General features: G+C 54.1%; 122 protein-coding genes and 5 tRNA genes (2 of these 127 running past the window's edge). 90 read left to right on the top strand and 37 right to left on the bottom strand.

Features of this window, described 5'->3' with window-relative positions; translation table 11 throughout:
* From FY034_RS05320 to FY034_RS05370, 11 genes are all read right to left on the bottom strand, one after another.
* Window positions 1-108: the start of a hypothetical protein gene (locus FY034_RS05320; protein ID WP_265554311.1), read on the bottom strand. The gene continues 729 nt to the left of window position 1, outside the view; the window shows 108 of its 837 coding nt (coding positions 1-108); it begins with the start codon at window positions 106-108; the stop codon falls past the left edge of the window.
* 35 nt (window positions 109-143) lie between these two features.
* A complete protein-coding gene (locus FY034_RS05325) occupies window positions 144-1,415 on the bottom strand; it encodes a hypothetical protein (RefSeq protein ID WP_265554312.1) in 1,272 nt (423 codons plus the stop codon).
* A gap of 36 nt (window positions 1,416-1,451) precedes the next feature.
* Window positions 1,452-2,576, bottom strand: a complete 1,125-nt coding sequence (locus tag FY034_RS05330; RefSeq protein WP_265554314.1) for a hypothetical protein — start codon at window positions 2,574-2,576, stop codon at window positions 1,452-1,454.
* 35 nt (window positions 2,577-2,611) lie between these two features.
* Entirely contained in the window at window positions 2,612-3,742 is a 1,131-nt protein-coding gene (locus FY034_RS05335) for a hypothetical protein (RefSeq protein ID WP_265554316.1), read from the bottom strand.
* Window positions 3,743-3,751: 9 nt separating this feature from the next.
* Entirely contained in the window at window positions 3,752-4,861 is a 1,110-nt protein-coding gene (locus tag FY034_RS05340) for a hypothetical protein (protein WP_265554319.1), read from the bottom strand.
* Between the two features lie 12 nt (window positions 4,862-4,873).
* The gene (locus FY034_RS05345) at window positions 4,874-5,692 is read right to left on the bottom strand and encodes a hypothetical protein (RefSeq protein WP_265554320.1); all 819 of its coding nucleotides are present in this window, start codon (window positions 5,690-5,692) and stop codon (window positions 4,874-4,876) included.
* Between the two features lie 62 nt (window positions 5,693-5,754).
* A complete protein-coding gene (locus FY034_RS05350) occupies window positions 5,755-6,663 on the bottom strand; it encodes a TPM domain-containing protein (protein ID WP_265554321.1) in 909 nt (302 codons plus the stop codon).
* A gap of 20 nt (window positions 6,664-6,683) precedes the next feature.
* Complete coding sequence (locus FY034_RS05355) at window positions 6,684-7,268, bottom strand: LemA family protein (RefSeq protein WP_265554323.1); 585 nt, start codon at window positions 7,266-7,268, stop codon at window positions 6,684-6,686.
* On the bottom strand, window positions 7,265-7,552 hold the full coding sequence (locus FY034_RS05360; RefSeq protein ID WP_265554324.1) for a SemiSWEET family sugar transporter: 288 nt from the start codon (window positions 7,550-7,552) through the stop codon (window positions 7,265-7,267). Before FY034_RS05360 ends, FY034_RS05355 begins: the two co-directional genes overlap by 4 nt.
* Window positions 7,549-8,286: an RNA methyltransferase gene (locus FY034_RS05365; RefSeq protein ID WP_265554325.1), complete on the bottom strand. Its 738-nt coding sequence runs from the start codon at window positions 8,284-8,286 to the stop codon at window positions 7,549-7,551. Before FY034_RS05365 ends, FY034_RS05360 begins: the two co-directional genes overlap by 4 nt.
* A 5-nt stretch (window positions 8,287-8,291) precedes the next feature.
* Window positions 8,292-9,293, bottom strand: a complete 1,002-nt coding sequence (locus FY034_RS05370; RefSeq protein WP_265554326.1) for a GTPase-activating protein — start codon at window positions 9,291-9,293, stop codon at window positions 8,292-8,294.
* A 210-nt stretch (window positions 9,294-9,503) separates the two neighbouring features.
* Here FY034_RS05370 and FY034_RS05375 point away from each other — a divergent pair, with 210 nt between their 5' ends.
* Entirely contained in the window at window positions 9,504-11,354 is a 1,851-nt protein-coding gene (locus FY034_RS05375; protein WP_265554327.1) for a tetratricopeptide repeat protein, read from the top strand.
* A gap of 101 nt (window positions 11,355-11,455) precedes the next feature.
* Here the strand turns inward: FY034_RS05375 and FY034_RS05380 are convergent, their stop codons facing one another.
* Window positions 11,456-12,133 carry a hypothetical protein gene (locus FY034_RS05380; protein ID WP_265554328.1) on the bottom strand — a complete coding sequence of 226 codons (678 nt, stop codon included), beginning with the start codon at window positions 12,131-12,133 and terminating at the stop codon, window positions 11,456-11,458.
* Between the two features lie 162 nt (window positions 12,134-12,295).
* Window positions 12,296-14,554 (bottom strand): NADP-dependent malic enzyme, encoded by a 2,259-nt coding sequence (locus tag FY034_RS05385; protein ID WP_265554329.1) that lies wholly within the window; start codon window positions 14,552-14,554, stop codon window positions 12,296-12,298.
* A 243-nt stretch (window positions 14,555-14,797) separates the two neighbouring features.
* On the opposite strand from FY034_RS05385, the gene FY034_RS05390 reads away from it, so the two are divergent.
* The 6 genes from FY034_RS05390 (at window position 14,798) to FY034_RS05415 (ending at window position 20,531) form a co-directional block, all read left to right on the top strand.
* A complete protein-coding gene (locus FY034_RS05390) occupies window positions 14,798-15,709 on the top strand; it encodes an ROK family protein (protein ID WP_265554330.1) in 912 nt (303 codons plus the stop codon).
* A gap of 108 nt (window positions 15,710-15,817) precedes the next feature.
* Window positions 15,818-17,026, top strand: coding sequence for an S-layer homology domain-containing protein (locus FY034_RS05395; protein WP_265554331.1), 1,209 nt, complete (start codon window positions 15,818-15,820; stop codon window positions 17,024-17,026).
* A 45-nt stretch (window positions 17,027-17,071) separates the two neighbouring features.
* On the top strand, window positions 17,072-17,980 hold the full coding sequence (locus FY034_RS05400) for a hypothetical protein (protein WP_265554332.1): 909 nt from the start codon (window positions 17,072-17,074) through the stop codon (window positions 17,978-17,980).
* 122 nt (window positions 17,981-18,102) lie between these two features.
* On the top strand, window positions 18,103-18,699 hold the full coding sequence (locus FY034_RS05405) for an RNA polymerase sigma factor (RefSeq protein ID WP_265554333.1): 597 nt from the start codon (window positions 18,103-18,105) through the stop codon (window positions 18,697-18,699).
* Window positions 18,696-19,616 carry a DUF2275 domain-containing protein gene (locus tag FY034_RS05410; RefSeq protein ID WP_265554334.1) on the top strand — a complete coding sequence of 307 codons (921 nt, stop codon included), beginning with the start codon at window positions 18,696-18,698 and terminating at the stop codon, window positions 19,614-19,616. The genes FY034_RS05405 and FY034_RS05410 overlap by 4 nt, the downstream gene beginning before the upstream one ends.
* A gap of 99 nt (window positions 19,617-19,715) precedes the next feature.
* Complete coding sequence (locus tag FY034_RS05415) at window positions 19,716-20,531, top strand: hypothetical protein (protein WP_265554336.1); 816 nt, start codon at window positions 19,716-19,718, stop codon at window positions 20,529-20,531.
* Between the two features lie 5 nt (window positions 20,532-20,536).
* Here FY034_RS05415 and gspN read toward each other — a convergent pair whose 3' ends face one another.
* The 13 genes from gspN to FY034_RS05480 form a co-directional block, all read right to left on the bottom strand.
* The gene (gene gspN, locus FY034_RS05420) at window positions 20,537-21,388 is read right to left on the bottom strand and encodes a type II secretion system protein GspN (RefSeq protein WP_265554337.1); all 852 of its coding nucleotides are present in this window, start codon (window positions 21,386-21,388) and stop codon (window positions 20,537-20,539) included.
* Window positions 21,385-21,936, bottom strand: coding sequence for a general secretion pathway protein GspM (locus FY034_RS05425; protein ID WP_265554338.1), 552 nt, complete (start codon window positions 21,934-21,936; stop codon window positions 21,385-21,387). The genes gspN and FY034_RS05425 overlap by 4 nt, the downstream gene beginning before the upstream one ends.
* Entirely contained in the window at window positions 21,933-23,246 is a 1,314-nt protein-coding gene (gene gspL / locus FY034_RS05430; RefSeq protein WP_265554339.1) for a type II secretion system protein GspL, read from the bottom strand. The genes FY034_RS05425 and gspL overlap by 4 nt, the downstream gene beginning before the upstream one ends.
* A 4-nt stretch (window positions 23,247-23,250) precedes the next feature.
* Window positions 23,251-24,180 (bottom strand): type II secretion system minor pseudopilin GspK, encoded by a 930-nt coding sequence (gene gspK / locus FY034_RS05435; protein WP_265554340.1) that lies wholly within the window; start codon window positions 24,178-24,180, stop codon window positions 23,251-23,253.
* A complete protein-coding gene (locus FY034_RS05440; protein ID WP_265554341.1) occupies window positions 24,177-24,785 on the bottom strand; it encodes a type II secretion system protein GspJ in 609 nt (202 codons plus the stop codon). The genes gspK and FY034_RS05440 overlap by 4 nt, the downstream gene beginning before the upstream one ends.
* Window positions 24,772-25,122 carry a prepilin-type N-terminal cleavage/methylation domain-containing protein gene (locus FY034_RS05445; protein WP_265554342.1) on the bottom strand — a complete coding sequence of 117 codons (351 nt, stop codon included), beginning with the start codon at window positions 25,120-25,122 and terminating at the stop codon, window positions 24,772-24,774. Before FY034_RS05445 ends, FY034_RS05440 begins: the two co-directional genes overlap by 14 nt.
* Window positions 25,119-25,619 (bottom strand): prepilin-type N-terminal cleavage/methylation domain-containing protein, encoded by a 501-nt coding sequence (locus tag FY034_RS05450; RefSeq protein ID WP_265554344.1) that lies wholly within the window; start codon window positions 25,617-25,619, stop codon window positions 25,119-25,121. Before FY034_RS05450 ends, FY034_RS05445 begins: the two co-directional genes overlap by 4 nt.
* 40 nt (window positions 25,620-25,659) lie before the next feature.
* Window positions 25,660-26,106, bottom strand: coding sequence for a type II secretion system major pseudopilin GspG (gspG, locus tag FY034_RS05455; protein ID WP_265554346.1), 447 nt, complete (start codon window positions 26,104-26,106; stop codon window positions 25,660-25,662).
* Window positions 26,107-26,129: 23 nt separating this feature from the next.
* The gene (gene gspF / locus FY034_RS05460) at window positions 26,130-27,341 is read right to left on the bottom strand and encodes a type II secretion system inner membrane protein GspF (protein ID WP_265554347.1); all 1,212 of its coding nucleotides are present in this window, start codon (window positions 27,339-27,341) and stop codon (window positions 26,130-26,132) included.
* Window positions 27,322-28,887, bottom strand: a complete 1,566-nt coding sequence (gene gspE / locus FY034_RS05465) for a type II secretion system ATPase GspE (protein WP_265554348.1) — start codon at window positions 28,885-28,887, stop codon at window positions 27,322-27,324. The genes gspF and gspE overlap by 20 nt, the downstream gene beginning before the upstream one ends.
* Entirely contained in the window at window positions 28,887-30,839 is a 1,953-nt protein-coding gene (gspD, locus tag FY034_RS05470) for a type II secretion system secretin GspD (RefSeq protein WP_265554349.1), read from the bottom strand. Before gspD ends, gspE begins: the two co-directional genes overlap by 1 nt.
* Window positions 30,840-30,854: 15 nt before the next feature.
* Entirely contained in the window at window positions 30,855-31,721 is an 867-nt protein-coding gene (locus FY034_RS05475) for a type II secretion system protein N (protein WP_265554350.1), read from the bottom strand.
* A gap of 147 nt (window positions 31,722-31,868) precedes the next feature.
* On the bottom strand, window positions 31,869-32,882 hold the full coding sequence (locus tag FY034_RS05480; RefSeq protein WP_265554351.1) for a DUF3187 family protein: 1,014 nt from the start codon (window positions 32,880-32,882) through the stop codon (window positions 31,869-31,871).
* Between the two features lie 152 nt (window positions 32,883-33,034).
* Here FY034_RS05480 and FY034_RS05485 point away from each other — a divergent pair, with 152 nt between their 5' ends.
* A complete protein-coding gene (locus FY034_RS05485) occupies window positions 33,035-33,652 on the top strand; it encodes an arylesterase (protein WP_265554352.1) in 618 nt (205 codons plus the stop codon).
* Window positions 33,653-33,689: 37 nt separating this feature from the next.
* On the opposite strand, the gene FY034_RS05490 is transcribed toward FY034_RS05485, so the two are convergent.
* Entirely contained in the window at window positions 33,690-34,403 is a 714-nt protein-coding gene (locus FY034_RS05490; protein WP_265554353.1) for a diguanylate cyclase, read from the bottom strand.
* Window positions 34,404-34,526: 123 nt separating this feature from the next.
* Between FY034_RS05490 and FY034_RS05495 the strand changes: the two genes are divergently transcribed.
* From FY034_RS05495 to FY034_RS05545, 11 genes are all read left to right on the top strand, one after another.
* On the top strand, window positions 34,527-34,883 hold the full coding sequence (locus FY034_RS05495) for a cupin (RefSeq protein WP_265554354.1): 357 nt from the start codon (window positions 34,527-34,529) through the stop codon (window positions 34,881-34,883).
* Window positions 34,883-35,158, top strand: a complete 276-nt coding sequence (locus FY034_RS05500; RefSeq protein WP_265554355.1) for a cupin domain-containing protein — start codon at window positions 34,883-34,885, stop codon at window positions 35,156-35,158. Before FY034_RS05495 ends, FY034_RS05500 begins: the two co-directional genes overlap by 1 nt.
* A 5-nt stretch (window positions 35,159-35,163) precedes the next feature.
* Window positions 35,164-36,006: an alpha/beta hydrolase gene (locus FY034_RS05505; RefSeq protein WP_265554356.1), complete on the top strand. Its 843-nt coding sequence runs from the start codon at window positions 35,164-35,166 to the stop codon at window positions 36,004-36,006.
* Between the two features lie 79 nt (window positions 36,007-36,085).
* Window positions 36,086-36,961 carry a PAS domain-containing protein gene (locus tag FY034_RS05510; RefSeq protein WP_265554357.1) on the top strand — a complete coding sequence of 292 codons (876 nt, stop codon included), beginning with the start codon at window positions 36,086-36,088 and terminating at the stop codon, window positions 36,959-36,961.
* On the top strand, window positions 36,954-37,892 hold the full coding sequence (locus FY034_RS05515; RefSeq protein ID WP_265555224.1) for a DMT family transporter: 939 nt from the start codon (window positions 36,954-36,956) through the stop codon (window positions 37,890-37,892). Before FY034_RS05510 ends, FY034_RS05515 begins: the two co-directional genes overlap by 8 nt.
* Before the next feature lie 88 nt (window positions 37,893-37,980).
* Complete coding sequence (locus FY034_RS05520; protein WP_265554358.1) at window positions 37,981-38,874, top strand: sensor histidine kinase; 894 nt, start codon at window positions 37,981-37,983, stop codon at window positions 38,872-38,874.
* A 3-nt stretch (window positions 38,875-38,877) separates the two neighbouring features.
* Window positions 38,878-39,363 carry a chemotaxis protein CheD gene (locus FY034_RS05525; RefSeq protein WP_265554359.1) on the top strand — a complete coding sequence of 162 codons (486 nt, stop codon included), beginning with the start codon at window positions 38,878-38,880 and terminating at the stop codon, window positions 39,361-39,363.
* Window positions 39,364-39,451: 88 nt separating this feature from the next.
* Window positions 39,452-39,790 carry a hypothetical protein gene (locus FY034_RS05530; RefSeq protein ID WP_265554360.1) on the top strand — a complete coding sequence of 113 codons (339 nt, stop codon included), beginning with the start codon at window positions 39,452-39,454 and terminating at the stop codon, window positions 39,788-39,790.
* Window positions 39,771-40,625, top strand: coding sequence for an HDOD domain-containing protein (locus FY034_RS05535; protein ID WP_265554361.1), 855 nt, complete (start codon window positions 39,771-39,773; stop codon window positions 40,623-40,625). The genes FY034_RS05530 and FY034_RS05535 overlap by 20 nt, the downstream gene beginning before the upstream one ends.
* Window positions 40,609-41,547, top strand: coding sequence for a diguanylate cyclase (locus FY034_RS05540; RefSeq protein WP_265554362.1), 939 nt, complete (start codon window positions 40,609-40,611; stop codon window positions 41,545-41,547). Before FY034_RS05535 ends, FY034_RS05540 begins: the two co-directional genes overlap by 17 nt.
* Before the next feature lie 34 nt (window positions 41,548-41,581).
* Window positions 41,582-42,214, top strand: coding sequence for a hypothetical protein (locus FY034_RS05545; protein WP_265554363.1), 633 nt, complete (start codon window positions 41,582-41,584; stop codon window positions 42,212-42,214).
* A gap of 235 nt (window positions 42,215-42,449) precedes the next feature.
* Here FY034_RS05545 and FY034_RS05550 read toward each other — a convergent pair whose 3' ends face one another.
* The gene (locus FY034_RS05550) at window positions 42,450-43,457 is read right to left on the bottom strand and encodes a cytochrome c3 family protein (protein ID WP_265554365.1); all 1,008 of its coding nucleotides are present in this window, start codon (window positions 43,455-43,457) and stop codon (window positions 42,450-42,452) included.
* Between the two features lie 191 nt (window positions 43,458-43,648).
* On the opposite strand from FY034_RS05550, the gene nadC reads away from it, so the two are divergent.
* From nadC to FY034_RS05590, 8 genes are all read left to right on the top strand, one after another.
* A complete protein-coding gene (gene nadC / locus FY034_RS05555) occupies window positions 43,649-44,473 on the top strand; it encodes a carboxylating nicotinate-nucleotide diphosphorylase (protein ID WP_265555225.1) in 825 nt (274 codons plus the stop codon).
* A 5-nt stretch (window positions 44,474-44,478) separates the two neighbouring features.
* On the top strand, window positions 44,479-45,465 hold the full coding sequence (locus FY034_RS05560) for a biotin--[acetyl-CoA-carboxylase] ligase (protein ID WP_265554366.1): 987 nt from the start codon (window positions 44,479-44,481) through the stop codon (window positions 45,463-45,465).
* Window positions 45,466-45,489: 24 nt separating this feature from the next.
* Window positions 45,490-46,254 carry a type III pantothenate kinase gene (locus tag FY034_RS05565; RefSeq protein WP_265554367.1) on the top strand — a complete coding sequence of 255 codons (765 nt, stop codon included), beginning with the start codon at window positions 45,490-45,492 and terminating at the stop codon, window positions 46,252-46,254.
* A 48-nt stretch (window positions 46,255-46,302) separates the two neighbouring features.
* Window positions 46,303-48,387, top strand: coding sequence for an elongation factor G (gene fusA / locus FY034_RS05570; RefSeq protein ID WP_265554368.1), 2,085 nt, complete (start codon window positions 46,303-46,305; stop codon window positions 48,385-48,387).
* 77 nt (window positions 48,388-48,464) lie between these two features.
* Complete coding sequence (locus tag FY034_RS05575; protein WP_265554369.1) at window positions 48,465-49,484, top strand: SPOR domain-containing protein; 1,020 nt, start codon at window positions 48,465-48,467, stop codon at window positions 49,482-49,484.
* 77 nt (window positions 49,485-49,561) lie between these two features.
* Entirely contained in the window at window positions 49,562-50,416 is an 855-nt protein-coding gene (locus FY034_RS05580; RefSeq protein WP_265554371.1) for a hypothetical protein, read from the top strand.
* Window positions 50,417-50,440: 24 nt separating this feature from the next.
* A complete protein-coding gene (locus tag FY034_RS05585; RefSeq protein ID WP_265554373.1) occupies window positions 50,441-51,256 on the top strand; it encodes a hypothetical protein in 816 nt (271 codons plus the stop codon).
* Entirely contained in the window at window positions 51,253-51,939 is a 687-nt protein-coding gene (locus tag FY034_RS05590; protein WP_265554374.1) for an MgtC/SapB family protein, read from the top strand. Before FY034_RS05585 ends, FY034_RS05590 begins: the two co-directional genes overlap by 4 nt.
* Here FY034_RS05590 and FY034_RS05595 read toward each other — a convergent pair.
* Window positions 51,926-52,516: a methyltransferase family protein gene (locus FY034_RS05595; protein ID WP_265554376.1), complete on the bottom strand. Its 591-nt coding sequence runs from the start codon at window positions 52,514-52,516 to the stop codon at window positions 51,926-51,928. The genes FY034_RS05590 and FY034_RS05595 overlap by 14 nt on opposite strands.
* Window positions 52,517-52,629: 113 nt before the next feature.
* On the opposite strand from FY034_RS05595, the gene FY034_RS05600 reads away from it, so the two are divergent.
* Window positions 52,630-53,457 carry a cytidylate kinase family protein gene (locus tag FY034_RS05600; protein WP_265554378.1) on the top strand — a complete coding sequence of 276 codons (828 nt, stop codon included), beginning with the start codon at window positions 52,630-52,632 and terminating at the stop codon, window positions 53,455-53,457.
* Here FY034_RS05600 and FY034_RS05605 read toward each other — a convergent pair whose 3' ends face one another.
* Entirely contained in the window at window positions 53,458-54,318 is an 861-nt protein-coding gene (locus FY034_RS05605; protein WP_265554380.1) for a PHP domain-containing protein, read from the bottom strand.
* A 93-nt stretch (window positions 54,319-54,411) separates the two neighbouring features.
* On the opposite strand from FY034_RS05605, the gene FY034_RS05610 reads away from it, so the two are divergent.
* From FY034_RS05610 to rplQ, 53 genes are all read left to right on the top strand, one after another.
* Entirely contained in the window at window positions 54,412-55,068 is a 657-nt protein-coding gene (locus FY034_RS05610) for an endonuclease III domain-containing protein (protein WP_265554382.1), read from the top strand.
* Between the two features lie 127 nt (window positions 55,069-55,195).
* Complete coding sequence (locus FY034_RS05615; RefSeq protein WP_265554384.1) at window positions 55,196-56,062, top strand: NAD(P)-dependent oxidoreductase; 867 nt, start codon at window positions 55,196-55,198, stop codon at window positions 56,060-56,062.
* 78 nt (window positions 56,063-56,140) lie between these two features.
* Window positions 56,141-57,739 (top strand): thiolase family protein, encoded by a 1,599-nt coding sequence (locus FY034_RS05620; protein ID WP_265554386.1) that lies wholly within the window; start codon window positions 56,141-56,143, stop codon window positions 57,737-57,739.
* A 94-nt stretch (window positions 57,740-57,833) separates the two neighbouring features.
* Window positions 57,834-58,691: an RNA polymerase sigma factor RpoH gene (gene rpoH / locus FY034_RS05625; RefSeq protein ID WP_265554388.1), complete on the top strand. Its 858-nt coding sequence runs from the start codon at window positions 57,834-57,836 to the stop codon at window positions 58,689-58,691.
* A 110-nt stretch (window positions 58,692-58,801) separates the two neighbouring features.
* Window positions 58,802-58,877: transfer RNA gene (locus tag FY034_RS05630), tRNA-Thr, on the top strand.
* A gap of 28 nt (window positions 58,878-58,905) precedes the next feature.
* Window positions 58,906-58,990, top strand: a tRNA-Tyr gene (locus FY034_RS05635).
* Window positions 58,991-59,099: 109 nt separating this feature from the next.
* Window positions 59,100-59,176: transfer RNA gene (locus FY034_RS05640), tRNA-Gly, on the top strand.
* A gap of 22 nt (window positions 59,177-59,198) precedes the next feature.
* Window positions 59,199-59,274, top strand: a tRNA-Thr gene (locus tag FY034_RS05645).
* A 92-nt stretch (window positions 59,275-59,366) separates the two neighbouring features.
* The gene (gene tuf, locus FY034_RS05650; RefSeq protein ID WP_012469398.1) at window positions 59,367-60,557 is read left to right on the top strand and encodes an elongation factor Tu; all 1,191 of its coding nucleotides are present in this window, start codon (window positions 59,367-59,369) and stop codon (window positions 60,555-60,557) included.
* Window positions 60,558-60,633: 76 nt separating this feature from the next.
* Complete coding sequence (gene rpmG, locus FY034_RS05655) at window positions 60,634-60,783, top strand: 50S ribosomal protein L33 (protein ID WP_012469399.1); 150 nt, start codon at window positions 60,634-60,636, stop codon at window positions 60,781-60,783.
* A gap of 19 nt (window positions 60,784-60,802) precedes the next feature.
* Window positions 60,803-60,879: transfer RNA gene (locus FY034_RS05660), tRNA-Trp, on the top strand.
* 68 nt (window positions 60,880-60,947) lie between these two features.
* Window positions 60,948-61,130, top strand: a complete 183-nt coding sequence (gene secE / locus FY034_RS05665; RefSeq protein ID WP_012469400.1) for a preprotein translocase subunit SecE — start codon at window positions 60,948-60,950, stop codon at window positions 61,128-61,130.
* A 13-nt stretch (window positions 61,131-61,143) separates the two neighbouring features.
* The gene (gene nusG, locus FY034_RS05670; protein WP_012469401.1) at window positions 61,144-61,671 is read left to right on the top strand and encodes a transcription termination/antitermination protein NusG; all 528 of its coding nucleotides are present in this window, start codon (window positions 61,144-61,146) and stop codon (window positions 61,669-61,671) included.
* 53 nt (window positions 61,672-61,724) lie between these two features.
* Complete coding sequence (gene rplK, locus FY034_RS05675) at window positions 61,725-62,150, top strand: 50S ribosomal protein L11 (protein WP_012469402.1); 426 nt, start codon at window positions 61,725-61,727, stop codon at window positions 62,148-62,150.
* A gap of 46 nt (window positions 62,151-62,196) precedes the next feature.
* Entirely contained in the window at window positions 62,197-62,898 is a 702-nt protein-coding gene (gene rplA / locus FY034_RS05680) for a 50S ribosomal protein L1 (protein ID WP_265554390.1), read from the top strand.
* Between the two features lie 150 nt (window positions 62,899-63,048).
* Complete coding sequence (rplJ, locus tag FY034_RS05685; RefSeq protein WP_265554392.1) at window positions 63,049-63,573, top strand: 50S ribosomal protein L10; 525 nt, start codon at window positions 63,049-63,051, stop codon at window positions 63,571-63,573.
* A gap of 56 nt (window positions 63,574-63,629) precedes the next feature.
* On the top strand, window positions 63,630-64,010 hold the full coding sequence (rplL, locus tag FY034_RS05690; RefSeq protein WP_012469405.1) for a 50S ribosomal protein L7/L12: 381 nt from the start codon (window positions 63,630-63,632) through the stop codon (window positions 64,008-64,010).
* Between the two features lie 164 nt (window positions 64,011-64,174).
* The gene (gene rpoB, locus FY034_RS05695; protein ID WP_265554394.1) at window positions 64,175-68,668 is read left to right on the top strand and encodes a DNA-directed RNA polymerase subunit beta; all 4,494 of its coding nucleotides are present in this window, start codon (window positions 64,175-64,177) and stop codon (window positions 68,666-68,668) included.
* Between the two features lie 77 nt (window positions 68,669-68,745).
* Window positions 68,746-72,903, top strand: coding sequence for a DNA-directed RNA polymerase subunit beta' (gene rpoC / locus FY034_RS05700; protein ID WP_265554395.1), 4,158 nt, complete (start codon window positions 68,746-68,748; stop codon window positions 72,901-72,903).
* Between the two features lie 377 nt (window positions 72,904-73,280).
* Window positions 73,281-73,652, top strand: coding sequence for a 30S ribosomal protein S12 (rpsL, locus tag FY034_RS05705; protein ID WP_012469408.1), 372 nt, complete (start codon window positions 73,281-73,283; stop codon window positions 73,650-73,652).
* Between the two features lie 20 nt (window positions 73,653-73,672).
* Window positions 73,673-74,143: a 30S ribosomal protein S7 gene (gene rpsG, locus FY034_RS05710; protein ID WP_012469409.1), complete on the top strand. Its 471-nt coding sequence runs from the start codon at window positions 73,673-73,675 to the stop codon at window positions 74,141-74,143.
* A 26-nt stretch (window positions 74,144-74,169) separates the two neighbouring features.
* Entirely contained in the window at window positions 74,170-76,248 is a 2,079-nt protein-coding gene (fusA, locus tag FY034_RS05715; RefSeq protein WP_265554398.1) for an elongation factor G, read from the top strand.
* Window positions 76,249-76,283: 35 nt separating this feature from the next.
* The gene (tuf, locus tag FY034_RS05720) at window positions 76,284-77,474 is read left to right on the top strand and encodes an elongation factor Tu (RefSeq protein WP_012469398.1); all 1,191 of its coding nucleotides are present in this window, start codon (window positions 76,284-76,286) and stop codon (window positions 77,472-77,474) included.
* Window positions 77,475-77,492: 18 nt separating this feature from the next.
* The gene (gene rpsJ / locus FY034_RS05725) at window positions 77,493-77,801 is read left to right on the top strand and encodes a 30S ribosomal protein S10 (protein ID WP_012469411.1); all 309 of its coding nucleotides are present in this window, start codon (window positions 77,493-77,495) and stop codon (window positions 77,799-77,801) included.
* Window positions 77,802-77,828: 27 nt separating this feature from the next.
* On the top strand, window positions 77,829-78,464 hold the full coding sequence (rplC, locus tag FY034_RS05730) for a 50S ribosomal protein L3 (protein WP_265554401.1): 636 nt from the start codon (window positions 77,829-77,831) through the stop codon (window positions 78,462-78,464).
* 19 nt (window positions 78,465-78,483) lie between these two features.
* On the top strand, window positions 78,484-79,104 hold the full coding sequence (gene rplD / locus FY034_RS05735; protein ID WP_265554402.1) for a 50S ribosomal protein L4: 621 nt from the start codon (window positions 78,484-78,486) through the stop codon (window positions 79,102-79,104).
* Window positions 79,104-79,388 carry a 50S ribosomal protein L23 gene (gene rplW / locus FY034_RS05740; protein ID WP_265554404.1) on the top strand — a complete coding sequence of 95 codons (285 nt, stop codon included), beginning with the start codon at window positions 79,104-79,106 and terminating at the stop codon, window positions 79,386-79,388. Before rplD ends, rplW begins: the two co-directional genes overlap by 1 nt.
* Before the next feature lie 32 nt (window positions 79,389-79,420).
* A complete protein-coding gene (rplB, locus tag FY034_RS05745) occupies window positions 79,421-80,245 on the top strand; it encodes a 50S ribosomal protein L2 (protein WP_012469415.1) in 825 nt (274 codons plus the stop codon).
* Window positions 80,246-80,267: 22 nt separating this feature from the next.
* On the top strand, window positions 80,268-80,546 hold the full coding sequence (gene rpsS, locus FY034_RS05750; RefSeq protein ID WP_012469416.1) for a 30S ribosomal protein S19: 279 nt from the start codon (window positions 80,268-80,270) through the stop codon (window positions 80,544-80,546).
* Window positions 80,547-80,562: 16 nt separating this feature from the next.
* Entirely contained in the window at window positions 80,563-80,904 is a 342-nt protein-coding gene (rplV, locus tag FY034_RS05755; protein WP_012469417.1) for a 50S ribosomal protein L22, read from the top strand.
* A gap of 15 nt (window positions 80,905-80,919) precedes the next feature.
* Window positions 80,920-81,552 (top strand): 30S ribosomal protein S3, encoded by a 633-nt coding sequence (gene rpsC, locus FY034_RS05760; protein ID WP_012469418.1) that lies wholly within the window; start codon window positions 80,920-80,922, stop codon window positions 81,550-81,552.
* An 18-nt stretch (window positions 81,553-81,570) separates the two neighbouring features.
* On the top strand, window positions 81,571-81,993 hold the full coding sequence (gene rplP, locus FY034_RS05765) for a 50S ribosomal protein L16 (RefSeq protein WP_012469419.1): 423 nt from the start codon (window positions 81,571-81,573) through the stop codon (window positions 81,991-81,993).
* Window positions 81,983-82,171, top strand: coding sequence for a 50S ribosomal protein L29 (gene rpmC / locus FY034_RS05770; protein WP_265554408.1), 189 nt, complete (start codon window positions 81,983-81,985; stop codon window positions 82,169-82,171). Before rplP ends, rpmC begins: the two co-directional genes overlap by 11 nt.
* 7 nt (window positions 82,172-82,178) lie before the next feature.
* Window positions 82,179-82,436, top strand: coding sequence for a 30S ribosomal protein S17 (gene rpsQ, locus FY034_RS05775; RefSeq protein WP_012469421.1), 258 nt, complete (start codon window positions 82,179-82,181; stop codon window positions 82,434-82,436).
* Window positions 82,437-82,460: 24 nt separating this feature from the next.
* Window positions 82,461-82,829, top strand: coding sequence for a 50S ribosomal protein L14 (gene rplN, locus FY034_RS05780; RefSeq protein ID WP_012469422.1), 369 nt, complete (start codon window positions 82,461-82,463; stop codon window positions 82,827-82,829).
* Window positions 82,830-82,850: 21 nt separating this feature from the next.
* Window positions 82,851-83,177: a 50S ribosomal protein L24 gene (gene rplX / locus FY034_RS05785; RefSeq protein ID WP_012469423.1), complete on the top strand. Its 327-nt coding sequence runs from the start codon at window positions 82,851-82,853 to the stop codon at window positions 83,175-83,177.
* 18 nt (window positions 83,178-83,195) lie between these two features.
* Entirely contained in the window at window positions 83,196-83,735 is a 540-nt protein-coding gene (gene rplE, locus FY034_RS05790) for a 50S ribosomal protein L5 (RefSeq protein WP_012469424.1), read from the top strand.
* A 12-nt stretch (window positions 83,736-83,747) separates the two neighbouring features.
* Window positions 83,748-83,933 carry a type Z 30S ribosomal protein S14 gene (locus FY034_RS05795; protein WP_012469425.1) on the top strand — a complete coding sequence of 62 codons (186 nt, stop codon included), beginning with the start codon at window positions 83,748-83,750 and terminating at the stop codon, window positions 83,931-83,933.
* Between the two features lie 30 nt (window positions 83,934-83,963).
* On the top strand, window positions 83,964-84,362 hold the full coding sequence (gene rpsH, locus FY034_RS05800; protein WP_012469426.1) for a 30S ribosomal protein S8: 399 nt from the start codon (window positions 83,964-83,966) through the stop codon (window positions 84,360-84,362).
* Window positions 84,363-84,394: 32 nt separating this feature from the next.
* Window positions 84,395-84,934 (top strand): 50S ribosomal protein L6, encoded by a 540-nt coding sequence (gene rplF / locus FY034_RS05805; RefSeq protein ID WP_265554411.1) that lies wholly within the window; start codon window positions 84,395-84,397, stop codon window positions 84,932-84,934.
* A gap of 29 nt (window positions 84,935-84,963) precedes the next feature.
* Window positions 84,964-85,332, top strand: a complete 369-nt coding sequence (gene rplR / locus FY034_RS05810; RefSeq protein ID WP_265554413.1) for a 50S ribosomal protein L18 — start codon at window positions 84,964-84,966, stop codon at window positions 85,330-85,332.
* A 27-nt stretch (window positions 85,333-85,359) separates the two neighbouring features.
* Window positions 85,360-85,848, top strand: a complete 489-nt coding sequence (gene rpsE / locus FY034_RS05815) for a 30S ribosomal protein S5 (protein WP_012469429.1) — start codon at window positions 85,360-85,362, stop codon at window positions 85,846-85,848.
* Between the two features lie 35 nt (window positions 85,849-85,883).
* Window positions 85,884-86,060: a 50S ribosomal protein L30 gene (gene rpmD / locus FY034_RS05820; protein ID WP_265554415.1), complete on the top strand. Its 177-nt coding sequence runs from the start codon at window positions 85,884-85,886 to the stop codon at window positions 86,058-86,060.
* Window positions 86,061-86,075: 15 nt separating this feature from the next.
* Window positions 86,076-86,525, top strand: a complete 450-nt coding sequence (rplO, locus tag FY034_RS05825) for a 50S ribosomal protein L15 (RefSeq protein ID WP_265554418.1) — start codon at window positions 86,076-86,078, stop codon at window positions 86,523-86,525.
* Window positions 86,519-87,832 (top strand): preprotein translocase subunit SecY, encoded by a 1,314-nt coding sequence (secY, locus tag FY034_RS05830; RefSeq protein ID WP_265554419.1) that lies wholly within the window; start codon window positions 86,519-86,521, stop codon window positions 87,830-87,832. The genes rplO and secY overlap by 7 nt, the downstream gene beginning before the upstream one ends.
* A 2-nt stretch (window positions 87,833-87,834) precedes the next feature.
* The gene (locus FY034_RS05835; RefSeq protein WP_265554421.1) at window positions 87,835-88,479 is read left to right on the top strand and encodes an adenylate kinase; all 645 of its coding nucleotides are present in this window, start codon (window positions 87,835-87,837) and stop codon (window positions 88,477-88,479) included.
* A gap of 2 nt (window positions 88,480-88,481) precedes the next feature.
* Window positions 88,482-89,228, top strand: a complete 747-nt coding sequence (map, locus tag FY034_RS05840) for a type I methionyl aminopeptidase (RefSeq protein ID WP_265554422.1) — start codon at window positions 88,482-88,484, stop codon at window positions 89,226-89,228.
* Window positions 89,229-89,255: 27 nt separating this feature from the next.
* Window positions 89,256-89,369, top strand: a complete 114-nt coding sequence (gene rpmJ, locus FY034_RS05845; RefSeq protein WP_012469435.1) for a 50S ribosomal protein L36 — start codon at window positions 89,256-89,258, stop codon at window positions 89,367-89,369.
* Window positions 89,370-89,389: 20 nt separating this feature from the next.
* Entirely contained in the window at window positions 89,390-89,758 is a 369-nt protein-coding gene (gene rpsM, locus FY034_RS05850) for a 30S ribosomal protein S13 (protein WP_265554424.1), read from the top strand.
* Window positions 89,759-89,788: 30 nt separating this feature from the next.
* On the top strand, window positions 89,789-90,181 hold the full coding sequence (rpsK, locus tag FY034_RS05855) for a 30S ribosomal protein S11 (protein WP_012469437.1): 393 nt from the start codon (window positions 89,789-89,791) through the stop codon (window positions 90,179-90,181).
* A gap of 49 nt (window positions 90,182-90,230) precedes the next feature.
* Window positions 90,231-90,857 (top strand): 30S ribosomal protein S4, encoded by a 627-nt coding sequence (rpsD, locus tag FY034_RS05860; RefSeq protein WP_265554425.1) that lies wholly within the window; start codon window positions 90,231-90,233, stop codon window positions 90,855-90,857.
* 65 nt (window positions 90,858-90,922) lie between these two features.
* Window positions 90,923-91,945 (top strand): DNA-directed RNA polymerase subunit alpha, encoded by a 1,023-nt coding sequence (locus FY034_RS05865; RefSeq protein ID WP_012469439.1) that lies wholly within the window; start codon window positions 90,923-90,925, stop codon window positions 91,943-91,945.
* A gap of 48 nt (window positions 91,946-91,993) precedes the next feature.
* Window positions 91,994-92,368: a 50S ribosomal protein L17 gene (gene rplQ, locus FY034_RS05870; RefSeq protein ID WP_416222771.1), complete on the top strand. Its 375-nt coding sequence runs from the start codon at window positions 91,994-91,996 to the stop codon at window positions 92,366-92,368.
* A 76-nt stretch (window positions 92,369-92,444) separates the two neighbouring features.
* Here rplQ and FY034_RS05875 read toward each other — a convergent pair whose 3' ends face one another.
* Complete coding sequence (locus FY034_RS05875) at window positions 92,445-92,897, bottom strand: YaaR family protein (protein ID WP_265554426.1); 453 nt, start codon at window positions 92,895-92,897, stop codon at window positions 92,445-92,447.
* Between the two features lie 129 nt (window positions 92,898-93,026).
* Here FY034_RS05875 and FY034_RS05880 point away from each other — a divergent pair, with 129 nt between their 5' ends.
* From FY034_RS05880 to scpB, 3 genes are read left to right on the top strand one after another with little or no spacing between them, the layout of a single operon-like run.
* Complete coding sequence (locus tag FY034_RS05880; RefSeq protein WP_265554427.1) at window positions 93,027-95,240, top strand: sensor histidine kinase; 2,214 nt, start codon at window positions 93,027-93,029, stop codon at window positions 95,238-95,240.
* Between the two features lie 21 nt (window positions 95,241-95,261).
* Window positions 95,262-96,650 carry a sigma-54-dependent transcriptional regulator gene (locus FY034_RS05885; protein WP_265554428.1) on the top strand — a complete coding sequence of 463 codons (1,389 nt, stop codon included), beginning with the start codon at window positions 95,262-95,264 and terminating at the stop codon, window positions 96,648-96,650.
* 16 nt (window positions 96,651-96,666) lie between these two features.
* Complete coding sequence (scpB, locus tag FY034_RS05890; protein WP_265554429.1) at window positions 96,667-97,449, top strand: methylmalonyl-CoA decarboxylase; 783 nt, start codon at window positions 96,667-96,669, stop codon at window positions 97,447-97,449.
* A 93-nt stretch (window positions 97,450-97,542) separates the two neighbouring features.
* On the opposite strand, the gene FY034_RS05895 is transcribed toward scpB, so the two are convergent.
* Both FY034_RS05895 and FY034_RS05900 read right to left on the bottom strand, forming a co-directional pair.
* Window positions 97,543-98,865, bottom strand: a complete 1,323-nt coding sequence (locus FY034_RS05895) for a citrate (Si)-synthase (RefSeq protein WP_265554430.1) — start codon at window positions 98,863-98,865, stop codon at window positions 97,543-97,545.
* A 146-nt stretch (window positions 98,866-99,011) separates the two neighbouring features.
* The gene (locus FY034_RS05900; RefSeq protein WP_265554431.1) at window positions 99,012-100,202 is read right to left on the bottom strand and encodes a M24 family metallopeptidase; all 1,191 of its coding nucleotides are present in this window, start codon (window positions 100,200-100,202) and stop codon (window positions 99,012-99,014) included.
* Between the two features lie 63 nt (window positions 100,203-100,265).
* Here FY034_RS05900 and FY034_RS05905 point away from each other — a divergent pair, with 63 nt between their 5' ends.
* Window positions 100,266-100,862 (top strand): 50S ribosomal protein L11 methyltransferase, encoded by a 597-nt coding sequence (locus tag FY034_RS05905; RefSeq protein ID WP_265554432.1) that lies wholly within the window; start codon window positions 100,266-100,268, stop codon window positions 100,860-100,862.
* Here the strand turns inward: FY034_RS05905 and FY034_RS05910 are convergent, their stop codons facing one another.
* Together FY034_RS05910 and FY034_RS05915 are read right to left on the bottom strand one after the other, a co-directional pair.
* Entirely contained in the window at window positions 100,863-101,975 is a 1,113-nt protein-coding gene (locus FY034_RS05910) for a hypothetical protein (RefSeq protein WP_265554433.1), read from the bottom strand.
* Window positions 101,976-101,990: 15 nt separating this feature from the next.
* On the bottom strand, window positions 101,991-103,154 hold the full coding sequence (locus FY034_RS05915; protein ID WP_265554434.1) for an SPFH domain-containing protein: 1,164 nt from the start codon (window positions 103,152-103,154) through the stop codon (window positions 101,991-101,993).
* 202 nt (window positions 103,155-103,356) lie between these two features.
* Here FY034_RS05915 and FY034_RS05920 point away from each other — a divergent pair, with 202 nt between their 5' ends.
* A complete protein-coding gene (locus FY034_RS05920; protein ID WP_265554435.1) occupies window positions 103,357-103,650 on the top strand; it encodes a hypothetical protein in 294 nt (97 codons plus the stop codon).
* Between the two features lie 4 nt (window positions 103,651-103,654).
* Window positions 103,655-105,226 (top strand): ABC1 kinase family protein, encoded by a 1,572-nt coding sequence (locus FY034_RS05925; protein ID WP_265554436.1) that lies wholly within the window; start codon window positions 103,655-103,657, stop codon window positions 105,224-105,226.
* Window positions 105,227-105,283: 57 nt separating this feature from the next.
* Here the strand turns inward: FY034_RS05925 and FY034_RS05930 are convergent, their stop codons facing one another.
* Window positions 105,284-106,945, bottom strand: coding sequence for an AMP-binding protein (locus FY034_RS05930; RefSeq protein WP_265554437.1), 1,662 nt, complete (start codon window positions 106,943-106,945; stop codon window positions 105,284-105,286).
* Window positions 106,946-107,418: 473 nt separating this feature from the next.
* Here FY034_RS05930 and FY034_RS05935 point away from each other — a divergent pair, with 473 nt between their 5' ends.
* Genes FY034_RS05935 through FY034_RS05945 form a run of 3 tightly spaced genes read left to right on the top strand, consistent with a single transcriptional unit; the run spans window position 107,419 to window position 113,100 of the window.
* Entirely contained in the window at window positions 107,419-108,564 is a 1,146-nt protein-coding gene (locus FY034_RS05935) for an efflux RND transporter periplasmic adaptor subunit (protein ID WP_265554438.1), read from the top strand.
* An 8-nt stretch (window positions 108,565-108,572) separates the two neighbouring features.
* On the top strand, window positions 108,573-111,722 hold the full coding sequence (locus FY034_RS05940) for an efflux RND transporter permease subunit (RefSeq protein ID WP_265554439.1): 3,150 nt from the start codon (window positions 108,573-108,575) through the stop codon (window positions 111,720-111,722).
* On the top strand, window positions 111,715-113,100 hold the full coding sequence (locus FY034_RS05945) for an efflux transporter outer membrane subunit (RefSeq protein WP_265554440.1): 1,386 nt from the start codon (window positions 111,715-111,717) through the stop codon (window positions 113,098-113,100). Before FY034_RS05940 ends, FY034_RS05945 begins: the two co-directional genes overlap by 8 nt.
* Window position 113,101: 1 nt before the next feature.
* On the opposite strand, the gene FY034_RS05950 is transcribed toward FY034_RS05945, so the two are convergent.
* A protein-coding gene (locus FY034_RS05950; RefSeq protein WP_265554441.1) for a DUF294 nucleotidyltransferase-like domain-containing protein crosses the window boundary here: on the bottom strand, window positions 113,102-113,615 show its 3' portion. Its footprint extends 944 nt past the window's final position; the window shows 514 of its 1,458 coding nt (coding positions 945-1,458); its start codon lies beyond the right edge, outside the window; its stop codon occupies window positions 113,102-113,104.

Below are 113,615 nucleotides of genomic sequence, written 5' to 3' on the forward strand. Positions count from 1 at the left end.
GGTTACCTGTTGCGCCTCAGTAACATAGACGGTCTGGGGTGCCGTTGCACAACCAAAGGCAAGCAGGCTGAGCAGACTGAAGCCGGCATAACGAAGATAGCGATTCATGGCATACTCCTTAGTTATAAAAGACTCCGGCCCCGCTACGGTAGGCGGTCGAGGGCTGCCAGTTGGGTCATGTTGTCAGTACCTGGGAACATGGCTGCAATCTTTTCCATTTTTTGGGCTTCCTGGTCACTGAACTCAACCGGCTCTCCGGCAAAAGCCAGCATCAGTTTCGGCTCCAGCTGTTGCATCGCCGCCTCTGCCAGCTCGATCCTGCGCAGGGCCTCTTTGGTCTTCTGCTCTGCGGCCGGATCCTCTTCCCTGATCTGGTACTTGCCCTTGATCTGCTGGTACATGGTCTTGTAGACTGTGTATTGCAGCCCCAGGTTGTCCTTGTAGATGCCGAGTGACCCCAGTACCATCTTGATACGGGGGAAGAGCATGACGGCGTTGTAGACCCCGCGTAATCTGCTGAATTCCTTGTTGATGTTGGGGAAGGCGCGGATGCCGTTCACCACGGCGCAGCCGACCTTCACCATTGAAGCCATGGTGAAGTCAGCACCTGCCACGGAGGCAGAGTAGACCTTGTTGGCCAGCTTGCCGTAGTTCTTCTCCATGGTGGCCATATCTTCCGTTTTTTCCTTCAGTGCCGCTGTTATGGCCTCATCTTTCAGGCTGGGATCTTTACAGGCAGCCTTCTTGACCTCTTCGCCCACTTCCGCACTTGCCTTGCGCAGAAATGCATCACACTGGGTATAGCCCCGTGCGTTCAAGGCTATTTCCGCCTCCAGCTGAAGCATCTCTTTCTTGTTGTTGGTCACTACCGCGTAGGCCATCAGGGGGTTGCGATAGACGTAGTCGTTGACGGTATCCGGCAGTTTGCGGGGGCCGAGCTCACGAAAAAAGACGTCCTGGGTCTGGTTTTTGAAGAATTCGACATCTCCCTTGTCCACGTGCTTGTCCAACAGCTTTTCCCGGTCCTTCAGAAAGATGTAGAGGGCGCTGGTGGGGCGTGGCCAGCCGGTGGCCGGGTCAATCTCGGTGGCCAGGGTGATTCCCTGGGATGAGGCAAAGGCGGAGAGTCCCATCTTGAACAGGGCGCCCCCGGAGGGGACGCCGTAAAGGTCTTTGGGCCAGGTGTCCTGCTCAGACAGGGGGGACTGCAACAGGACCCGGTTGGAAAGTTTGATTGAGATGGCTGCTGATTCAAAGGAGTCCAGAGCGGCCATGACAGTCGGGTTCATGGACTCTGCCCCGCATTCAATGGCCGACATGCCGGTGGCGCAGCCGGACAGGTTGCCGGCCGCAAGTGCCAGCAGGCCGGACAACACCAGGTATTTCAGATGACGTAGATGTGACGATGGCTTCATAAAACAGCGCCCTCCTTACTCAAGATTAATTCATCCCTATTTGAAAACCACCTTGTTGCCCTGAATTTCAGGATTCCAGCGTTTCAGCTGTGCGTCTTTTTCAAAGTTGTCCATCAACAGGTCAACCAGGTCGCTGATCTTGCCGGCGTAGTAGAGGTCAACCACCATGTCGCCTTTGCCGCGGTTTTTCTGGCTGACGTTCTTCAATCCCTTGATATCCTCACCGAGCAGTTTGAGCAGTTTCCGCTCCAGGCGGTATTCACCCCGTGTCGGTAGTACCAGTTCAAAACGGGCACCACGGCGCTCCTGGGTCAGGGTCTTGGTGTTAAGGGCGTTGACAACCTCACTGGCAAACTTCTTGCCGCCGGCAATGGCAGCCAGGCGAATGGCAGCCTTGGCTTCATCTTTTGATGCACGGGCAGCACCATCCGGGTTGCCTTCCCACATCAGGTCGCGGCTGGCCAGGCTGACGGTCTTGCCGGTCATCATGGCGCGGTAGACATAGGCCGAGCCACTGGGGGCAACACTGACGTCCACCTTACCCAGCACCAGCCACTCGCCTTTATCTGCCAGTTGGTCAGCAATCTTGTTCATATGCTTGACCATCTTGTTGTAATCAGCCTCCTCGGTCAGGGCCTGATTAACCGCTTCGTCATCGGAGTCAATCACGGTGTACTCGGCAGCGGTCAGACTGCGGCGGACCTCGGCCCGGACATTGTCCAGAATCATCGGGGCATCACCGGTATCCATCTTGCCGGGGATGATCATGACCACGATCCGGCGCTCCTCATTCTTGCCGGTAACCGCCCCCTGGCGTTTCAGGTAGGCCCGTACCGCCTCTTCGTTGATGGTGATCCTGATCTTGGCTTTCAACTCCTTGGAAAACATCCCTTCAACGCTGCTCTCAAGGATTTCCAGGTCTTTGATATATTTCTCGTCGCCGGTCAGGTTGAGGGTGGCAGCCCTGTCCGGATAGACATCACGCAGGTAATGCTCAAGCGCCTGTTCGCGCCCGCGCTGTTCGGCTTTTTTGCGGGCCGTGTACTCGTCGTCATCCACCTTGACGGTGACGATTTCGGTATAGGTGCGCACTTCGGCAGCAGCCAGAAGCGGCAGCAACACCAGCCCCAATGTGATCATGATCAGCAGGATGCGTTTCATTGGTAAAGCCTCCTTCTTGGAAAGTTAAGAGAATTCTATTGCCGCTTCCAGGTGCTGCGGGCACCCTCGGAACGGATCAGTTTCAGTGTCCAGCCCAGTTGTTTGCCGGTCTTGTTAATGGCGCTCTTGACGGCATCGGCGCTGCTGCCGGACTTGATCTCAAAGGTGGTCTTGCCACCGCCGGACTCCCGCTCGCGGATGTTTTCCATGCCGGGAACCGCCTTGAGGGCGTCTTTAAAGCTGGTTACATCGTCAATCTCGGCCACGCCATCCAGGACAATAATGAAGGTGCCGGCGCCTGATTTTTCGCGTTTCCAGCTCTTTTTGATGGAGTCGATCATCACGTTTGAGATCTTGTGGCCCACATCTTTGGCAGAGCGGTAGAGTGCCTCCTGCAGGGTGCCGGCATGGGAGGATGATTCAACATCCTTGCTGGCAACCACCCGCGAGGTGCTGGGGTTGATCAGCTGGGCGCGCAGGAAGATCTTGGCAGCCCCGCCGGTGTACTGCCAGTAACCTTCACGGCCAATGCCGACCGTCTGGTAGTACAGCACCAGATCGGCATGGTATTTCAGGCCGTAGAGGGCCGCCTTGTTGGTGTCAAGCTCCATCTCATGGGTCTCGGCCACCTGAACGGAGAACTTCTGGGCTGAGGCCTTGTCGATCACGTCAAAACCTTTGTCAGCCAGTACCTCAACAATCGCCCCGTAGGAGTTGTCGAAGAACGCCTCCAGATCGGCCCGGGTACTGCCCAATGTGGCTCCCTGGGGCAGGTTCGGGTTATAGAGCACCATGATGCGGGGATTGCCCATGGCATCCTGCATCAACCCCAAGGCATTGATCTCATTTTCCAGCGTCTTCAGGTTGACCTCGGCGGTCAACTGCAGCTCGTAACCGGCTCCGGTGAATTCCGGCTCACCTTTTTGAACAAGCCGGGCCAGTTTCCTGGTCTTGCCTTTCAGGGTAGAGGCGATCTTTTGCTTGTTTTTCTTGACCGTCTCTTCGTCAAGGATCTGCTTGACTGCCATATCAATGGCATTGTTCAGGCCGCTTGCAACCGCTGCATCTTCAGACATGCCGCGACCGGTTGCCGTAAACTGATCGGCCACGGCAAAGCTGCAGAGGGCAAGCAGGATTGATGCGGCAAGTATAATGATCCGTTTCATGGTTTCCCCCTACTGTTTCTTCCAGGTACTTCTGGCACCTTCGGCGCGGATCTTCTTCATGGTCCAGCCCAGCTCTTTGGCAACACGGATCACATCACGGTCAAGCTGGTCACGCTTGCCTTTGTAGGTGGCTTCAAAGGTGGTCTTGCCGCCACCGGATTCAACCTCCTTGGCACCGGTTGCCAGCGGGAATTTTTCAAACATCTCGGTGAACCTGGCAATCTCTTCCGGGTCATCCACACCGTCAATGATGATGGTATACATGGCGCCGTTCTGTTGCTGGTCCATCCAGTGTTTCTGCAGCACATCAATCATCGGATTGACGATCTTCTTGCCACCTTCGCGGGCTGCTTTTTCAAGGGCCTGTTCAACGGTCTGGCCCATGCCGGCCTGCTCGATTTTCTTGCTGGTAATGACCTGGGAACGGGTGTTGTCGATCAATTGTGTCTTGACGTTTACCAGAACACTCTTGCCGATGGCCCCTTCGCGGACCACGCCGCTGACGTTATAAAACAGGGTGTATTCTGCGTGGAATTTGAGACCGTAGGCGGCTGCCTTGTTCAGATCCACATCGATCTCGTGGGTCTCGGCCTGCTGCATGGAAAATCTTTCAGCAGAGGCCTTGTCCACCACGCGGAACTGCTTGTCGGTCAGGGATTCTACGATGCCGTTATAGATCTCCTCAGTGAACTCCTTGTCCTTGAAGATCTTGTCTTTGGACTTGTTGCTGAAGGCCACCAGGATGCGGGGGTTGCCCACCACGGCGTTTTTGCGCAGGATGGTCAGGGCATCAATGTCACCCTTGATCAGCTTGTTGTCAACCGTGGCAGTGATGGTGATGGTAACGCCATCAGCGGTCTTCTCTTCTTTGATGATCTTATAGCTGGTGACATACCCCTTGCTGTGCGAAAGGATCTTGTCGTCAACCAGTGCCGAGTCAATAACGGTAGTGTCTGACTTGATAAAGGTACCAACTCCCTGCTCCACAGCCCGGCGCATGGCCGTTGCCAGGGCTACCTCCTTGCTGGGGCCTTCACCGGTGGCTGTTACGGCTGCAGCAAAGGCTGCCGTTGCACTGAGGAGCATTACTCCGATAACCAGTAGCAAAATTCGTCTCATGTTTTCTTCCTCCTATCTGATTTTCCATGTGCTGCGGTTACCTTCTGATCTGATCTTCTGTAACTGTATCCCCTGTTGGGAAGCCAGTCTGAGCAGTTCTCGTTCAAGTTGGTCGCGCCGTGATTTACAGATGATCTCCAGGGTGGCTTTGCCGCCGCCGGCCTCGACCTCCTTGACGGCAGCGACAGCCTTATTTTTTTCCAGCAGGGCAATCAGTCGTTCGGTCTGAGCCTCACGCCCTTCAAAGACCATGGTGACGGTGCGGCCTTCGTTGCCGTTTTGGACAACATGCTGTTCAAGCCCTCTGGATAGTTGTTCGGTCAGTTTTTTGCCGGCGCTTCTGGCTGCCTTGTCAATGGCATCTTCAGTGGTATGCCCACTTGATGATGCCTCAGCCAGTTTGGCTGAGATAATCCGCGCACCCGTGTTGTCAATGATCTTTGCGCTGACCCTGACCAGGGCGCCGATCCCTTTGTCCGGGTCTTTGACAATCGTGGATGTTTTGAAATGGATGGAATATTCGGCCAGAAAGGTAAGGCCATAGGCGGCAGCTTTGTTCAGGACAGGATCAATCTCGTGGGTGGCGGCGATCTGCATGGCTGCCTTTTCTGCAGCGGCACGGTCTACCACCCGGTAGCCCCGGTCTGTCAGATATTCTACCATGCTGTCATAGACACCGGCCTGGGCTGCCAGTTCCTTCTCTGATGCGCTGCCGCCAACGGCGCGAATCAGGAGCAGACGCTCTCCGTCAGCAGGCTTTGGGGCAGCCAGGGCAGCTGCCGAGGCAAGCATGATAGCAAGACAGCTGAGGATTAACAGGATAAAACGCACTTGCTTGGTCCTTTGGCTCAGGGAATAGGCGTCAGCATACCAGAAAAAAACGACATCGCAAGTTACCAGTCGTCTGAAGAACCACCACCATCAAAGTCTCCTCCTCCACCGGAAAAACCGTCGTCGCTTGACGATGAGCCGCCTCCGCCGCCATAGAAGATGGTCGGCCCTCCCCAGCCTCCACCGTACGACCCGCCGCCACCACCACCACCGGCATTAATGAGCCGCATCAGGAGACTGATCAGAAATCCGGCGGCACCGCCCAAGAGTGCCAGTACCCCCAGCTTCCAGAGTACCGCTCCCAGGCCAATACCTGCGGCAGCCGGCAGACTCACACCGCCTGCCAGGATACCGGCAGTGCGGGAGGATGAACCGGCAACAGCGGTTATGACGATGGCCGCCAGCAGCAGGATAATGAAGAGGCCGTAGCCGCTGCCCTTTCTCTTCTTGGCCGCTTTCTTGTCAGCCGCCGTGGCCTTGAACTCCCCCTTGGTGGCACCGATAATTGCGCCAAGACCGGCACTGATCCCCTGGTCTATGTTGCCGGCCCGCAGCTCCGGCGCGATTACATTGCGGATAATCTGGCCGGCGGTGATGTCAGGCAGGACCCCCTGCAGACCGGTGCCGACCTCGATTCTGATCTTGCGCTCCTTCTTGGCAAGAATCAGGATCACCCCGTTGCTTTTATCTTTCTGTCCAATCTTCCAGGCCTCTGCCACCCGGATGGCAAAACTTTCGATAACATCACCTTCCAATGACGGAATTGTCAGCAGTACGACCTGATTGGTGGTCTCACTCTCAAAGGCGGCCAGTTTTTGTTCCAGTGAACGGGCGGTTGCAGGAGAGAGCATTCCGGCATAATCATTGATTCTGCCCTTTAAGGGCGGGGCATCAAGGGCTGAAACATTCTGCGCCAGACAGCCGAGCGTCATGATGAACAGCACAAACAGTTTGAAGGCATTAAAACGCATGCTGGCCTCGTGGACTCCGGTTAGAATTTGACCTTGGGCGCTGTTTTGGCACCTTCCTCAGCCTTAAACGGCTCTTTACGCTTCAGGTGCAACAGCATTGAGTTGGTCATGCTGTTGGGAAAGGTCCTGATACTGGTGTTGAAGACCTGCACAGCCTTGTTGTAACGCTCACGGGCCACGTTGATCCGGTTCTCCGTCCCTTCCAGCTGTTTCTGCAGGTCGAGAAAATTCTGGTTGGCTTTCAGGTCAGGATATCTTTCTGCCACCACCATCAGCCGGGAGAGGGCAGATGACAGTTCACCCTGATTCTGCTGGAATCTGGTCAGGGCGGCAGGATCATTGATAACCTCTTTGCTGAGCTGCATGCTGCCCACTTTGGCCCGTGCCTCGGTGACAGCCTTGAGGGTGTCTGCCTCATGCTTGGCATAGCCCTTAACCACCTCGACCAGATTGGGAATCAGGTCGTTGCGTCGCTGGTAGGATGACTCAACATTGCCCCAGGCCGCGATGACCGCCTCCTCGTTGGCCTGCATGGTGTTGTAGCCACAGCCGGACAGCGTTGAGAGTAGGAATAGGCTAAATATGCCGAGTAAAAAACGTTTCATGGTGGTGTCTCCTCGTCTTGTTCCGGGTCATTGCCTTTGAATCTGATCTTCATAGCCGTTAACAGCAGGTTACAAATCAGTGGCGTGATGTTGGCAAGGATCAGGGGCGTATCGCCGATCAGCATACCGTAGATTAACCACAATGCAACCCCGACGGACAAAAGAAGTGGCTGCCAGATGGAAAGATCCCGTGCATGACGGCTGCGCCAGGTCTTGATAACCTGCGGCAGGGCGGCAACACTGGTAAGCAGTCCCGCTAGCAGACCGATCAGGGTGGGAGTCATGATGTTTTTTTTCGGTTGTTGAAGTCACCGGCTGCCCAGTCTATCTGGGATAACATGCCGCGCAGGATGGCAACCTCGCGGCTGTCAAGCCCGGACCGGAAAAATATACGGCGCAGCGAACGCATGATGTGGTCAGGGTTTTGGGGATTTAAATGGCCGATTCGCAACAGGGTCTGTTCCATGTGGGTGAACAGCGGTTCAAGTTCTCCGGATGGTGCCGGAGTCCGTTGCACGGAGCCGGTCTCCGCGGCTGCTGCACCGAACAGCTCATAGCAGAAGATCAGGGCTGCCTGGGCGAGGTTAAGTGAACCGTACTCGGAACTTGACGGTATGGTTGCCTGCAGCGTGCAGAGGGAGAGGTCCGTTGTGGAGAGCCCGTGGTCTTCACGTCCGAAGACCAGCGCTGCAGACCCCGGTGCCTGTAACAGTGCCTGGGCCGCCTGGGGAGGGCTGAGCAGCTCTTGACGGTATTTGCCGCTGCGCCGTGTGGTCGCCACTGAAACGCTGATATCTGCCAGGGCGTCCGACAGGCTGTCGAACAGCTCTGCCTGTTCCAGCAGGTCTTTGGCCGAGACCGCAAATTTGAATGCCTCGGGGTGCAGGTGGTCGCAGCCTGCCACCAGGCGCAGACGTGAAAGCCCCATGTTTTTCATGGCACGGCAGACCATGCCGATATTGCCCGGGAACTGGGGCTCGACAAGGATGACGGAAAGACCGGTAAGTGATGGCGGCATGGTGACTAGACGGACAGGCGTCCGGCAACTTCGGAGCGCATCAGATCAATCATCTCTTCAGTTTTTGCTTCCGGGTCAATGTCAGGGGCCTGGGCGGACATGGCAGCCAGAAAGGCGGTCTGTTTCTGGCTGTCGAGCAGCGCGGCCCTGCCACCCACAAGGTCAAGCAGCTCGTCTACCAGATCTGCCCCCTGGCGTCCCAGGTAGGCTCTGGCAATTTCCTGCAGGTCGTCGACAATCTCGGCCAATTGGGCTTCTTTATCGCTGGGCGGCTCTTCGGTTGTCTTGTCCGGCTCCGGTGAGGTCCGGGGCTCAACAGGTGGAGCTGCTGCCGGAGCCGGTTTGGCCTGGCTTGCGGTATGACGACTGTACGATGCCTGCCAGAGGCGTTCTATGTTGAGGGTTTCAAGGAAATTATGGTGCAGCAGCTCTTCAGCTGGTGGCGTGCTGCGTATTTCGAGCATGGCCCCGGGCAAGGCGGCGATCCGTTGCGATTCAGCGGGAGAGTTTTCAATTTCCTGCGCTGCATCGTGATAGAAGCCGATCGGTGTGCCTTCCTTGCAGAATATCATGGCGCTGCGATCCGGCGTCGAGAACAGCATGGTGCCGTTCAGCGCCTGGCTCTTCATTCGGGCCAGGACGGCCTTGAGATCCAGGTTGCTGACCAGTTCGGGCTTGAATACCACGTTGCCATGCAACAGCGCATGGGTGCAGACCGCCAGGTCAACGGTCATCCGGTAGACGTTGATAACGCCGCCTTCGGCAAGGGCGTGGCTGAACAGGCTGGTGACGGCCTCAAAACCGCTTTTGCGGGTGCTTCCTTCCAGCACGAGCGTGCTGATCAAGGCACCTTTGATGAAGATGAGGTAGCCTTCCGAACTGTTTGAACCGTAGCCCAGATAACCGGTAAAACCGCCCGTCCCCATCTTTTTCATGGCTTCGGGCAGATTGATCTTTTGAACCGGGATGTTTTCGTAGAGGGGGTTGGAGCGCGGCAGGATCAACATGGCACTTTCTCGCTTCAAGGTAATGTGATGCTTCAGCCGTCTATACCTACTGTATTTACCGGGCTCTGTCAAAGGATTATCAGACACTGACTGACAGTGTAACTATATGTAAAATTAGAGATATACGGCTTGACACTACTGGGTGATGCAGCTATGTTTACGCAATTGTGGCACGTTTTGTCATGTCCCACTATCCAAGGGGTGTTTTAGGTGAGCAAAAAGGACAAATTACTCGCAGATGCCCAGAAGCTGCTGCAAAAAGGGCAGGCCGACAAGGCTATCACCTGCTACCAGGAGGTCTTGGCGGCGGATCCTGCTGACCTGAGGGTGCGCCAACGCCTTGCTGAACTGCTTGCCAAGTCTCGGCGTGCTGATGAGGCACGTAAAGAACTCGAAACCATTGGTAAAAACCTGACTGCAAACGGTTTTTACATGAAGGCCATTGCGGTCTACAAGCAGATAGAGAAGCTGTTTCCGGACGACATCGCCATTGCCCTGACGTTGGCGGGGCTGAACGAAAAACATGGCCTTTCCGCCAATGCGCTGTCTGAATATAAACGGGCGTATGATTATTTTGAGCGGCTGCAGAATCATGGTGAGGCCTTAAAAGCACTTGAGGCCATGCAGCGGATAGATGCCCATAACCCCAATATCAAGCTGAAGTACGCTGAAGTGCTGTTTCAACAGAGGCGGCTCGATGAAGCGCTGGAGGCATTCAGGTCGCTTGGACTGCTGCTGGTGGAGCGAAGGGATGATACTGCCTTTTCCCGCCTTGCGGGGCGCCTTTCCCAGCTTTTCCCGGACAAGGGAGACTTTACCTGTTCGGTTATTGAGCAAAAGATCACTGATGGCGGTGCAGAGCAGGCGGCTGCACTGTTGCAGGTACTGATCAAGGCCAATCCACAGCAGCTGTCTGCTTGGCGGCTGTTGGTACAGGCATACCGTTCGCTTGAAAATGCTACCCGCCTCAAGACGGTCTGTCAGCATTTTATCAGATTTTTCCCCTCAGAGCTGTTTCCCCGTGAGCAGTTGATCCGTGTCCTGCTGGACGAACAGGACACCGCCGCTGCATTGACCCTTATGGATGAGAGTGAACAGCTTTTCATTGCTGCCGGCGCTGCGGGAACACTGCGTGAATTCTATCTGGCCCTGAACGATCTGGTGCCGATCAATATCCGGATTCTGAAAGGCTGTGCCCGGGCATGTGAGGCTGCAGGACTGAGTGAAGAGGCCGCTTCCTTTGCCGCCAAGATTGGCTCACTGGCAGGCCTGGGGGGAGGGCAGCCGGCAGCTGCGGTATCTGTTGAAGAAGAACCGGCTGCTGTGGAGTTGGAAGAACTGCTGCCGGAGGTGGAGCCTGAGATCGAACTGGAGCTGCAGACTGCCGGGGCGATTGAAACTGCGGGCACGCCGGAGCCAACCCATGGCACGGGGCCGCGTGAGCTGGATATCAGTGACTTCAGCGATGCCAAGGCCTCACTTGAAGCGGATTTTTACGAGATTGAGGTTGAGCTGGACGAAGATCTTGGCGGTGCTGCCGCTGCACCTGCAGATACCTGGTTTGAAACCGTTAACGACATTTTTGACAACATCCAGACCGAGACCGGCAAGGTCCGTTTTGGTGCCGGCTTGGAAAACAACGATGCCCAGTCCCAGTACGACCTGGGCTTGGCCTTCCATGAGATGGGACTCTATGATGAGGCGATCAACGCCCTGCGTCAGGCAGCAGAAGACCCTGAACGCCGTGTCTCCTGTCTGATTCTGCAGGGGGCCTGTCTCAGGGATAAGGGTGAGCTGCTGCTGGCAGAGAATGCGCTGCGTGCATTGCTTGCGTTACCCTCGCTTTCTGCTGAGGATAGCTGCGCGCTTAAATATGAACTGGCATTGACCCTGACTGTTTTGGGCAAAAACGATGAGGCCTGGGCATTCCTGGAGGAGGTTGAGCGGATAAATCCCGCCTACCGTGACGTCTCAGCACGTCTGCATGATGCTTCAGAAGGGAAGAGTGTCGGCGGGCTTGACTTCAGTGAAGATGAACTGCTGGATTTTGAATTGAAATAGTTCCCCTTTTGAAAGATGTTTTTCCAAGCGGAATGATAAAGAGCCCTGCCACAATGACGTGGCAGGGCTCTTTTGCGCTGCGGCCTGGTCTGAGGGGTTATTCATGCACCGCCTGTCTTGCTCTGGTGGCGGCTGACGGCTGTTTTCCAGACATTGGCAACATTGATCATCTCCAGCAGGTCATGCCCCATCAGTTCATTGGCACTCACCGTGGTATAGAGATCTATCTTGGCGGCAGGGTCCTGGGCAAGCTGTTGCGAGTCACCGGGTGAGGCTTCAATCTCATGGGAGCCGTCATGGAAAAAACCCAGCGGATTGCCCTCTTTGTAAAAAATCATGGCAGAGCGGTCCTGGGTATAGATCCGGAGGCAGCAGTTCATCTGTTCATTCTTGACCCGCTCCAGCAAGACCTTGATGTCAATCAGTGCAAGTTCCTGGGCGCGGTAACGGGCCTCGCCCTGCAGCAGGGCATGAATACACATGGTAAGATCGTCGGAAAGCCGGTAAACGTTAAGCCTGCTACTGTTGCTCTCAAGCATCTGCTCTGCCAGTGCGGTCATACCTTCAAAGCCATTCAGGCGTACCCCCTGATTGTTTTCGAAGATGATGCTGACCAGCTTGCCTGATTCAAACACCAGGATGCCGACTGCCGCTGGAAAGCTCAGACTGGCATAGCCGGTGAAGCAACCGTGGGCAAGTTTGGTGATGATGGCGTCCAGTTGTAGTTCAGCGGCATCAAGATTTTCAAAAAGAGGGGTGCCTTTCGGGAGACGAAGCATGCTTAATCCTCCTGACAGTACAATGCGGCAGAAATTGAAGAGTATACTGTATACGTTACGATAGGCATTGCTGAATGTCAAAAGATTGTTTGGAGGCCAGGGGAATCTGCTGCTGGGACAGTCCGTATGACGGAATACTCCGTCATACGGACTGCAGATCTGTCAGCTGTTGCGGCCCTGTGCATCAACGACGGCGATGGCAGCCATGTTGACGATGTCACTGACGTCATCACCCCGTTGGAGGACATGGACCGGCTTCTGCATCCCCATCAGGATCGGTCCGATCGCCTCAGCCCCCCCCAGGCGGGCCAACAGTTTATAGGCGATGTTGCCTGAGTTGAGGTCCGGGAAGATCAGGACATTGGCCGTGTTCTTCAGCTTGGAGAATTTGAAGTGATCCAGCAGTTCCTGTACCACTGCCGTATCGGCCTGCATCTCGCCGTCGATAATCAGGTCGGGCTCCCGCTCCTTGACGATCTCGACGGCACGCCGCACCTTGTCTGAGAGCGGGTGACGGACTGAGCCAAAGTTTGAGAAGGAGAGCATGGCCACCCGTGGGTCAATATCAAACACCTTGACGTTTTGCGCGGCCAGGATGGCTGTTTCAGCCAGTTCTTCAGCAGACGGGTCGATTTCAACCGTGGTATCGGCCATGAAATAGACACCCTTCTTGAAGACCATCATGTACATGCCGTGCACCGAGGTCAGATTCGGCTGTTTTCCGACAACTTCCAGTGCCGGGCGGATGGTTTCGGGGTAGTGGGCATCAATACCGGACAGCATGGCATCGGCATCGCCCATTCTGACCATCATGGCGCCGAAATGGTTGCGGGATTTACGGCGGATGATCCGTCCCGCCTCGGTCTCGGTGATCCCTTTGCGCTGTCTCAGCCGGTAGAGTTCCTGGGCATAGGGCTCGGTAAATTTTGAATGTTCGGTGTCAACGATCTGCACGTCGTCCAGATTAAGTCCCAGTTCGTCGATTTTATTGCGGATTTTTATGCTGTTGCCGATCAGGATCGGCTTGGCAATCCCTTCATCCACCAGAATCTGGGCTGCGCGCAGCATCTTCTCGTTGTCACCTTCAGGGAAGGCCACCCGTTTCGGGTCGGTCTTGGCCTTGTTGATGATGTAGCGCATGATCTCTTTTGACTTGCCCTGGGTCGATTCGAGGTGTTCGATGTACTTTTCCATATCCTCGATCGGTTGCCGGGCAACACCGCTGTCCATGGCCGCCTGGGCAATGGCCGGCGCAACATGCAGCAGCACCCGCGGATCAAACGGCTTGGGGATGATGTACTCCCTGCCGAATGAAAACTTGAGGTTGCCATAGGCCTTGCTGACCGAATCGGGCACCTCTTCACGGGCCAGCTTGGCCAGGGCCTTGACCGCTGCCAGCTTCATCTCCTCATTGATACAGCTGGCCCGCACATCCAGGGCGCCGCGGAAGATAAAGGGAAAGCCCAGCACGTTGTTAACCTGGTTGGGATAGTCTGAGCGGCCGGTGGCAATGATCACATCACCTCTGGCAGCGCGGGCCTCATCGGGGGTGATCTCCGGGTCCGGGTTGGCCATGGCGAAGATGATCGGATTGGGCGCCATGCTGCGCACCATGTCGGCAGTGAAGGCCCCTTTGGCGGAAAGGCCGAACAGGACGTCGGCCCCTTTGGCGGCCTCCTCCAGGGTGCGGAAAGGTGTCTCGGCGGCAAAGAGCTCCTTGTAGGGGTTCATGCCTTCCTTGCGGCCCTTGTAGATGACCCCCTTGGTGTCACACATGATCATGTTGTTCGGCTTGACCCCCAGGGCAATCGCCAGCTTGGCGCAGGAGTTGGCAGAAGCGCCGGCACCGTTCACCACGATCCTGATATCCTCAATATTCTTGCCAACCAGCTCAAGTGCGTTAATCAGGGCTGCCGATGAAATGATGGCGGTGCCATGCTGGTCATCATGGAAGACCGGGATCTTCATGGTCTTTTTCAGCTCTTCCTCAATGTAGAAACATTCCGGGGCCTTGATATCTTCCAGGTTGATACCGCCAAAGGTCGGCTCCAGCAGCTGGCAGGCCTTGATGATCTCATCCGGATTTTCGGTGTCAAGTTCGATATCAAAGACGTCGATATCGGCAAAACGCTTGAAAAGAACCCCTTTCCCTTCCATGACCGGCTTACCGGCCAGTGCCCCCAGGTTACCAAGGCCCAGGACGGCAGTACCGTTGGAGACAACGGCCACCAGGTTTCCTTTGGCGGTGTACTTGTAGGCATCATCCGGATTTTTTTCTATTGCCAGGCAGGGCTCTGCCACACCCGGCGAATAGGCCAGCGAGAGGTCTGCTGCGGTTTGACAGGGTTTGGTTGAGATAACCTCAATCTTTCCTTTACGACCCATTGAATGATACTCAAGAGCGTCCTTGATTTTTGCCATGGTCGACATTCCTCCAAATAATTTAGTAGGGATAAAAAAATGGTTGATTTAGTCCTGATTACACTGGTTTGTGTTTATTCTGACTAAAGACATATATGCCCCTTGCCTGGGGCTGTCAAGCGCTATCAGTTCTGAATAAAAAAATATTCTATTTCTGCGCGGTAAGAGTTGAGATGACTACACGAGTACCGTATTATACCAATCCGAACGTGAATCGCTATCTTGCATGTCCAGGAGTTATCGGTGATTGATGCGGCAGCCGGCTATATCGGCATTGATATCGGGGGGACAAACCTGCGTGGTGCGCTGGTGCGGCCGGGGGGCGAGGTGATAGCCCGCTTCAGGTCGAAGAGTGCCATTGAGGGCGGGGCAGATTCTTTCCTGGGGCGCCTGACAGAGGAAATTGACCGTCTGATCGCTGATGCCCGCGTTTCCGGTCTGCAGGTCAGTGGTGTCGGTGTTGGTGTGCCCGGTCTGATCGGAAGCGATGGTGTCATCCATTCATCCGTAAACCTGCGGCCGCTGGAGGGGATGAATCTGTCCCGTTCACTGGAGGGCCGGCTGGGAATACCGGTACTATCTGCCAATGATGCCAACCTGATCGCCCTGGGTGAGGCCTGGGCAGGTGCCGGACAAGGCATGCGCTCGCTGGCGGTGATAACCATTGGGACCGGATTGGGAAGCGGTTTGATACTTGACGGTAAACTCTGGACAGGTGCTGATGGCTTTGCCGCTGAATTCGGACATCTGACCGTTGCCCCGGAAGGGATTCCCTGCCCCTGCGGTAACCGCGGTTGTCTGGAACAGTATGTGTCGGCAGCGGCCCTGTCCCGATATGGCCAGGGTAAGACACCGGAAACCCTGGCCCTGCTGGCCGGGGAGGGCGACCCCGGTGCCTGTGCTGCATTCGAAACCATCGGTTACTGGTTGGGGACCGCCCTTGCCGGTCTGGTCAATACCCTGAATCTCGAAGGGATTATCATCGGCGGTGGTGTGGCGGCCAGCTTTGATCTGTTTGCCCCTGCCGTGCTGCAAACACTCAAACAGCGTGCCTTCCCCCAGATGGTGGCAGCGTTGAAGCTCTGTCAGGCAGCACTGGGGGATGATGCCGGACTTGTGGGAGGGGCGTTGCTGGCTGCGGGGAAGAGGTGCTAGACAATCTGTTTTTTTTGCCGGGGAGTTTACTTTCAGCTAAATGATGGTATCCTTTCAGGCATACTATCTTGTTTGACTGGTTACTAAAGCATATTCAGGGGGTTACGTATGAAACGAATCTGGTTGTTCCTGGCGTTGACACTGGTTGTGCTGGCAGGGGGCTGCGCTAAACAGGTAGCCCGTTGTACGGCACCGGAAGACAATCCGGCACATCATTATCTGCGTGGTATGGAGGCGCTTGAGGCCGGTAAAACTGAGGTGGCCCAGGAAAAATTTGATCGGGCGCTCTATTGTGAGGAGAATTTTTCAGCGGCCTATGGCGGCAAGGCCATTGTGGCAGCCCTGAAGGCCAAAGGGATGAATGACGTCAGCTATCGTGGCGTAGAGGTGGCTCGTGTCGAGGAGTACCTTGAGAAAGCCCTGAAGCTTGCAGAAACCGACAATGACCGTTTTGAGTACCAGCTGGCTGTGCTGAGAACGGCAACTGCGGTAAAGGGCAAAGATTGGCTTGACCGGGCCGAAGCGGCCTACCGTGCGGCACAGTCCCTTGAGAAGCTGGATGAACGGCGGCTGGACTATTATCAGGGCAAGGAGGCTGCTGCCTATTTCATGGGGCTGGCCTACCTGGAAGGATATCAGTTCCGCAAGGCGGAGGATAAGTTCCGTGAGACCCTGGACAGCCGTAAGATGGGCAAGTGGAATGAACCTGCCGACAAGGCCTGGAAAAAGACTGCAAAGATTGTGCGGGCCATGGGGGGGATCACCGTTGGCGACGTTGGCCGCAAGGTCGCGGTAAAGGAAGCGGTGTCCCGTGGCGATCTGGCCGCCCTGCTGGTTGATGAGATGAAGATCGACAAGCTGTTCGCCGGACGTATCCCGGTCAAATCACAACTGGATGCCATGAAAGCCGAATTTACACCGGCAGACCTGTTGTCCCATCCGTTCCTCGATGAAGTCAACACCATCATGAAATGGAAGGTACGCGGGCTTGAGCCCAAGTTTGACCAGACCACCAAGGCCTATCTTTTTAAACCGGAAGACAAGGTGTTGCGTGGTGAGATGGCCTTTATCCTTGAAGATGTGCTGATCAAGCTGACCGGCGATGAAAAGCTGGCCACCGCCTATTTCGGCCAGGAACGTTCGCCCTTCCCGGACGTCAAGGCAACCTCTCCCTTCTACAACGCTGTCATGAACATGACCAGCCGTGGGATTATGGAGGGAGAACTGTCCGGTGAGTTCCGTTTTAACGAGCCGGTTGACGGCGCCGAGGCGATTCTTGCCATCCGGATGCTGCAGCAAAAAATCAATATCTATTAGTCTACACCCTTACCTGGTACGTAATCTGACAAGGAGGAAGTTTCAATGAAAAAGAGCATCATACTGGCAGCAGTGGCCCTGATGGGTTTTGCAGGACTGGCCCAGGCAGATGAAGTGGACCTGAAAAACTACAAGATGGCCCGTGAGTACATCAGGAAAGAAAAGATAACCGTCACGGTGACGGTAGAGCAGGCGTTCAAGCAGGATGCGATCCTGGTGGTGGGAGAAGGGGTGCCGAAGAAGGGGACCACCGGCGGCCAGAAACGGTTGACGGCCCTCAGGGCTGCCGAAGTGGCTGCCCAGCGGGCCTTGGCAGAACTGCTGAAAGGGGTCTCCATTACCGGCGAGACAACGGTCAGGGATGCAGAGCTTGAGTCTGATGTGATCAGGTCTTCAGTGAACACCTTTATCAAGGGCTTTCATCCGGTGGTAAAAGACTGGAATGCCGAAGAGGAGACCGCCCTGGTTATTTTGCGGGTAGGCATCAATGGTCCGGGCAGCTTTGCCGCCATGATGTACGAAAAGGTCCTGACCGAGCCCAAAATCAAGCAACAGGTTGAGAAACCGGTCTATACACCGCCTGCTGACGTTCCTGCCCCGGCACCGGTTGCCCAGGCCTTTGACGGTCTGATCATCGATGCCACTGCGTATTCCTTCCGTCCGGCGCTGATCAACCGGATCTTTAACCCCAAGGGTGAGGTGCTTTACGATCCGGCCAAGATCAGCCAGAAGGTACTGGTTGAGCAGGGTTGCGGCGAATACACCAACAGTGTGGACAAGGCCCGTGCCGCCCTGCGCAAGCGTGGCGTCAACAACCCGCTGGTGGTGAAGGCCTCCGGTACGGTCAGCCCGTCTGATCTGCAGGTGAGCAATGATGTTGCCCTGCAGATTTTCAGCGCCAACCAGAACAACGGCTTTATGGCTGATGCGCGGGTCGCCTTTGTCCTGAAGTAGCGAGCAGCTCTTTCGTGTCAGTGGCATGATGCAGCGAACCCAAAGCCCCGTAACGACATGTTGCGGGGCTTTTTTAGTTGATTTTTGCCGGAACTTTTCCGGTCAGGGAGATGTCATATCCGGTGAGTGCTTCAGTGCAGAACAGTGATGAGGCAGGGCTGTTGTCTGCCTGCCGCAACGGCGATACCCGCGCCTTTGAACAGCTGGTGCTGCGCTATCAGCGCAGCCTGTACAATGTGGCCTGCAGGATCAGCGCTAATGAGGCCGACGCCGCTGAAATTGTTCAGGAAACGTTTCTGGCTGCCTGGCGCAAACTCAGGGATTTCCGCGGTGACGCCAGTCTTTCAACCTGGCTGACCAGCATTGCCGTTAATCAGGCCCGTACCCGCTGGCAGCAGAACCGGCAGAAGCGTGGCCGTGAGGAATCACTTGACCTGCCTGAGGGGGTGGGGCAGGGGAGGGGGCTGCAGGTCGCCTCGGAACAGCCGTCTGCTGTGGAACTGCTGGAGCGCTCCCAGTTGAGGGAACTGCTGGAACGGTGCATCAGGGCCTTGGACCAGGGCTTTCGTGAAGTGCTGGTGCTGCGTGATATGAGGGAGCTGCCCTATGAGGAAGTGGGGCAGGTGCTGGGATTGCGGGAAGGGACGGTGAAGTCGCGCCTGTTTCGGGCCCGCGAGGCGGTCAGGGACTGCGTCACCAAAGGTATGTCACAACCATGAAAACCCACGAAGAACTACGCAGCATGCTTCCGGCTCTGGCCGGGGGGGAGCTGACAGAGGTGGACCGGACCGTGCTGGAACAGCATCTGGCTGAATGTGAGTCCTGCCGCAGGGAGTTGGGGCAGCTACAGGCCGTGGTACAGGCCATACGCAGCACGGCTGAGCTGGAACCGCCGTCCTGGCTGGCTCCGCGCATTATGGCACAGATCCGGGAAGAGGCGGTCCCCCGGAACGGCTGGTTTGCCCGTCTGTTTCTGCCGCTGCAGGTCAAGCTGCCCTTGGAGGCGCTGGCCCTGGTGCTGATCTGTGCCACTGCCTGGTATGTCATGCAGGATGTCGAACGTTCGCAGCAGCGGCCCCGGACCGTGTCAGAGGCCGACAGAAAAGCCGCGCCCCAAGTCTCCCGCGGGACTGAACCGGCTGCAGCTCCTCCCGTTGTGCCGCAGACAGCGCCAGCTCCTGCGCAGCGCTCTCAGGCTGATTCCGGTTTTGCGCCGGCACCGGTGCCCGAACGTGCCGCATCACCTGAACAGTCCAGATCAGCTGTGGAATCTGCGCCTCCGGCAACCGGCTATGAGCCGTCTGCCGGAGCTCCGGCCCCTGCGGCTGAACGCGGGATGGCTGCCAAACGCAAGGCCGAGAGGGGCGACAGCCGCCTTGATGCGGCGATGCCGTCTCCACTGCGTGTAGGTCTGGTGGCCAGTGACCCGGCAGCGGTTTCCGACCAACTGTGGGAGCTGGTGCGGAGTCTGGGCGGGGAGCTGCTTGAACGCCGCAACAGAACTGTCCTGATCCGGATTCAGGGCAGCCGTCTGCCAGAACTGTTTGAGCGGCTTGCGCGGCTGGGACGGATCAGTGAGCGTCCATCCGGAGAACTGCCCCGCGATGCGTGGCTACAGGTGCAGATAATCTGGTAGGTTGAAAAAATAACATGTCCCGGGAACTTTTCCCCCTCACCTCCTGTCTAACCGTGCAAAGGCCCGCTAAAGGCCAATCACGTGCTACAGGAGGAAGTCATGAAAACCATTCTAGCCGTTATTCTGGCAATCACGGTCAGTGCCGTGCAGGTCTGGGCAGGCAGCGTCGGGGAGAACGTTGAGATGCGGATACTGTCCGACTCCGGTTCGGAACTGACGCTGTACCCGGTCTCCGCCCGTTATCCAGCAAGAAAGGTCTATGCCGAGGCGATCAAGGGTGATCACTACAGGATTGCCGTCCGCAACAGGCTGAACCGGCGGGTCGGGGTGGTGATTGCGGTGGATGGCCGCAACATCGTATCCGGCCAGAAGTCGTGGCTGAAGAACAGCGAGCGGATGTATATCCTGGAACCGTACGAGCAGTACGAATACGCCGGGTGGCGTACGGCTCAGGACCGGATCAACCGTTTCTATTTTACCGATGTGCATGACTCCTATGCCGCCTCCTTTGGGGACCAGAGCGCCATGGGAGTAATTGCGGTGGCGGTCTACCCGGAGCTGCAGCACTATGAGCCACCTGTGCAGTACCGCAGCCAGAGCTCCGAGGGGATACCGTCTGCTGCCGCCCCTTCAGCTGTGCCCGAACGCAGGAAATCCGCTGCAGCACCATCTGCAAAGGCGGAAATGATGGAGCTATCCGCAGGTACCGGTTACGGCCGGAGTGAGTATGCACCGTCCCGGACTGTGGCCTTCGAACCGGAACGTCGGGCAGTGGAGACCCTGTATATCAAGTATGAGTGGCGCAGCACGCTTTGCAAACGGGGGGTCATCAGCTGTGGCCGGCCCTCTCCCAAGGGACAGAACCGGTTGTGGGACAACGGCGGCTATGCACCGCCGCCGTACGGGCGGGAGTAGTCCGGCTACCTGCCTGCCAGTTGCGGTGATGCAATGGTTCCGCTGATCGGCAGGGTGTAACTGCCCGGTGCTGTCTGGTAGAGCATCATCAACAGGAAGATGGATTTCTGCCGTTCAAGGAATTCAGCGGTCGGCATCAGTTGCAGACTGAGGTTGAGCGGGGCGTTCGGGGTGATACTGGTGCTGCCGGTCAGGCGCAGGTAGATGCCGTCGCCCTGCATTGCCAGGCTGTCAACGGTGATGCGGGGACCGCTGGTGGTAACCAGTCCGCGTGCCTCCTGCACCGTCAGATCAGGCAGTGACATGCCGGCAATACTGGCACCCTTGAGCCCCAGAGCCGCTATCTGCAGTTTGGCGGTTCCGGCAAGCAGGCCGTTCTGCTGGGTGGCAAAGTCGAGATCCAGCCGTGCCGTGCCACGCAGCTGCCCCCCCAGTTTTGAGGTGAGCAGCGGGATGCTGGCCAGTTCCAGTCCTGCGATACGGATGCTTCCCGAACGTTTTTTGAGCGGGTAGACGCTGAACGAGCCGCGCAATGAACCGGAGCCGCTCTGGCCGCTCAGACTCAGCCTGACCCTGCCGGTCAGCAGCGGGAGCAGCTGCAGGCGCAGACGGAACTGCTCAACGGTAAGCCATGCCCCGTTCAGATCGCCGATGGTCAGCTGGTCTGCCGCCAGTGCAAAGGGAATGGTCGTCCGCAGGTTTCTGGCCTGCAGGGTGAGCCCTTGCGGCTCCAGGCGCTCGCGGAGTGCCTGATCAAGGGAACGATCGGAAATAAACCAGACCGCCAGCATCATGACCAGTAACAGGCCTGCCAGGGCGGCGGCAAAGCCGCCTATGAGGCGCAGGAAAAGGTTCATCGACGCTCTGTCGGTGCCGGTCGCAAGAGTCCTACGGTCAGGGTGAGATCGAGCTTTGCCGGATCGCTGAAACGGGTTCGCAAAAGTGCCTTACGGATGGCAACCGGTTTCGTGCCGTACTCCAGCCGGTGCAGCAGGTTGACCGTCTCATTCAGGCTCAGGCCTGAAAGTGTTATCTCGGAGCTGTCTTCCAATGAACCGTTTTTCTCCTGCTTGGGCAGCGGTTTGGTCTGAATGCCTGCCTTGGCGACAATGCCGCTCTGTTCAATGATGGCTGCCGGACTGTCCTCCGTGGTCACCGTTGCCAACCGGTTTGTCAGGCGCTGGGCTTCTCCGGAGATCTCCCGGTAACGCTGCTGCAGGGTCATCAGCTCCTTTAAGGTCAGCTCACGGGAGGCCAGTTTGCGTTCCAGGGTTGCCAGGTGGTTTTCCAGCAAGCCGTAACAGACAAAAAAGAGCAGCACAATGGAAAGGGCAATGATCACCAGGCGCCTGATTTCCGCATCCAGTGCCGATATCTGCTCCATGATTTTGGTAAATAGTGTCATGGCTTTGTTCCTCCGCGGGTCCCTTTCAGCTGGAAGAGGACCGTCCCATCCGGGCGGCTGGTGATCTCCGGCTGTTCCACCTGCCATCCGGCCGTCACCAGCTTTTGCCGCAAGGTGCTGATGGCGGCACTGGTTCTGCCGTCGCCTTTGACCTTGAAACGGGTTCCGTCATAGTCGATTTCGCTGAATCCGTTGATCTCGGCGCTCTTCTGTTCAGTCAGCAGACGCAGGAACGGCAAGATGACCGGGCTGAGGCTGTTGCCTTCAAGCCGGCGTATTTCGGCCTTCAGCTCAGCTGCCTCGTCCACCGCCTTCTTCCGTTTCGGGAAACTCTCCCGGTAGATCTTGCCGATGGAACTGTTCAGTGATGCGATATCCCGTGCAAGCAGATACCAGCGGGTACCTGCCTCTGCAAGGAGCAGAACGGCAGCGACACAGGCCAGTATCAGCGGCAGACGGATCGTTCTCAGCAAACGCTTGTTTTTCTGCTTCCAGGCCAAGGGACCGGTGCGCAGATTAAACGGCTCTCCGAAACAGACCGCCAACGCTGCGGCAAAGGGGGCTGCCAGGGCCAGCGGGGCCAGCCCGTCCTGCGATACCGGTGTCTTCAATGCATCCGGCAGGGGAAAAGGTTCGATAGTACGCTCTGAGGTTGCGGCAAGGGGCAGCAACAGCGGGTCAAGCAGCAGGACCCGGTCTACCTGCAGGTTGCGGGTCAGCTCCAGCGTGGCAAGCGTCCGCTCAAGGTCGTCGCTGTTGCCGGTCAAGGTTCTGCAGAACAGCAGCTGACCCTGGCGGCAGACGGCGACGGCGCTGCTGTCGCAGATTGCCACGGTCTCGGCGGAGTCGGGCGGCAGCAGCAGATTCCAGTTCAGACAGGAGACGGTGACGATCTCCGGTTCAGCCCCTGCCTCAGTCAGGGTGTCGATCAGATCCGCAATCTGCCCCTGTGCTGCCCAGCCGGCCAACTGGCCTCCCCCTGCCAGTGCCACCGCATCACAGACAATGGTTGCATCATCCTGGGCGGTTTCTCCTGCCAGTTCAAACGGCAGGACAGCCTGGATTTTTGCACGCTCTGTAATGGGAAGCTGCAGTTCGCGCAGATTCAGCAGGCGGGGGGGCACGGACAGGATGGTCCTGGTTTCTCCCTTGGTAACCGCAGCCAGGGTGTCCCTTAGCCTGCTGACCAGTTCTTCCCGGTTCTCGGTCTGGTGCTGGATGCCGGTAAGCGGCACCAGCTCCCTGCCGGCATGACGGAATCTGCCAATGGTAAAGCCGGATTCATGCAGTTGGATGACATGTATGATCATGGTCTCAATACTCCCGCCAGTAGATGATGGTGGATGTCCCGCCGTTGATACGGGCTACGACTTCAATGGTGCGGGTGACGTCGTTGACGGTGGCCTCGGAGAGGATCCGGTAGACCGAACCTTTGGTCACAATACGGGTTTGCAGGGTAGTGGCAATGGTTTGCATACCGGGAATCTTGACCAGCTCAGCCGGAGTCCTGAAGGGGGTTGTCAGCCGGTAGGCAATGATCTGGTCTGCCAGAGACTCGCTCATCCCGTCATCCAATGCCAGCAAGACCTCCCGTGGTGCCGTATTAATGTTGATCGGAGCAGCGGTGGTACCGCCGGGCTGATCCCCGTAGACGGTGGTAAACGGCCGCAACTGCTCAACCAGTTCCGGGGTGAAGCCTTTGATCCGGTTCAGTTCTTCAAAGGTCTCAAGCGGTTTGTTGCGTGGGCGATACTGCAGTTTGCGCCCCTGATACCAGGCCGACTCGGCTCCACCCGGATGGGGTGTGTCGTCGGAATCAATCCAGTCTGCCAGACTCTCCAGCAGATCGGACGGCAGCTTGAGGCGTGTCAGCAAGCGTTGTCCGATACCTTTGTACTCCTCATTGAACTGTCCGTTCGGCAGTGCGATCAGGTTCAGGTTGAGCTTGCCGTTCTCCTCTTCAATCGTGATCCGCAGAGAACCCCGTTCTTCGTCGAACACAAGCGGTTTCGCCCAGACATCATTCAGTGAGCTGTATGACTGGCCTGACGTGGTTGTCGTAAGCAGCTGCAGCGCGCCGGTAATGCCCCCTTCGGCAAACAGGCTGCCCTGCTGGGCCGCAACGGCATTGTGGTGCGTACCGGTCTCAAGATAGACCTCATTGATAAAGGTCACCACGAGAGCGGTAACCAGCGCCGTCACCACCAGGGCTATGACCAGTGCAAACCCGCGCGTGCCGTTCATCGTGACGTAATCCTCGGCTTGACCGTGGCCTGGTACGATACGGTCTGTCCAGCTTCGCGCAGCGTGATGGTAACCCGGATCAATTTGGGCACGGATTTGGTCAGTTCCGTGTCCCAGGTCCTCAGCCAGCGGCTGCCATCCGAGCATTCCACCAGAAAGCCCTCCAGCGTATCAAGCAGGGGATAGGCCTTGGGGTCGTCCCCTTCCAACAGCAGGTCCCGGCTGGCCTTGGTCAGGCTAAGCCGCTCCTGGGAGGTATCGATGCGGTACCGTACACGCACCTGATCGGATACCGGTGCAGGAGTCGGAGCAGCCAGGGTGCTGAATGTCAGGGTTGAGGCAGGCTTGCCGAAATAGTCCTTGTCTTCCACCACAAAGCGCAGGCGGCTGTCGTCCGGGAAATAGCGCAATGAAGCGAGTTCACGGCGGAGCATATCCAGGGTGGAGCGCAGAACCCGGCGCTGTTCCATGCCCTGGGAGGCGGCCTCATGGGCCCGGTTAAGGGAGAACAGCGTTGAATAGGCTGCGGCGATAATCAGTGTCGCAATTGCAAGGCCAATCAGCAGTTCGAGCAGGGTAAACCCGCGACGGTTACTTGCGGGCATAGGTCACCAGGGTCAGGTTGCGGCGGCCCTGCTGCCAGGAGACCGTGAGCGTAAAACGGCGAAGCCCCGGGTAGTTTGAGGGCAACTCCTCACGCTTCCAGGTCATGTCAGGATGTTCCGGGGCAAAAGAACCGTCGGCCTTGAGCGACGTGAGGAAATCCGGTTCTTCTAGTTTGGCCCGGCACAAGAGCATGGCCGAGGTTTCCTCCCGGTCACGCACAACCAGTGAAAGGTGCCGGTTAAAGACGACAACGGAGCTGGTCAGGACACCGGCCACCAGCGCCAGGGCCACCAGCACCTCAAGGAGGGTAAAACCGCTGGATGCCCGGCTCTTCACTGGATCGTCTCCTGATATCCTGACGCGACCTTGATTGAACCGCTGACCGGCAGTGCCTGAAGGGTGAAGTAGCTGCCGTCGGGCGCGACCAGATGCAGCAGCAGGGGGGCCGAGCGGCCACCGGGGCCGTAGCTGATCAGGGCCTCCCCGGTATTGATCGTGCCGAGCTGGTCCGTGGTGATGTCGCTGACGCGGATACCTTTTGCCAGCGGCTGACGTTTCAGGAAGGGGTCGTCATCCTGTTGGTTGTCATTGACGGCCGGTTCTTTCCGGCTGACACTCAGACGGTCGTCATCAAGACTGATACGCAAATAGTAGGTCTTTTTGGTTGCAACGGCACGTTCTTCCAGATAGCGCATCAGAACCGCCAGCTGGCGGGCTGAATTGCGCAGATCGGATGCCTGGCTTGAAGGCAGACGTGGAAATATCAGCGCTGCGATCAGCGACACCAGAAGCAGCACCACAATCAGTTCCAGCAGGGTAAAACCTGCGTTCAAGGGCCGCATCATACTGGTGGGGCAGTGCTGTCCGGTATGCTTACTGGATGTTCCAGTTGCAGATATCGGCACCTTTACCTTCGCCCCCCTTGACACCATCACTGCCAAGGCTGCAAAGATCGTAGTCGCCATGCTCACCGGGGGAGAGGTAGATGTAGTCGCCGCCCCAGGGGTCTGTCGGCAGCTTTTTGCTCTCCAGATAGCCTTCCTGGCGGTAGTTTTTAGGAATCAGCCCGGTGGTCGGCTTGGTCAACAACGCCTGCATCCCCTGTTCCGTGGTGGGGTAGTTGCCGTTATCCAGTTTGTACAGCTTGAGTGCGGTTTCCAGATTACGGATCTGTACCTTGGCGTCGGCAAGCTTGGCATCGTCAGACCTGCCGATGATCTTGGGGCCGACCAGCGCCGCCAGGAGCGCCAGGATGACGATGACGACCATGATTTCTATCAGGGTAAAACCCCGCCGGTTGTTGATTGTTGTTCTCTGCATCGGTCTCTTCCCCCTTCACACGTCTATTTAACCAGTTCGTTCAGCTGGAAAATCGGTAACAGGACGGCAATCACCACCAGTCCCACCATCAGGCCCATCGCCAGCACCAGCAGCGGTTCCAGCAGGGCCATAAAGCGCCCGGTCGCCGCCTCAAACTCCCGTTCAAAACTGCTTCCTGCCGTTTCCAGGCTGTCAACCAGCGCACCGCTGCGCTCCCCCACTGCAATCAGGTGGGTCAGGACCGGCGGGAACAGCTCGGAACGCTCAAGTGTGGCAGAGAGACTGCCCCCTTCTGCCAGTGAACGCCCCGCCTCATGCAGGACGGCGCGGTAGGCCCGGTTGACCACCGCCTCCGAGGTGATTTCAAGGGAATGCAGAAGCGGCACGCCGCTCCCCAGCAGAAGCCCCAGAACCCGTGAGAAGCGGGCCAGGGCCAGGGTCTGCAGCAGCCCCCCCACCAGCGGCAGTGACACCAGAAAGCGGTCGCGCCGTTGCAGGAAGGACTCCTTGAGGGCCAGCCGGCGGTAGGTCAGCAGGGCGGCAACGGTCAGCAAGAGCAGCAGCCACCAGCCGCTGCGAACCAGGTTGCTGACGGCCAGCAGTGCCACCGTCAAAAACGGCAGCGTGGCCTTGGTGTCGGCGAAGATGCCGGTGATCTTGGGAACGACAAAGGTCAGCAGAAAGAGCATGACGCCGCTGCCCACCACCGCCATCAGGCCCGGATAGGCCAGGGCGGTACTGACTGAACGGCGCATCTCCTCCTGCCGTTCCAGAAAGTCGGCCAGGCGCTGCAGCACCTTGTCGAGCGCTCCGCCGGCCTCGCCGGCGGCGACCATGGCGATATAGCTTTCACCAAAGACCTTCGGTTCCGATGCCATGGCACGGGCAAGTGGTGAACCTTCTGCCAGCCGGCTGCGCAGGCGCGACAGGATGGCACGCAACTCCCCGGTCTTCTCCTGGCGGTGCAATGCTTCCAGTGCTTCATGGATCGGCACCGCCGCCGCCGTAAGGGTGGAGAGACGTCTGGTGAACAGGGCGAGTGAGGCAACAGAAACCGCCTTGCGGCCTAAGCCCAGGATACCTGCGGGGGCTTTGGCATCCTGTTCGGTGATGGTCGTCGGCAAGATCCCGCGGTGACGCAGTTCCTCGCGGGCAGCCCGCAGGGTTTCAGCCTCCAGAGCTCCCCTGGCTTCACGGCCATCTGACGAAAATCCGCTATACTGGAAGGTCGACATACTCTTCCTGGGTTACCCGCAGGACCTCTTCCAGGGTGGTGACCCCTGCGGCTACCTTGGCAAGACCATCCTCCCGCAGTGTTCGCATGCCGCGGGAAATGGCGTAATCCTTGATCTCACCGGCCGGGGCCTGTCTGGTGATCATGCTGCACAGCTCGGAATCAATGGTCAGCAGTTCGTAAATACCGGTTCTGCCCAGGGTTCCCTGCCCGAAGCAGTGGTCACAGCCCCGTCCGCGGTAGAGCAGTTCCGGCAGTCCCTCAACCGGCTGTTCCGGCCGGTAGGACTCGCGGCAGTGGGGACAGATGGTCCGTACCAGACGTTGTGCCAGGATGCCGGCCAGGGATGAGGCCACCATAAACGGCTCAATCCCCATATCCATCAATCTGGTAACGGCCGTGGCAGCATCATTGGTATGCAGGGTCGAGAGTACCAGATGGCCGGTCAGCGAGGCCTGCATGGCAATCTCGGCGGTTTCGGCATCACGGATCTCGCCCACCATGATGATGTCCGGGTCCTGGCGCAGGATTGAACGCAGTCCGTTGGCAAAGGTCAGGTCGATCTTCGGGTTGACCTGTATCTGGCCGACACCGGACAACTGGTATTCAATCGGGTCTTCAATGGTGATCAGGTTTTTTTCCTGACGGTTCAGGCGTGAGACGGCGGCATAGAGGGTGGTGGTCTTGCCGCTGCCGGTGGGGCCGGTTACCAGGATGATGCCGCTGGAACGGCTGATCAGACGCTGCATGGTATCGCGGTCCCGCTCGGAAAAACCGATGTCGGTCAGAGACAGGATTCCCTTGTGGCGGTCAAGCAGACGCAGTACAGTCCGTTCGCCGAAAAAGGTCGGGATGATCGAGACCCGGATATCCACCTCGTGGCCTGCCACCAGCACCTTGAAACGGCCATCCTGAGGCAGGCGCTTTTCCGCGATATTCAGCGCGGCCATGATCTTGACCCGCGACACCAGCGCCTCCTGCAGCACCTTGGGCGGTTCCAGAACCTGATGCAGAATGCCGTCAACGCGGAAACGGACATCCAGGGTCCGTTCAAACGGTTCGATATGGATATCGCTGGCCCGTTCCTTGACCGCCTGGAAGAGGATCGCATTCAGGAGCCGGATGACCGGTGCCTCATCACTGAGATCAAGCAGATCCTTGGGATGGGCCAGTTCGGTGGCAATGACCGAGAGGTCTTCATCGGCCAGATTCTCCACCACCTCGCGGGCTGATCCGGCTGTGCGGCTGTAGAGGCGATTGACCGCTGCCAGCAGCTCATCGGGCGGTACCACCAGCACGGAGAGCGGCAGGTTGTAGAGCTTGGCCACCTCATCCTGGGCCAGCAGGTCCGTGGGGTCAGCCACGGCAAGCAGCAGGCGCTCCTCCTTTTCCTGCAGCGGCAACAACAGCTTGCTGCGGGCAAAGGCAAGCGGGAGTCTGGCCAGTAACGAGGTGTTGGCCTGCTGATCATCGATCCGCTCCAGAAAAGGCAGGTTCAGACGCTCAGCCGCGGTCCTAAGATCGTCCAGGGCGTGCTCGGGGCTCATCAGGGTCGGTTCTCCTGCTCTTGGCTGACCGGTTTGATCGCTTTGCCGGAGATCTCGCTCTGCACATCCAGCGGGCCGAACTTTTTAGTTGTGTCGCTGAACTTACCTTTCTGGTCATCCGTAATGGTTGTCAGGTCACGGGCATCTTTGACCACCTGCGGGGTCAGCATGATCAGCAGGTTGGTCTTTTTGCGGGTCTTGGTGTTAGTCTTGAAGAACCAGCCCAGGCCGGGGATGTCGCCCAACAGCGGCACCTTCTGCACACTGTTTTCTTCCGAGTCCTGAATCAGGCCGCCGATCACGATGGTCTCTTTGTCTTTGACCACCACGCTGGTCTTGGCAGAGCGCTTGGTGGTGACCAGGTCAACCGCGTCGCCTTTACTGCTCTTAACTGCAGAGATTTCCTGATAGATATCCATGCGGATATAATCCCCTTCACTGACCTGGGGCTTGATCTTGAGGTTGATGCCGATATCCTTGCGTTCAATGGATTCTGTGCTGCCAAAGGTGCTTTGGGTGGTGGAGGATTTGAACGGCACGTTTTCCCCCACGTTGATCTCAGCCTCTTTGTTGTCGGTGGTCAGGATGTTGGGGGTTGAGAGGATGTTGAGAACCCCTTCGCTTTCAAGCGCCTGGATCAGTGCAATACCTGTAACCGGCCTGTTCGCACTTTTTAGCTTGTCGGAAATAAGCGAACTTATCGGATTAGTGCTGCCAGAAGAGGAAGTGCCGAAAACTTGCCCAATGGTGTTGAATGGGTCATAAAGACCACCACCCTGTAGATATTTACCCAACGCTCCTGCAGCAAATGCACCTGCTTGCACCCCAAGACTGCGTGATTTTTCAGGGGAAACTTCGGCAATCAAGACCTGTACGAAGACCTGCTTGCTGCGGCGGTCCAGCTTTTTAATCACCTGCAGCAGGTTGTTGTAGTCGGTTGGCGAGGCCATGACAACCAGCGAGTTTGATGCCTTGTCAGCCGTGATGGTGACCTTGCCGGAGTCAAAGGGGGAGCTTTGTGTGTTGACCGTGCCGGCTTGCAGTGTTGTGGTTTGTGCGGTGATCCCCTTGACTACACCATCAAGGACTTTGGCCATTTCCGTGGCATCGGTGTTTTCAAGAAAGCAGACATTGATCTTGCTGCTGGCCTCAGGAGGGGTGACATCCAGCTGGGCGATCAGGGAACGGATATCTTTCTTGTCTTTTTCCGGGCCAAAGAGCAGCACGGCATTCAGACGGGTGTCGGCAAGCACCTGCACTGCTCCGCTGTTTGCCGACTGGGCAGTTCCGACGGCAACCTGACGTGCCCCCCGTCCTGCCAGCCACTCCTGCAGAACCTTGGTGACTCCTTCTGCGGAGCCGTGCTTGAGGTAGACCAGTTCTGCCCCTTCGCGTCGTTGCGGTGTATCGATCAGGGAGAGGATGTCGGCCACCTTTTGCAGGTTTGAGGCAGCATCCACCACCAGCAGCATGTTGCCGGGGCCAAAGGAGCCGATATGCCCTTCCTTTGAAATGATCGGCTGCAGGAAGGTCAGTGCCTCCTGGGAGGAGATCTGGCTAAGCGGGAAGACCCGGGCTAGAAAGGCATCACCCAGGGGAATCCGTTCCTTGTCCGCCAGTTTCATGCCGGCCTGCTTGGCGCTGCCGGTCGGTACCACCTTGTAGATCTTGCCGGCCTGTATCAGCGTGAACCCTTTTAATTCAAGTACGGAGGTGAACAGGGCAAAGGCCTCGTCCTGCGACAGCTTTGAAGGGGAGAAGACAGAGACCTTGCCCTTTACCCGTTCATCCAGGACGAAGTTCTTGCCGGTCAGCTCACTGATGAACTTCACCATGGTGGCGATCTCGACATCGGTGAAGTTCATGATCACACCCTGGCCCGCTGCATGGAGCGGCGAGCTGCAGAGCGTCAGAAGCAACAGTACAATGAGCAGAGCTTTCAATTGTTTCACGCGCAACCTCCAGGGTTAGCGAATATCATAGGCCAGTGAAGTGGGGGCGCCGTCACGAATCAGATCAAGCTTGATCCGGCTCTGGCCTTTCAAGGTCACAAAGGATTGGATCGCCTTTTCAGGTGAGTCTATGGGGAATTCGTTGATTTTCATCAGGACATCGCCGTTTTTGAGACCTACGGCTGCAAAGACCCCCTGGGGTTTTATTTCGGAGACCTTGAACCCTTCGACTTTTCCATCCTTGACGCTGGGCAGCAGGCGGGCATCGGTCATGGCCTGGCCAATGTTGTCCAGGGCGGCATTCAGGGCCCGTTGATCAATAATACCTGAACCGCCGGGTAGCGCCTGGGTCACGCCGCTAGCGGCAGCCACGGGCTGGGCAGGTTTTGCCGGTTCGGCCGGGGCAGAGGGGGTGCGCAGGGTGATCAGTTGTGATCCTGAACGGACTTCTGCCGTTTCCTTTTTGATGGCGCTCAGGGTACCAAGATCAAAGACCTTTTCGCCAAGCTTAAAGACCCGTTCTTCGTTGCTGCTGGTGCGGCGTACCAGGATAAAGCTTGTCCGCGGAGAGCCGATGGCGGTGCCAAGCAGGCTCAGATCGCTTTGGGAAACAGGGGGGCGAGTGCTGGCAGAGGGTTGCAGGGCCGGGGTCAGTATCCCTTTGGTGGCCGGTCCAAACAGGGCCTTTTCAAGAATCGTGGCAAAGCCTTGCAGCTGCATTTGTTGTTGAAGCGGCTGAGTGGATTGCTGAGCCCCCTTTGCCTGCAGCTTTGCAGGGGACGTCCCCAGTTTGTAGGAGGCGATATCCGCCAGAATTCGCGCGGCTGTTATCAGAATAACAACAGAAAACAGCAGGTTCAGAGGGAGGGCAAGTCGTCGCATAGTGGGTCGAAAATATATACCAAATGGAGTTTGCTTACAAGCAATGTTAAGTATAAACTTGGTACATTAGAAAAAAAGAAGACTGTTTTGATTTCTAAAAAATAACGAATAAAATTAGCTTTTGAGGGCGGTTGTCAATTCTGTTCATTAAAACTTTTTGCTGAGCCCCAGGTGAAAGGTGACATCAGGGGCTGTGGCCACCGCGATATCCTCGCCAACACCGATATCAAGCTGATAGTTGCCCGGCAGTTTGAGGGTGCCGCCGGTGGTAAGCAGGGCGGTTGCCTTGCCCAGCTCGCTGAGGGTGCTCTGTTTGTAGAAGGCAGAGGTGAGGGAACACTGCACCTTGAAGCTGATCCAATCCGCCGGTGACCAGCCTAAACCGGTGCTGCCGAAGCCCACGAAGTTTTCTCGCTGGTTTTTCAGGATGTCGCCATCGCTGGTGTACAGACCGCCGACTGATGCAAACAGGCCCAGCGTCCCCCATTCTGTCTGGCGGTTCATGGCGCCGCTGAGAAACAGGGCGATGTCCACACCGCCGCTCCCCCGCAGGCTGGCGCTGTCACCGGTGGGCAGCTTCAGCTGGCTGCGCAGTGCAAGCGTATCATGGTCGGTATCGGTCTGTTGTTCAAACAGCCGGTAGGCACCCAGGATGCTGAGGTCTCCGATGCCACCCGAGGCGTGGCTTACATCAAGCTGTTTGACGCCGTTTCTGCTGTAATAATAGCGCAGTCTGTTTTTAGGGGCTGAGTCGCGGCCACCCTGGGGGAGCCCGAAGACCCTGTGCCAGTCCATGATGAAGCTGTCCAGAAAACCGCCCCCCTGGAGGATCACCGGGAGTTCAAGGCCCAGCTCAAGCCTGTCGGTTATGCCGTAGCGTCCGGCCAGGGTCCAGCGGTAGAGTTCACCATCCAGCAGGATGTATTCAGTGGCGGTGCTCTTGGTGCTGTACAGACTGGCAATATCCTGAGTCAGCTGCAGCTGGGAGCTGCCTGCAGCCAGCAAGGTGGATGAGGTCTCTGACGGCAATCCGTAAATCTGTACCAGCGGATTGAGGTTTGTTGTACGGAAGGGGGTAATCTCAATGGCGAGGGCACTGTTTGTCCAGACCGCTGATACAAACACCATGATCAACAAGCGGAATGAGAAAGGCAGATTCATATCAGATACTCCCCTGAAAACTGGTAAAGTGGAAAGGTATGTGCGAGTGGGAAAAGCGTCTACTGTATCGGGTGGAGTAATACCGCGTTACTCCCGGCTTGTCCAGCAGAAGCAGGTTGTGCTGTCAACAGAGTCATGGAAGGAGTCCGGTAATGAGCTATAGGGTTGTTGTCTGGTCCCTGTGTGGTCTGCTGCTGCTGTTTTGGGGCTGTTCCTCTGCTCCACTGCTGCAGCCGTTGCCCCCTGATGCCGTTGTTCTGGCTTTTGGCGACAGCCTGACGGCCGGTGCCGGTGCAACGCCGGAAACCAGCTATCCCGCTGTCTTGAGTCGTTTCATCGGGCGTACGGTGGTGAATGCCGGGATACCCGGTGAGGTGACCTCGGCAGGCCTGGCGAGGCTGGCCGAGACACTGGATCGGGAAAAACCGGCACTGGTGCTGCTCTGTCTGGGAGGCAACGATTTTTTGCAACGGCTCGACCAGGCCCGTGCAGAGGAAAATCTGCGTGCCATGATCCGTATGATTCGTGAGCGGGGGATCGCTGTGGTTTTGATCGGTGTGCCACGGCTGGGGTTCGGGGTGGAAGTGCCGGGGTGGTATGCTGAACTGGCCAAAGAAGCAGGTGTGCCGTATGAAGGAAAGCTGTTGAAACGGATTCTGGCCGACCGTTCACTCAAGTCAGACCCGATTCACCCCAATGCTGCTGGTTATCAGCAGCTTGCGGAGGGACTTGCTGCAGTCTTGAAGAAAAACGGGGCCTTGCCCAACTAGGTGTGGACGGGCCCCGGACGGTTGCGGGTACGGTTGCTCAGGCGGCCACAATGGCGCGGTTTCTCCCCCCCAGTTTGGCCTGAAACAGGGCTTGATCCGCCCGGGAGATCGCCTCAAAAATGTTCTGATCCGGATTGTACTCGCAGACGCCAAGGCTGATGGTAAGGTGGATACCCGGCCGATTGACCTTGAACTCGGTCATGGCAACGGATTCGCGGATCTTGTTGGCAACTGCCAGGGCGCCATCAAGGTGGGTCTCCGGCAGCAGAACCAGAAACTCTTCACCGCCCCAGCGTGAACAGATGTCTTCGTTGCGCAGGCAGCCGCGCAACACACGGGAGACCTCAACCAGAACATCGTCACCGGTGTTGAAGCCGTGGGCATCATTAACCTTTTTGAAGTAGTCGAGGTCGGCCATGATTATGGAGGCCGGTCGTTGGTGCCGGTGAGCCCTGCTGAACTCCTGTTCAATCATTTCCATGATGGCCCGCCGGTTCGCAAGGCCGGTCATCGGATCAATTCTGGTTGCCAGATCCAAAGAACGGTTCATGTTTGCCAGCTGGGTCTGTAGCTGGGCCTTTTCCTTGATCATCCGTTCGGTACGCTGGGACAGGGTGCGATAAAGCTCGTGCAGCTGTTGCAGTTCCGGCAAAAGGGGGTTGCCCTTGAAACGCTCATCTGCCATAAGCTGCTGAAAACGATCGGCCTCAATAGTTTCAAGGCTTCCGACGAGATCGCGGTCTGTGGTCATATTACGAAACTCCTTTGGAGTTGTGGGTGAAATGTGAATACTATGGTAGTATTGTAACGCTAATCCTGAATAATTCAATGGAAAGTCGGCCTTTGGGCTGTATTCTCGAAGAGGGGATCGAACATGGCTCTGACCGGCAACCTTCTGGCTGCGCTTCCTGATGCCAAAGAAACAGAGCTGTTTGAGACGTTATCTGCCGTTGACGGTGTGCGGATTGAGCGGATTGTCTCAATGGGACAGGCCACTCCGGCAGGTGAATGGTATGATCAGGCCTGGCATGAATGGGTCCTGCTGGTGGAGGGGGAGGCACTGCTGCTGCTTGATGGCGAACAGGAACCGCACCGGCTGTTGCCGGGGCAGTGGCTGCTGCTGCCGGCCGGCTGCCGTCACCGGGTGGAATGGACCGTGCCGGAGCGGAACACGGTCTGGCTGGCGTTGCACTGGCCGGAGCAGAGACAGGGCGAAAAAGGAGGACGCTGATGATGCCGATTATGGTTGAACAGGAACCGTCCCGTGAGCGTCTTGAGGCGCTGGGGGTCTTCTCCTGGCCGGTCTGGAGTTGTGAGGTGTCGGCCTTCCCCTGGGAGTACGACCAGCGCGAGGTCTGCTACCTGCTTGAGGGCAGGGTAGTGGTGACCACGGAAACAGGTGCTTCGGTTGAACTGGAGGCCGGTGATCTGGTGGTGTTTCCTGCCGGGCTAAGCTGTCAGTGGGAGGTTGAACAACCGGTGCGCAAGCATTACCGGTTAGGGTGACCGTTATGTCCGGCCTATACCGTCTACTGCTGCTGGTCGTGCTCGGCTATGTTGGCTATGCCCTGTTGCTGCTGATGTTTCAAGGCCATCTGATCTACCCGGGGCGCAGCCTTGTGCCGGCAGCGATCCCCTCGGGCGTTGCCGCAGCTGCGGAGACACTCTGGATTGTCACCAGCTTTGGAAAGGTGGAGGGGCGCTTTGTGACGGCCAAGAGTGCCGGCCGCCAACCGGTGGTCATTTTTTTCCATGGCAATGGCGAGCTGGTAGATGATCTGAGCCCTGAACTGGAACGCCTCCGCCGGATCGGCTGCGGGATTTTGCTGGTGGAATATCCCGGCTACGGCCGCTCTTCCGGGCGTCCCCACCAGCGCAGTCTGGCTGAAACCGCGCTGGCAGCCTTTGATATGGTGGTGCAACGACCGGAAGTTGATCCGAAACGGATTGTCTCTTTCGGGGTCTCCTTGGGTTCTGGTCCGGCGATTGCACTGGCAGTGCAGCGGCCGGTACGGGCCCTGATTCTGGCAGCTCCTCCGGCCTCACTGCGCCCGTTTGCCCATAAACGGTTGCTCCCTTCCTTTCTGTTGCGTGATACGTTTGACAATGCCGCATTGATCAAGGGTTTTAGCGGGCCAACGCTTGTGCTGCACGGAGATCATGACTCGATCATGCCGTTTGCCCATGGTCAGCAGGTGGCCTCTGCAGCGGTACAGGGGCAGTTGGTGCCCCTGTCAGCGGATCACAATGACCTGCTCGGCCTGCCCGGTTTCTGGAAGGCAGTGGAACGTTTTCTTGCTGCTACAGGGGTGACCGCCCAGCCTGCTGCAACCCCGGGTGCCGCTGCCAAGTGACGGCGATGTCTGATCGGCTTGTCAACTGCCTGTTCTCTGCTATTCTTAAAGACACCCATGTGCTTAGAGGAGGCGTGCGATGCATCCATTGGCACTGCTGTTAAAGCAACATGAAGGCTGGCTGATGCGCCGGATCAGGGATTATGCTGTTGAGCGGGAGTATAACCGCTATACTTCACCGCTTGAGGAGGCCTGGCGAGTCTCGGTTGCAGGGCTGACCGACTCGATTTGCACAGCCCTGGAACTGTCCTCTGATCCCTGGGAGCTGAGGCCTGATGATGACTTTACGCATGACCCGGTGGCGGCCTTCGGGGTGCAGGAGGCACAGAAACATCGCACCCGGGGTATCACCCTGGAGATGTTTCTCGGGCTGATGAAATATTACCGTCAGGGGTATCTTGATCTGGTCGCGGCACAGCAGGACGAGCCGGCGCTGCTCAGGCAGAACAGCCGGTTTATCGAGCGGATCTTTGATCGTATCGAGATCGCATTCTGTGCCGAATGGAGCCGCAGCGACGCCATGAGTTCTGCTGTCAGGGAGCTGCAGGAGGCAAACCGCCGGATAACCAATGAAAAGAACCAGTTTCTGACCATCTTTGAAAGCCTGCCAATCCCGGTTTTTCTGCTGAACGACCGTCTGCGGATCAGTCAGATGAATCAGGCAGCCTCGAAGCTTTTGTTGAATAAAAACAGGGCGGGCAGCTATTACTATTCCGGGCGTAAGGCGGATACACCGTTTCCCTGGTTTGGTCATGAGGTCGGAGAGTTTCTGGCGGCTGACGAAGAGGAGCGGAACTTCTTTGCCACGCTGGCAGCAGGGGACGGAGAACACCGCTACCGGGTCTCCCTGCGCTGGATGCAGGATATCAGCCTGAAGTTTGCCGGTATGATCATTATCATGAACGATATTACTGAGCAGTGGCGGCTTGAACAAAAACAGGCAACAGGTGGGTAGTGTGAGTACAGGTGTATCTGCTGGGTCCCCCCCCTCATCAGGGCGGGTGCTGTTCTTTCTGGTACTGACCACGTTCTTTTGGGGTGGCAGTTTTCTCTTTACCAAGATTGGTGTCAGGGAGGTGCCGCCGCCGTTTTTTGTGCTGCTGCGTTTTACCCTGGCCTCCGTTTTGATGGGACTGCTTTGTCTGCCGCGGCTTACCCGGCTTAACCGTCAGACGGTCCTGCGCGGAACCATTGTTGGTCTGGCGCTGGGGGCCACCAATCTGACCTTTGTGGTGGGGGTGCAAGGGACGAGCATCTCCCGCGCAGGGGTCATCAATAACCTCTTTGTACTGTTCATCCCGCTCATAGCGCGAATTGTCTGGAAAGACCGGATCGGCGGCATCAATCTCGTCGGGATCGGGCTTGCTTCGCTGGGGATCGCCCTGCTGGCCGGCGGTGGCGGTGAGGGCTTCAATCGTGGCGACATGATCTCCACCCTGTGCGCCTTCTTTATTGCAATTCAGATCATTACGGTTTCAAAGGTCTTGAAGGATGACGATGTCTGGCTGGTCTCCCTGGTGCAGTTCTGTGTTGTTGCCCTGATGGCTGGAGTGATAACGCTGCTGGTGCCGACACCACCCTTTTCCCTGGGGCTGACCTCTCTTGGTACAATCATCTACTGTGCCATCCTGCCGACGGTGGTCTGTTTCACCCTGCAAAACAGCTATCAGCGCTATGTGACCCCCACCCAGGCCGGCCTGATTTATACACTGGACCCGGTCTGGAGCCTGCTGGCCGGTTTTGTGGTCCTGGGGGAACGGCTGACAATGCGTGAGTGGTCCGGTTGCGGTTTGATCTTTCTGGCGGTGCTGATTCCGCTGGGGATCCGCTTTGCGATTGAACGCCGCCTGGTTTCACGGTACTTGCATCGCGGGCTGCCGGGATGATTTCCTGCCGGGTTGTACAGAGCTGGAAGGGTGGTATAGTCACCAAAGGTAGACCGTCGCCTAATCGTTGGTTACAGGGAGTTACCCCATGCATAAGCTGAGTGATGAGCAGCTGGTTGAGGAGCTGAAATTCCGTCTGGATCAGAGCCGCAAGTCGTTACATGATCTGTCGGTCGTTAATCGTAAACTGGTTGAGATGAATCATAAACTGGAAGAATCCGAGGCGCTGAAGAGTAATTTTCTTTCAAATATACGTAATGAAATCAATAATCCTCTCAACGCCATCATTGGGCTGGCCTCGCAACTTGCGGCTATGGTGAAACGCCCCGAGGTCAGTGAGCTGGTTACCATGATCTTTTCCGAGGCTTTTCATCTGGATTTCCAGTTACGCAACATCTTTATTGCTGCCGAGCTGGAGGCCGGTGAGGCGATGCCGACCATAGAGCATGTTGATGTGACCTCGGTTGTTCAAGGTGTGCTGGATAACTTCAGGACACATGCTGCAGATAAGCAGGTTTCTGTCCGTTTCTCGGTTACCGGGGCAGAGACTGATAACGTGCTGTATTTTCCCACTGATTCCCAGAAACTTCAGGTGATAATTGCGAATCTGGTGGCTAATGCGGTCGAGTTCAGCGGTCCGGGTAGTGAGGTGGTGGTGCAGCTTGATCAGACCGACAAAGGGTTGATGATTCAGGTCCGGGATCAGGGGGTTGGTATTGCGGAAGCCGATTTGAAAAGGATCTTTGACCGTTTTGTGCAGTTGGATAGCGGACCCACCCGCGCCCACCTCGGCCATGGGCTGGGGTTGAGCGTGGTCAAGTCGCTGCTGGATCTGTTGCAGGGCGACATACAGGTCAGCAGTACGCCTGAGGTCGGTTCGCTCTTTACGGTCACACTTCCAGCTGCCGCCTACGGGGCCGACGGGGTTACCTTTGCCGAAGGCGGCAACCTGTTCCTGTTCGGACAGATGGACGAGAAATAACGCATGACTGAGCAGGACGGATCACCCATACGTAAATACTTTCTCTTTCCCGGTGCTACCCATGTTGATGCCGAGGAGTGCGAGATCACGACCGTTCTGGGATCGTGCGTGGCTGTCTGTCTCTGGGATCAGCGCCATGGCGGGGGAGGGATGAACCATTTCATGTTGCCGCTCTGGAACGGCGAGGGGTTGGCAACCCCCAAATATGGCACCATCGCCATGGAACGTTTGCTGGAGCAGGTGCTGGCTATCGGCGCCCGTAAAGAACATCTGGTCGCCAAGGTCTTTGGTGGAGCAAACCTGCTGGCCACCAGCAGTGCCGCCTGTCCGATCGGTGAGCGGAATGTTGAGCTGGCCTTGACGCAACTTGAGGAGTGGCGGATAGCAGTGGTCGCTACTGATCTGGGGGGGCGGGTCGGGCGTAAGATAATCATGAATACCATGACCGGTGTGGTGCTTTTGGGGCGGGGCAAGCAGCAAAATCAGTAAGTAGTTGTTATATGGCGTTTGACTTTCGCTGGTTCTTTTCCTAGTATCATTTTTACGTTACGCATTAACTTGGGGGCTGGTAACTGCTATGCAGAAGATACCGCTTAACCTGGCAGCCGCCGAAATGGTACTGGCCCGGGACATCTTTAAAAACGACAGTCCGACCGGTATGCCGATCTGCGGCAAGGGGACTGTGCTTTCGGATTCACTGATCAGCCGTTTGCAGCAGATGGGGGTGCAATCGCTCTACGTTGAAGGCCACCCGGTCTGGCAGGAGGGGGATCGTTGTCTCTCCGAGCAGTTGGCTGATCTTGAAAAGCGGTTCTCCAAGACACTGGATAATCGTCATAACGCAGTCCTGCTTGATATTTATCGCAATCATCTTACTACAGCGATGGGAGAAAACGGTGGACGAACGGAGGAGTGATCTCAAAAAGATCATCATGGACACCAAGACGCTGCCAACGCTGCCCGGTGTCATCAATAAGCTGAACTCCCTTTCCAACGACGACAAGTCTTCGGTTCAGGAAATGGCGCGGATTGTCTCTGCTGATCAGGTGCTGTCAGCCCGGATTCTGCGCTTGGCAAACTCACCGTCCTATGGTTTCTATCGCGTCTCCACCATATCCAATGCCATGATTCTGCTGGGGGTCAACGTGGTCAAATCCCTGGCGCTGTCCTCATCCATCTTTGAGATCATGGAAAAGAACAGCGTCGGGCTTTGGGAGCATTCCCTGGGAACTGCCACTGCTGCGGGTATCATCGCCCGCAAACTGGCATTGCCGGAGGTTGAGGAAATTACCACTGCCGGTCTGCTGCATGATATCGGCAAGGTGATCATCGGGCTCAAGTGTGCCGAGCAGATGCCGGAGATCCGGCGTAAGATCAAGCTGGATGAGCTTTTTATCAGCGATGCTGAAAGGGCTGTCCTGGATACGGATCATGCTGAAGTAGGGGGCTGGCTTTCCAAGAGCTGGTTCCTGCCGGACAAACTTTCCGAGCCGATTGCCTTCCATCATAATGTGAGTGGTTCTGAAGACCATCGGATCAAGACCTCGGTGGTGCATCTGGCGGATGTGCTGATCAAGGCCAGCGGCTTTGGTGACAGTGGAGACCCGTATGTACCGCCGATCCAACAGGTCGCCTGGGATGCCCTGAAACTGAATGAGGCCCTGCTGCATGAGATGGTGGTGGACCTGGAGGATAAGCTGGTGGAGGTGAAGAACTTCAGTCTTGAGCTTGCCAATGCCGCAGCAGTCTAGGATTGCCCTCATCTCAAGCCAGATGCAGCTTTCGTCACTGCTGCAGTTGCGCCTGCAAAGCAAGGGCTACCAGGTTATGGTTGTGGAGAAGACCGCGGCTGCCTTGGGGGCGTTTTATTCTGATCCGCCTGATCTGATCATAGTGGATTTTTCCTCACCCTGTGTCGGCTGTCACGATATGCTCTGCATGGTGCGCAGTGACAGTTTCTTCAGCCCCATTCCCATCATCGGGATCTTTCCCATGGGGACGGAGCAGGAGTCCTGGGACGATTTTCCTCTTGATGACTTTGTGACCACACCGGTTAACTTTGCCGAACTGGTCAGTCGGATCACGCTGTCTCTGTCGCGCATCAAGCGGATCTTTGATAACAACCCCCTGACCAGGTTGCCCGGAAATACCTCAATTCACCGTGCCATTGAAGAGTCGCTCGGCCTGCCTCTGGCAGTCTGCTACGTTGATATCAATCATTTCAAGCCCTATAATGACGTCTTTGGTTTTTCCCACGGAGATGAAGTGATCAGGATGCTGGCCAGGATTATGGCGAATGCCGTGCGTGAATCCGGAGGCGGGTTTTGTGGTCATGTGGGGGGAGATGACTTTGTGTTTATCGTTCCCCGCGAACGGGCTGAAACGGTCTGTGCAACTATCATCAGCCACTTTGACCAAATCGTACAGACCCTGTTTGACGATGATATCAAGCAGCGGGGGTACTATCTGGCCCTTAACCGTAAGGGCGAAAAAGAGCAAATGCCTATTCTTGGGATCTCTATCGCCGTCGTGCCAATGGACTCCACTGCCATCACCCATGCCGCACGGGTTTCCGAAGTGGCGGCAGAGCTGAAGAAGCTGGCAAAAGGAAAGATGGGGAGCTGCTTTGTGGTGGACAGGCGGTCGGGTCCGCCGGAACCTGACCCGTTGTAACATATCTATGATGGTTTTAGAGGGGGTTGTTAAGATGTTTAAAGCGATTGCAGTTTCAGTTGCCTTGTTTGCGTTGTTGTTCGTTGCGGGATGCGGGTCATCCCAGGCACCGGCGACACCAACCGGTTTGACGGTTACCTCGACCGGGCCGATCACCTTGGGTTGGACCGCCTCGCCAGGGGCCTCTAGCTATGTCATATTCCGGGGTACCGCTTCCGGTGCCATCACCACGAAGACCCTCCTGGCAGCCGGTGTCAGTGGAACGAGCTATGCTGATTCATCGGCTCTTGCTGGTCCTACTTACTACTATCAGATTACGGCACTGAATGACGATGGGCAGTCAAGCCCATCAACTGAGATCGGTGCCACGCTTACTTCATTTACTCTAACCGGGTCTGTCATTTCTTCTCAGAATGTGTTGTCCTGGACTGCCATCCCTAATGCTACCAGCTATAATGTGTATCGTGATACGGTGACTTTGACTGTTATCACTGGTAAAACACCAGTAGTAACCGGTGTTACCGTGGCAACTTACACTGACACCACGACATTCACTCCAGGGACTATTAATTACTATCGGGTTGAAGCCGTTTACCCTGCAGGAACCGCACCTGTTTATCCTGCTGGAACCGTAGTCTCTACCGAAGCAGCCGTAACGACTCCGTAACGATTATGAGATTGATAGAGATAGAGGCGGGCATGACACCGCCTCTATCTTCTAGTTGATGGTGGGGTATCCAATGGCCAAGTTGTGCCGATTACTACCTGCGTGGAAGTAATTTCATAGTGTGCTTCTGTTGACCTGATTCGGGTAGATAACACTCGGCTAGTTTGAATATAAAAAGGCGCTACCCGTTACGGGCAGCGCCTTTCTGTTACGCTCTGGTATCCCTGAGGGGGATTCAGGACTTTTTATGACACTTGGCGCAGTCACCCTTGACGGAGAAGGCGGTCTTGCCGTCGTGGCAGGCGCCACAGGACTTGCCCTGTGCCATATCGGCCATGGTCATCCGCTTGCCTCCACCATAGGGGAAGGTTTTGGTGTGGCAGTCAGAACACTTGTACGCTGCGGTATGGAAGTCGTGGCTGAAGTAACCGATTACGGTGCCGCGGCTGTTTTTGAAGGTCAGGTTGGCCGGTTTGTAACCAACGTGACACTTGTTGCAATCACCGGTTGAGGCAAAGGCGGTCTTGCCATCGTGGCAGCTGCCGCAGGACTTGCCTTTGGCCATGTCGGCCATGCTTGCCTTACGGGAACCTTGGCGATAGTCGTACTGCTTGGTGTGGCAGTCGCCGCATTTGTAGGCCTGCACGTGGAAGTCGTGACTGAACACGGCATCGTTGACCGGCTTTGACTTGAATTTAAGGGTCTTGGTAGCCAGGCCGCGGTGGCAGGAACCACAGTTGGCAGCGGCAGTAAAAGCGGTTTTCCCATTGTGGCATGCACCACAGGATTTGCCTTTTTCCATCTCAGCCATGCTGACACCGTGGCGGATTGGTCCACCTTTGTGACAGCTCTTACAGCCAAACCCTTTGCCGTTGACGTGTGAATCATGGCTGAACACGGCATTGCCGGCAGGGATGCGATAGGTAATGGCGCTGGGGGTGCCACGGTGGCACTTGCTGCAGTCTTTTTCAGCAGCGACACTGAAGGCCTTCTTGCCGTTGTGACAGGCGCCGCAGGAAAGCCCCTTCTCCATTTCTGCCATGGAATAGGAACGCTTCTTGGAAAGATTGAAAATTGCGCTGTGGCAGGTCTTGCAGTCTTTGTTCTTTGCAAGGTGTGTGTCGTGGCTGAAGACAACGGCTGAGGCGTTTTTGAAACTGAACCTGATGTCCTTGGCCTGCACGGAGACAGCCATAAGCATGACCATAGCCGCTGCAAAGAAGGTGATAATGCGCCTGTTCATCGAAATCCCCCTTGAAGCTGATAAAATTTGAAGCGTCTTACTTTAAGGGGCGCAGTGGCGATTGTCAATTGATAATTGTATACAGTTGTCATACACGCCGGATGCTCCTTGAAAACCAGTTTGAATGCGGTTGCGGGGGTGGGAGAGGTGTGTTATACAAACATCGAATTTCCATGATGGGACGAGGTATGATGCTGACCCTTGATGATATTATCCAAAATGCCCTGCGGGAAGATATTCACACCGGCGATCTGACCACTCAGGCCGTGGTCCCTGAACCACGGGCAGCCACAGCCCGTCTGGTTGCCAAGGAGTCCTTGACAGTAGCCGGTATGGCGGTGGCGGCCCGGGTTTTTAGTCTGCTTGATGCAGGCATTGTCTTTGAACCTTGCTGTCACGATGGTCAGGTTCTGGAAAAGGGAACTGTCCTGGCACGAATCTCCGGTGATGCCTCCCAATTGCTGCAGGGAGAACGGGTCGCCCTGAATCTGTTGCAGCGTATGTCGGGTATTGCGACGCTGACCTCATGCTATGTACAGTCGGTTCACGGCACCAGGGCGCGTATCGTTGACACCCGCAAGACAACGCCAGGTTTGCGGGTGCTTGAAAAATATGCCGTACGTGTCGGTGGCGGGATCAATCATCGTACCGGTCTGTATGACGGCATTCTGATCAAAGAAAACCATATTGCGGCCGCCGGAGGGATTAGTGAGGCGATTCGCCGGGCGCGTGCCTATATTCCCCATACACTGAAGATCGAGATTGAAACCGAGACGGTTGAGCAGGTGCAGGAAGCCCTGGCTGCCGGCGCTGATATCATCATGCTGGATAATATGAATTGTGAGACCATGCGCCACTGCGTTGGGCTGATCAACGGCCGGGCGCTGGTTGAGGCCTCGGGCGGTGTCAACCTGGACACGGTCCGGGCCATTGCCGAGACCGGTGTTGATATTATCTCGATCGGAGCCCTGACCCACTCCCCGCGTGCCATGGATATCTCCATGCTGCTGGATTAAGCAATATGCCGCGCCGCATGATAGCGTCTGAGCTGCTGAAGCTGCTGCGGGCTGGCGGTCGTGGCGTTGTGTCGGGTGAACAACTGAGTCGTGAGCTGGGGGTCTCGCGTACGGCGATCTGGAAACAGGTTTCAGCGCTGAGGGCAGCCGGTTACCGGATAGAGGCAGTCCCCTCACAGGGATACTGCTTGCTTGCAGAGCCCGATCTGCTGGATCAACAGGCGATACGGGCCGGCCTGGGAAGTGGCTGCCTGTTGGGACGTCAGCTTGTCTGCTGTTCAGAAACCGCCTCTACCAACAGCGATGCCTTCCGCTTGGCAGAAGATGGGGCCGAGGAGGGGACGGTGGTGCTGGCAGACCGCCAGCTTTCCGGCAAAGGGCGCCTTGGCCGGCGCTGGGAATCGCCTGCCGGCGTTAACCTCTACTGTTCAGTGGTCTTGCGCCCTGAACTTCCGCCCTATGAGGCGCCGCAACTGACCTTTCTCTCTGCAGTGGCGGTTGCCCGTGCCATTCAGATAAGCACCGGGCTGCAGCCGGCCATTAAATGGCCCAATGACCTGTTGCTGAACGGTCGCAAGGTCGCCGGGTTACTGAACGAAATGAACGCCGAGACTGATCGGGTCGGATTTGTGATCCTGGGGATCGGGGTTAACCTGAATATGCGGGCAGATCAGTTTCCTCCCGATCTGCGTTCTCCAGCCACCTCACTGTTACTGGAAACCGGTTCAGCGGTTGCCCGCCAGCTCTTTGCCGTCAATTTGTTACGTGAACTTGAACGGGAATATCTCAGGTTTAAACAGACCGGTTTCGGGCCGGTGCGCGAGGACTGGACCCGCTATTGTAACGCCTTTGGACGCGAGGTGCGGGTGGACATGGGGCCACACACCCTGCAAGGACCTTTTGCCGGTATTGATCAAGACGGTGCCTTGCTGATGACGTTGCCGGATGGACGGATTGAGCGGATACTGAGTGGTGATGTGACGGTTATCTGAACAGTGCGGAGAAAGGAGAGGCGTTTGCTCCTCGTTATAGATGTTGGCAACAGCAATATTGTACTGGGTATCTACGACGGTGAACTGCTGGTGCGCCACTGGCGCATCTCAACCGACAAATCCCGTACTTCTGATGAATACGGGGTCATGCTGAACAGTCTTTTCTCGCTGGCAGCCCTGTCCTTCTCGCAGGTTAAGGCAATTATCATCTCTTCGGTGGTCCCGCCTCTTACCGGCGTGCTTGAATCACTCTGCCGCGATTTCTTTGCACTGCCACCCTATGTGGTCGGTCCCGGTATCAAGACCGGCATGCAGATCCAGTATGATAATCCCCGGGAGGTCGGGGCAGACCGGATTGTCAATGCGGTGGCCGGTTTTGAAAAGCACCGCTGCCCGCTGATTATTGTCGATTTTGGCACTGCCACCACCTTTGATTATGTCAACGCCAGGGGAGAATACTGCGGTGGTGCCATTGCTCCCGGCCTGGCCATCTCGCTTGAGGCCCTGTTCCAGCGTGCCAGCAAACTGCCGCGGGTGGATATTTGCCGTCCCCCCCACGCCATAGCCAAAAATACGGTCAACTCAATGCAGGCCGGCATTTTTTACGGGTATGTGGGGTTGGTGGATGGTATCGTTGAGCGGATCAAGCAGGAGAGCCGGGATCAGCCACGGGTACTCGCGACTGGCGGCCTGGCAGCCCTGATCGCACCTGAATCAAAGACCATTGATGAAGTTGATGAATTTCTTACTCTGGAGGGATTGAGGATTTTGTACGAACGGAACCGGTAGCTTATGAAAGTTGTCATGCACCTATCAACGTAGACAAGGAGGCAGCGCATGGGGACGTATCCAACGGAGAAGATTCGTAATCTGGGCATTGTGGCACACGGTGGAGCCGGTAAGACCTCGCTGGCTGAGGCGATCCTGTTCAATACCGGCATGATCGACCGCTTGGGGCGGGTTGATGACGGTACCGCCACCATGGATTTTGAGCCGGAAGAGACCAAACGCAAGATTTCAATCTCGTCGGCCTTTGACCACTGCGAGTGGAATGGCCATTCGATTCACTTTGTTGATACTCCCGGTTACGGTGACTTTATTGGTGATACCCGTGCCTGTATGCGTGCATTGGATTGTGCTGTGGTAATCCTTTCAGCCATTTCAGGGGTTAAGGTCCAAACGGAAGAGGTCTGGGAATGGGCGAACGAGTTTGAGATCCCCCGCATCGCCTTTGTCAACAAGATGGACAAGGAACGGGCCAACTTCCTGCGGGCTATCGACGATATGGAGAAGAGCCTCAAGGCGCGCGGTGTGGCAATCCAGATGCCGATCGGTGCAGAGGATTCCTTTGAAGGGGTGGTTGACCTGATCAGGATGAAGGCCTGCAAGTATGCCAAGGATGGCTCCGGCGGCTGCCAGGAGATCGATATTCCGGCTGAGTATCTTGCTGAGGCCCAACGCCTGCGGGAGCATATGGTTGAGATCGTGGCTGAGGCCTACGATGCACTGACAGAAAAATATCTGGAGGCCGGCGAGCTGAGTGAAGAAGAGATCCTTGACGGCCTGCGGGTCGGTACTATGCGTAACACCTTCACCCCGGTATTGTGCGGCTCTGCCACCCTGAATGTGGGAGTGCGGCAGCTGTTGGGCGCCGTCTGCGATTTCCTGCCTTCTCCTCTGGATCGGACCAAGGCGGTTGGTACCAATCCTAAAAACAATGACCTGGTGGAACGCGGGCCGGATGAAAAAGAGCCGTTTTCTGCACTGGTGTTCAAGACCACTTCCGACCCCTATACCGGCAAGATAACCATCTTCAGGATCTATTCCGGCACCCTTAACTCCGACTCTACCATCTATAATGCCAGTAAAGGGGTGGAGGAGCGGATCGGTCAGATCTATGAGCTGGAGGGCAAAAAACAGAAACCGCTCAAGCAGGCCTTTGCCGGCGATATTGTGGCGGTTGCAAAATTGAAGGAAACCGTGACCGGTGACACCTTGTGCGATCCGGCTAATCCGGTTGTTTATGAGCCTGCCAAGCAGCTGTTGCCGGTGATCTCCTATGCCATTGAGCCGAAAACAAAGGCCGATGAAGACAAAATCCATAATGCCCTGCACCGGCTGATAGAGGAGGAACCAACCCTGGAATCCCATCGTGATCCCCAGACCAAGGAGTTTATTATCTCAGGTCTTGGCCAGGTGCATCTGGATGTGATTGTTGAAAAACTGAAGCGCAAGTTCAACGTGGATGTGGTGCTGAAGACCCCCAAGGTCCCCTACTTTGAAACCATCCGCGGGACTGCCAAGGTACAGGGTAAGTACAAGAAACAATCGGGCGGCCGCGGTCAGTATGGTGACTGCTGGATCGAAATGGGCCCCACCGGGCGTGGCGATGGTTACATCTTTGAAGACAAGGTCGTGGGTGGCGTGGTTCCCCGTCAGTACATTCCTGCCGTTGATAAAGGGATCCAGGAGGCCGCGCTTGAGGGCTTCCTGGCAGGCTACCCGGTGGTGGACTTCAAGGTTGCGCTGTATGATGGCTCCTTCCATACGGTTGATTCGTCCGAGATGGCCTTCAAGGTTGCCGGTTCGCTGGCCTTTAAAAAGGCGATGGAGCAGTGTAAACCGGTGCTGCTGGAGCCGATTGTCAATCTGTCGGTAACGGTGCCTGACGAAAACATGGGGGACGTGATTGGTGACCTCAACTCCCGCCGCGGTAAGGTGGTTGGGGTTGAACCTAAAGCAAATTCTCAGACAATCAAGGCTGTGGTCCCGATGTCAGAGGTGTTGGCCTACTCCAATGACCTCAAGTCAATGACCAGTGACCGTGGTCTGTTCAGTACCGAGTTCTCGCATTATGAAGAAGTGCCGACCCATATGGCGCAAAAGGTTATTGCTGAGGCGCAGGCGGCAAAGAAGGATTAACAGACGGCAAACGGGATGTGCGTTCTGCTACCAGCAGTCTGCACCCTGCTTGATCCAGTTTTTACGGAGGTGTGAGCATGGACTTTAAGTTTAATAGTGAGACGACCGAGGACGAAACACCGGCCCAGCCTCAGGAGAAAGGTCGTCAGACCGGTCTGCTGGTGCTGCTGCTGCTGTTGCTGGGGGGATTCGGATACCTCTATTTCTTTACCGGCCTGATCCGGCCCCAGGAACAGCCGCCAGCTCCTCAGCCTCCGCCTCAGGTGGTCAAGCAGGCGCTACCGGCCCGCGATGCAGCGCCTGCTGAAACAGAAAAAGCTGCTGAACAAAAAGGACAGGTGTCGCCGCCACCCGCAGCTCCGGCAGCGTCTGCCGTACCTGCGGCAAAGCCTGTACCGAAGCCGGCTGATTCCAAGGTCGCTGCAGCACCTGCTGCCAAACCGGAGGAAAAGAAACCAGCTCCTGTAAAGCCGGTTGCGAAGCCTGAACCGGCAAAGGGCGTGTCACCCCCGGCAACAAAGAAGCCGGAGCCTGTAAAACCCGCTACACCGGTCAAACAAGCTGAGAAGGCGGCGGTAACGGTAAAGAACGTTCCCCCAAAGACGGCTGAGCCTGTCAGGAAGGCCGTTGCCGCTCCGAAGAAGAGTGGTCCCTGGACGGTTGTGGCTGGACTCTATGTGGTTGAGGAAACCCTTGCTGCCGATCTGTCAAAGGTGAAAAAGGCCGGTCTGACACCGCTGATGACCAGTGGCCCCCGGCGTCCGGTTTCCATGCACCGTCTCTTTTACAATGAGTATAACGACAAGGGACAGGCCCGTCAGGCAGTGGAAATGTTGCGAAGCAAAGCTGGTGACGGTTTTTCAATACAACGCGGCGATAAGCATGAGGTCTATGCCGGTTCCTATGCTGTACAGAGTGGCGCCCTGTCTGAACAGCAGCGTCTTGCTGCAACAGGGATCAAGGTGACGATCAAAAAGAGCCAGGTGCCTCTTGCCTCCCGCAAGCTGACAGCAGGCACCTTCACTGACCGCAAGGCCGCTGAAGAGGCCCTGAAGAAGTTGAAGGGTGCCGGTATAGCGACGCCGGTACTTGAGTAACGGCGGTTCAGGTGTCTGAGCCGGTCAAGATAAGTATTCCGGCATCTGTGGCGGCGTTTGTGCGGCCAGGAACACCAGTGCAAGAGCGTTTGCGGGGGGCTGGAGGTGCTGTTGACCTCCCCCCGCGTGAACTGCTGTTGCTGCTTTTCTGTCTTGGCAAGGATAGTGACGAGGAGGTTCGTACGCTTGCAGCCTCCAGCATGGCGTCCTTGGATCCTGGGCTGATCTGTGACGCTCTTGAGGGCGGCGAGTATCACCCGGCTATTCTGCATGCTGTGGCCTTAAACTGTGGTGCAACCTCCGTGATCAGGACTGCTCTGCTGGGACAGCCCGAACTGCCTGATGTGACACGGGGGTTTTTGCAGACGCTTCAGGTGACTCTGCCTGAGATGGAAGAGGGCGGAGCCGCCGAGGTGGATGACGGTCTGGTTCCCGTGGACGCTGAGGAGCTGCCCCAGGAAGAAGAGTTTGACGAAGCAGGCTGTGATCAGGAAGCTGAAGCGGACGAAGGGGATGAAGAATATCTGAGCAAATACCAGTTAGCCCAGGAGATGGGCATTGGCGAGAAGATCAAGATGGCGCTGACCGGTGACAAGGAATGGCGCAAGATTCTTGTTAAGGATGCCAACAAGCTGGTGAGTGCCGGTGTACTTAAGAATCCGCGGATGTCTGAGCCTGAGGTTTTGACGCTTTTAAAGTCCGGGGTGCAGAACGATGAGATCATGCGTCTGATCTGTGCCAACAAGGAATGGGTGAAAAACTACCAGATCCGCAAGGCATTGATAGAAAACCCAAAGACCCCTTTGGCTAATGCACTGCGCTACCTGGGAACCATGAATGAAAAGGATGTTGCCGGCTACGCCAAGAGCCGTAATATTTCCTCCGTGGTCTCAACCCAGGCCAAACGGATGCTGCTGAATAAGAAACGCTAGAATACGGAACAAGGCCCTCCCTTTATGGCGGTTATTAATCACGCGAAGCGTGAAATCAATGCAAAAATTGTCTATTTTGGCTCCCCAGGCTGCGGCAAGGGAGAGCTGTTCCAGTTTATCCATCAGAGAATCAAGCCAAGCCTCTGCGGACCACTCAAGTCGATGCCTGCCGGTCAGGATTCATTGCTTTTCTTTGACTATATCCCGTTTGAGACCTCCAGTCTGGATGGCTATCGTATCCGTTTTCATCTCTATACCATGACCGGTCCGGTTGCCAACCCGGGGACCTGGAAGATGACCCTGAAGGGGGTCGACGGCATTGCGCTTGTAACAAACGGAGGAACGTCTAGTCATGATGCCGTTGACAGTCTGCGAGTTTTAAAATCAATGTTAACCGGCTATGGAAGAGATTTACGCAGTCTGCCCAGAGTCTGGCTTCCAACAGATTTTTCTGATGCCGGTGATGCCGGGTCTGAACTCATAACCTGTTTTGATGCAAGCCGGACGGTTGCCTGCTCGACAACTACCGGGGAAGGGGTGTTGCAGGGACTGGCAGTACTTTCTCAGGAGGTGCTGCAGGGACTGCGGGATGAGTACGAGCCGGCAAATGATCCTCCTGCCGTTACCCCAGCGCTGTTGGCTGAACCGTCTGATGAGGTGTTCGTCGATTCCGGCCGGGAACTGTCGCCTCCGTTACCTGAGCCGGTTGTGCTGCCTGAACTAAAGGTGTCCCTGGCGGGGAATACAACAGTCACCATTCCCTTGACCGTCCAGCATGGCGACAGCGTTAAACGATGTAATCTGCGCTTTTCAATCCAGCTTGAAGAAGAGTCACCATGATTCTCTCCTCATTTGAGATGCAGTTGCTTATACGCCTGTTGCTGGCAACCCTGCTGGGCGGCTTGATCGGTCTTGAACGGGAACTCCATGGCCGGCCGGCCGGTTTTCGCACACATTTGATGGTGGCGTTGGGAGCTGCCCTCTATATGGGGGTCTCTTTGCATTTCTATCAGGTCTATGGTGGTCTTTCGGGGAGCCTGGCGGTACGGGTGGACCCTGGCCGTGTTGCTGCACAGATTGTCGTCGGGATCGGTTTTTTGGGTGCAGGCGCGATAATTCGCGAGAACGCCTCTGTACGTGGCCTGACAACTGCGGCCTGCCTCTGGGTTGCAGCCGCCATCGGTACGGCCTGTGGCGCCGGAATGCTGTTGATTGCAGTTGTGGTAACCGCCATTTCTCTCGTCAGTCTGCTTGTTTTAAAGCGGGTCGAGGAGGGGTTGAGCCGGGATATTTACCAGCAGGTGACGGTAGTGAGCGAATACCGCGAGGGCCAGTCGGAGCGGATTGCCCAGGTGGTGCGGGATTGCGGCTCTGATCTGATGGAGAGTGGCGTTGAGCGGAATGTCGAAGCAGGCACGGTGACGTTTGAATTCCGCGTCAGGGTGATCAGCGGGATTGCTACCTGCAAACTGGTTGATGTCCTGTCGCTTGTTGAAGGGGTAAAACTGGTCAGTCTGCGCTGATTTGCCGGTTAAAGCGAGGAAGGATGAACGGGACGTCGCGCTGGTACTGGCAATAGGCAGTACCAAACAGACGAATCATCCTGCGTTCTTCAAGCAGCGCACCAAAGATGAAGTAGGGGATGCTGAACAGGGTCAGGACGATCCAACGGGTTGTAATGACCGGGTTTGCCAGCAAAAACAGTATGCCAAGCAGATAGAGCGGATGCCTGACCACTGCATAGCAACCGGTGGTTATCAGCGTAGGACGCTCACGCAGGCCAGCGAGGTCGGTTCCCAGAAAGCCTGCCAGGCCGGTCTGACGAAGGCAGACCAGGCCTGCCCAGAGTATGATAAACTGCAGCCCATGCAAAACGAGGCTCCAGACACCTGGCAGGACATAGATGACACTGGTTGATTGCCAGGCCAACATAACCCAGCCGAAGAGTAGAAACGAAAACAGGTTGTAGGTAAGGCGATACCCGGGCAGGGGGCGTCCTACAAAATGCTGTATGCGGTCTTTGATCCGCGGTGCCGCCAGCAGTGAGTGAGTGATGCAGAAAACGGTAAGGCGTAGCACGAAGTCCAGGCTGTCCGGCACGGTCACCTCCTTTGTCAGAAGACGTAACCTAGCATTGCCGTCTTGTACAGACAAGCGGAACGTGCTAGGTTCTTGCCGTATACAATTAGTTTGAACCGGAGGAGTGCATTAAGATGCCGATAATTACAATTTCCCGCGAAATGGGAACCGGTGCTTATGGTGTAGCCAAAGAGCTGGCAAAAAAACTGAAGTATACATTGGTGGATGGTCCCAAGCTTGCCGCTTGTGCCGCTGAATATGGACTCAGCCTGGAGCTGCTGCAGGCGGTGGATGAAAAGCCGCCTTCATACAACACCGTAGAGGACCGGGCTCGTGCTGCTTCCTTAAATTCCATTGAGCTTATTCTGCTCGACCTTGCCAGAAAGGGTAACGTTATACTCTATGGCCGCGGTGGCCAGGATCTGCTGCAGGGGTGCGGCAATGTCCTTCGCTTGCGGTTTGTTGCTGATTTTGAAGAGCGGGTTGAACGCTTTGCCGAGCGGGAGTGGATTGACCCTGATCTTGCGCAGGAGCTGATCCGGCGTAGCGATCATCAACGGGGCGGTTTTATCCACTTCTATTTTGATCGTGACTGGAATGATCCTCTGGGGTATGACCTGACCTTCAACACCTCCCGGCTTTCTCCTGGGGCTATTATTGATATCATCGTGGCCGCAGTGAAGGACCCGCAGTTGAAAGAGGCTGACTCCTGGTCTGCCGATGAAATAGAAAACACCATTCTGGTGAAAAAGATAGAAACCGCCCTGCTGCGTTCCGAAGAGCTTGAGTATCGTCCGTTCCGGATTGAGGTGGAAGATGGGCAGGTAACCCTGTCCGGTTATATCGGTTCAGAGCAGGAAAAAAAGGCTGCACTGAAGGTGGCTGCAGCCATCAAAGGCGTTGAGAGTGTGGTTGATAACCTGCATGTGGTCAACTACAGGGAGTACAAGGAAAAATGCTGATCAGCTAGCTTGAGCTGGTCGTTCAGCAGCACGTCTGCGTAAGGGCGGGAGCAGGGCATCGGAAAAGTGTATGCCTCCCCGCCCTTTTCCTATCTGATCGTGCTCCTCGATACCATGGAAATCAGAACCTCCGGTTGGGATCAGATGCAAACGGTTGGCCAAGCCCTGTAGAAACATGGTCTCCTGCTCTGTTGCCAGGGAGTTGTAGATTTCGATGCCATCCAGCCCAAGCCCTTTCAGTTCAGAAATCAGCTCCGTTAGACGTTGCTGATCGCGGGTGATACTGGTTGGATGGGCCAGTACTGCAACCCCGCCAATGCGTTGAATCGTTGCCAGTGCATCCTCCATGGGCCAGTAGGTTTTGGGCACGTCGCACGGGACAAGATAACGGGCAAAAGCGTCTTCCATGCCGGTTGCGTAACCACGTTGCAACAGGGCACGGGCAATATGCGGGCGTCCCATGACGCCGTCAGCAAGTGCCTCAACCTCGTCAAGTGTCAACGGTTCCCGTGCCTCCTGTTCCAGCATCTGATTGACTGCCGCAACGATTTCGCGGTTGCGGTTGGCTCTGCGAAAGGCAAATCTGTCCAGTTGTTCTGTCAATTCCCGGGTATGAATATCAATCCAATACCCCAGCAGATGAACATCGGAATATCCTTTAAAACAGACAGATAGTTCAACCCCGGGAATGACTTCCATGCCGAGCCTGTTTCCGGCCAGAATAGCAGCCTCAACCCCGGCAACCGTATCGTGGTCACACAAGGCAATTGTGGTGAGACCGGATTGTTGTGCAGCAGAAATCAGCTGTTCCGGAGTCAGGATGCCGTCAGAACAGCTTGAATGCAGATGGAGATCAATCATCAGTATATCCTTTCTGACAGCATGATGCCGCTGCAGGTACAAAAAAGCAAGCCACCGGTTGCCAGTTGAGGAGGCATAGGGTACTATTATTCCATGGATGACAATCAGATCCACCGCGTTATGGCTGTTGTGGCAGAGGAGTGCGGGCAATGGGAAACTCCTTCGGTAACCGTTATTTCCGAACAGCACCGTTCAGCCTTTCATGTTCTGGTCTCCTGTATTATCTCACTGCGTACCAAGGATGCCGTTACAGCCGCTGCCTCGGCCCGTCTGTTTGAACGGGCTGCTTCACCTCAAGAAATGATCTGTCTTGAACCTTCTGAAATAGCTGATCTGATCTATCCTGCAGGATTCTATCGTACAAAGGCTGAACAGATTCATGCGATCTGCAGAACGTTACTTGCAGAGTTTAATGGCAAGGTACCGGACAATCTTGATCAGCTGCTCAGTTTCAAGGGGGTCGGGCGTAAAACTGCAAATCTGGTGATGACCCTTGGCCATGACAAGCAGGGGATCTGCGTTGATATCCATGTGCACCGGATCACAAACCGCTGGGGGTATGTTGCTAGCAGCTCTCCTGATCAGACAGAACAGCTCCTGCGTGAAAAGCTGCCTGCGGAGTATTGGAAAAAAATCAACGATCTTTTGGTCTGCTATGGTCAGAACCTGTGTTACCCCGTTGCTCCTGCCTGCTCTCGATGCCGTCTGACGGACTGCTGCAGCAGGGTGGGGGTACAACGAAGCCGCTAGTGTGATAATATTTTAAACCACGGTTGTAGATAAAAATCATGGTTGCCACAGTACCGCTTTCGGTGTAATAAATGCAAAGCTGCTTTTGGATAACATTATTTTATTTTATTAATAGGAGGAACTGGTGATGTTGCGAAAGATCGGTTTTATCGGCTTGGGAACAGTGGGACGGCATATGGCAGCCAACCTAGTCAGGGGGGGCTATGATCTTACCGTCTTTGATACCGATTCGGCAAAGATTGACGAGTTAGTGGCTGTCGGAGCAACCGGCGCGGCAACAGCTGCAGAGGCAGCCCGTGGTCGTGAACTGGTGATCTCGATTGTCTCCGAGGGAGATGAGCAGGGGCCCCTGTTCTGCGGTGAGACCGGTATTATGGCCGGCATTGAGCCTGGCACCATTTTTGCCGACATGGGAACTACCTCCCTTGAGACGACCCTCAAAATGGCGGAAGAGACGACTAAAAAGCGTTGTTTCTACCTTGATGCCCCGGTCTGGGGTAATAAGGATCACGCTGCAAACGGGCTCCTGACCATTATCGTCGGCGGTGACCCGGCGATTATCGGCAAGTGCCGCGAACCGTTCAGCATCTTTGGTCTGAATACCATTACCGTTGGCGAAGTCGGTGATGCCACCAAGATGAAATTTATTGTCAATATGGTGCAGGGAACCCTGGTGCAGGTGCTTGCCGAAGGGCTGGTCTTTGGTGAAAAGATGGGGTTCAGTGCTGACAAGATCCTTGAGGTGCTGGATACCCGCGGAGTTGCTTCGCCGATCTTCCATCTTAAAGGACGAGCCATGTCCCGCAATGAGTTTGCTCGCAGTCTGGCGATGAAGTATGTGAATGACGGCATGCATCTTGTACTGAACGCCGCACGTCTGGTCGGTCTGCATCTGCCTGCTGCTGAGGCGGCCAGCAAGATGTATGAGAAAGGTGTTGAAGCTGGCTATGGTGAAGAGGATTTCTCGGCTGTTATCAAGGTCCTAAGAAAATAGTCAGGTCAAAGACGGGTCTGTTTTGGCAAAAGGCGTTCTTCGGAGCGCCTTTTGTGCTTGCGGAGAGGAGGTTGTGCCATGGGAACCAGTTTCAGGCCGCGCCCAGTCTATCTGGCCGCTTCATGGATGGGGCCGGTTGGGCGTTATACCGGTAAGGATCGGGAAGAACTTACCTTTCTTGAGATGGCCGAACAATGCGGGCAGGTCTTTGCCGGAAGTCCGGTACGCCGCCGGCATATTGATGCCGTTGTCGTTGGCAGCCAGAACCCGGCCGCTTTTTCAGGAGTAGATAATACTGCTGCAAAGATTTCAGGTATTTTAGGCATCTCCGGGGTCAAGTCGGTGCTGATTGATACCGCCTCGTCTTCAGGTGCCTCGGCCTTTGAAAATGCCTATCTTGAAGTGGCATCAGGCCGCCATGACCATGTCCTGGCGATTGCTATTCAGAAGATGAGTGATGCCTCGACCCTGGAAGCAACACGGATCATTGCCGGTGTGATTGATCGTAACGAGGCTGAGTACGGTCTGACCATGCCGGCCTGTGGTGCCCTGGTGGCCCGATCGCTTCAACTACGTCTTGGTCTGTCCGACCTGGAGTGGGCGGCCTATTCAGCGCTGCTCTCCCAGCGCAGCCATCGTTTTTCAAGCCAGAATCCCAGGGCCCATCTGCGACAGCAGTTGCCGGTTGAGGAATACTTCAGGCAGATCGCCTCAGGAGAAAACTACCGCTACTGGTCACCATTGCGTTATCACGATTACTGCCCCATGTCCGACGGTATGGCTGCCGTGATTCTTACCTCCCGTCCTCAGGAGGTGCTGGTGGCGGGGCTGGGCAGCGCAACAGACATTCCGACCATTGCTGACCGGCATTACTTTCATTCGTTTCCTGCCACGGTCACGGCTGCCGGGTATGCCTATGGCATGGCTGGTCTAAGGGATGTCAGGGCGCTTGAGGGGAGGCTGCATGTTAACATGCATGACCCTTTTAACGGATTTGGCCCGATCAATCTGGTGGATCTGGGAGTGGTGAGTCGAAACCGGCTTTTTGATGCCCTGCTTGATGACCGCCTGACCGGTCCCGATGGGCTCTTCCCCACCAATCTGACGGGCGGCTTGAAAGGGCGAGGGCATCCTTTGGGGGCTACCGGCATGATCCAGGTGGTCGAGAACCACCAGCTGATTTGTGAAGCTGGCTTTGAAGCCGGGCTTTCACACTCAATTGGCGGGCCGATCAATAATAATGTCGTGATTCTGCTGGAACGCAGCGAACACTACCGAAGCCGCCCCCATGAGCCCTACCGCCCCTGGGGACTGCCATCGCTGGGGCGACCCAAGCCGAAACAGGTGACCATCGATGCGTTGTTGGCCGAGACAGGGCGTTGCGTTGGACAGTTTGTAACCTCTACGATCCGCTACCATTACAAAACAGGACTGCCAGAGGTGATGCTGGTGATTGTTGCCTGCCGTTTTCAAGGGGTGAGCTATCGTTTTCTCTTTGGCCTTGACGGCAGTCATGCGCCACAGTTATCCGGTTTGACGGCAGGGGATGAACTGGCCCTTGAACGTCAGGCCACGGGCATCATGCTGAATCGGCTACCGGTACGGCGTCTGTATCAACGGACCGTGCAAGGCATGCGGGAGCTTGCCGAGTCCGGCTGGAGGAGGCTGACGGGGTAGTTGTGTCAAGGGGTTGATTTTTGTCAGATGGATTGTTATAGTCTTAGCAGTCTCGTGTTGCGAGTGCTAAAATTTGAGGGCGAGGTGATCTGCTATGTATGCCGCGATTCCGGTTACAACAGATAGTTTCTCAAGATATCTGTCTGAAATAAAATCCTTTCCGCTGCTTGACGAGCAGGAAGAACACCGCTTGGCCGTACGTCTGTTTGAAGAAAACGATTTGGATGCTGCGCAAACCCTGGTTACATCAAATCTGCGCTTTGTTGTGAAGATTGCAGCCGAGTACCGTAATTACGGACTAAAGATGCTGGACCTGATTCAGGAGGGTAACATTGGCCTGATGCTGGCGGTGAGGAAGTTTAATCCCTATCGCGGATTCCGCTTGATTACCTATGCCGTCTGGTGGATCAGGGCGCAGATTCAAAGTTATATTGTTTCCTCGTGGAGCCTGCTTAAAATCGGTACAACGCAAGCTCAGCGCAAACTTTTCTTCAAGCTGAAGCAGGCAAGAAATGCTATTCGCAGCATGACCGGCGACGATGCGGGGGATCTGCCTGCTACTGCTCTTTCGCTTGACGTCCGTGAGGCGGATGTCGAAGAGATGGAACTGCGCTTGATGGGCGAGGTCTCACTGGATGCAGAACAGGCTTCCGGTGAAGGTGGAAGCCTGCTGGAGACCCTGATTGATGATCGTCCAAATCAGGAGAGCCAGCTGGCAGACTTGCAGGAACAGCAAGCCTTGAGGGTGGTTGTTGCTGGTGCCGTGTCACGGCTTGGCGAGAAAGAACAGTTTGTTGTCAAGCAGCGAATTGTGGCAGATGACCCTATGACGTTGCAGGAGATTGCAGACCACTTTTCGATATCACGTGAGCGCGTCCGCCAGATTGAGGAGAATGCGCTCAGGAAAATCAAGGGCTTTTTAGGGACGAGCATGCAACTCCAGCATGTGTAAGCGGTGGGTTACGTGTGTGAACCGGTGAGTGTTGAAAAAAAACCAATAAAAAACTTGACAATCTTTTGTCACTGCAGTAAAAGCACAAATTCAACGCTTTGCCGAGGATTGCTGGCGTAGCTCAATTGGTAGAGCAGCTGACTTGTAATCAGCAGGTTGCGGGTTCGAGTCCCATCGCCAGCTCCAGTCAAGCAATATAAGCAGCATCATCCCTGGAGGGATTCCCGAGCGGCCAAAGGGAACAGACTGTAAATCTGTCGTCGTAGACTTCGGAGGTTCGAATCCTCCTCCCTCCACCATACAAGTTCACCGGCTGCATTGGGTGGTCCCGGATCCAGGAGGCAGGCTTCTGCCGCATGAACTGGTCAAGGGTTCGCTTGAGGTCGCCAAAGCAGTGCATACCGTTGTGCGGGAGTAGCTCAGTTGGCTAGAGCATCAGCCTTCCAAGCTGAGGGTCGCGGGTTCGAGTCCCGTTTCCCGCTCCAATCTTCATGATATTCGTGAAATGCCCACATAGCTCAGGAGGTAGAGCACTTCCTTGGTAAGGAAGAGGTCTCCGGTTCGAGTCCGGATGTGGGCTCCATTTCTTCAGATGAAATCGTGTAGATGTAGAGAGCGAATACGCACGCAATACAAAGATCAGGCAATCAATGTACAAACAGGAGGAACCAGTCGATGGCCAAGGCTAAATTTGAGCGTAATAAAACGCACGTAAACATCGGAACGATTGGTCACGTTGACCATGGTAAGACCACATTGACCGCAGCGATCACCAAGGTGCTTGCTGGCAAGGGTCAGGCCGAATACAAGGCGTTTGACCAGATTGACAACGCCCCTGAAGAGCGTGAGCGTGGTATCACCATTGCGACCGCCCACGTTGAATACGAAACCGACAAGCGTCACTACGCCCACGTCGACTGCCCTGGTCACGCTGACTACGTCAAGAACATGATCACCGGTGCAGCTCAGATGGACGGTGCTATTCTGGTTGTATCAGCAGCAGACGGCCCAATGCCTCAGACCCGTGAGCACATCCTGCTTGCCCGTCAGGTTGGCGTGCCCTACATCGTTGTCTTCCTCAACAAGGCTGACATGGTAGACGACGCTGAGCTGCTTGAGCTGGTAGAACTGGAAATCCGTGAACTGCTTTCCAGCTATGACTTCCCGGGTGACGATATTCCAATCATCAAAGGCTCCGCCCTGAAGGCCCTTAACGGCGACAAGGACGAACTGGGTGAAGACTCCGTTAACGCACTGATGGAAGCTGTTGACAGCTACATCCCTGATCCTGAGCGTGCCATTGACCGTCCGTTCCTGATGCCGGTAGAAGACGTATTCTCCATCTCCGGTCGTGGTACAGTTGCCACCGGTCGTGTAGAGCGCGGCATTGTAAAGGTTGGCGAGGAAATCGAAATCGTCGGCATCAAGGCTACCGCCAAGACCACCGTAACCGGTGTAGAAATGTTCCGTAAACTGCTTGACCAAGGTCAGGCTGGCGACAACATCGGCGCCCTGCTGCGTGGTGTTAAGCGTGAAGACATCGAGCGTGGCCAGGTACTTGCCAAGCCCGGTAGCATCACCCCGCACACCAAGTTCAAGGCAGAAGCCTACATTCTCACCAAAGAAGAAGGTGGTCGTCACACCCCATTCTTTAACGGCTACCGTCCGCAGTTCTACTTCCGCACCACTGACGTAACCGGTGTAGCTGAACTGCCTGCCGGCACCGAGATGGTAATGCCTGGTGACAATATTGCCATGACCGTAAACCTGATCACCCCGATCGCCATGGACGAAGGTCTTCGCTTCGCCATCCGTGAAGGTGGTCGTACCGTAGGCGCCGGCGTCGTCAGCGCAATTATCGAGTAAGATACAGGATGTGCCAGTGGGCGTTGTCTGTCGTAACGGCAGACAACGCCTTGCTCGCGTCTGAAAAGGAAGAGCGATGAGAGACATCATTACCCTTGCATGCACCGAGTGCAAGCAGAGAAACTACACAACAACCAAGAACAAAAAGATTACTCCGCAAAAGCTGGAGTTCAGTAAATATTGCCGTTTTTGTCGTAAGCATACCCCTCACAAGGAAACAAAATAAGGGGTAGCGACACAGTTGCAGGCCAGTAGCTCTAATTGGTAGAGCGCCGGTCTCCAAAACCGGATGTTGGGGGTTCGAATCCCTCCTGGCCTGCCATTTACTTTTAGCCTTGAGTGTTGATTCGTCATGCAGTTGTATGTCAGACGCATTTTCAGGAGAGTATTGTGCAGAATGTGAAGACATTTTTCGAGTCAGTTAAACTCGAGCTGAGCAAGGTAACCTGGCCGACACGCAAGGAAACCGTTGCTACAACCGGTGTGGTGATCATGATTGTTTTTATGGTCTCTATTTACCTCGGTTTGTGTGATGTGGTCCTGTCCAAGCTGATGCGCTTGGTATTGGGATAACAGGAATTTAACTATGAGCCAGAAATGGTATGGCGTACATACATATTCAGGATATGAAAACAAGGTCCGCCTCAATCTGACAGAGCGCGTCAAAAATGAGAAGATGGAGGATCTCTTCGGTGAGATTCTGATCCCCTCAGAGACCGTTGTTGAACTCAAGAAGGGCGAGAAGAAGACTTCGTCACGTAAATTCTTCCCCGGCTATATCCTGATTAAGATGGAGCTGACTGACGAAACATGGCATATCGTTAAGGAAACTGCCAAGGTTACCGGTTTTGTCGGTGGCAATACTCCGTTTCCTATTCCTGACGAGGAAGTTAACAAGATCGCCCGCAGAATGGAAGAAGGCGCTGAAAAACCACGTCCCAAAGTCGAATTTGATGTGGGTGAAACCGTTCGTGTTGTTGACGGGCCGTTCCTGAACTTTACTGGGGTGATTGAAGACGTCAAGCCGGACAAAGGCAAGCTGCGTGTTGCTGTAACAATTTTTGGACGTTCTACTCCGGTCGAACTGGAGTTTATGCAAGTAGAGAAGTGCTGACAAAATCGTCTTCTTTTGTTGAAGACGGTACGTAATAAAAGGAGTGCATCCCAATGGCTAAGAAGATTACCGGCTACATAAAACTGCAAATTCCTGCGGGCAAGGCTAACCCCTCGCCGCCTATCGGACCTGCTCTTGGTCAGCATGGTGTCAATATCATGGAGTTTTGCAAGGCTTTTAATGCCAAGACACAGGCCGATGAAGGTACTATTACACCAGTAGTCATAACTGTCTACGCAGACCGGTCTTTTTCTTTTATTACCAAAACTCCTCCGGTACCGGTTCTGATCAAGAAGACCATTGGTATTGAGAGCGGTTCAAGTGTGCCGAACAAGAACAAGGTTGGTAAACTGACCAAGGCTCAGGTTGAAGAGATTGCCAAGAAGAAAATGCCGGATCTGAACGCCGCCTCTGTTGAAGCAGCCATGCGGACAGTAGAGGGTACTGCTCGTTCCATGGGTGTAGATATTGTAGAGTAAGATTGGCTTTTGCCGAGGAAACAGAGTTCAGTAGGAGAGGACGGACATGTCAAAGAGTACAAAAAAACATAGCGCCGCAATGACCAAGGTTGACCGTAGCACGGTTTATCCCCTTAAAGCAGCGGTCGAAGTGGTAAAAGATACTGCTTATGCCAAGTTTGATGAGACAGTAGATGTGGCGGTCAAACTGGGTGTTGATCCTCGTCATGCCGATCAAATGGTACGTGGTGCTGTTGTTCTGCCTAATGGACTGGGTAAGAATGTACGGGTGCTGGTGTTTGCCAAAGGTGAGAAGGAAAAAGAAGCCCTGGATGCTGGCGCAGATTACGTCGGTGCAGATGATCTGGTGGCCAAAATTCAGGAAGGCTGGTTTGAGTTTGATACCGCCATAGCTACTCCTGATATGATGGGTGTTGTCGGCAAGATCGGTAAACTGCTCGGTCCCCGCGGCCTGATGCCTAACCCGAAGGTCGGCACTGTTACCTTTGAAGTTGGTCGTGCTGTGAAAGAGTCCAAGGCCGGTAAGGTTGAGTTCCGCGTGGAGAAGGCCGGAATTGTCCACGCCCCTATTGGCAAGGTTTCGTTCGACGCTGAAAAACTGCAGGGAAACTTGGTTGCTCTGGTTGAAGCACTGGTAAAAGCCAAGCCTTCTGCGGCAAAAGGTACCTATATCAAGAAGATTTCTCTCTCGTCAACGATGGGGCCTGGAATCAACCTTGATATCAGTGATGTAACCGCAAATATATAAACGATTTTAGCCAAAGTCACAGACAGCAGGCGCATGCCAGCATAAAGACGTAGTCGGTCTACCTGCCGAGACTTGGGTTCGCAAGACTACCTTGCGCTCCTGACTTTGGCATGGGGTCTCCCCAGAAACCAAAAGAAAGGAGGACGACGCTTGAAAAAATCTGTCAAGCAGGAACAAGTAACGCAGATGCACGATAAGCTGTTGCGTGCAAAAGCAGTTTTTCTGGCTGACTTCCGCGGAATGAATGTGGATAAGGCTACAACACTGCGCAACGAGCTCCGGTCTGCCAGCGTTGAGTACAAGGTGTTCAAGAACACCCTGTTCGATATCGCTGCGAAAGAAACCGAGGCTGCGTGTCTGGCTCCCTATCTTGCCGGCCCAACAGCGGTAGCTATATCTTATGATGACCCTGTCGGCGCTGCCAAGGTCCTGTCCAAATTCGCCAAGGATTCAAAAGGCGTGTTTGCACTTAAAGCCGGTGTGCTTTCCGGTAAAGTGATTGATGTTAGCCAGATTCAGGCACTTGCTGATCTCCCATCACGGGAAGTGTTGATTGCCAAGATGCTCGGCTCAATGCAGGCACCAGCCACGAATTTTGTTGGCGTACTGGCTGCACTGCCCGGCTCACTGGTGCGTGTCCTGGATGCAATCCGGGCAAAAAAAGAAGGCAACTAGAACTTCTCGCTGTATTAATACCCAATTAAACACTCGATACCTATATGGAGGATATCATGGCTGAAATTACTAAGGCAGACGTAGTTGCATTTATTGAAAAGATGACTGTTCTTGAACTGGCTGAGCTGGTTAAGGAGCTGGAAGAAAAGTTCGGTGTGTCTGCTGCTGCTCCTGTTGCAGTTGCTGCTGCTGCTCCTGCTGCCGCTGCTGAGGCTGCTGAAGAGAAGACTGAGTTTGATGTTATCCTGAAGAGTGCCGGTGCCAACAAGATCAACGTGATCAAGGTTGTGCGTACTCTGACCAGCCTGGGCCTGAAGGAAGCAAAAGACCTGGTTGACGGCGCACCAAGCCCCGTTAAGACCGGTATCTCCAAGGCTGAAGCTGAAGAAGCTCAGAAGCAACTGGTTGAAGCTGGCGCAGAAGTAGAAATCAAATAGTTGCGCAGTGCAATACCTGCAGGAAGCCAAGGTCGCCTGGTGCGGCCTTGGCTTGTCCTGTTTTGTTAATTCCTCCTGGCATGTGATCTGCGATTTAATTTATTTAAATCAATAGGTTGTGTGCTGATGTCTGTTCTTTTATGCTACTTGCCGAAGGAGAAGGTATGGCCTACTCGATCGCCAACAACCACCTGCTGCGCAAAAATTTTGCCACTATCAAGAATATCATTGATATCCCTAACCTGATTGACATTCAGAAAAACTCCTACCGTCGTTTTTTGCAATCTGACGTCCCGTTGGATTCACGCAAAAACATTGGTCTTGAGGCTGTTTTTCGGTCTGTTTTTCCTATAAAGGACTTCAGCGAAACTTCATCGCTGGAGTATGTCTCCTATACGCTGAGCAAGCCTAAATATGACGTTGAGGAGTGCCATCAACGGGGTATGACCTATGCAGCCCCGATGAAGGTTAAGGTCCGGCTTGTCATTTGGGATTCAGGCAAGGAGTCGGGTGTCCGTGGTGTTAAGGATATTAAGGAGCAGGAGGTCTACTTCGGGGAAATCCCGTTGATGACCGAAAACGGCACCTTTATTATCAACGGCACTGAGCGGGTTATCGTTAGCCAGTTGCATCGCTCACCGGGTGTATTCTTTGATCACGATAAAGGTAAGACACACTCAAGTGGCAAGGTTCTGTATTCTGCGAGGGTTATCCCCTATCGTGGTTCCTGGCTTGACTTTGAGTTTGACCATAAGGATATCCTGTTTGTAAGGATTGACCGTCGTCGTAAGATGCCGGCAACGGTCCTGTTAAAGGCCCTGGGATATTCAGTTGAACATCTCCTGAACTATTACTACAAGAGTGAGCAGATTTTTATTGCAGCGGGTGAACTGCGCAAAGGGATTGAACCCGAGCTGCTTACCATGCAAAAGGCGGTTGTTGATGTCGCAGACGCCAATGGTGAGGTAATTGTAAAGGCCAACCGCAAATTCACCAAGGCCTCTATAAAGAAGCTCTTGGATCATGGTGTTACTACCATTCCTACCAGTTCCGAGAATATTATTGGCCGCTATGCTTCTGCTGATGTTGTTGATCCGGTAACCGGTGAAATACTGCTGGAATGCAATCAGGAACTGACAGCCGACAAGCTTGACGAGTTGCGCCAAAAAGAGGTTACAACCTTCAACCTGCTGTACATTGACGGTTTGAACGTCACCTCTTCCTTCCGTGATACGCTGCTTGCTGATAAAATCAGCTCCAGTGATGAAGCCCTGATCGAGATTTATCGGCGTTTGCGTCCGGGGGATCCACCAACTCTCAAGAGCTCGCTGGCACTCTTTGATAACCTGTTCTTTAACCCTGAACGTTATGATCTTTCAGCTGTTGGTCGTCTGAAGCTGAACTTTAAACTGGGGCTGAAGGTGTGGCCGGATTGTACGATACTTAACGGGCCTACCATGTTGACAGCTGCTGAGCTGCAAAATGCCGAGCAGTTGATTGATGGCCTGGTGAATGGTACCCGTCCGGTTGACTTGGCTTTAAAAGACAGACTTTCGAGCGATCTGACCAAATCGCTTAAAAAGCTCGATTTGAAACAACCGGTGCCTGAGCGTCTGTTGGAACAGCTGGCTGAAGAACTGAATAGTGCGGTAGCCAACGCTGAGTTCTTCCAGCGTGATCTGGTTGCAGGTCTTGAACTGCCTGAGTCGTTCATAAAACTGATGGATCTGATTGAGCAGGGTGGTTATGACGAAAATCGTCGGCGGATTGAAGGCCTGCGCCGCAATCGTATGCTTCTGGAAGTTGCCTATGGCGACTCTGTTGAGTGCTGTAACCGTAACGACATTCTCGAGATCGTCCGTTATCTGATCGAGTTGAAAAATGGTCGCGGTGCGATTGACGATATTGACCACTTGGGCAATCGTCGTGTCCGGGCCGTTGGTGAATTGCTTGAGAATCAGTATCGGATCGGTCTGGTACGGATGGAACGGGCAATTAAGGAACGGATGTCGTTGCAGGAAGTTGAAAACCTGATGCCGCACGACCTGATTAACTCAAAGCCTGTGTCTGCGGTTGTCAAGGAGTTCTTTGGTTCATCACAGCTGTCACAGTTTATGGACCAGACCAACCCGCTGTCCGAGGTTACCCACAAACGGCGCCTGTCGGCCCTTGGACCAGGTGGTCTGACCCGTGAACGTGCCGGCTTTGAGGTGCGGGACGTTCATCCCACCCACTATGGCAGGGTCTGTCCGATTGAAACGCCGGAAGGTCCGAACATCGGCTTGATCGCTTCTCTCTCCACCTACGCCCGGATCAACGAGCATGGTTTTGTTGAGACACCGTACCGTTTGGTACGGGAGGGCCAGGTCACCAGTGAGGTGAAGTTCTTCTCTGCACTGGAAGAGGAAGGACATGCCATCGCCCAGGCAAATGCCTTGGTGGATCAGGACGGACGGTTTATTAATGAGTACGTCTCTGCACGGAAGAGCGGCGAGTTTGTTCTGGTGCAGCGTGACGAAATTGAGCTGATGGACGTTGCACCCAAGCAGCTGGTATCCGTTGCTGCGGCACTGATTCCGTTCCTGGAAAACGATGACGCAAACCGGGCCCTGATGGGATCCAACATGCAGCGGCAGGCAGTTCCGTTGTTGCGTGCGGATTCCCCGTTGGTGGGTACCGGCATGGAACGTATTGTTGCGAAGGATTCCGGCGTCTCTGTTATTGCCCGTCATAATGGTGTTGTTGATGCGGTTGATGCTGGCCGGATTGTGATCAAGATTGACGAAGAAGAGTATGATGAGACCGGTACCGGCGTTGATATTTACAATCTGGTGAAGTTTTCCCGCTCCAACCAGAATACCTGTATCAACCAAAAGCCGGTGGTAAAAGTCGGGGACAAGGTCAAACGCGGCGATGTCATTGCTGATGGCCCCTCAACCGATATGGGTGAACTGGCCCTTGGTCAAAACATCATTGTGGCCTTCATGCCTTGGGGCGGCTACAACTTCGAGGACTCCATCCTGGTTTCTGAACGGCTGACCAAGGATGACCGCTACACATCAATTCACATCGAAGAATTTGAGTGTGTGGCCCGTGATACAAAGCTTGGCAAGGAAGAAATTACCGCTGATATTCCAAACCTTGGTGAAGAGGCTCTTAAAGATCTGGATGAGTCAGGTATCATCAGGATCGGTGCCGAGGTCAAACCTGGCGATATCCTGGTCGGGAAAATCACTCCCAAAGGCGAGACCCAGCTCTCTCCCGAAGAGAAACTGCTGCGTGCGATCTTCGGTGAAAAAGCTGGTGATGTCCGTGATACCTCCTTGACCATACCTCCGGGCGTGGAAGGTACCGTTATCGGCGCCAAGGTCTTCTCCCGTAAGGGTAATGATAAGGACGCCCGGACTGAACTGATTGAGAAGATTGAGGAAGAGAAGCTTCGCAAGGACGAGCAGGATGAGGTCCGTATCATCCGAGATTCAGCTCGCGGCAAGCTGAAGCGCCTCCTGGTGGGTAAGACTGCCGGTGCCAAGATCGAGGATCGTCACGGCGTAACTGTTCTTGCCAAGGGCAAGAAGATTACCGATGAACTGCTTGAGTCCCTGACCATGGACCGCTGGGCAACCATTTCAGTCAGTGACGGAACCGATGTCGAGGAAAAAGTCGCTGAGGTCCTGTCCAAACTCAACGAGCAGGTCGAGCTTATTCGTGGGGTATTCGACGATAAGGTTCAAAAGCTGAGAAGGGGCGACGATCTGCCTCCTGGTGTAATCAAGATGGTCAAGGTCTATGTCGCCATCAAGCGTAAGCTCCAGGTTGGTGACAAAATGGCTGGTCGTCACGGTAACAAGGGTGTTGTTTCCCGCATCCTGCCTGAAGAAGATATGCCGTATATGGATGATGGGCGCCCCGTTGAAATTGTGCTGAACCCCTTGGGTGTTCCTTCCCGTATGAACGTTGGACAGATCCTTGAGACCCACCTTGGCTGGGCTGCTAAAGGTCTGGGCTGGAAGATTCAGAAGATGCTGGAAGAGCATACCTCTGAAGAAAACCTGAAGAAGTTCATTCGTGAAACATACGATAATGCTGACTTCAACAAGATACTTGACACCATGGATCGTGAAGAACTGCTGCTGGTTGCGCGGCGCCTGTCGCGTGGTGTGCCGATGGCATCACCGGTATTCGAAGGTGCCGGTGAGGCGAAAATCAAAGAGCTGTTGACCCGCGCCGGCTTTGCAACCAATGGCCAGGTAACGCTTTTTGACGGTCGTACCGGTGAGCCGTTTAAGCATAAGGTAACGGTTGGTATCATGTACGTCCTGAAGCTGCATCACTTGGTTGATGACAAGATCCATGCCCGTTCAATCGGACCTTACTCGCTGGTTACGCAGCAACCACTGGGTGGTAAGGCCCAGTTTGGCGGCCAGCGTCTGGGTGAGATGGAAGTCTGGGCGATGGAGGCATATGGCTGTTCTTATGCACTGCAGGAGTTCCTGACCGTCAAGTCGGACGACGTCTCCGGACGTACCCGCATGTACGAAGCGATTGTGAAAGGTAAGCACACGTTGGAGCCTGGTCTGCCAGAGTCGTTTAACGTGCTTATCAAGGAACTTCAATCACTTTGCCTTGATGTGGAGCTGCTTGAAGGGGATGAGTAACACGGTGCGGTAGTTATGCCGCTGTTGCGAACCGACCGGTTCGCCTTGATGATTGAGATTACACTGGAGGATAGACCGTGGAAGATTATTTCACAGGAAGCTTCTTCGATAAACCAAAAGATCCCCTGCATTTTTCAGCTATTCGTATCTCCATCTCCTCACCGGAGAAGATTCGGGAGCGTTCCTTTGGTGAAGTGAAAAAGCCGGAGACGATTAACTATCGGACCTTCAAGCCGGAGCGTGATGGCTTGTTCTGTGCCAAAATATTTGGACCGACCAAGGATTACGAGTGTAACTGCGGCAAATATAAGCGAATGAAGCACCGCGGTATTATCTGCGAGAAGTGCGGCGTCGAGGTTATTCCCTCCAAGGTGCGCCGTGAACGGCTTGGACATATTGATCTCGCTACCCCGGTGGCGCATATCTGGTTCCTCAAGTCGCTACCTTCCCGGATCGGCAATCTGCTCGATATTACTCTCAAGGATCTTGAACGGGTGCTGTATTTCGAGGCTTTTGCCATCACTGACCCTGGTACAACGCCACTCAAGTTCTGTGAGGTGTTGTCAGAGGATAAGTTTCTCAAGGCCCAGGAAGAGTATGGCATTGATGCCTTTGAAGGCGGCATGGGTGCAGAAGCCGTACGGAAGTGTCTACAGGCGTTGGAGCTCGATGAGCTGGCAGTTCAACTGCGGATGGAGATGATGGAGTCCACCAGCGAGGCCAAGCGCAAGAAGGTGGCCAAGCGTCTTAAGGTGGTAGAGGCCTTCAAGCAGTCTGGCAATAAGCCCGAATGGATGATCCTGGAATGCATTCCGGTATTGCCACCGGAATTGCGTCCTCTGGTGCCGCTGGATGGCGGACGTTTTGCCACCTCTGATCTGAACGACCTCTATCGTCGTGTTATCAACCGGAATAACCGCCTTAAGCGTCTTTGTGAACTGCAGGCCCCGGAGGTGATCATCCGTAACGAAAAGCGGATGCTGCAGGAGGCGGTTGATGCCCTGTTTGACAACGGTCGCCGTGGCCGCGCTATTGCCGGCCCCAACAAGCGTCCGCTCAAGTCGCTGTCTGACATGCTCAAGGGTAAATCCGGCCGTTTCCGTCAGAACCTGTTGGGTAAGCGGGTCGACTACTCCGGCCGTTCCGTTATTGTTGTCGGTCCTGAACTGAAGTTGCACCAGTGCGGTCTGCCCAAGAAAATGGCTCTGGAGCTGTTCAAGCCGTTTATTTATAACAAGCTCGAAGAGCGTGGCTATGTTACCACCATCAAGAGTGCCAAGAAGATGGTGGAAAAGGAACGTCCCGAAGTGTGGGATGTGCTGGAAGAAGTAATCCGGGAACACCCGGTCATGTTGAACCGTGCACCAACCCTGCACAGACTCGGCATACAGGCCTTTGAGCCGGTTTTGATCGAAGGTAAGGCCATTCAGCTGCACCCACTGGTCTGTACTGCCTTCAACGCCGACTTTGACGGTGACCAGATGGCCGTGCACCTGCCGCTTTCCATTGAAAGTCAGGTGGAAACCAGGGTGTTGATGATGTCCACCAACAATATCCTCTCCCCGGCTCACGGCAAGCCGATTATCGTGCCTTCGCAGGATATGGTTCTTGGAACCTATTACATGACCAGGGAGCGGATTGGCGCTAAAGGCGAGAGGACGACTTTTGCCTCTCCCGAAGAAGTGCGTATCGCCTTTGACCATGGTGAGGTTGATATGCAGGCACGGGTCAAAGTGCGGATGATTGATGCACCTGACAACCCGGATGAGAAGCCGCAACTGGTTGATACCACCGTCGGCAGGATCATTCTGCGGGAGGTGTTGCCTCCACAGGTTCCTTTCTCGGCAATCAACAAGGTGATGAACAAGAAGGAACTCTCAAACCTGATTGATACCTGCTACCGTCTGGCGGGCAACAAGGAAACGGTTATTCTGGCTGACCGTCTGAAAGAGACCGGTTTCCGCTACGCAAACCTGGCTGGTATCTCAATCTGTATCGATGACATGGTTATTCCTGAAGGTAAACAGGCCATCATAGACAGGGCCAATGAAGAGGTTCAGGAGATTCAAAACCAGTACACCGAAGGTCTGATTACCGATGGTGAACGTTACAACAAGGTTATCGATATCTGGGCCAAATCTACTGAAGAGATCGCCAAGGAGATGTTGGGTAACCTCTCCAAGGAGATCGTTGTTGACAGTGATGGCAAAGAGGTTGAAATCCCCTCCTTTAATGCCATTCACATGATGGCTGACTCAGGCGCACGGGGCTCGGCACAGCAGATTCGCCAGTTGGCCGGTATGCGGGGCTTGATGGCAAAACCGTCCGGCGAAATTATTGAAACTCCGATTACCGCAAACTTCCGTGAGGGGTTGACCGTGTTGCAGTACTTCATCTCAACCCACGGTGCACGGAAGGGTCTTGCCGATACCGCGCTGAAAACGGCAAACTCAGGTTACCTGACCCGTCGTCTGGTTGACGTGGCCCAGGACGCGATCATCACCGAAGATGATTGCGGTACTCTGGACGGCCTGACGGTCAGCTCGCTGACCGAGGGTGGTGAAGTTATTGAGCATATCGGTGACCGTATCCTTGGCCGGGTTGCTCTTGATGATATCCATGACCCGATTACGGACGAGATCCTGGTGGAGGCAAACCAGGAGATTGACGAAAATCTGGTCAAGAAAATCGAAGATGCAGGTCTTGAGAAGGTCAAGATGCGCTCAGTGCTCACCTGCCAGAGTAAACGTGGCATCTGTGCCAAATGTTACGGCCGCGACCTTGCCCGTGGGCATATTGTTAACATGGGTGAGGCAGTTGGTGTTATCGCTGCCCAGTCCATCGGTGAGCCTGGTACCCAGCTGACCATGCGTACCTTCCACATCGGTGGTACTGCATCCCGGGCTGCTGAACAGACTTCACTTGAGGCCCGCTATGAGGGCTTGGTCAAATACATAAATCTGCATACCGTAGTCAATGCAGAAGGTTTCCATATTGTCATGAGCCGTAACGGTGAGGTTGCCGTGGTGGACGAAACCGGCCGTGAACGTGAACGGTACGGTGTTGTTTACGGTGCAAAACTGAAGATTGCTCCGGAGGGGGCGGTCAAGGCAGGTGAAACGCTTGCTGAATGGGATCCGTATACCATGCCGATTCTGACTGAGGTCGGCGGTCGGGTCAAGTTTGGTGACATTATTGAAGGTGTCACTATGGAGGAAAAGCTGGATGATGTCACCGGCCTTTCCCGCAAAGAGATCGTCGAAACCAAGGATTCGGATAAGCGGCCGAGAATTGCCATTAAAGATGCCGGCGAGTCCGGTGGCACCATTGGTCGTTACTATCTGCCTGTTGGTGCCATCATCAACGTAACTGAAGATACGGTCATCTGCGGCGGTGATATCATTGCCAAGATTCCTCGCGAAACAACCAAGACCAAGGATATTACCGGTGGTCTTCCCCGGGTCGCCGAGTTGTTTGAAGCACGTAAACCGAAAGACTTTGCTGTTATTACCGAGATCGACGGTAAGGTTAATTTCGGTAAAGACTCTAAAGGCAAGCGCAAGGTGGTGGTTACACCCGAGCTTGGTGAGCCGAAAGAGTATCTGATTCCCAAAGGCAAGCATATCAGCGTACATGAAGGTGATTACGTCCGTGCCGGTGAACCGCTGATGGATGGCTCGTCAAACCCGCACGACATTCTGCGTGTTCTCGGTGTTAAGGAGCTTGCCAAATATCTGGTCGATGAAGTACAGGAAGTCTACCGTCTGCAAGGCGTTAAGATCAACGATAAGCATATTGAGGTTATCGTACGGCAGATGTTGCGCCGCGTCAGAATCAAGGAGGTCGGTGATACCAACCTGCTGATTGATGATCAGGTTGAACGCTACGTCTTTGAAGAGGAAAATGCCAAGGCCTTTGCTGAAGGGAAGCGTCCTGCAACGGCAGAACCACTTCTGCTTGGTATTACCAAGGCCTCTCTCTCAACTGAGTCATTCATCTCAGCGGCATCGTTCCAGGAAACCACGAAGGTGCTGACACAGGCCGCTATTGAAGGTAAGGTGGATGCCCTGCGCGGACTGAAAGAGAACGTTATTATGGGTAGGTTAATACCCGCCGGAACCGGTATACCACGTTATCGCCACCTCCGTCTGCATGTAGAGGAGCAGGCCGGCGAGCTGGCGGTACCACAGGCAGATGCTACGCTGGATCTGGATGACGAACAGCAGGCCGCATAGTACCTGTTAGAGCTGAACTCTGATTGCATGCGGCATCAGCCGCATGCAATCTTTTTTGTAGAGCTCAAATAAAATGATTGACAGCATGCGTATAAACACGTATGTTGTCGGTCTCGACTCAATGAGAGTGTGCGACAGGCTGCCGGTTTTTTGGTAGCTGATAAAGGATGGAGATGCTGGTGAGATTCCGGCCCTACACTTATTCCATCCCCCACCATGTGATTAATATGTTGCGCATGACTCGTAAAATGTGTGTTTAGTTGTTGTCTGCTTGGTGTCGGCAAAATATATGTTGACATTATAACTTCATTCTTGGTATGTAGGGTGTTCGCGCTTTTTGGCGTTGAGAATTTTGCTGCTGGGAGACAGGTAATCGTATGCCAACGATCAATCAGTTGATTCGTCAGGGTAGGGAAAAAAAGAGAGATAAGTCTACTGCACCGGCTTTGAAGAGCTGCCCGCAGAAGCGTGGTGTTTGCACCAGGGTTTATACTACGACGCCTAAGAAGCCTAACTCTGCTCTTCGTAAGGTTGCTCGTGTTCGCTTGACAAACGGGATTGAGGTTACTTCCTATATTCCGGGTGTTGGTCATAACCTGCAGGAGCACTCGGTTGTGTTGATTCGTGGCGGCCGGGTGAAGGACTTGCCGGGTGTTCGTTATCATATCGTTCGGGGTACGCTTGATTCTGTAGGTGTTAAGGGTCGTATGCAGGGTCGTTCCAAGTACGGCGCCAAGCGTCCTAAGTAAACTAGTCAGAGGGGTAAGGTATGCCGAGGAGACGTGAAGTACCTAAGCGTGTGATTCTGCCGGATCCAAAATATAACGATAAGACTGTTGCTAAGCTGATCAATATTCTGATGGTTGGCGGCAAGAAGAGTGTTGCTGAGTCGATACTGTATCGTGCATTGGATATTGTTGAGAGTAAGTCGGGAGAAGAGGCGGTCAAGGCTCTGAAGAAGTGTCTTGATAATATTAAGCCTGCTCTTGAGGTTAAGTCGCGCCGGGTTGGTGGTTCTACCTATCAGGTTCCGGTTGAGGTTCGTCCTGATCGTCGGGTCTCTTTGGCGATGCGCTGGTTGATCAAGTATTCGGCGGCTCGTTCCGAGAAGACGATGACTGAGAAGATGGCTGGCGAAATTTTGGATGCCTTCAACAGTCGTGGTGCTGCTGTTAAAAAGCGGGAAGATACCCATAAGATGGCAGAGGCAAACCGTGCCTTTGCTCACTATCGTTGGTAGTTTTTAGCTTGCTGGAGGAATAGTTCGTGTCTCGTTTGTCACCACTTAATAAATATCGCAATATCGGCATTATGGCGCACATCGACGCCGGTAAGACCACCACCACTGAGCGTATTCTGTACTACACCGGGGTTTCTCATAAAATTGGTGAAGTGCATGAAGGTACTGCGACCATGGACTGGATGGAGCAGGAGCAGGAGCGTGGTATTACAATAACCTCGGCTGCTACTACCTGTGAGTGGAATGATCATCGTATTAATATTATTGATACTCCTGGTCACGTCGACTTTACTATTGAGGTTGAGCGTTCGTTGCGGGTTTTGGATGGTGCTGTTGCGGTGTTCTGTTCTGTTGGTGGTGTTGAGCCGCAGTCTGAAACAGTGTGGCGCCAGGCAGACAAGTACTGTGTTCCCCGGATTGCGTTTATTAATAAGATGGATCGTATTGGTGCGGACTTCTTCCGTGGCGTTCAGATGATTAAGGATCGCTTGAAGGCAAATCCTGTTCCGCTTCAGCTGCCTGTTGGTAAGGAAGATTATTTTAAGGGAATTGTTGATCTGGTTCGGATGAAGGCAATTATCTGGGACGAGGAGTCGCTTGGCGCTAAGTTTCATGAGGAAGAGATTCCTGCCGACCTGCTTGACGAAGCCAAAGAGTGGCGTGACAAACTGATCGAGGAGATTTCAAGTCACGACGATGCTCTGATGGAAAAATATCTTGGTGGCGAGGAGCTGACTGAAGCAGAAATTATGGCTGCTATTCGCTCCTGTACGATCAATATACAGATTATTCCGGTTGTGTGTGGTTCGTCCTTTAAGAACAAGGGTGTTCAGAACCTGCTTGATGCTGTAGTTGATTATATGCCTTCTCCGCTTGATATTCCTGCTATTAAGGGTATTGATGAGTCCGGTGCAGAGGTTGAGCGTAAGGCAGACGATACTGAGCCGTTCTCAGCGCTCGGTTTTAAGATTATGACTGACCCTTTTGTTGGTCAGCTGACATTTATCCGGGTCTACTCAGGCGTACTGCAGTCCGGTTCCTATGTCTATAATGCAACCAAAGGCAAGCGTGAGCGAATCGGTCGTTTGCTGAAGATGCATGCGAATAAGCGTGAAGAGATCAAGGAAGTTTATGCAGGTGACATTGCTGCTGCAGTAGGGCTTAAATACACTACTACCGGTGATACACTCTGCAATGAAGATCAGGCTGTTATCCTTGAGTCAATTGAATTCCCCGAGCCGGTTATTTCGATTGCAATTGAGCCAAAGACCAAGTCTGACCAGGAGAAACTCGGCCTTTCACTTCAGAAGCTGGCTAGTGAAGATCCTTCGTTCAGGGTTAAGACCGACGAGGAAACCGGCCAGACGATCATTTCCGGTATGGGCGAGTTGCACCTTGAGATCATTGTTGACCGGATGATGCGTGAGTTTAAGGTTGAGGCAAATGTTGGTAAGCCTCAGGTTGCCTACCGTGAAACGATTACCAAGAAGGTTAAGGTTGAGGGTAAATTCGTACGTCAGTCTGGTGGCCGTGGCCAGTATGGTCATGTCTGGCTTGAGGTTGAGCCGCAGCCGGAACCGGGTAAAGGGTATGAATTTGTTGATGCCATCAAAGGTGGTGTTGTACCTCGCGAATATATCCCTGCTGTTGACAAAGGTATCCAAGAGGCAACCGATAACGGCGTGCTGGCTGGTTTCCCGGTTGTTGACGTGAAGGTGACGCTGATTGACGGGTCATATCACGAAGTTGACTCCTCGGAAATGGCTTTCAAGATAGCTGGCTCCATGGGCTTTAAAGAGGGCTGTCAGAAGGCCGGTCCGATCCTGCTTGAGCCGATTATGTCGGTAGAGGTTGTGGTTCCAGAAGAGTATATGGGTGAGGTTATCGGTGACCTGAACTCCCGTCGTGGCCGTATCATGGGTATGGACTCCCGTGCTGGAGCACAGGTAGTTAGTTCTATGGTCCCACTGGCAAATATGTTTGGTTACTCTACTGACCTTCGTTCGGCCACTCAGGGTCGTGCAACCTATGCTATGACATTTGATCATTACGAGCCGGTACCGAAGTCTGTATCTGACGAAATTATTGCAAAAGTAAAAGGGTAATACCCCGCGACTTAAGAAACAGGAGGAACCAGTCGATGGCCAAGGCTAAATTTGAGCGTAATAAAACGCACGTAAACATCGGAACGATTGGTCACGTTGACCATGGTAAGACCACATTGACCGCAGCGATCACCAAGGTGCTTGCTGGCAAGGGTCAGGCCGAATACAAGGCGTTTGACCAGATTGACAACGCCCCTGAAGAGCGTGAGCGTGGTATCACCATTGCGACCGCCCACGTTGAATACGAAACCGACAAGCGTCACTACGCCCACGTCGACTGCCCTGGTCACGCTGACTACGTCAAGAACATGATCACCGGTGCAGCTCAGATGGACGGTGCTATTCTGGTTGTATCAGCAGCAGACGGCCCAATGCCTCAGACCCGTGAGCACATCCTGCTTGCCCGTCAGGTTGGCGTGCCCTACATCGTTGTCTTCCTCAACAAGGCTGACATGGTAGACGACGCTGAGCTGCTTGAGCTGGTAGAACTGGAAATCCGTGAACTGCTTTCCAGCTATGACTTCCCGGGTGACGATATTCCAATCATCAAAGGCTCCGCCCTGAAGGCCCTTAACGGCGACAAGGACGAACTGGGTGAAGACTCCGTTAACGCACTGATGGAAGCTGTTGACAGCTACATCCCTGATCCTGAGCGTGCCATTGACCGTCCGTTCCTGATGCCGGTAGAAGACGTATTCTCCATCTCCGGTCGTGGTACAGTTGCCACCGGTCGTGTAGAGCGCGGCATTGTAAAGGTTGGCGAGGAAATCGAAATCGTCGGCATCAAGGCTACCGCCAAGACCACCGTAACCGGTGTAGAAATGTTCCGTAAACTGCTTGACCAAGGTCAGGCTGGCGACAACATCGGCGCCCTGCTGCGTGGTGTTAAGCGTGAAGACATCGAGCGTGGCCAGGTACTTGCCAAGCCCGGTAGCATCACCCCGCACACCAAGTTCAAGGCAGAAGCCTACATTCTCACCAAAGAAGAAGGTGGTCGTCACACCCCATTCTTTAACGGCTACCGTCCGCAGTTCTACTTCCGCACCACTGACGTAACCGGTGTAGCTGAACTGCCTGCCGGCACCGAGATGGTAATGCCTGGTGACAATATTGCCATGACCGTAAACCTGATCACCCCGATCGCCATGGACGAAGGTCTTCGCTTCGCCATCCGTGAAGGTGGTCGTACCGTAGGCGCCGGCGTCGTCAGCGCAATTATCGAGTAAAGATTAAGCGAGGAAGCGATGCAGAGCCAGAAGATCAGAATTCGCCTTAAGGCATATGACCATAAGTTGCTGGATGTATCCGTCGGTGAGATTGTTGAGACGGCAAAGCGTACCGGCGCTCGTGTAGCAGGACCAATTCCGCTGCCAACGGTTATCAATAAGTATTGCGTGCTGCGCGGACCGCACGTTGACAAGAAGTCCCGTGACCAGTTTGAGATCAGAACCCATAAGCGTCTGATTGATATTCTTGACCCGACACAGCAGACCGTTGACGCGCTGATGAAATTGGACCTGTCCGCAGGCGTTGATGTTGAAATCAAGCTGTAGACATTATTGCCAGATAGGATGTCTGTTATGAATAAAGGGATTATCGGAAAAAAGCTGGGCATGACCCAGATCTTCCTGGAAGATGGTACCCGCGTTCCAGTAACGGTGGTACAGGCAGGCCCTTGTGTGGTGCTGCAAAAGAAGACAGCAGAAGTTGATGGCTATTCAGCCGTACAGGTTGGGTTCGAAACCGTCAATGCTGCTAAGGCAAACTCTGCTGATCGTGGGCATTGCGTTAAGGCCGGTAAAGGTGTGTTTAGGCACCTGCGTGAACTGAAATTGGAGCAAGAGGCTGATCTGAATATCGGTGATGAGCTTACTGTTCAACAGTTTGAACCCGGCGATCTGATAGATGTTACTGGTACCAGTATCGGTAAAGGTTTTCAGGGGGTTATCAAGCGGCACAACTTCAAGGGTGGTCGCGCCTCCCACGGTTCCCGCTTCCACCGTGCACCTGGTTCAATCGGTTGTTCGGCAACACCTTCACGGGTTTTCAAGAATAAAAAGATGCCGGGTCAGATGGGGAATGAGCGCGTTACAGTACAGCGTCTCCAGGTGGTTCGAGTTGATGCAGATCAGAATCTAATCCTGATTAAAGGTGCGATTCCAGGTTCCAAGAACAATGTCGTTGTCATTAAAGACAGCGTCAAAGCCACCAAGTAATCAGACGGAGTAGTTACGTATGCCAACAATAGCTCTGTATAATATGAATCGTGAAAAAATTGGTGAAGTTGCCCTTAATGAGCAGATCTTTGCCGCTGAAGTCAAAGAGCCGCTCATTCATCAGGCTCTTAAGGTACAGCTTGCCAATCGCCGTGCAGGTACGGTTAAAACCAAGACTCGTGCTGAAGTTTCCGGCGGTGGTAAGAAGCCGTTTAAACAAAAGGGTACCGGTAATGCACGTCAAGGTTGTTCACGTGCGCCTCAATATCCGGGTGGTGGTACCGTTTTCGGTCCTCAACCAAAGACCTATAATCTTGGTATCAATAAGAAAGCTCGTAAAGCTGCACTGCGTTCCCTGCTATCCATGCAGCTCAAGAGTGAAAAGATTACTGTTCTTGATCAACTTGAATTTGCAAAGATTTCCACTAAAGACTTTGCCGGTTTTATGAAGAAATTCGATCTGGAGCGGTCATTGATTATCACCGAGGAACCATCGACGAACCTTTCACTGTCGTCGCGAAATGTTCCCTATGTTAAGTTGCTCAAGGCTGACGGCTTGAATGTCTTTGATGTCCTTAAATATCAAAACATTGTCATGACCGAGGGTGCTGTGCGACTCGTGGAAGGAGCGCTGCAGTAATGAACATTTATTCAATTATCAAAAAGCCACACGTCACTGAGAAGACATCTCTCGGTACAGAGGCTGCAAACACCATCACCCTGGTGGTTGACCGTGATTCAAACAAGATCGAGATCAAGAAAGCTATTGAGTCGCTCTTCAAGGTCAATGTTACTTCGGTACGTACCGTGAATGTGGCTGGCAAAGTCAAGCGCTTCGGTCGTAACTATGGCAAGCGTCAAAACTGGAAAAAGGCCTATATCACGCTGAAGGAAGGCCAGACCGTCGACTTCTTCGAAGTGTAACGGACTAATCATTACTGAATCGGGGTTCAGGTATGGCAATAAAGAGCTACAAGCCCACATCTGCTGGGCGCAGACATCAAACCTGTTCGACGTTTGAGGAGATCACCTCCACAACGCCGGAGAAGTCCCTGCTGGTCAAGATTAAAAAGACTGGTGGTCGTAACCACTTTGGCCGAGTAACTGCACGCCATCAAGGCGGTGGTCACAAGCAGAAGTATCGTATGATTGATTTTCGTCGTGACAAGCGTGGTATCCCTGCAAAAGTCGCAACGATTGAATATGACCCGAACCGTAGTGCACGGATTGCTCTTCTTCACTATACTGATGGTGAAAAACGCTACATCCTGGCACCGCTTGACCTCAAGGTAGGCGACACGGTGCTAAGCGGTCCGGAAGCAGACATCAAGCCAGGCAATTCTTTGCCATTACGCTCGATTCCGCTGGGCACCATCATCCATAATATTGAACTTAAGATCGGCAAAGGGGCGCAACTTGCCCGTAGTGCCGGTACGTTTGCTCAGTTGATGTCTAAAGAGGGCAAGTACTCACAGGTTAAGTTGCCTTCCGGTGAGGTTCGTCTGGTTCTTCAAGACTGTTATGCGACCATTGGTCAAGTAGGTAATATTGACCATGAGAACGTATGTCTGGGTAAAGCTGGCCGCTCACGCTGGCTGGGTAAGCGTCCGAAGGTTCGTGGTGTTGCTATGAACCCGGTTGACCACCCGCATGGCGGTGGTGAAGGTAGAACCTCTGGTGGACGTCACCCGGTAACTCCGTGGGGCATTCCGACCAAGGGTTATAAAACCCGCACCAATAAAACGTCAGACCGCTTTATTGTTAAAAAACGTACGAAATAATCGAATGAGAGGCTAGCTCTATATGGCACGCTCGATAAAAAAAGGCCCCTTCGTAGATGGCCACCTGATGAAAAAAGTTGAGACTGAGGGTCCTAACTCCAAAAAAATCATCAAGACATGGTCCCGCCGCTCAACTATTACCCCTGAGTTTATCGGGGTGTCTCTGGCGGTACATAACGGCAAGAAATTCATCCCGGTCTTTGTTACCGAGAACATGGTTGGTCATAAATTGGGTGAATTTTCACCAACTCGGACCTTCCACGGCCATGCTGCCGACAAAAAGAGCAAGGTCAAGAAGTAATAAAGGAGCGATTTGAATGGAATCCAGTGCCAAATTATCATTAGCACGCCTGTCTCCGCGTAAGACGCGGACTGTCGCCGATCTGGTTCGGGGCAAGGGTATCCAGCAAGCCCTGAACACCCTGTCTTTCTTGCCGAACCCGTCAGCACAGATTCTTCTCAAACTTCTTAAGTCGGCAGTTGCCAATGCCGAGCAGAAGGGTGTGAACGATATAGACAAGCTGTTTGTAAAAACGATCTTTGTTGATGGCGGTGCCGTTCTTAAGCGCTTTGTACCGCGCGCAATGGGCCGTGCTAGCAAGATCCGCAAGCCGACAAGCCACATTTCAGTGGTTTTGTCTGACACGAAAACGAGATAGGCCGGAGGTGCAGTCTTGGGACAGAAAGTAAATCCGATAGGTTTCAGACTTGGCGTCATCAAGACCTGGGACTCGAAGTGGTACGCTGAGGCTGATTTTGCCAAGAACCTCCACGAGGACCTGAAGATTCGCCAGTTTTTGAAGAAGCGTCTGTATAGTGCAGGCATCTCAAAGATTGAAATTGAGCGTGCTGCAAACAAGACCAAGATCAATATTCACGCAGCCCGTCCAGGCCTGATTATCGGCAAGAAGGGTGCTGAAGTAGAGCTGCTTAAAAAAGATCTGGCTGCTATTACCTCAAAAGAAGTGTTCATTAACATTAATGAGGTTCGTAAGCCTGAGCTTGATGCTCAACTGGTTGCTGAAAACGTAGCACTTCAACTTGAGCGTCGGATTGCATTCCGTCGCGCCATGAAGAAGAGTGTAACCTCTTCACTCAAGTTTGGTGCAAAGGGTATTCGTATCACCTGTTCAGGCCGTTTGGGTGGTGCTGAAATGTCACGTACCGAGTGGTATCGTGAAGGCAGGGTACCGTTGCACACCCTGCGTGCAGATATCGATTACGGGTTTGCCGAGGCCAAGACCACCTATGGTATCATCGGGGTAAAGGTCCTGATCTTCAAGGGTGAAGTCCTGCCAGGACAATAAGTTTCAGGAGCAAGTCACATGTTAATGCCGAAAAGGGTTAAGCATAGAAAGCAGATGAAAGGGCGGATGACGGGTGCAGCCTGCCGCCGGATCGAGATCTCATACGGTGAGTTTGCACTGCAGGCTACCGAATGCGGTTGGGTCGACTCACGTCAGATTGAGGCAGCGCGTATTGCCATGACCCGTTATATTAAGCGGGGCGGAAAGATCTGGATCCGTATGTTTCCTGATAAGCCGCTGACAGCAAAGCCGGCTGAAACCCGGATGGGTAAGGGTAAAGGTTCTCCTGATTCTTGGGTGTGTGTGGTAAAGCCCGGCATGGTGCTGTATGAGATGGAGGGGGTTACTGAGGAAATCGCACGCGAGGCCTTCAGATTGGCAGCTCACAAGCTGCCTATATCCACCAAGTTCATTACCAGAGGTACCCAAAATGAAGGCTAATGATATCCGCAAAATGGCTGAGGCTGAATTGAAGCAGAAACGGGACGAATTGACCCAGGAGCTCTTCAACCTTAAGTTTCAATTGAACACAGGGCGCCTTGAGAATACCGGAAAGCTTGGCGCGATCCGCAAAGATATCGCACGGATCAATACCATCCTTACAGAAAGCAGGGGTTAGGACTGTCATGGGTGAGCTTGGACACAGACGTACTCAGACCGGCGTCGTAGTCAGTGACAAAATGGAAAAGACAGTTGTTGTAAGAGTCGATCGCCTTGTTAAGCATCCGCTATATAATAAGTATATCAAGCGGAGTGTAAAATATAAGGTTCACGATGAGAAGAACAGCTGCAAGGCAGGGGATAAGGTGCAGATTGTTGAGTGCCGTCCATTAAGCAAAGACAAGCGCTGGGCCCTGCGCCAGATTCTTGAGAGCGCTGCGTAGCAGCCCCCCAGAGAGGATACGAGCATGATTCAGATGCAGACTATACTTGACGTAGCCGACAACTCTGGTGCAAAGAAACTATTTTGCATCAAGGTACTTGGCGGGTCTAAGCGTAAATATGCAGGAGTTGGTGACATTGTCGTCTGCTCAGTGCGTGAAGCGCTACCTAATTCCAAGGTAAAAAAAGGTGATGTGGTTAAAGCGGTAATAGTACGTACCGCAAAAGAACTTGGACGCCCTGATGGTTCCTACATTCGTTTTGACAACAACTCAGGTGTTGTCATTAATAACGCGAAGGAACCGGTCGGTACCCGTATCTTCGGTCCTGTCGCACGGGAATTGCGGGCTAAAAAGTTTATGAAGATCATCTCCCTTGCACCGGAAGTACTTTAACGCAAAATTGGAGAAACACTGATGCAAACGAAAAAATATCACGTAGCTAAAGGTGATACGGTAATGGTCATTGCCGGTAAGGAAAAGGCAAAGACTGGCAAAGTACTACAGGTACTCCCTAAAAAAGACGCAGTTATCGTAGAAGGCCTTAATATGGTGAAGCGTCACGTACGTGCCCGTGGTAATGAGCCTGGCGGCATTACTGAGAAAGAAGCTGCACTGCATGTGTCCAATGTACAGCTTTACTGTACCAAGTGCGTAAAACCTGTTCGCACCAGAATCAAGGTGCTTGAGAACGGTGAAAAACAACGCACCTGTGTCAAGTGTGACAGCTCTCTGGAGAATTAATCGGGAGGAATCCAGGCCATGGCCAGATTGAAAGATGTATACCAGAACGAAGTAGTGCAGAAACTGCGTGCTGAGTTCAATTATAAAAATATTATGGAAGTCCCCAGAATTGAAAAGGTAGTTATCAATATGGGGCTTGGTGAGGCGATTCAGAATGTAAAAATTCTTGATTCTGCTGCATCAGAGTTGGGTAAAATCACTGGCCAGAAGGCGGTAATTACCAAGGCAAAGAAGTCAATTGCGAGCTTTAAACTTCGTGAGGGTATGCCTATCGGATGTATGGTAACTCTTCGTCGTGAGCGTATGTATGAGTTTCTGGATCGCCTGATGAACGTAGCACTTGCCCGTGTACGTGACTTCAAAGGTGTTTCTGGCAAGGCTTTTGATGGACAGGGTAATTACACGCTGGGCATTAAAGAACAGCTGATCTTTCCCGAAATCAATTACGATGAAATCGACAAAATCAAGGGGTTGAATGTTACTATTGTAACTTCAGCTAAAAATGATGAAGAAGGCAAGGCCCTGCTTAAGCACATGGGCATGCCGTTCAGGAACTAGTGGGAGGATTCCGTGGCAAAAGTCTCGATGATCAACAAGTCGCAGCGCACGCCTAAGTTCAAGGTACGTCAGCATAACCGCTGCCCGGTCTGCGGACGTCCCAAGGCTTTTTATCGCAAGTTTCAGATGTGCCGTATCTGCCTGCGTAAATATGCTTCCGCCGGACAGATCCCCGGCGTTATCAAGTCCAGCTGGTAATGCTGCATACACACAGAGGAGTGCGTCTCGATGTCAATGACTGATCCTATCGCCGATATGCTGACCAGAATTCGTAATGCGAATATGGTCAAGCTTCAAAAGGTTGATATCCCTTCTTCAAATGTTAAGGTGAATATCGCCCAGGTATTGAAGCAAGAAGGGTACATCAAAAATTATAAGGTTATCGCCGATAATCGTCAGGGAGTCCTTCGGGTCTATCTGAAGTTCATCGATGAAAAAGATCCGGTGATCAATGAGATTACCAGGATAAGTAAGCCTGGTAGCCGGACCTATGTTGACTCAGAATCAATTCCTACCATCAAAAACGGTCTTGGAATAGCCATTCTTTCAACTTCAAAGGGCATTATGACTGATGCATCTGCCCGTCAGGCCGGTATCGGTGGCGAACTGCTCTGCACCGTTTGGTAAGTAGCCAGTCCCAGTTCTAAAGGAGTCACACAATGTCACGAATCGGGAAATTGCCGATTGAAGTTCCTAAAGGGGTCACAGTGACCTTTGCTGATTCAGTCTTGACCGTTAAAGGTCCGAAGGGTGAATTGAGCCGTACGATCATGCCTGAGGTTTCTGTTGCAGTTGAGGATGGAAAGATCAGTGTTACCCGTCCTGATGATGCCATAAAGTCCCGCGCTGCCCATGGTCTTACCCGTACCTTGGTAAACAACATGGTTGTCGGTGTAACTACAGGTTATCAGACTGATCTGGAGATCAACGGGGTCGGTTATCGTGCGGAAGTAAAGGGCGCTGAACTGGTACTGAGTCTTGGTTACTCGCATCCTGTTGTCTTCCCACTGCCATCTGGTATTGCAGTAGAAGTCGACAAGATGACCAAGCTTGCTGTAAAAGGTATTGACAAGGAACTGGTTGGTCAAACTGCTGCCAAGATACGTTCCTTCCGTGGTCCCGAGCCTTACAAAGGCAAGGGTATCAAATATGCCACAGAGACCATTCTGCGCAAGGCTGGTAAGACTGGTAAAAAATAGGAACCTGTAACAGGGTAAGGAGCAGATCCGTGGGAAAGACATCACAAAAAACTATTACGCGCCTCAAGCGCCAGGTCAGGGTTCGCAAGAAGGTAACTGGAACTGCAGAGCGTCCACGCCTGAACGTGTTTAGAAGCGCAAATCATATTTATGCCCAGCTGATTGATGATGTACAGGGTGTAACTCTGGCTGCAGCATCAACCTGTACTGAAGGCGTTGCTCAGTCCGGTGTTCATACCGGGAATAAGGCGTCGGCGGCTGCGGTTGGTACAGCTATAGCTAAGGTTGCCTTACAAAAGGACATTCGCTCCGTAGTGTTTGATCGCAACGGATTTCTTTATCATGGCCGGATTCAGGCTCTTGCAGATGCGGCTCGGGAAGCCGGTCTTGATTTCTAAGTTTTCACTCTCCCAGGGAGGTTGGTAGTGAGCAGGATTAATGCGAACGATTTAAACCTGACAGACAGGGTTGTGCACATCAGTCGTGTAGCCAAGGTTGTTAAGGGTGGCCGTCGCTTCAGTTTCTCTGCACTTGTTGTTGTTGGCGATGCCAGTGGGCACGTCGGCTACGGACTAGGCAAAGCAAATGAAGTGCCAGAAGCAATCCGTAAGGGCGTTGAGCAGGCCAAGAAGAACCTGATCAAGGTACCGGTAAACCAGAATCAGTCCATTCCCTATGAGATTATTGGGCGTTTCGGTGCTGGGCGGATACTCATGAAGCCTGCTTCTCCTGGTACAGGTGTCATCGCCGGTGGTGCAGCTCGTGCCATTTTTGAAGCTGCCGGAATTAGCAATATTCTTTCCAAGTGCCTTGGGTCTAATAACCCCCATAACGTTGTTAAGGCTGCCTTCGAAGGTCTGCGTCTGCTTAAGACCCCGGAAGAGTTGACCGCACGTCGTGGTCTGGCTGAATAAACAGACGTAGACTCCCTGAAGAAGGAATTGATGCCATGAGTAACATGCTGGAAATTACCCTGATAAAGAGTACCATTGGTGCTACGGAGAAACAGTGTGCAGTAGTGCGTGGCCTAGGCCTGCGTCGCCTGCACCAGACGGTTTCCTTGCAGGATTCTCCCGAAACTCGCGGGATGATCAACAAGATAAACCATATGTTGAAGGTTAAGTAAAGGATGGAGACCTCCATGGAACTGAACAGCCTGCGACCCGCCTTGGGGTCAACAAAAAATAGAAAACGTATCGGACGCGGTATTGGTTCTGGTCATGGCAAGACAGCGACCAAAGGCCATAAGGGACAAAAAGCCCGTTCTGGCGGCAGCATTAAGCCTGGCTTTGAAGGCGGTCAAATGCCTCTCCAGCGCCGTTTGCCCAAACGTGGTTTTCGCCCGCTTGATAGAAATGAATATGTTCTTATAAATCTGCAACAACTCGATGTGTTCGAGGCTGGTAGCTGTGTAGATCGTGATGCCATGAACGCGAAGGGACTGCTGAAAAAATCAAATTTGCCCATTAAGGTTCTTGCTAATGGTGATTTAACCAAGGCTTTGACTATCAAAGCTGACAAATTTAGCAAGTCTGCCATTGATAAAATCCAGGCTGCTGGTGGTAAAATCGAGGGAACCTGCGCGTGCTAGAGGCTTTCCAGAACATCTTCCGTATTCCTGAGCTAAAGAGACGGGTGCTGTTCACACTGGGGATGTTGGCTGTGTATCGTGTTGGTTGTCATATCCCAACACCTGGTATAGATTCCATTGCACTGTCACATTTCTTTAAACAGGCTCAAGGTACTCTCCTGGGCCTGTTTGATATGTTTTCCGGTGGTGCCTTGGAGCGGATGTCCGTCTTTGCATTGGGGATTATGCCCTATATCTCTTCCTCCATTATTTTTCAGCTTTTGACGGTTGTTGTGCCGGCTATTGAAAAGCTTTCCAAGGAAGGTGAGGCTGGGCGAAAAAAGATTACCCAATATACCCGTTACGGTACTATTCTGCTTAGTATTGTCCAAGGGTCTGGTATAGCGATCGGTTTGGAAAGTATGCGTGGTCCGGCAGGTGAACTTGTTGTCCCTACACCTGGATGGTCCTTCAGATTAATGACAATCATTACCCTAACTGCCGGTACTGCTTTTATTATGTGGCTTGGTGAGCAGATGACAGAGCGTGGCATTGGTAACGGTATCTCGCTGATCATTTTTGCCGGCATTGTTGTCAGGATTCCTTCAGCAATTGCCAACACTGGTAAATTGATCAATAGTGGTAACTTGTCATTATTTGCTTTGATCTTTGTTTTGGTTTTGATGGCTGCGGTTATTGCCGCTATTGTCTTTGTTGAGCGTGGTCAACGTAGACTGCCGATACACTATGCGAAGAGGGTGACCGGTTTAAAGACGTTCAGTCCTCAAACCTCCCATCTGCCTTTGAAGGTTAACATGGCAGGTGTTATCCCTCCAATCTTTGCATCTTCGATTATAATGTTTCCGGCAACGGTGGCTAATTTTATCAATATTCCTGCAGTTCAGCAGTTTGCTAAGATGCTGGCACCAGGAAATTGGTTGTATAATGTATTTTATGTTGCGTTTATTGTTTTCTTTTGCTATTTCTATACGGCTGTCACGTTTAATCCTGCCGATGTGGCTGAAAACATCAAGAAGCATGGTGGATATATACCTGGTATCCGGCCTGGAAAGGAAACCTCTGAGTATATGGACAGTATACTTACACGGTTGACTTTTGCTGGAGCTATTTATATTTCGCTTGTTTGTGTGTTGCCGTCTTTGCTTGTTGGTGGCTTTAGGTTGAATCTGCCGTTTTATTTTGGTGGAACATCGCTTTTGATTGCCGTCGGTGTCGGTATGGATACTGTGGCGCAGATAGAGTCTCACCTTATAACTCGTAACTACGAAGGGTTCTTGAAGGGTGTGCGGATCCGGGGCCGGAGGTAAGTGTGGATTTGATTTTGTTTGGTCCTCCTGGGGCTGGCAAAGGCACTCAGGCCCAGTTTTTGGTTGAGACCTATGGTGTTCCGCAGGTGTCCACTGGTGATATGTTGCGGGCTGCTGTTAAGGCTGGCACTCCTTTGGGGGTGAAGGCACAAGAAATAATGGCCCGAGGTGGGCTTGTTTCTGATGACATTGTGCTTGGTATTGTTGCTGAGCGTCTGGCCCAGGATGATTGTTCGTCTGGTTTTGTCTTGGATGGTTTTCCCCGGACAATTCCGCAAGCTGATGCGTTGGATGGTATATTGAAACAGGCAGGTCGCGCAATTGACCATGTTGTTTCGCTTGAGGTTGATAGTGAAGAGATAGTAAAGCGGCTGTCAGGGCGTCGCTCCTGTCCTTCGTGTGGTAAGGGCTATCATGTGGTTTTTGACGCCCCCGTGAAGGCGGATGTCTGTGATGTCTGCGGTACTGGTTTGGTGCAGCGTGCTGATGATCAAGAGGATACAGTGCGTAATAGGTTGCTGGTTTATGAGCAGCAGACCGCTCCCTTGAAGGAGTATTATCAGTCTAAGCAGATTTTGTGCTCGATCCCCGGTATTGGGCCAATTGCGGAAATTCAACAGCGGATTGCAGCAGCTTTGGAGAAATAATAGTGATCGTCCTGAAGTCTCCTCGTGAGATTGAGCGGATGCGTGCTTCCTGCCAAATTGTTGCTGAAGTGCTTGCTCTTTTGAAGGAAAAAACAGTACCCGGTGTTACAACGCTGGAGCTAGAGGATCTTGCGCTTAAAGAAACTAAAAAGCGTAAGGCGGTACCAGCTTTTAAAGGCTATGCTGGTTTTCCTTTTGCGCTCTGCTGTTCGCCCAATGATCGTGTCATCCACGGTATGCCGAATTCAGTTCCGCTTAAGGATGGTGATATCCTGAGTATTGATTTCGGGGTGCTGTATGATGAGTATTATGGCGATTCAGCCATTACAATCCCTGTGGCTGCGGCAAGCAAAGATGCCCTGAAGTTGCTTAGGGTGACTGAAGAGTCTCTGTATAAAGGCATTGAGCAGGCTGCAGCTGGTGGAAGGTTGTTTGATATTTCCAGTGCTGTGCAAGCTCATGTCGAGCAACATGGTTTCTCTGTTGTTCGCGATTTTGTTGGCCACGGAATAGGTAAAAAGTTGCATGAGGAGCCACAGGTACCCAACTACGGTGTGGCTGGAAGAGGTGTGCAGCTTAAGCCCGGAATGGTTCTGGCGATTGAACCAATGGTGAATAAAGGTGGTTATGCCGTAAGGGTTCTTGATGACGGCTGGACTACCGTAACGGCAGATGGAAGCTTGTCTGCACATTTTGAACATACAGTAGCAATAACAACTCAAGGACCTGATATTCTTACGCGCCTCTAAGAGGTGTAGGCAGAAAGGTGAACAGCAATGAAAGTTCGGGCATCTGTCAAAAAGATCTGCGATAAGTGCAAGATCATCAAGCGCAAAGGTGTTGTGCGCGTTATTTGTGACACACCCAAGCATTCTCAACGTCAAGGGTAACAATTAAGGGAGGACGAGCAGTGGCACGTATTGCAGGTATTGACCTACCAAAAAACAAGCGGATAGAAATCGCCTTGACGTACATCTACGGCATCGGGCGTACAACCGCCAAGAATATTCTTGCCGCCACCAGCATAGATGGCAGCACACGTACTGACAAACTCACTGAGGCTGAGATTGGTAAGCTGCGTGAAGAAATAGATAAGAACGTCAAGGTTGAGGGTGATCTTCGTCGTGAAGTGTCTATGAATATCAAGCGTCTTATGGACCTTGGTTGCTACCGCGGCTTGCGTCACCGTAAAGGCCTGCCTTGTCGTGGTCAACGTACAAAGACCAACGCACGTACTCGTAAAGGCCCTGCCCGGACTGTTGCAGGCAAGAAGAAGTAATTTAACCACAGAATACTGTCTGGAGGTAGTATGGCCGCCCCAAAAAAGGTTGTCAGAAAAAAGAAAGAGAAAAAGAATATTACTAATGGCGTTGCCCATATTCAGGCAACGTTTAACAATACCATTATTACTATCACCGATCCGGTGGGCAATGTGGTTGCTTGGTCTACAGCTGGTGCAAAAGGCTTTAAAGGTTCTCGTAAGAGTACTCCCTTTGCTGCTCAGGTTGCTGCTGAAGATTGTGCTCGTAAAGCGCAGGAACATGGACTTCGTAATATTGAAGTATATGTTAAAGGTCCAGGCTCAGGCCGTGAATCAGCTCTTCGTGCACTGCAGGCAACCGGTCTGAATGTGAGCTTCATACGTGACGTAACGCCGATTCCGCACAATGGATGCCGGCCGCCCAAGCGTAGAAGAGTTTAATACTACCGCTATTATCTATTAGCGCCTGATACTGTAAGAGGAGGTTGTTTTGGCTAGGTATATTGGACCATCCTGCCGTTTGTGCAGAAGAGAAAATATGGAGCTGTTCCTGAAAGGGGACCGTTGCTATACTGATAAATGCGCCCTGAAGCGTCGTAACTATCCTCCGGGTCAGCATGGCCAGGGACGTTCTAAAACCTCTGATTACGGTGTGCAGTTGCGTGAGAAACAGAAGGTTAAGCGTTTGTACGGTCTGCTTGAGAAGCAGTTCCGTAGTTACTTTGATCGCGCAGACCGTATGAAGGGTGTGACAGGTGAGAACCTGCTTTCACTGTTGGAGCGCCGTCTTGATAACGTTGTGTACCGACTTGGTTTTGCTTCATCACGTTCAGAGGCCCGTCAGCTGGTTCGACATGGACATTTTGTGTTGAACGGACGTAAAGCTACGATTCCCTCTATCCAGGTAAAGGCTGGCGATACGATCGTTCTTCGCGAAAAAAGCCGTAATGTAGCAGCAATCAGTGAAGCTCTTGATGCAGTAGTTCGCCGTGGTGTTCCCCAGTGGCTTGAACTTGATCGTGATGCCTTTACCGGGTCAGCTAAAACTGTACCGGTTCGTGAAGATATAACGACTCCGATTCAAGAGCAGCTTATTGTTGAACTTTATTCTAAGTAATAAGGAATTGTTCACTACTGAGTATACGCTGCAGACTATCGTTTACCCCTTGGGGGAGGAATTGAATGTATAAAAACTGGCGTGATCTGATAAAGCCGAAGCAACTTCAGATTGAAAAAGAAACGCTTACAACAACGTATGGAAAATTCGTTGCTGAACCCTTTGAGCGTGGTTTTGGTACTACGCTGGGTAATTCTCTGCGCCGGGTTCTGCTCTCTTCTTTGCAGGGAGCCGCCATCACGTCTGTTCGTATAAAGGGTGTACAGCACGAATTTTCTTCAATACCAGGTGTTACTGAAGATGTAACCGATATTATTCTTAATCTGAAAAGTGTACGTCTCCGTTTTCACGGTGCTGATCAAGCAACTATCAGGATTATTCACAAAGGTGACGGTATCATCAAGGCTGCTGATATCATGGTTCCTCATAATGTGGAGATCATGAATCCTGAAATGCATATTGCAACATGTGGTAAGGACGCTGTACTTGAAATGGAGATGACGGTAAAGATTGGCAAAGGCTATGTCTCTGCTGATCGTAACCGTGACGAGAAAGCCCCTGTCGGCACAATTCCGATTGATGCAATCTTTTCTCCGATTATTAAAGTCAACTTTGTTGTGTCAAATGCCCGCGTTGGCCAGATGACTGATTACGATAAATTGACACTAGAAGTTTGGACTGACGGCAGTGTGAAGCCTGACGATGCCATTGCTTATGCCGCAAAAATTGTCAAAGAGCAGATGTCGATATTCATAAACTTTGATGAAGAGTCTGAGCCTTTGTTCCAGGATGAAGCTGCTGAAGATGATTCCAAGATAAATGAAAATCTGTACCGCACTGTGGAAGAACTGGAGCTTTCAGTACGTTCCGCGAACTGCCTGAAAAATGCCGGTATCAAGCTGATTGGTGAATTGGTCTCAAAAACTGAAGCAGAAATGCTCAAGACACAAAACTTTGGCCGTAAGTCGCTTAACGAGATAAAGGATATTTTGAATGAGATGGGGTTGACCTTCGGTATGAAGCTTGATTCCTTCCCTGATCCTGAGGTCGTTAAACGCCTGCGTGGCGAGCAAAAAGACGAAGAGTAACACCGAATAGGTGTGGATATTTAGGTAGACAGCAGAAAGGAAGAACCGATGCGTCATAATAACTCAGGTAGAAGACTTGGCCGTACAACCAGTCATCGTATTGCCATGTTTCGAAATATGGTAACTTCACTCCTTAACCACGAGCGCATTGTTACCACAGATGCCAAGGCTAAGGAAATTCGTTCCGTTGCTGAAAAAATGATTACCCTTGGCAAGCGCGGTGACCTGCATGCACATCGTCAGGCTGCTGCCTATATCCGCGAAAAATCTGTCGTCACCAAGCTGTTCAGCACGATAGCACCGCGTTATAAGGATCGCGCTGGCGGGTATACCCGTATTATCAAGCTTGGTCAACGACTTGGTGATGCTGCATCCCTTTCGGTAATTGAATTGGTTGAAGAAGCTACACCGCAACAATCCTAATTTAGCTTACATACTCGTCGGTAATGAATAGCGTTTCAGCAATGAAACGCTATTCATGTCTGCAGCTTCAACGAAACTAAGTAACCAGATCAACTACCAGTCCTTTAATGCCTATTACTGATGCTGTAATAGACATTCTGTCCTTCTGCTCCTTTACGACAAGTTCATATAGCTTATCCGCCTCTTTATCAATCACTGTGATTATTTCATAGTATCTAGGGTTCATGGGGGTCCCCCCGATTTTTTCCAATCGGTAGGCTTCGTTTGTCACCTGCTTCGCGAGTTTACTTAAAAGTTCACGAAAACGCTTGAAGTTCTGAATGGTGGGTTCTTTCTCAAGCGTCTCACCCGCCGTATCAAGTGCAATTCGAAGATCGCTGATGGTCTGCTCATGTTGGTTCGCCTCAAGTTGTTTCGCCTGTAGCTCGGACGAAAAGAGTGAAAAAAGGCCGGATTTTTGCGGCGGGGATGCCATGGTCTGGTGCCCCTTGCGTAAGTCTTTCACGCTGCTTTTATCAGAGATTTTCATCATTTTCTCCCTAGATAGAGTCGTAATTACAGCGGAACTCAGCCTGGCAATACAAATGCTGTTTTCAACCAGTTACCTGTATGGTACTCTTGCAAAAAACTAGCTGAATTTGCTGAATAGGGACACGACGTGCTTACTGTTGTTGAACGAAAAAAAAGGGTCAGAGAGGCTCTGGTCATTGTTCTGGCCATTTTGCTGATTGTCTTGTTGACCGGTGTGGAAATACGTTTAACACAAATCAGTTCCAAGGCCCCCTTGTCAAGTAACGTGGTTATCTTTGGCATGATCAATGTCATAGTCTTACTCGTTGTCCTGCTTGTGTATCTCATAAGCCGAAATATTGTAAAGCTGTTAATTGAAAGCCGTGCCAGCGTTTTGGCAACCCGTCTTCGAACCAAGCTTGTCATATCCTTCGTCGGTTTGTCTCTCGTCCCCACGATGCTGCTGTTTTTTGCCTCTGCCAGCTTTATAACCAACAGTATACAAAACTGGTTTAACGTTCAGGTCGAGACGTCATTAAGTGAGTCTTTGGAAGTGGCTCAGACCTATTACAAAACATCTGCCAGTAATGCCTTGTTTTATGCCCGGCGATTGAGCGAAACCATCAAACGTGAGCGACTGTTGAACGATGACAGCCTTCCCCGGATGAAATCGGTTGTCCGGGATAAGCAGAAAGAATACAACCTCGGCATTGTTGAGGTCTTCTCCTCTCAACGTGAAGAGCTGATCCGTGCCTCGAATCCCGATGTGCCGCTGGGTGATTTGACAAGCCCCAACTCCGAAGATATTAACCAGGCCTTGGCCGGCCGTGAACTTACCAAGGTCAATTCGGTTGGCAAGGCCGACCTCATTCGCGGGATTGTCCCGATATATTCAACCTACAATGATCGTGATGTGGTTGGTGTTGTTGTTGTTAATTACTACGTCTCACATTCTCTTGTCAGCAAGATGCGTGAGATATCTTCTGCATATCAAGAGTTTAGACGCCTCAAAATCCTCAAAAATCCTATTACCACAGGGTATCTCCTGGTCCTTTTTCTTATTGCCTCGGTGATTGTTTTTCTCTCCTTCTGGATCGGTATTTATCTGGCTAACAGCATGACAAAGCCGATTCAGTCACTGGTTGAGGGAACGCGAGCCGTAGCTGAAGGTGACCTTGAGGTTGTCATTGATGCAGAAGGCCCCGACGAGATAGGCATGTTGGTGCGCTCATTTAACACGATGATACTTGATTTGCGGACGCAGCGGCAGGTCCTGAGCAGCACGAACGAAGAACTCAAACATATTAACCAGGAGATTGAGTCACGCCGCCGCTATATGGAGATCGTGCTGCGCAATGTGGCAGCCGGGGTCATCTCTGTTGATCGAGAGGGGTTGATTACCACAATCAACACCTCTGCAGAGCGTTTGCTACACATTAATATTGCGCATGTTCTCGGGCGCAATTTCCGCGAAGTGATGCGCGAGGCTCATCTTGAAATAGTCAGGGACGCCTTGCGGGATATGGCTCTGACCCGTCATGATACCATCAGCAGACAGATAACCCTCGAAATGCGAGGTGAGCGCAGGGTGCTGCAGATGAACCTGACTATGTTGCGGGATGAACAGGGTGAGTTTCTTGGTTCCGTTCTGGTGCTGGATGACTTGACGCAGATGGTCAAGGGGCAGAGGATGGCAGCATGGCGCGAGGTGGCCCGCAGGATTGCCCATGAAATCAAGAATCCCCTGACACCGATCCAGCTCTCTGCACAGCGCCTGAGGAAGCGATATCTTGAGCGGTTTTCCGGTGATGAGGATGGCAGGGTTTTTGATGAATGTACCTCCATGATCAGCAAGGCTGTGGATGAACTTAAAATTCTGGTGAATGAGTTTTCAAATTTTGCCCGGATGCCGGCTGTTCAGCCAACAGAGAATAACTTGAATGATTTGGTGCGTGAAACCCTGACGCTGTATCAGGAAGCGCATCGTGAAGTTCGGTTCCAGTTTGCTCCAGATCTGCACCTGCCTGCGATTAAGATTGATAGAGATCAGATCAAGCGGGTCTTGATTAACCTGCTGGAGAATGCCGTTGCTGCAATGGCAAACAAAGGAACGGTAGCTATCAGCACCACCTATGACCCTGAACTTAAGATGGTTTCATGCTGTGTGGCCGATGATGGCCCCGGAATGAGTGCTGAAGTTAAATCGCGTCTGTTTGAACCATATTTTTCTACAAAAAAGGGTGGCACAGGATTGGGACTGGCAATTGTTACCAGTATTGTGTCGGATCACAATGGTTTTGTCAGGGTTCGTGACAACTCCCCTCACGGGGCCTGTTTTGTTGTCGAACTGCCGGCCACCTAGACACTTGAATAGGAGAGATGCATGTCGAAGTTGATCCTGGTTGTTGATGATGAAGAGAGCATCAGGATTTCGTTGGGAGGGATCCTTGAAGATGAAGGCTATCAGGCTTTACCTGCTGAGAATGGTGCCGATGCCCTCGACCTGATTCGTGAGGAGGTTCCGGATCTGGTGTTGCTTGATATCTGGATGCCCGGCATGGACGGCATTCAGACCTTGGAACAGATCAGAAATCTTTTTCCTGATCTGACCGTGGTTATGATGTCGGGTCACGGCACCATTGAAACAGCAGTCAAGGCCACCAGGATGGGGGCTTTTGATTTTATAGAAAAGCCATTTTCCCTGGACAAGGTGCTGATTACCATCGCCAATGCCCTCAATTTCAAGGAGCTGCGCAAGGAAAATGAGGCGTTACGCCTGTCTGCCCTGAAGGAACATGAGATGGTCGGGGCGTCTGCTGGGGTCGAGCTTTTAAGAGGCCTGGTACAGCGTATTGCACCTGCATCAACGCCGGTTCTGATCCGTGGAGAGGAAGGAGTGGGCAAGGAGCTCGTGGCCCGCGCCATCCATCATTACAGCACGCGTCGTGATAAACCCTTTGTGGCCATTAACTGTATGGCTGTTCCTGAACCGTTGCTTGCCGATGAACTATTCGGCCATGAGCGGGGAGCCTATGTTGGCGCAAACAGCCAGAAGCGTGGACGTATTGATCTGGCAGATGGTGGTACCATTTTCCTCGACGAAGTGCATGAGTTGTCATTAAAGGCGCAAGGAGAAGTACTGCGAATACTTACCGAACATAGTTTTGAGCGGTGTGGTGGATCACGTCCAGTCCGGGTTGATGTCCGGGTAGTCGCTGCAACCTCACGTTCACTGGAACGGGCCGTTCAGGACGGACTGTTCCGTGAGGACCTCTATCAGCTTTTGCAGGTGGTGCCTCTTGAATTGGCTCCACTCAGGGAGCGTTGTGAAGATATTCCGTTGCTGGTCAAGCATTTTGTGCGCTTGTTTCATCGTCGTGAGGGCTGGGAACCCAAGACCTTTGATGATTCTGCCCTTGCCTGCCTGCAGAGCTACGACTGGCCGGGGAATATTCGTGAATTGAAAAACATCGTTGAGCGGATATTGATTATGGCAGCAGGGCCTGTGATTACGGCGGATGATTTACCTGCACTGATGCCGGGAGGCAACTGCAAGGCATCGCCACGGCTGCAGGAACCTCCTGATGTGGGAGAGGCCGCCGTTGGGTCGTTACGTTCCGCCCGTGAACGCTTTGAACGGGATTTTATCCTGCAGACCTTGCTTCAATCTGCCTGGAATCTCGACAAGGCTGCTGCATTGCTGGAGATGGAGCGGACGGTACTGCAGCGCAAGCTGCTCCAGTATGGTCTTACACCGGAAGGCGAACGATAATCCCAGGGGGGGGCGCATGTCACAGATACTGACGACAGTTGATAATCAGGTTGCCACTATCACGCTTAATCATCCGGAAACACGAAACAGTCTCAGTTGCCAGATGCTGGAGGAAATACTTCAGGCTATTGAGTCGTTTTCACATGACGAAAACGTTCGGGTTCTGGTGATTCGTGCGCCCCGGGGGACGAAGGTGTGGTCGTCAGGTTTTAATATCCATGAGTTGCCGGTGTCTGGTCGAGACCCCCTGTCATACAATGACCCGCTGGAGTGTCTGCTGCGGGCTGTGGCGCGTTTCCACTCGCCGGTGATTGCCATGATTGAAGGGTCTGTCTGGGGAGGTGCCTGCGACCTTTCCTTTGTTTGTGATATTGCCATCGGTTGCCCGACTTCATCCTTTGCAATTACCCCTGCAAAGTTAGGGGTGCCCTATAATATTTCAGGCATCATGCACTTTTTTAATATTGTCGGCCCTCGGATAGCCCGTGAGATGTTTTATACGGCTGAACCTATCTCTGCTGAACGGGCGGTGCAGGTCGGTATCCTGAATCACTTGGTACCTGTTGAAGAGCTTGAGTCGTTTACCTATGCCATGGCAGGCAGGATCGCGGACAACTCGCCTTTGGCTAACCGTGTCATGAAGGAACAGCTGCGTTTGCTGGCCGATGCCTACCCCTTGCGCCCCGAGACCTTTGAATATGTACAGGGGTTGCGTCGTATGGCCTACGATAGTAAGGACTATGAAGAAGGGAAGCGTGCCTTTCTTGAACGGCGTAAGCCGGTTTTTAGCGGTAAGTAGATCTGGACATGAGCATTGTGCTTTTGCTGTGAACGTAAAAAGGGGATGCGATATCGCATCCCCTTTTTTTTGCAGTACAGTACCAGGCGGTGATTAGTTACGGCCGCCAGCCTCAGCCCACTTCTCCAGCATTGCGGTGGTAACAGACTTCGGACGCTCAAGGGCATAGCCCAGACCACGGTCCCAAGTGATGTTAGCCATGCAGCCCAGTGCGCGGCCTACACCGAACAGTACGGTGTAGAAATCGTACTCGGTCAGACCGTAGTACATCTGGATAACGCCGGACTGTGCATCAACGTTAGGCCATGGGTTCTTGGTCTTGCCGTGCTCTGTCAGAACGCCAGGAGCAACTTCAAAGATCTTGGCGATAACTTTGAACAGCGGGTACTCGTTGAGGCCCGGGGTGTTGAGGCAGAACTCACGCTGTGAGGTATAACGTGGGTCGGTCTTACGCAGAACAGCGTGACCGTAGCCGGGGATTACCTGGCCAGCGTTGAGGGTATCCCACAGAGCTGCTTTGATCAGCTCTTCAGTTGGCTCTACATCCTTGCAGTACTTCTCCTGGAATTTCAGGGTCCAGTCCAGAACTTCCTGGTTTGCCAGGCCGTGCAGCGGGCCAGCCAGGCCGTTCAGGCCAGCGGAGTAGGCATAGTACGGATCGGACAGGGCGGAGTGTACCAGGTGAGTGGTGTGGGCAGATACGTTGCCGGACTCATGGTCGGAGTGCAGGATGAAGTACATACGTGCAACGTCCTTGTACTCCTCTTTCTGGCCGATCATGTGGGCAAAGTTGGCGCCCATATCCAGGCTCGGGTCGATAGCGATCTGCTTATCACCACGATACTTCAGGTTGTAGATGAAGGCAGCAATAATCGGGATACGGGCAACGATATCGCTGGCGTCTTCGTACACATATTCCCAAGCTGTCATCTTGTTGAATTTGCCTGAGTTGTAGAAACCGGCAAACTTGGAGTCCTTCTGCAGGGTCAGCATGGCAACGGACAGCATGACCATTGGGTGGCTGTCACGTGGCAGAGCGCGAAGTACATCAAATACGTACTGAGGAACTTCCTGACGGGTCTTCCACTCGGCAACAACTTCTGCTACCTGTGCCTCGGTCGGAACCTCACCGGTAAGCAGCATATACCAGAAAGACTCAACGGTCGGGTAGTTTGAACCCGGTGCCTTAGGAAGGGCCGCAAAGGTCTCAGGAATAGTCTTGCCACGGAAGCGGATGCCTTCCTGGGGGTCCAGGTAGGAAATGTCGGTTACCAGGCTGCGGATGTCGCGGGCGCCGCCGATGCACTGATCGATAGTTACTTCATCAATCTTCACCTTGCCGAATTCTTTTACCAGACGGGTGGTGCGGGGACGATGCTCTTCGATTTTCTGCTTCAAAGTTTCCTTCAGAGCCATTGTGTACTTCTCCTTTCGGGATAATGGTGCAACTAGTTAATTGCACAATACAATAAACGTTTTGAATATACTGTATACAAAAATTTTGGCTGTTATAACACCCTGTGGGGCCAAATACAACAGGTTTTTTGTATACTGAAACAACATTATAAAATTACTAGTGCGTCGTCAGATCTGGTCAGCTGCTTCAGTCCATCGTTGCTGAGGTAGAAGGTGTTTTCAATGCCGACGGCCCCTTCGCCGGGGAAGACCACCTTGGGTTCAAAGGCCCAGGCCATGCCAATTTCCATGACCTGATCCTTGAAACCTTTAGCAATAAACGGGTACTCATCAATTTCAATACCCAGGCCATGACCGATGAAAGAAACCTGTGAGCTGGGAGCTCCCATGAAACTGTCGGCATAGCCCAGCTCCATGGCAAGCCCATGGCAGCGGTCGTAGATTTCGCCCCAACTGATGCCGGGCACTGCAATCTCTTTCATAAGTTCCTGCACCTTCAGCATATCTTCAAAACCTTGCGTAAGCCGGGCAGACAAAGGGCCGATACTGAAGATGCGGGTCTGATCCACCAGGTAGCCGTCAATGCTGCCAGCAAAGTCCATGATAATCGGCTCATTGGGGCCGATCGGTTTGTGACCGGCTCCCTGACCAAAACAGGGAGAGGCTCCCAGGCCGCCGAAGGGGGTGTCGGTGTAGGCCGGGACAGCGCTGTCAGTGCCTGAGAAGGTATGACCGAAAAACATTTCGCCATTGAAGACCCGCATCCTGATCAGCCCCAGATGGCCATGTTTCCGTGCGGTGTATTCCAGTTCAGCCGCCAGTTCGATATCAGTCATTCCGGCCGTGATGACTTCTTTGGCCCGCTCATAGATCTTGTGTACCTGGTCTGCTGCATCCTGCATCAGATGGATCTCATAGTGGCTCTTGATCATCCGTACCTGACGGATCAGCGGGGTGGCATCGCTGAAAGCAACATTGGGCCAGACCTTGCGGTAACGTTCCAGAAAGACAACCGGCAGCACGTCAAATTCAAGTCCGATCCTTTGGGGTTCCGGGTACCCATAGCTACTGATTATGGCTGGTATATCCCTCGGGGCAGAGAACGACAGGACCTCTTTCAACCCTGATTCCATCCGTGCCCGGGCCTGATCCCGGCGAACCAGGTAGAGTGGCTGGCCGCTGGCGGGAACATAGAGACAGCCGTTCTGTACGGTGCCGGTAAAGTAATAGAGGTCGGCATTCTGCACGATCAGCACGGCATCAAGGTCAGATGCCTGCATCAGGTCCTGCAGCCTCTTGCAGCGGTATTCAAGTTCCGTGGCTGGTGTCAGTCGCATGTTTGGTGATCCTTTCTTCACAGGGGGTTGACGATATGGCATGAACCGGTTAGGTTGTCGTGCATGTCAGGACGAATCTTTACCTCATTTTCAATTGGCCTCTTTACCATTATTCCGGCTGGTGATCCAACTCCAAATCCGTGCGGCCTGCCGATTGTGCTGGGGAAAAAAGGGGCCTTTGGCTCTGGTGAACATGAAACCACTGCCTCCTGCCTTGAGCTTCTACCTGCTATTTCCGGCATCAAAGGCAGCCGTGTGCTGGATTTGGGCAGTGGTACCGGTATCCTTGCCCTGGCTGCGGCACGGCTGGGCGCTGCGGCAGTGTTGGCAGTTGATCTGGAAGAGGCGGCAGCGGTTTCCTGTCAGGAAAATGTGGTGTTAAACGATCTGGAATCTCAGGTTGTTACCGTCTGCGGTGAGCTGTCTGCGGTGGGTGAACAGTCTTTTGATCTGATATTGGCTAACATCTATGCCGATATCCTGTTGCCGCTGGCTGATCAACTGGTGGGGATGACCAGCCCCGGTGGGCAGCTGCTGCTATCAGGCATCCCGCTGCAGGATAAATTTGATATAGTACAACGCTACACCCGGTTGGGATGTAGCGTTGTTGACAGCAGGATAGGGGAGGAGTTCGCCACCTATCTGTTTGTAAGGTCGTAGCTACTTCTTCAGCACCAGCGCAATCAGTATCAGTACAATGATGCTTGCCAGCACCGTCATGGCTATCTTGGCAACCGACCAGGGGCGTTCCCCCTGAACCTCTCCGGTAGAACCGTTAATAAGGAAACGGTAGGACTTGTCACCGTATTTGTAGGCACTGATCCAGACCGGCAGCAGGATATGCTTGAAGGTGATGCCGTCAAACTGGGTCCGCACCGTATTGATCCGCTGGTGATCGCCGCCGATATCCGCCGCTATGGTTGCCCTGATTGCGCCATCCATCTCCTGTTTGGCCCGTTCAAAACCGTCCCCCAGATCAACCTGGTAGGCCTCGGCCTGGAAACCGCTCATGTAGGCATCCTGATAAGGCACAAGCGCCTTGAGGTCCCATGGTTCCAGTTCATCGACAATTTCAGGGGGTAGAGAACGGCCTGCCTGGACAATGACATCATCAAAGTTCTGCCAGACCGTGCCGCTGGCATGATACCAGCGGGTGTGACGGATCTGGCGGGTTCTGGTCACCGAGTTGCCGTCATCGTCAGTTTCACTGTAGCGTTCGGTTTCGTAGTAATCCTCGCCCCGTTCGCCGTCATACCAGGTGGTGGATTGTGCATCAAAGGTCCAGTAGGGGATATACATCCCCTTGATGCCGCCATCCTTTGCCGCCTTATCCTTTAATCCCCCCGGGGCGAACCAGAGTCCCCCCAGCCAGTCGCGGAATAGCTCCATCGCCTTGTTTTTTGGGATCTTGAACGGCAGGATCGCCCCCGGCTTGATCAGGCGGCTGGCCTTGGCCTTGGCCTGCAGCTGGGTGCCGCAGAACGGGCAGTGGCTCATGGAAATGTTGGGCTGCAGGGTGGAGGTGCCGCCGCAGGACTGGCACTTGACGGTCTGCACCTCCTGTGCATCACCCTGCTCCGTGGCCCGGGCAAAATATTCGTAGAAATCCAGTTCCCGGATCTCCTCTGCAGACTGGGGAATCCTGTTCTCGTGGCTGCAGTAGGGGCATTTCAGAGTGGCTGCACCGGGGTGAAACTCCAGTTTGGCCCCGCAGGAACTGCAGGGAAACTGCTTGGCTGCCGTATTTGGTGTCTGTTGGGTTGGGTCGCTCATACGTAATCTCCCGGTTTACGCTGGAGGCATGGGGGGGGGGACTGCACCAAAGACCTGGGCCAGTTCAGACAGGGTGCCGGCTGCTGCCCAGCTTGCCATGCCCTGTTTCCAGACCAGGGTTTCACGGGTCAGCTGACCGGCCATAACCATCTGTTGCAGAGCCGGTGCCTCAAAAGGCCCTGCCTGCTGCCCGTTCAGGGCCACATACAGATTAAGTTGGGGCAGAGGCGGTGGCCCCGGCATTGGTGGCGGCTGAGGTGCCGGTTGGCCGGTACCGGAGAATCCCGGTGTGATGCCGGGCTGCTGCACCATATTGGTAAAGGCACCCCCCATGGCATTGCCCATCTGACCGCCCATGCCAAACCCCATGCCGATCCCCACGCCGGCCGCAGCCAGCCCGCCGGGGTTGTTGGCGGCATCATTGATGGAGTTGGCGGTCTCGTACTGGGTATACATCTGCATGTTACCGATGGCCCGCATGGCACCGGCCTTGTCAATCGCCCGCTCCACCTCTTCAGGCAGACCCACGTCCTGCACCTGCACCTCGGTCAGGGCGATCCCCAACCCTTCAAAGGCCGGTGCGATCCGTTCCTTCAGCATCTCACCCATGGTAAAGACCTTGCTCTCAAGGTCAATGACCGGAATCTGCAGCTCCGGCATCACCTCTTTGATCCGCATGCCGATCTTGCCCTTCAGGTTGTCCTGAATTTCGTCCGTGCTGAATTCTCCATCGGTTCCTGCGATCTCACGAATGAATACAGCCGGATCCTTGATCTTGATCGAATAGATGCCGAAGGCCGTTACCCGCACCGCGCCGAACTCAGGGTCGCGCATGGTGCAGGGGCCGGGTGTGCCCCACTTGAGATTGGTGAACTGACGGGTTGAGACAAAGTAGACCTCGGCCTTGAAGGGGGATTCAAAGCCGTACTTCCAGCCCTTGAGGGTGGCCAGGATCGGCAGGTTCTGGGTGGTCAGGTCGTAGGTGCCCGGTTTGAAGACATCGGCAATCTGGCCTTCGTTGATGAAGACCGCTGCCTGTCCTTCACGGACCACCAGCTTGGCACCGTTCTTTATCTCGTTATTATAGCGCGGAAAACGGTAAATCAGGGTGTCATTGGTATCGTCCAGCCATTGGACAATATCAATCAGTTCGGCTTTTAATTTGTCCCATAGTGCCATGTCAGTGCCTCCTTACGGGGGGTCTTTGATGTACAACGAAAGAAGACAGTGTAAATGGTTTTAGGAATGTTGCAAGTGGTGAAAACAGGCTGAGTAGTGAAACGGGCTGTCGTGATGAATACTATGAATACAGCTGCGATTCGTTGTATGTTGTACACAGCCTATTGGCCACCCGAACCGCAACATGAAAGGGGAGTAAACCATGAAAGAGAAACTGGAACAGTTATTCTATTTTGGTCTTGGCAGTGCCTTGATGGCCAAGGAAAAGCTTGAACAGGCCGGGGAATCGGCCAAGGGACTGAAAGAAGAAAACGAACGCAAGGCCCGTGAGTTCTTTGACCAGGCCGTGGCTAAAGGCAGCGAAGAGCGGGAACAGATCAAAGGCAGTATTAAAACGTTGCTGAAGGAGGCAATCGACGAACTTGGTCTTGCCACCAAGGCCGATCTGGAAGCCCTGCGGGAGGAACTGGCAAAACAGCGTCAGGGACAGCCGTAAACCGGTGACACCGATCTCTCTCCTCATCAGGCTGTACCACCCGTTGCGGGTCTACCGGGTCTTCAGGGTGCTGCTGACCGTCTTCCTGTTGATCCGTAAGCGGGCCGGCTGGCTGGGGATACGGCCGTTGGCACCGCTGCAGCTGGTTGCGGCCATAGAACAGCTGGGGGCCAGCTTTATCAAATTGGCCCAGGTGCTGGCCACCCGGGCGGACTTTTTTGACAGCAGCTACCTGGAACCGTTACGCCATCTGCATGATCAGTTGCCTCCGATGTCAGAGACCGACTTTCAACAGGTCTTTGAGCGGGCTTTCCGTGCCGGGGCCTGCTTTCGCGGGTTTGAACAGAGCCCGCTGGCCTGTGCCTCCATCGGCCAGGTGCACCGGGCAGTGCTGCAAAGTGGTGAACAGGTGGCGGTCAAACTGCGCCGTAACCGGATCGAGCGGGTGGTGCGGGAGGATATCCGCCTCTTGGGCTGGTTTCTGGCGATCCTGCATCCGCTGTTCTCCGAATATACCCGTAACTCCATTGAGGCGGTGCTGATCGCCTTTCGCCGCACCATCCTGCAGGAAGTGGATATGCAGGCTGAACTGTCCAACCTGGAACGGTTCCGTCAGGCCTACCCCGACTCCGGTATCCGCATGCCGCTTCCCTATCCGCAGTTCAGCTCCCACGATGCCCTGGTGATGAGCTTTGAAGAGGGGATCCGTTTTGATGATCGGGAAGGGCTGGCTACGCTCCGGGTTTCTTTCGGCAAGCTGATGGAGAAGCTGGTGCTGTTCTACACCGAGCAGATGCTGGTGAAAGGATTCTTCCATGCCGATCCCCACCCCGGCAATCTGCTGGTAACCACCACTGGTGAACTGGTGCTGCTGGATTTCGGCATGGTCAGCCGGATTCCCAACGCCACCCGGCTGGCCATGATCAACACGGTCAAGGCAGCCTATGAGCGGGATTTTGAGCTATTGGTGCAGGCCACCCGCAAGCTGGGGATCATCACCGACAGTGCGCCTCAGGACGAGCTGACCGGTCTGGCTGAAGAGATCTTCCGGATCTTTGATAATGATCAGCTCAGTGCCTCCAGCATGCAGGAGCTGGCCTTCGGGGTCATGGATGCCCTCAAGGAGTACCCGTTCAAGCTGCCCCAGGAGATCATCTATGTCATGCGTGCCAGCTCGATCATCGAGGGGTTGGGCACCAGTTACATCGAGAACTACAACGGTATTAAGGATGTGCTGCCGGTACTCAGGGCCAATCTGACCCGAGCCCTGGGAGAGCGGGACAGCCTTGCGGGGATTGTGATCCATGAGTTGGCTCAGCTGCCGCTAACCCTGGTCAAGGCCCGCCATCTGGTGGATGCCCTGCAACAGGGCGATCTGGTGGTGCATCTGGCTGAGGAGGACCGCCGCGCCCTGCTGCGTCCTGCCCGGCTTTGGCTGCAACAGATGACCTGGATCGGCCTGCTGGTGGCGCTGGCCTTCTACCTGCGGGGATTTTCGCATCCGATGGCTGGCTGGTTGTCCCTGGGCTGCTTCGGGCTGGCCTTTGTCCGGCTTGTGTGGTGGAAGAAGCTGTAAAAAAAACGGCAGGGATTACTCCCTGCCGGTCCTGTAAGCGTGTACATGCTGGTGATATCAGGAAGCTGCTGCGACGTCTTCTTCCAAATGCAGTTCCTTGATCGCCATCTCCCGCAGCTTGAACTTCTGGATCTTGCCGCTGGCGGTCATCGGGTAGCCCTCCACAAACTTGACGTATTTTGGTACCTTATAGTTGGCAATCTTGCCGCGACAGAACTCCTTGACCTCTTCCTCGGTCATTTCCAGCCCCTTTTTCAGGATTACCGCTGCCATGACCTGTTCACCGTACTTTTTGTCCGGCACGCCGTAGATCTGGACATCGGAGATCTTTGGGTGGGTGTAAAGGAACTCCTCGATCTCTTTGGGATAGATGTTCTCGCCGCCCCGGATGATCATCTGTTTTATCCGGCCGGTGATCTTGCAGTAGCCGTTTTCATCCATGATCGCCAGGTCGCCGGTGTGCAGCCAGTTATCGGCGTCAATCACCTTGGCAGTCTCTTCCGGCATCTTGTAGTAGCCCTTCATGACCATATAGCCACGGGCGCAGAGCTCACCCTGTTTGCCCGGCGGCAGGGTGGCACCGGTTTCGATATCGACAATCTTGACCTCGGCACCCGGGAGAGCCCGTCCCACGGTGGAGACCCGCAGTTCAATCGCATCCTCTGTGCGGGTCTGGGTGATGCCGGGGGACGACTCGGTCTGACCGTAGACACTGGTGATTTCAGTCAGGTTCATATCCCGCACTGCCCGTTTCATGACCTCGATCGGGCAGACCGAACCGGCCATGATGCCGGTGCGCAGGCTGGAGAGATTGAATTTTGAAAATTCAGGATGTTCCAGCTCGGCAATAAACATGGTGGGGACGCCATGCACCGCAGTACATTTTTCAGCCTCAATGGTCTGCAGCACCTTGAGCGGATCAAATATCTCCACCGGTACCATGGCAGAACCGTGGGTGACACAGACCATGGTGGCCAGCACACAACCAAAGCAGTGGAAAAACGGTACCGGAATGCAAAGCCGGTCTTTGTCGGTGAACTTCATGCATTCACCGATCTGGAAACCGTTGTTGGCCAGGTTGTAGTGGGTCAGCATTACCCCTTTGGGGAAGCCGGTGGTGCCGGAGGTGTACTGCATGTTGATGGTGTCGTGGATATCGATGGTCGCCTCAACCGCTGCCAGCTCTTCGTCGGAAACATCCTTGCCCAGCTCGATGATCCGCTCGAAATTCAGCATGCCGGCCGGCGTTTCTTCGCCGATAAAGACCACGGTCTTAAGGAACGGCAGCTTCTCATGGTGCAGTTTGCCCGGTTCGGAATCGTGGATGGAGGGGACCACCTCGGCCAGGGTCTTGACATAGTCGGTATCCTTGAATGACTTGACCATGAACAGGGTGGTGGAATCGGACTGGTTTAGTACGTACTCCAACTCTGATGATTTATAGGCGGTATTGACCGTTACCAGCACCGCACCGATCTTGGGGGTGGCAAACTGCAGGATCACCCACTCCGGTACGTTGTAGGCCCAGATGGAGACGTGATCCCCCTTCTTGATTCCCAGTTTCAATAGTCCTTTGGCCACCTGGCGGCAGATTTCGTTAAACTGTTTGTAGGAATAACGCAGTCCGCGTTCCGGGTAGACCAGGGCGTCATTATCGGGAAAGCGCGCTGCAATCTCATCCAGCATGGCGCCAATCGGCTTGGTTATGGCTTGGGACATGGGTTACCTCTTATAGGTTTGTTTGGCTAAACGAAACTGCATTTTTGTTTTGTCAACTAATTTGTTTTGTAACTCGTTGAATTTTTAAGGTTTGCTCAATACCATAGCAACGGCTGGGCGTCAAGCCCCAGTGGTCAGGCTTGGCGCTTTGAGCGACCCGGACGCAGTGTAACGAGAGCCCGCAACGTTGGATGCAGCAACCCTGGCATAATCGCCGGTTTGTCAACATAAAGCTGGACTGGCTTGGTGGTGCGGGGGAGTACTGCTATCAAGGAATACATCTGTATTGCATTTGCCTATGTGTCATCCTAAACAGCAGTATAGGTGTGGCGCCATTCCTTGACAATGCCTTGATGTATGGTACCTCAGGTAGACATGAAATAGATCAAAACAGCTGTGTGAGGTTGCCGATGCTATCTGCGCTCTTAGGCTCTTGTAACTGCTTTAAAAATAATTGTTTGTCTGCGTTAGGCATGATTGCACTCGGTATGCTGGCTGCTCTGGCCGGCTGTAACAGACAGGAACCGGCCAAATCTGCCCAGCTGCCGGCCGAGGTGGTGGTGGTAACGGTGCAGCCCCGCACAGTGCCGGCTGTCTTTCCGTTTGTGGGGCAGGTCCAGAGTTCCCATCAGGTGGATATCATGGCGCGGGTGAGCGGATTCCTGGAAAAGATCAGCTACCAGGAAGGTGGACCGGTCAAGCATGGGCAGGTGCTGTTCCAGATCGACAAGAAGCCGTTTGTGGCTGCCGCCGATGCGGCCAAGGCCGAGGTAGATACGCGCAAATCCCAGCTTTTCACTGCCAAGGCCAACCTGGAGCGGGTCAGGCCGCTGGCGGAGCAGAACGCTGCCAGCAAGAGCGATCTGGACAATGCCATCGGCAACTTCAAAGGGGCCGAGGCAGGCCTGCAACAGGCCCAGGCCAACTATGCCAAGGCCCTGCTGGATGTGGGCTACACCACCATCACCTCGCCGATCAGCGGGGTGTCCGGCCAGGCCCTGATGCGGGAGGGAGCTTACATCTCGGCCGGTAGCAGTTCGGCCAAGCTGACCTACGTTGCCAAGCTCGATCCGGTCTGGGTCGATTTCAGTATTTCGCAGAATCAGCAGGCCACCGTGCGCCAGCAGGTGGAAAGCGGTCAGTTGATCCGGCCCAAGGATGGCCGCTTCACCACCGAGCTGGAGCTGTCAGACGGCAGCCGCTATCCCCAGACCGGGGTGGTCAACTTTGCCGATCCCTCTTACAGCAAGGATACCGGCACCTACCTGGTGCGGGCAGAGATCGCCAACCCCAAGGGGGGGTTGCGTCCCGGCATGTACGTCAAGGTCTGGCTGAAGGGGGCCAGTCGCCCCAATGCCCTGGTGGTGCCGCAGCGGGCGGTGCAGCAGAGCGGTAACGGCAACGTGCTGTACGTGGTGAACGACAAGCAGCAGGCTGAGCTGCGTCCGGTCACGGTGGGGGACTGGCTCGGCAATGACTGGATCATCACCCAGGGGCTGCGGCCTGGCGAGCGGGTGGTGGTGGACGGTTTCATGCGGCTGGCGCCTGGGGCGCCGGTCAAGGTAGTGGCCGCGGATGAGCCGCAGCAGGCCGGTCCTGTGGCTCAGGCCGCCAGGTAGGGGGCGGTATGGGCAGCTACTTTATCGACCGGCCGGTCTTTGCTGCTGTGATCGCCATTCTGATCACCCTGGGGGGGCTGGTGGCGCTCAAGGTGACCCCGGTGGCCCAGTATCCCAATATCGCCCCGCCCACGGTGCAGGTCTCGGCCTTCTACCCCGGTGCCACGGCCGAGGTGGTGGCCAACACGGTGGCAGCGCCGATCGAACAGCAGGTCAACGGCGTGGATGGCATGACCTATATGGCCTCCACCAGCTCTTCTTCAGGTAACATGTCGCTGACCATCTCCTTTGAGCCCGGCACCGATCCCGACATGGCCCAGGTCAACGTGCAGAACCGGGTCAGCCAGGCTGCCTCCCTGTTGCCGGATGTGGTCAGTCAACAGGGGGTCACGGTCCAGAAGCGTTCCCAGTCGTTCATGATGGTGATCAGCGTCTATTCTCCCGATGATCGCTACGATCCGGTCTACCTGGGCAACTACGCCAACCTGTATATCCTGGATGCCATCAAGCGGATTCCCGGTGCCAACCTTTCATCCATGTTTCCGTTGCCGGACGTGGCCATGCGGATCTGGCTCAAGCCTGACCGTCTGGCGCAATTGGGGCTGACGGCCCAGGATGTGTCCGACGCCATCCAGCAGCAGAACAAGGCCTTCGGGATCGGCTCCATCGGCCAATCCCCTGCGCCCAAGGGGACCCAGCAGACCTTTGTGGTGACCACCAAGGGGATGCTGAGCGAACCGGCCGAGTTTGAGAACATCATTATCCGGGCCGCCTCGGAAGGTTCCGCCCTGGTGCGGCTGAAGGATGTGGCCAGGGCCGAGTTGGGGGGCAAGGACTACTCGGTCACCACCAAGGTGAACGGCAGGAAATCAGTGGCGATCGTGGTCTACCAGCAGCCGGGGGCCAATGCCATTGAGACCTCCCGTCAGGTGCACGAACTGCTGAGCGGCCTGAAGAAGAACTTCCCCCAGGGGCTGGACTACAAGGTGGTGCTGGACACCAGTGAGTTTACGGCCGCCTCGATTGAAAAGGTGGTGCATACCTTCTTCGAGGCGGTGGTGTTGGTGGTGCTGGTAGTGTTCCTGTTCCTGCAGAGTTTCCGGGCCACCCTGATCCCGATTCTGGCAGTGCCGATCGCCATTATAGGTACCTATATGGGGATTCTGGCTCTGGGTTTTTCCACCAATATGCTGACCCTGTTCGGCATGATCCTGGCCATCGGCCTGGTGGTGGACGATGCCATTATCGTGGTGGAAAACGTGGAGCACAACATGGCCGCGTACGGTATGTCGCCGATGGAGGCGGCCAAGAAGGCCATGTCCGAGCTGACCGGCGCCCTGATCGCGATTGTGCTGGTGCTGGGCTCGGTCTTCCTGCCGGTGGCCTTTCTTGGAGGCATGACCGGCACGCTCTACAAGCAGTTTGCCGTCACCATTGCGATCTCGATGGTCCTGTCCGGTGTGGTGGCACTGACCCTCTCGCCTGCCCTGGCAGCCAGGATTCTGCAGCCGACTCATGGCGAGAAAAAAGGTTTTTTCAGGTGGTTCGAGGAACGTTTCAAGGCCTTGACCGAACAGTATGCCGTTGGGGTGCGTTGGTTGATCCTGCACAAGGGGATCGGCTTGGCCCTGTTTGCCGGGGTGCTGGTGGCGGTGCTGCTGCTGTTCAAGCTGGTGCCGGGCAGCTTTGTGCCGGAGGAGGACCAGGGCTACCTGTTTGTGGGGGCGAGCCTGCCGGATGCGGCCAGCCTGGAACGGACCACGGCGGTCTGCGACCGGGCCGTTGCAACAATCCAGAGCAACAAGGCCATGGGGGATATCACCCAGATCAATGGCTACAGCCTGATCGACGGCAGCGTCAAGGATAATGCCGGTCTGCTGTTTGCGGCGCTCAAGCCGTACCAGCAGCGCAACCAGAAAGGGAGCGATGCCTTCAGCGTACTGAAGGATCTGGGGCACAAGCTGCAGGGGACCAGGGAGGGACTGGTCTTTCCGATCAACCCGCCCTCCATCCCCGGTCTGGGCAGCACTGGCGGGTTCGAGTTCGCGATTCAGAACAAAGGGGGCACTTCTCCCCAGGAACTGGAGAAGGTCACCAAACAGTTTGTGGCCGAGGCCCGTAAACACAAGGAACTGACCGGGGTCTCCAGCACCTTCTCGGCCAGCCAGCAGCAGCTCTATCTGGATGTGGATCGGGCCCAGGCCGAACTGCTGGGGGTGCCGGTCTCGACGGTTTTCAACACCCTGCAGTCCTACTTCGGCTCGGCCTATGTTGGGCAGTTCCTGCAGTATGGCCGGCTCTGGCAGGTGATCCAACAGTCTGAGCCCAGTTATCGCGACAAACCGGATGACCTGACCCAGGTCTTTGTCCGCTCCAACAGCGGCAGCATGATCCCGCTCTCTGCCATGGCCACCATTCGCTATGTGGCAGGCCCCAGCCTGCTGCTCCGTTTTAACGGTTTTCCGGCTTCCAAGGTTACCGGCAGCCAGGCGCCCGGCTACAGCTCCGGTCAAGCCATTGCTGCCATGGAAGCGGTGGCCAAACAGGTGCTGCCCGAGGGGTACGGTTATGCTTGGTCCGGCCAGGCCTTTGAGGAGAAAAAGGCCGGCAACACCTCCATCCTGGCCTTTGCCTTTGGTCTGGTGATGGTCTTTCTGATCCTGGCAGCCCAGTATGAAAAATGGTCATTACCGATCGGGGTGGTACTGTCGGTGCCGTTTGCCCTGTGCGGTGCCCTGCTGTTGACCTGGTCAAGGGGGCTTGAAAACGACGTCTATTTCCAGGTGGGGCTGGTGACCCTGGTGGGGCTCTCGGCCAAGAACGCCATCCTGATCATCGAGTTTGCCGCTGAAAACCTCAAAAAGGGGATGACACCGGTCGATGCCGCGGTGGAGGCAGCTCGTCTGCGTCTGCGTCCGATTGTAATGACCTCGCTGGCCTTTATTCTGGGCTGTGTGCCGATGGCCATTGCCCACGGTGCCGGTGCCAACAGCCTGCGGGCCATCGGTACCGGGGTGATCGGTGGTATGCTGGCTTCTACTCTGGTGGCCTCCTTCTTTGTGCCGCTTTTCTTTGTGCTGCTGGAATCGGCCAGTGGTATCTTCAGCCGAAAAAAGGGTAGTAAGGCCCTGCAGGAAGGGGGCAAGGACCATGCGTAGTTTTGTTCTTGTCATTATGGTGCTGCTGTTGTGCGGCTGTAGTGTTGGGCCTGATTATGTCCGGCCTGAGGTAAAGGCGCCTGACCAGTGGAATGTGGAGTACAAGGCTGCCGCTGATCTGGCCAATACCCAATGGTGGAAGCTGTTTGGTGACAAGGTGCTGGATGACCTGATTGAGACCGCAGTGAGAGGGAACCTGGACCTGAAGAGTGCCACCGCAAAGGTGGATCAGTATCTGGGGGTACTGGACACCACCCGTTCGCAATACTTTCCGCAGATATCGGCAGGTTTCAATCCTGGGGCTACCCATAGCGGCAGCAGTACCACCCAGAGTTACCAGGCCACGGTGAATGCCACCTGGGAGCTTGACCTGTGGGGCAAGATCAGGCGTTCCAGCGAGGCTGCTCAGGCCCAGATTGTGGGCAGTGAGGCTGGCCGTCGGGCGGTGATCATGACGGTGGTCTCCAATGTGGCCAGCGGCTACATCACCCTGCGGGGCATGGACCGCCAGCTGGAGATAGCCAGAGACACGGAAAAGGCCTATGCCGAGAGCTTGAAGCTGTTTCAGCTGCGTTTCAAGCACGGGACCATTTCTCAACTTGAACTCGCCCAGGCTGAATCCAACTATGAAGCTGCCCGTCAGGCCATACCCAGCTACGAATCACTGGTGCGCCAGCAGGAAAACCTGATCTCGCTGCTGTTGGGGCGTGCACCGGGCCCGATCCCGCGGGGCAAAACCATTGATGAACTGATCCCGCCCGGCATCCCGGCCGGTCTGCCGTCGCTGTTGCTGGAGCGGCGTCCGGATATCATCCAGGCTGAGCAGAACCTGATTGCCGCCAATGCCGAGATCGGCGTTGCCAAGGCGGCCTACTTTCCCAAGATTTCACTGACCGGGGCATTGGGGGTGTCCAGTGGCGATATCAGCAGGTTGTTTGTGCCAGGGGCCGGCATCTGGTCTGCCGGTGCCCAGTTGGCTCAGCCACTCTTCAATTTCGGTCAGACCGCCGGACAGGTCAAACAGGCTGAGGCCCAGCAGCAGCAGGCCTTGTACCAATACCAACAGACGATTCTGACGGCCTTCAGGGAAGTTGAAGATGCCCTGATCAAGACCACCAAGGGCAGGGAACAGCTGGAGGCCCAGAGACGGCAGGTTGCCTCGTTGAGCGACTATGACCGTCTGGCACGGCTGCAGTTTGAGGCCGGTACCTCAAGCTATCTGCAGGTCCTGGATGCCGACCGGTCACTGTTTACCGGCAAGCTGGACAAGACCAAGACCCATTATGACCTGCTGGTGTCGTTGATCTCGGTTTACAAGGCGATGGGTGGCGGCTGGGTGGCCGAGGCTGATAAACTCGGGGAGCCGGCGAAGAAGTGAATTATATCCGCAACAGGTCCAACTGAAAGGTATCCTTGAGGATCTGCAGCATCAGATTGACGGTTTTCAGGGCTGAGCGAAGCTGTTCCTGCTCCCGGTTGCTCAGCCGGTTCGGGTCGCAATGATTTCCGGGTGGCTTTCCGGCTGCAACCGCATCGAGCTGGAGCATCAGACGCAGCCGTATCAACAGGCTGAACGCCTCTTCAATGCTGTTCAGGTCATCTCCTGAAATCTGGCTGTCCTGTCGTAACCAGCCCAGTTTGTCCCAGGTGGTACCTCCCATGCTGCAGTGTAGCAGCGCCAACAGACTGACCCCCTGGGTCAGGGCGAAGATCCCTCCCTTTTTCAGATCAAAACTGCCTTGGTGTTCACCTTTCTGCTCAAGTTTGATCCGGCCGAACAGCCCCAGCGGCGGGCTGAACTGCACAATATTATGGGCCATGTAGGAGAAGAACAGGGAATGGTGGTGGCTGGTGGTGATAATATGTTCCCGCAGTTTTTTCTCCAGCGACAGA

It is taken from the genome of Trichlorobacter lovleyi, from assembly GCF_015239775.1.
Lineage (GTDB): Bacteria > Desulfobacterota > Desulfuromonadia > Geobacterales > Pseudopelobacteraceae > Trichlorobacter > Trichlorobacter lovleyi_B.

Coding starts and splice junctions, on each gene's coding strand:
- FY034_RS05525 (WP_265554359.1), top strand. CDS start 38,878: ATGACTGAGCAGGACGGATCACCCATACGTAAATACTTTCTCTTTCCC.
- FY034_RS05600 (WP_265554378.1), top strand. CDS start 52,630: ATGCCGATAATTACAATTTCCCGCGAAATGGGAACCGGTGCTTATGGT.
- gspE (WP_265554348.1), bottom strand. CDS start 28,887: ATGAGCCCCGAGCACGCCCTGGACGATCTTAGGACCGCGGCTGAGCGT.
- FY034_RS05575 (WP_265554369.1), top strand. CDS start 48,465: ATGGACTTTAAGTTTAATAGTGAGACGACCGAGGACGAAACACCGGCC.
- FY034_RS05495 (WP_265554354.1), top strand. CDS start 34,527: ATGGCTCTGACCGGCAACCTTCTGGCTGCGCTTCCTGATGCCAAAGAA.
- FY034_RS05610 (WP_265554382.1), top strand. CDS start 54,412: ATGGATGACAATCAGATCCACCGCGTTATGGCTGTTGTGGCAGAGGAG.
- rplQ (WP_416222771.1), top strand. CDS start 91,994: ATGCGTCATAATAACTCAGGTAGAAGACTTGGCCGTACAACCAGTCAT.
- scpB (WP_265554429.1), top strand. CDS start 96,667: ATGTCACAGATACTGACGACAGTTGATAATCAGGTTGCCACTATCACG.
- gspL (WP_265554339.1), bottom strand. CDS start 23,246: ATGATCATACATGTCATCCAACTGCATGAATCCGGCTTTACCATTGGC.
- tuf (WP_012469398.1), top strand. CDS start 76,284: ATGGCCAAGGCTAAATTTGAGCGTAATAAAACGCACGTAAACATCGGA.
- nusG (WP_012469401.1), top strand. CDS start 61,144: ATGAGCCAGAAATGGTATGGCGTACATACATATTCAGGATATGAAAAC.
- FY034_RS05410 (WP_265554334.1), top strand. CDS start 18,696: ATGAAAACCCACGAAGAACTACGCAGCATGCTTCCGGCTCTGGCCGGG.
- rplB (WP_012469415.1), top strand. CDS start 79,421: ATGGCAATAAAGAGCTACAAGCCCACATCTGCTGGGCGCAGACATCAA.
- rpsJ (WP_012469411.1), top strand. CDS start 77,493: ATGCAGAGCCAGAAGATCAGAATTCGCCTTAAGGCATATGACCATAAG.
- rplD (WP_265554402.1), top strand. CDS start 78,484: ATGCCAACAATAGCTCTGTATAATATGAATCGTGAAAAAATTGGTGAA.
- FY034_RS05395 (WP_265554331.1), top strand. CDS start 15,818: ATGAAACGAATCTGGTTGTTCCTGGCGTTGACACTGGTTGTGCTGGCA.
- FY034_RS05615 (WP_265554384.1), top strand. CDS start 55,196: ATGTTGCGAAAGATCGGTTTTATCGGCTTGGGAACAGTGGGACGGCAT.
- FY034_RS05905 (WP_265554432.1), top strand. CDS start 100,266: ATGTCAGGACGAATCTTTACCTCATTTTCAATTGGCCTCTTTACCATT.
- nadC (WP_265555225.1), top strand. CDS start 43,649: ATGCTGACCCTTGATGATATTATCCAAAATGCCCTGCGGGAAGATATT.
- FY034_RS05550 (WP_265554365.1), bottom strand. CDS start 43,457: ATGAACAGGCGCATTATCACCTTCTTTGCAGCGGCTATGGTCATGCTT.
- rpmJ (WP_012469435.1), top strand. CDS start 89,256: ATGAAAGTTCGGGCATCTGTCAAAAAGATCTGCGATAAGTGCAAGATC.
- FY034_RS05365 (WP_265554325.1), bottom strand. CDS start 8,286: ATGCCGCCATCACTTACCGGTCTTTCCGTCATCCTTGTCGAGCCCCAG.
- FY034_RS05340 (WP_265554319.1), bottom strand. CDS start 4,861: ATGAGACGAATTTTGCTACTGGTTATCGGAGTAATGCTCCTCAGTGCA.
- FY034_RS05560 (WP_265554366.1), top strand. CDS start 44,479: ATGCCGCGCCGCATGATAGCGTCTGAGCTGCTGAAGCTGCTGCGGGCT.
- gspG (WP_265554346.1), bottom strand. CDS start 26,106: ATGCAGAGAACAACAATCAACAACCGGCGGGGTTTTACCCTGATAGAA.
- rpoH (WP_265554388.1), top strand. CDS start 57,834: ATGTATGCCGCGATTCCGGTTACAACAGATAGTTTCTCAAGATATCTG.
- FY034_RS05900 (WP_265554431.1), bottom strand. CDS start 100,202: ATGCGACTGACACCAGCCACGGAACTTGAATACCGCTGCAAGAGGCTG.
- FY034_RS05930 (WP_265554437.1), bottom strand. CDS start 106,945: ATGTCCCAAGCCATAACCAAGCCGATTGGCGCCATGCTGGATGAGATT.
- FY034_RS05510 (WP_265554357.1), top strand. CDS start 36,086: ATGCATCCATTGGCACTGCTGTTAAAGCAACATGAAGGCTGGCTGATG.
- gspF (WP_265554347.1), bottom strand. CDS start 27,341: ATGTCGACCTTCCAGTATAGCGGATTTTCGTCAGATGGCCGTGAAGCC.
- FY034_RS05335 (WP_265554316.1), bottom strand. CDS start 3,742: ATGAAACGGATCATTATACTTGCCGCATCAATCCTGCTTGCCCTCTGC.
- FY034_RS05545 (WP_265554363.1), top strand. CDS start 41,582: ATGTTTAAAGCGATTGCAGTTTCAGTTGCCTTGTTTGCGTTGTTGTTC.
- rplV (WP_012469417.1), top strand. CDS start 80,563: ATGGAATCCAGTGCCAAATTATCATTAGCACGCCTGTCTCCGCGTAAG.
- FY034_RS05370 (WP_265554326.1), bottom strand. CDS start 9,293: ATGTTGATCCTGCCGCGCTCCAACCCCCTCTACGAAAACATCCCGGTT.
- rpsK (WP_012469437.1), top strand. CDS start 89,789: ATGGCCGCCCCAAAAAAGGTTGTCAGAAAAAAGAAAGAGAAAAAGAAT.
- FY034_RS05585 (WP_265554373.1), top strand. CDS start 50,441: ATGGCGGTTATTAATCACGCGAAGCGTGAAATCAATGCAAAAATTGTC.
- gspK (WP_265554340.1), bottom strand. CDS start 24,180: ATGAACGGCACGCGCGGGTTTGCACTGGTCATAGCCCTGGTGGTGACG.
- rpoB (WP_265554394.1), top strand. CDS start 64,175: ATGGCCTACTCGATCGCCAACAACCACCTGCTGCGCAAAAATTTTGCC.
- FY034_RS05885 (WP_265554428.1), top strand. CDS start 95,262: ATGTCGAAGTTGATCCTGGTTGTTGATGATGAAGAGAGCATCAGGATT.
- FY034_RS05400 (WP_265554332.1), top strand. CDS start 17,072: ATGAAAAAGAGCATCATACTGGCAGCAGTGGCCCTGATGGGTTTTGCA.
- FY034_RS05440 (WP_265554341.1), bottom strand. CDS start 24,785: ATGCCCGCAAGTAACCGTCGCGGGTTTACCCTGCTCGAACTGCTGATT.
- FY034_RS05425 (WP_265554338.1), bottom strand. CDS start 21,936: ATGACACTATTTACCAAAATCATGGAGCAGATATCGGCACTGGATGCG.
- FY034_RS05940 (WP_265554439.1), top strand. CDS start 108,573: ATGGGCAGCTACTTTATCGACCGGCCGGTCTTTGCTGCTGTGATCGCC.
- FY034_RS05530 (WP_265554360.1), top strand. CDS start 39,452: ATGCAGAAGATACCGCTTAACCTGGCAGCCGCCGAAATGGTACTGGCC.
- rpmD (WP_265554415.1), top strand. CDS start 85,884: ATGAGTAACATGCTGGAAATTACCCTGATAAAGAGTACCATTGGTGCT.
- rplW (WP_265554404.1), top strand. CDS start 79,104: ATGAACATTTATTCAATTATCAAAAAGCCACACGTCACTGAGAAGACA.
- FY034_RS05865 (WP_012469439.1), top strand. CDS start 90,923: ATGTATAAAAACTGGCGTGATCTGATAAAGCCGAAGCAACTTCAGATT.
- FY034_RS05920 (WP_265554435.1), top strand. CDS start 103,357: ATGAAAGAGAAACTGGAACAGTTATTCTATTTTGGTCTTGGCAGTGCC.
- FY034_RS05490 (WP_265554353.1), bottom strand. CDS start 34,403: ATGACCACAGACCGCGATCTCGTCGGAAGCCTTGAAACTATTGAGGCC.
- rpsS (WP_012469416.1), top strand. CDS start 80,268: ATGGCACGCTCGATAAAAAAAGGCCCCTTCGTAGATGGCCACCTGATG.
- fusA (WP_265554368.1), top strand. CDS start 46,303: ATGGGGACGTATCCAACGGAGAAGATTCGTAATCTGGGCATTGTGGCA.
- FY034_RS05475 (WP_265554350.1), bottom strand. CDS start 31,721: ATGCGACGACTTGCCCTCCCTCTGAACCTGCTGTTTTCTGTTGTTATT.
- FY034_RS05605 (WP_265554380.1), bottom strand. CDS start 54,318: ATGATTGATCTCCATCTGCATTCAAGCTGTTCTGACGGCATCCTGACT.
- FY034_RS05350 (WP_265554321.1), bottom strand. CDS start 6,663: ATGCGTTTTAATGCCTTCAAACTGTTTGTGCTGTTCATCATGACGCTC.
- FY034_RS05540 (WP_265554362.1), top strand. CDS start 40,609: ATGCCGCAGCAGTCTAGGATTGCCCTCATCTCAAGCCAGATGCAGCTT.
- rplF (WP_265554411.1), top strand. CDS start 84,395: ATGTCACGAATCGGGAAATTGCCGATTGAAGTTCCTAAAGGGGTCACA.
- FY034_RS05945 (WP_265554440.1), top strand. CDS start 111,715: ATGCGTAGTTTTGTTCTTGTCATTATGGTGCTGCTGTTGTGCGGCTGT.
- rplE (WP_012469424.1), top strand. CDS start 83,196: ATGGCCAGATTGAAAGATGTATACCAGAACGAAGTAGTGCAGAAACTG.
- FY034_RS05500 (WP_265554355.1), top strand. CDS start 34,883: ATGATGCCGATTATGGTTGAACAGGAACCGTCCCGTGAGCGTCTTGAG.
- FY034_RS05330 (WP_265554314.1), bottom strand. CDS start 2,576: ATGAAACGCATCCTGCTGATCATGATCACATTGGGGCTGGTGTTGCTG.
- rpsQ (WP_012469421.1), top strand. CDS start 82,179: ATGGGTGAGCTTGGACACAGACGTACTCAGACCGGCGTCGTAGTCAGT.
- rplK (WP_012469402.1), top strand. CDS start 61,725: ATGGCTAAGAAGATTACCGGCTACATAAAACTGCAAATTCCTGCGGGC.
- rpsL (WP_012469408.1), top strand. CDS start 73,281: ATGCCAACGATCAATCAGTTGATTCGTCAGGGTAGGGAAAAAAAGAGA.
- FY034_RS05355 (WP_265554323.1), bottom strand. CDS start 7,268: ATGAAACGTTTTTTACTCGGCATATTTAGCCTATTCCTACTCTCAACG.
- rplO (WP_265554418.1), top strand. CDS start 86,076: ATGGAACTGAACAGCCTGCGACCCGCCTTGGGGTCAACAAAAAATAGA.
- FY034_RS05485 (WP_265554352.1), top strand. CDS start 33,035: ATGAGCTATAGGGTTGTTGTCTGGTCCCTGTGTGGTCTGCTGCTGCTG.
- rplC (WP_265554401.1), top strand. CDS start 77,829: ATGAATAAAGGGATTATCGGAAAAAAGCTGGGCATGACCCAGATCTTC.
- FY034_RS05895 (WP_265554430.1), bottom strand. CDS start 98,865: ATGGCTCTGAAGGAAACTTTGAAGCAGAAAATCGAAGAGCATCGTCCC.
- FY034_RS05480 (WP_265554351.1), bottom strand. CDS start 32,882: ATGAATCTGCCTTTCTCATTCCGCTTGTTGATCATGGTGTTTGTATCA.
- rplX (WP_012469423.1), top strand. CDS start 82,851: ATGCAAACGAAAAAATATCACGTAGCTAAAGGTGATACGGTAATGGTC.
- FY034_RS05380 (WP_265554328.1), bottom strand. CDS start 12,133: ATGCTTCGTCTCCCGAAAGGCACCCCTCTTTTTGAAAATCTTGATGCC.
- rplL (WP_012469405.1), top strand. CDS start 63,630: ATGGCTGAAATTACTAAGGCAGACGTAGTTGCATTTATTGAAAAGATG.
- FY034_RS05915 (WP_265554434.1), bottom strand. CDS start 103,154: ATGGCACTATGGGACAAATTAAAAGCCGAACTGATTGATATTGTCCAA.
- FY034_RS05910 (WP_265554433.1), bottom strand. CDS start 101,975: ATGAGCGACCCAACCCAACAGACACCAAATACGGCAGCCAAGCAGTTT.
- FY034_RS05520 (WP_265554358.1), top strand. CDS start 37,981: ATGCATAAGCTGAGTGATGAGCAGCTGGTTGAGGAGCTGAAATTCCGT.
- FY034_RS05875 (WP_265554426.1), bottom strand. CDS start 92,897: ATGAAAATCTCTGATAAAAGCAGCGTGAAAGACTTACGCAAGGGGCAC.
- rplA (WP_265554390.1), top strand. CDS start 62,197: ATGTCAAAGAGTACAAAAAAACATAGCGCCGCAATGACCAAGGTTGAC.
- rpsG (WP_012469409.1), top strand. CDS start 73,673: ATGCCGAGGAGACGTGAAGTACCTAAGCGTGTGATTCTGCCGGATCCA.
- tuf (WP_012469398.1), top strand. CDS start 59,367: ATGGCCAAGGCTAAATTTGAGCGTAATAAAACGCACGTAAACATCGGA.
- rplP (WP_012469419.1), top strand. CDS start 81,571: ATGTTAATGCCGAAAAGGGTTAAGCATAGAAAGCAGATGAAAGGGCGG.
- rpmC (WP_265554408.1), top strand. CDS start 81,983: ATGAAGGCTAATGATATCCGCAAAATGGCTGAGGCTGAATTGAAGCAG.
- FY034_RS05360 (WP_265554324.1), bottom strand. CDS start 7,552: ATGACTCCCACCCTGATCGGTCTGCTAGCGGGACTGCTTACCAGTGTT.
- gspN (WP_265554337.1), bottom strand. CDS start 21,388: ATGAACCTTTTCCTGCGCCTCATAGGCGGCTTTGCCGCCGCCCTGGCA.
- FY034_RS05590 (WP_265554374.1), top strand. CDS start 51,253: ATGATTCTCTCCTCATTTGAGATGCAGTTGCTTATACGCCTGTTGCTG.
- FY034_RS05505 (WP_265554356.1), top strand. CDS start 35,164: ATGTCCGGCCTATACCGTCTACTGCTGCTGGTCGTGCTCGGCTATGTT.
- rpsH (WP_012469426.1), top strand. CDS start 83,964: ATGTCAATGACTGATCCTATCGCCGATATGCTGACCAGAATTCGTAAT.
- rpmG (WP_012469399.1), top strand. CDS start 60,634: ATGAGAGACATCATTACCCTTGCATGCACCGAGTGCAAGCAGAGAAAC.
- FY034_RS05385 (WP_265554329.1), bottom strand. CDS start 14,554: ATGGCAAAAATCAAGGACGCTCTTGAGTATCATTCAATGGGTCGTAAA.
- FY034_RS05415 (WP_265554336.1), top strand. CDS start 19,716: ATGAAAACCATTCTAGCCGTTATTCTGGCAATCACGGTCAGTGCCGTG.
- FY034_RS05620 (WP_265554386.1), top strand. CDS start 56,141: ATGGGAACCAGTTTCAGGCCGCGCCCAGTCTATCTGGCCGCTTCATGG.
- FY034_RS05935 (WP_265554438.1), top strand. CDS start 107,419: ATGATTGCACTCGGTATGCTGGCTGCTCTGGCCGGCTGTAACAGACAG.
- rplN (WP_012469422.1), top strand. CDS start 82,461: ATGATTCAGATGCAGACTATACTTGACGTAGCCGACAACTCTGGTGCA.
- FY034_RS05325 (WP_265554312.1), bottom strand. CDS start 1,415: ATGAAGCCATCGTCACATCTACGTCATCTGAAATACCTGGTGTTGTCC.